The sequence below is a fragment of the Labrys monachus genome, assembly GCF_030814655.1.
Taxonomy (GTDB): Bacteria; Pseudomonadota; Alphaproteobacteria; order Rhizobiales; family Labraceae; genus Labrys; species Labrys monacha.
In genome coordinates this window covers 2,785,003-2,897,452 of the sequence record NZ_JAUSVK010000001.1, presented here as the reverse complement: position 1 = coordinate 2,897,452, position 112,450 = coordinate 2,785,003, and the positions used below count along the sequence as shown (strand labels likewise).

The window sequence follows — 112,450 nt, the reverse complement described above, 5'->3', positions numbered from 1 at the left end:
GACGGGTTAGGTTGATCCCCCATTCAAACGAATAGACAAGATTGCCATGACTTTCCGTACCGGTCTCGTCGACGCTATCGGCCACACGCCTCTCATTCGCCTCAAGCGCGCTTCGGAACTGACGGGCTGCACCATCCTGGGTAAAGCCGAATTCATGAATCCCGGACAGTCGGTGAAGGACCGTGCGGCGCTCTACATCATCAAGGATGCGGTGGCGCGGGGCCGGTTGCAGCCCGGCGGCACGATCGTCGAAGGCACCGCCGGCAACACCGGCATCGGGCTCGCGCTGGTGGCCGACGCCATGGGTTTCAAGACGGTGATCGTCATTCCGGAGACCCAGAGCCAGGAAAAGAAGGACATGCTTCGTCTTGCCGGCGCCGAACTCGTCGAGGTGCCGGCCGTGCCCTACGCCAATCCCAACAATTACGTGAAGGTGTCGGGCCGCCTCGCCGAACAACTCGCGAAGACGGCGCCCGGCGGCGCGATCTGGGCCAACCAGTTCGACAATCTCGCCAACCGGCAGGCCCATATCGAGACGACGGCGCCGGAAATCCTGACGCAGACGGACGGCAAGGTCGACGCCTTCATCTGCTCCGTCGGCACGGGCGGCACCCTTGCGGGCACCGGCATCGGCCTCAAATCCATCGACCGGCGCATCAGGATCGGCGTCGCCGATCCGATGGGCGCGGCGATGTATTCCTGGTTCACCGACCGTGAGCTGAAATTCTCCGGCTCGTCCATCTCCGAAGGCATCGGCCAGAACCGCGTGACGAGGAACCTCGAAGATGCGCCCGTGGATTTCGCCTATCAGATCCCCGACGAGGAGGCCGTGCCGCTCGTCTACGACCTGCTGCTCGAGGAAGGCTTGTGCGTGGGGCTGTCGACAGGCATCAACATCGCGGGCGCCATCCGCCTGGCGCGCGACCTCGGGCCCGGCCATACCATCGTGACCATCCTGTGCGACCACGGCTCGCGCTATCAGTCGAAGCTGTTCAATCCCGAATTCATGCGGTCCAAGAACCTGCCTGTACCGGAATGGCTGGAGCATCGCTCGACGATCGAAGCGCCGCTGGAGCGGGCATGACCATGGCGACGAAACTGCTTTTCCGCGAGGACGCCTACCGCCCATCGACCGCGGCGACCGTGCTCGGCGTGTCGGAACGCGGCATCCTGCTCGACCAGAGCGTCTTCTACGCCATGGGGGGCGGCCAGCCGGGCGATGTCGGCGTGATGACGCTCGGCGACGGCCGGACCATCGCCGTCACCAATGCGGTGTGGAACGACGATGCGAAAACCGAAGTCGCCCATGTCCTCTCGCCGGAAGGACTGCATCCGGCGATCGGCGACCAGGTGGAGCTGGCGCTGGACTGGCCGCGCCGCTATGCCCGCATGAAGGTGCACACGGCCCTGCACCTCCTCTCCGTCGCCCTGCCCTTTCCCGTCACCGGCGGCTCGATCGGAGACGGCGAGGGCCGGCTCGACTTCGACATCCAGGACGCCGGCCTCGACAAGGACGACATCGCCGCCAGGGTCAACGCCATGATCGCCCAGGCCGCCGACGTCACCGAGCGCTGGATCACCGATGCCGAGCTGGACGCCAATCCGGGCCTGGTCAAGACCATGTCGGTGAAACCCCCGCGCGGATCGGGGCAGGTGCGCCTCGTCGAGATCGAAGGGCTCGACCTGCAGCCCTGCGGCGGCACCCATGTCCGCAATACCGAAGAGATCGGCCGCATCGCGGTGACCCAGATCGAGAAGAAGGGCAAGCAGAACCGGCGGGTGCGCATCGTCCTGGCATAGGGCTGCCGCTCCTCCCTGTCGCCCGGCCCCGCGGGATTGCCGGTCATGGCGCCGGCGTGGCGAACGCCGCCGCCATGCGCGTCCTGTTCAGATAGGCGGCACCCCAGGCGAGGACGGCGACCGCCGCCGCGCCGAGCATCGGCAGGCGCAGGCCGTACCGGTCCGCCAGCCAGCCGATCGCCAGCGTGCCGCTGCCGGCCGCGACGCGCCGCAACAGAAACTGCGTGCTCATCACGCGTCCGCGCTGCACATCGCCGACCGACATCTGCAGGAGCGCCAGGGTTCCCGTGCGCCAGGTTTCGCCGGCAAGGCCGTAGAGCGCCATGATCGCCGCGGCGACAGCGAGGCTTTCCGTCAGCATCAACGCCATCACCACGACCGACGAGGCGAGAAACGCCTGCAGGATCGCCGGCGCCGTGGTACGCGCCGCGCCGCCATGTGCGATGCGCAGCGCCGCGAGCGTCGCGCCGAGCCCCGCTGCCGACATCAGGGTGGACATGCCGGCAACCCCGGCGCCGAGCACCTTGTCGGCAAAGGCCGGCAGCAATTGATAGAGCGCGGCCGTGATCGCGTCGCCGACCAGGATCAGGCCGAGCACGGCGGCGATGCCCTTGTGGCGCACGACATGGAGAACGCCATCGACGGCGTCGCCGAGAATCGAGCGGCCGCTGGCCGCCGGCGCGACATGGCCGACGGGCGTGCGCAGGAACGAGGCGGAGATCAGAAAGACGGCATAGCCGACGACATTGGTGGCATAGGCCGCGGCGGCGCCGAAATGGAGGATGATCCAGCCCGCCAGCGCCGGCCCGGCGAAGACCGCGAACTGCGTGAAGGCCGCCGCGACGGCAATGGCGGAAGGCAGCTTCTCGCGCGCGACGAAACGCGGCAGCAGGCCATAGGTCGCGGGAATGCTGAAGCTGTGGATCAGCCCATGCAGGGCGCAGAGCAAAGCGAGGGCCTCGATGGTGAGCAGCCCGCCATAGGCGAGAACCGCCAAGGCGAGCGCCTGCAGCAGAGCCGCGACATAGCTGACCATCATCAGGGTGTAGCGATCGAAGCGATCGGCCAGCACGCCGCCCAGGGGGATGAAGACGAGGTTCGGCGCGATGTCGAGCAGGGCGACGACGGCAAGCCAGGTGGTGGAATGCGTCAGTTCCCAGGCCGTCCACGACACCGCCACCGCCTGCACGAAGAAGCTCAGCCACGACAGCACGGAGCCGACCGCGTAGATGCGGAAATTGCGGTCGGCGAACGCTTCGCCGATGCCGCCGAGCCTTCCGGCAAATCCGCCGCCCGTGCCCACTTTTTCTCCTCTTGCATGTGCCGGCTTCGGACCGGCGGTTGCGACCGGGCACGACCGGCTGCGACAAAGGGCTCAGGCCGCCCATCCTTTCGCCAATTCGAGAGCCTGGCGCTCGAACAGGCCGCGATAGAGGCCGTCGGTGTGGCGGATGAGGCTGGCGTGGTTGCCCTCCTCGATGATCCGCCCCTTGTCGAACACCAGGATGCGGTCCATCGCGCGCACCGTGGAAAGCCGATGCGCGATGACGATGGTCGTCCGTCCTGTCATCAGCCGCTCCATCGCCTCCTGGATCAGATGCTCCGATTCGGAATCGAGGCTCGACGTCGCCTCGTCGAGAATGAGGATGGGCGCATCGGCAAGGAAGGCGCGTGCCAGCGCGACGCGCTGGCGCTCGCCGCCCGACAGCTTGACGCCGCGCTCGCCGACCAGCGTGCCGTAGCCCTTCGGCAGGCGGACGACGAAGTCGTGCGCATTGGCGAGCCGCGCCGCCTGCTCGATCTCGGCCATCGTCGCGCCCGGCCGGCCATAGGCGATGTTCTCGGCCAGGGAGCGGTGGAACAGGATCGGCTCCTGCTGCACGATGGCGATGTTCGCACGCAGGCTCGCCTGCGTGACCTCGGCGATATCCTGGCCGTCGACGGTGATGCGGCCGGCCTTCAGATCGTAGAGACGCTGGATCAGCTTGACGAAGGTCGTCTTGCCGGAGCCCGAGCGTCCCACCAGGCCGATCCTCTCGCCGGCCTCGATCGCGACGGAGAAGTCGCGGTAGAGCGGTTCGGCATGGCCGCCATAATGGAAGGTGACATGCTCGAAGGCGATGCGGCCGGCCGGAACGGCGATGTCGCCGGCGCCCTCCTTGTCCGACACCTCGATCGGCTGGTCATGGAAGGCGACGAGTTCCTCCATGTCGTTGACCGAGCGCTGCAGGTTGCGGATGTGCATCCCGATGTCGCGCAGATAGCCGTGCACGATGGCATAGCTCGTCAGCACCAGCGCGACGTCGCCGGCGCCGGCCTCGCCGCGGCTCCAGAGCAGCAGCACATAGCCGAGCACGAGGGCCCGCAAGGCGAGGAGGAAGACGTTCTGCGCCGTTCCCGAATTGGTGCCGAAGATCCAGGTCCGGGTGGTCCGCGCCCGCCATTTGGCGAGGATGCCCGCGAGCCGGGCGTCCTCGCGCGCCTCCGCGCCGAAGGCCTTGACCACGGCGTTGCAGGAGATCGCGTCGGCCAGGGCGCCGCCCATGCGGGTGTCCCAGCTGTTGGAAAGCCGCGCGGCGGGCGCGACGTAGTTGAGCGACAGCAGTGCCGTTCCGGCGATGAAGAAAGCCGTACCGGCCAGCACGATGGCGCCGAGCAGCGGCCAATGCGCCGCCAGCACCACGGTCGAGCCGAGAAGCACCACGATCGAAGGCAGGAGGGCGAGGAGCAGGGTGTCGTGCAGGAGGTCGAGCGCCCACATGCCACGGGTGATGCGGCGCACGGACGAACCGGCGAAATTATTGGCGTGCCAGTCGGTGGAGAAGCGCTGCAGCCGCGCGAAGGCGTCTTCCGCGACCTGCGTCATCACCGCCGTCGTCATCCGGGAGATGGCGAGAAAATAGGCCTGGCGGCAGCCGACGGCGACGGCGGCGAGCGCCAGCATGGCGCCGAGGGCGCGCCAGGCCCCCGCCCCCGCGCCCGGCCCCCGGGCGACGGCGTCGATCATGCTGCCCGCATAGATGGGAATGACGATCTCGCTCAGCGTGGCGATGGAAACGCCGGCGACGATGGCGGCGACGAGATTCTTCTGGCTGCGCCAGTGCCGGACGGTGAAGGCCAGCACGGAAAGGATCGCGTGCCTGCCCGCCTTGCCGGGGGACTGAGTCATGGTGACAACCGGCGCGCGAAACGCCGTCTCCAGGGGAAAAGCCGACGGCTCTGCGAGACGCGCTTTTCTATGTATCGAGGGGGGATTCGGTTGGGAGAGAAACGCTCCGCTTAGCGGGCCTGAATCTCTGACGGTCGTACGAAGGACGACACGCGACGGGAGCTCATAGACATTTTCATATGACCCTCCCTTTCCTCAATGGACGCCTACGCCAAAGTTAGGCGCAGCGCCAGCTTTGCGCAACCGAAAATTTCCGGGAAAGTTTCGGGGAGCCGGCAGTCCCGTCCGCGCTCCCGGGGCGTCAGGCCGTCTTGCGCGCCTTCTTGCGGCCGCCCGTATAAGGCCAGGCGAGCCTGAAACCGAGCACCATCAGCACGATGGTGGCATAGACCAGCGGCTCGACCAGCCAGACCTTCTTGATCATGATGAAATGCAGCGCGCCCAGCGCGACGGCCGCATAGACCAGCTTGTGCAGCTTGGCCCAGGCCTTGCCGCCCATCTCGCGGATCGACCAATTGTTCGAGGTGATCGCCAGCGGCACCAGGATGACGAAGGCGGCCATGCCGATGGTGATGTAGGGCCGGCGCAGGATATCGGTGAGGGCGGCATGCAGATCGAGGCCGCGATCGAGCACGACCCACACAGAGAGGTGCATCAGCACATAATAGAAGCTCAGCAGGCCGACGGCGCGGCGATAGCGCAAGAGGTTGATCCTGAAGAGCTGGCGCAGCGGCGTGATGCACAACGTGGCGATCAGCAGGCGCAGCGCCCACAGGCCGAGCCCCCATTCGAGCTGGGCGACCGGATCGGCGCCGATCTGGTCGGTGAAGGCGAGATAGAACAGCCAGGCGGCCGGCAGCAGGCCGGCGACATAGACGAGGATGCGGGGAATGTTCGGCACTGCGAAGCGCGGCCCGCTGCCGGTCCTGGCCGATGCCGTGCTCATCAGAAATTCGCCCTCAGATCCATGCCGCTATAGAGCTGGGCGACCTGGTCGGCATAGCCGTTGAACATCAGCGTCTTCTGGCGCCCGGCGAACAGGCCGGCCCCGATGCGCCTTTCGGTCGCCTGGCTCCAGCGGGGATGATCGACCTGCGGATTCACGTTGGAGTAGAAGCCGTATTCCTGCGCGTTCTCCATGTTCCACGAGGTCGCCGGCTGCTTCTCGACGAGGCTGATGCGCACGATCGACTTGATGCCCTTGAAGCCGTATTTCCAGGGCACGACGAGGCGGAGCGGCGCGCCGTTCTGGGCCGGCAGCGTCTCGCCATAGAGGCCGGTCGCCAGGATGGCGAGCGGATGCATCGCCTCGTCGAGGCGCAGCCCCTCGACATACGGCCAGGTGAGCGCGGGGAAGAAGGCGCTCTGGCCCGGCATTTCGGAGGGGCGCACCAGCGTCTCGAAGGCCACATATTTGGCGCTGCCCTGGGGATCGGCGCGCTTGATCACCTCGGAGAGCGGAAAGCCGAGCCAGGGAATGACCATGGACCACGCCTCGACGCAGCGATGGCGGTAGATGCGCTCCTCGATGGCGTAGTGCTTGACGAAATCCTCCAGCGCGAAGGTCCCGGGCTTGTTGACGAGGCCGTCGACCTTGACGGACCACGGGCTCAGCGTGAGCTTGCCGGCATAGGCCGCCGGATCGGCCTTGTCGGTGCCGAACTCGTAGAAATTGTTGTAGGTGGTGATGTCCGACAGGCTGCTGGGCTTGTCCGTCGTCGAGTAAGGGCTCTTGATGCCGGCGAGCGGCGCCGCCGCGGCGGCGGCCGGCAGCAGAGCCGCGCCGAGAGCCGCACCGGCGCTGCCGATGAGGAAGCGCCGGCGGTCGAGATAGGCTTCCCTTGGCGTCACATGCGCTTCTGTGAGGTCGGGGGCATTGCGGATGAGCATGGCGTTTCTCGCGATTTTCAGCGGGTGCTTACCTCGTCATATACGCGCGGCGGCGGCACACGTTACATAACGATCGCGTCAAAAGCGCCGCCGATTGCGTGAAGCCTCCCGTGAACGGCCGGATGCGGACAATTATTCGGCTTCTTCCAGGCTGAAGGTTTCCGATTGCTCGTCATAGGAGAAGAGTTCGGCATAGCGCGACCATGCGATCGCCGCCTCCAGGGTCTCCTCCGCATAGCTCTCGCTCATATGATCCTCGAGCTCGTTGCGGAAGCGGGCCGCCGGCGCGGCGTGGCTCGGACGTTCGTTCAGCACGCGCAGGATGAGGCCGATCAGCGGTACATGGGCGATGAGCTGCCCGGCGAAGAGCTTCTTGCGCTCGTCCGTCTCCAGGCCGGCGAAGCGCTTGCCGGCCTCGGTGAGGAGGATGTCGCCCTCGCTGAGGGAGGCGAGGCCGAGCAGCTGCAGCGTCTCGCCGAGGTGGAAGAGTTCGTCCGCTTCGAGCTGGAGCGCCCCGGCGAGGTCGGGCAGGTCGGCCCGGCCGTCATAGGGCGGGCCGGCGAGCGCCTCGATCAGGCCGGCCATCAGGTTGGTGGAGACGGCGTTGAGGGACATGCCGACGCCGCTCTCACCCACGCCGGCGGCCGCCGGCAGAAGCGGCTCCGGCCGTTTGGTCATCAGCGCATAGATGGTCTCGACCAATTGCCGGAAGGCCGGATCGAGCCGGTTGCGGGGATGCGGCAGGTCGACTTTCAGTTCGCGTGCCACGCGGCCAGGATTGGAGGAGAAGACGAGGATGCGGTCGCACATCAGCACCGCCTCCTCGATGTTGTGGGTGACGATCAGCACCGACTTGATCGGCAGCCGGCCTTCCATCCACAGGTCGATCATGTCGGTGCGCAGCGTTTCGGCCGTCAGCACGTCGAGCGCGGAGAACGGCTCGTCCATGAGCAGGAGATCGGGGTGGACGACGAGGGCGCGGGCGAAGCCGACGCGCTGGCGCATGCCGCCGGACAATTCCTTGGGATAGGCGTTCTCGAAGCCGCCGAGGCCGATGAGGTCGATCGCGGCGAGGGCCCGCTCGCGACGCTCGGCCCGCTCGACCCTCTGCGCCTCCAGGCCGAGCTCGACATTCTGCAGCACCGTCAGCCAGGGAAACAGCGCGAAGGACTGGAACACCATGGAGATGCCGGGCGGCGGCCCGTCGATCGGCTCTCCCCGCCAGAGGGCCTTCCCCGCGGAAGGCTCGATCAGGCCGGCGATGATCCGCAGCAGGGTCGACTTGCCGGAGCCGGAACGGCCGAGAAGGCCGACGATCTCGCCGCCGCTGATGGCGAGGTCGACGTCGTCGAGGACGACGACATCGCTGCCGCTGCCTTTCTTGAAGGAACGGCTGACCTTGGCGATATCGATGAGCGGGACTTTCGAGGGTTGGTCGAGCATGGGTCCTGTCTCCGCCAGGTTTCGCTGCAACAAAGGTCTAGTGGGCTTCGCTCATGCTTCGATCGAGCCCGATCCGGGAGGCGTCGCGGATGCGGAGCCATGACGGACTGACGGCCGATGACATCCGAGGCGGAAGAGCACGGCATCCTCGACGGCCGCGCGACTGCCGTTGCCGGCCTTTCGACGCAGAATTGGGAGGCCCGCACCGCAAGCGGGCAGAAGGCGATTGATCATCTGTCGAAACATGGCGCTGCAGGAGGCTGCCGGCACCGCTTTGCCACGCGGTGTGTGACGGATTCAAGACAACCAAAGCGGCGCGGCGCGAATTCGCCCTCCCCGCCCGGCGAGGCAGGGCGTGTCAGATCATGCCGCCCTTGGTCTCGGCTGCACTTCGATGGTGACATGCGAAAGGCTGGGAAAGCCGGCCAGCCTTCGGCGATAAAAGCCCGGCTCGTGCGGCTCCGGCGTCGAGACGGAGAGGATCGCCCCGATATGGCCGGGTCCCAGGCGCCACAGATGCAGGTCGGTGACCCGGTCGCCCCCCGTCTCCATGGTCGCACGGATGGCATCGGCCATGCCGCGATCCGGGATCATGTCCATCAGGATGCGGCTGGTGTCGCGGATCAGCGTCCAGGACCAACTGACGATCACCGCCGCGCCGACGAGGCCGGCGACGGGATCCATCCATGCCCAGCCGAATATCCGGCCGAGCAGGAGGCCGATGATGACCAGCACGGAGACGGCCGCGTCGGCGACGACATGGGCAAGGGCCGAGCGCAGATTGTTGTCGTGCTGGCCGGCATCATGCGCATGCTCGGCGAAGCCGACGACGTGGTCCTCCCCGTGCAGCCGCACATGTACCGTGAACGCATGCGGTTCGGGAATCGCATCGGCCGATTCGAGAAAGCCGTCCCTCTGCACGAGCGCGAAAACCTGCCGGGCGCCGTCAGGGCGCAGGGTCTCGATCGTGGCGCCGGGAGCGCCGGGCAATGCGCCGCCCTGCGGGCGAAGGCGAAAGCGGGGCGGCACGCCGTCCTCGAAGATGCTCAGGACCAGCGGTCCCGCCCCCGTCTCGATGCGGCGGGTCTCGTCGTCATGGTGGTGGGCGCCGTGGCCATGAGGATGCTCATGCCCGTGATGATGATGGTGCCCTCCGCTCAGCAGCCAGGCGCTGGCGATATTGACCGCGAGACCGACCGAGGCGATCAGGATCGCCTCGGCATAGTCGATGGGGATGGGAGCGAGCAGCCGGTTCAAGGCTTCGTAGGCGATGAGCACCGCGATCATCGCCAGGACGATGGCGCTGGTATAGCCGGCGAGGTCGCCGAACTTGCCGGTGCCGAAGGTGAAGCGCCGATCCCTCGCATATCGCCGCGCGTAGCGATAGGCGAGCGCCGTCAGCAGCAGCGCGCCCGCATGGGTCGACATGTGAAGGCCGTCGGCGACGAGCGCGATCGAACCGAACAGGGCGCCGCCGACGATCTCCGCCGCCATCATCGCCAGGCACAGGACGATGACGGCCCAGGTCCGGCGCTCGTTGCTGTCATGCTCTGCGCCGAGGAAGACATGATCGTGCCCGACTTCCTGCATCGAGGCTGAGAGGCTCATTTCAGATAGCTCCTGATGACGTCGATCAGATGTTCGGCGGCTTCGCGGCTCGCCGCCCCGGCCTGGTCGGGATTCATGATGTGATCGCGGACGTGATCCTCGATGACCTCCGCCATCATGCCGGCGACCGAGCCGCGGACGCCGGCGAGCAGATGCATGACCGGATCGCATCCGATCTCGTTTTCAAGCGCGCGTTCGATGGCGTCCACCTGCCCGCGTATGCGCCGGATCCGGGCCAGGAGCTTCTGCTTTTCATGGATGGTGTGAGTCATGCGGCCCTCATAGCATAGGGGGGGAGGGTATAGGCGGCGGCCGGAGGAGGCAAGCGGCAGCCCGGCCCAGGGTCTTCGTAGCCGGGGTCGATAGGGGGCGCGCACAGCGACGTCAGGGCAGCCGGCGGGGAGGCCGAACCGTGTGGGCCTTCGGGAAAAATCAATCCGGCCGGCGAGTCACAGCGCGGGAATGTCGCCCTTGGCCCAGGCTTCCCGGGTCTCGGCGCGGAAATCCGCAAAGCGGCCGGCAGCGATGGCGGCGCGAAGGCCGGCCATCAGGTCCTGGTAATAGGCGAGGTTCACCCAGGTCAGCAGCATCATGCCGAGGATCTCGTTGGCCCGCGTCAGGTGATGGAGATAGGCGCGGCTGTAGTCGCGGGCGGCCGGGCAGGAGGAGGCTTCGTCGAGCGGCCTGTGGTCCTGCGCATGGCGGGCGTTCTTCAGGTTGATCTTGCCGAAGCGCGAGAAGGCGAGCCCGTGGCGCCCTGCCCGGGTCGGCATCACGCAGTCGAACATGTCGATGCCGCGCGCGACGCTTTCGACGATGTCGTCGGGCGTGCCGACTCCCATCAGATAGCGCGGCCTGGCCTTGGGCAGGAAGGGCTCCACCGTCTCGATCATCCGCAGCATGACGTCCTGCGGCTCGCCGACCGCAAGGCCGCCGATGGCGTAGCCGGGGAAATCCATGTCGGCGAGGCCTGACGCCGAAGCGATGCGCAGGTCCGGAACGTCGCCGCCCTGCACGATGCCGAAGATCGCCTTGCCGGGCTGCGAGCCGAAGGCGCGCTTCGAGCGTTCCGCCCAGTCGAGCGACAGGCGCATCGCCCGTTCGATATCGACGCGGGTCGAGGGCAGCCGCACGCATTCGTCGAGCTGCATGATGATGTCAGAATCGAGCAGGGTCTGGATCTCGACGGACCGCTCCGGCGTCAGGCGATGCGAGGATCCGTCGATATGGCTCCTGAACGTGACGCCGTCCCTGTCGAGCTTGCGCAGCCCCGAGAGCGACATCACCTGGAAGCCGCCGGAATCGGTCAGGATCGGCCCCTGCCAGCGTGAGAACGCATGCAGCCCGCCCAGCGCCGCGACGCGCTCCGCGCCCGGCCTGAGCATGAGGTGATAGGTATTGCCGAGGATGATGTCGGCGCCGAGGTCCCTGACCTGGTCGACATACATCGCCTTGACGGTGCCCGCCGTGCCGACGGGCATGAAGGCCGGCGTGCGCACGACGCCGCGCCCGAGCTCCAGGGCGCCCGTGCGTGCGGTGCCGTCCTGGGCATGGACTGAGAAGGAGACGCCGGGGGAAATCGTCATCGCAGGCTTTCGGTCAGGATTCGGCGCGCCAGAGCAGGCTGGCGTCGCCGTAGGAATAGAAGCGATAGCCCTGCCCGATCGCGTGGGCGTAGGCCTTCCTCATCGTCTCGTAACCCGAAAAGGCGGAGACGAGCATCATCAGGGTCGAGCGCGGCAGGTGAAAATTGGTCATCAGCGCATCGGCCGTGCGGAAACGGTGGCCCGGCGTGATGAAGATCGACGTCTCGCCCGCGAAGGGACGGACGAGGCCGTCCGCGGCGACCGCGCTCTCGAGGAGGCGCAGCGACGTGGTGCCGACGGCGACGATGCGCCCGCCCCTCGCCTTCACCGCGTTGAGGATCGAGGCGGTCTCGGGAGCGATGACGCCGAATTCGGCATGCATCCGGTGATCGTCGAGATCCTCGCCCTTCACCGGCAGGAAGGTGCCGGCGCCCACATGCAGCGTCAGGAAATGGCGGGAGACGCCGGCCCGGTCCAGCGCGTCGAACAGGGCGGGCGTGAAATGCAGGCCCGCCGTCGGCGCGGCGACCGCCCCCTCGGCACGGGCATAGACCGTCTGGTAGTCCTGCCGGTCCCGCTCGTCCTCGGGGCGCTTCGACGCGATATAGGGCGGCAGGGGAATATGGCCCCTTTCGGCGATGGCGACGTCGAGGTCGGCACCCGACAGGGAGAAATGCAGGATCACCTCGCCGCCTTCGCCCTTGGCTTCCACCCCGGCCGTCAGCGCCCCACCGAATTCGACGATGTCGCCGATCGCGAGGCGCTTGCCCGGACGGGCGAAGGCCTTCCACCGCGCCGGCCCGATGCGCTGGTGCAGCATGGCCTCGATCGCGGCGCCGGCCCCGCCGGGCCGCCGGCGGAGGCCGTCGAGGCGGGCGGGAATCACCTTGGTGTCGTTGAAGACCAGGGCGTCGCCCGGCCTGAGGAGCGCCGGAAGCTCGCTGACGACATGGTCGGCGAAGGGGTCGCGGGCGGACGGATCGACCCGGAGAAGGCGAGCGCTGTCGCGCGGCTCGGCGGGGCGAAGCGCGATATTCTCCGGCGGCAGGTGAAAATCGAAATCGGAAACACGCATGGATTGGTCCTGGGACCGCCGGCCCCTGCCGCGCAGCGGTTGAGTGCCGGCGGGAAGCCGGCGGTCCCGGGTCTTGCGATCTTACGCCGCGTCGGCCAGCACGCGCATGGTCACGATCTTGTCGGGGTTCTTCACCGGCTCGCCGCGCTTGATCTTGTCGACATTTTCCATGCCTTCGGTGACCTGGCCCCAGACCGTATACTGATTGTCGAGGAAGCGGGCATCGCCGAAGACGATGAAGAACTGCGAATTGGCCGAATTCGGCATCGACGAGCGGGCCATGGAGCAGATGCCGCGCACATGCGGCTCGGCATTGAACTCGGCCGGCAGGTTCGGATGGGAGGAGCCGCCGGTGCCGGTGCCGTGCGGACAGCCAACCTGCGCCATGAAGCCGTCGATCACGCGATGGAAGACGATGCCGTCATAGAAATGCTCGCGGGCGAGCAGCTTGATGCGTTCGACATGCTTGGGGGCGAGATCGGGACGCAAGGCGATGACGACGCGGCCCTGCGTGGTTTCCATGACAATCGTGTTCTCGGGATCGGCGGCCATTGGCGCGCTCCTTTCTGATCGTGCGAAGCGTAGTGGGAAGAAGGCTCAGATAATGCGGTCCGAGCCGAATTGCTACCCGCCAACAGCGGGACAGGGCGAACCGCCTTACTTGGCACCCGTCGCCATCTGCATCTTGATGATCTTGTCGGGGTCGGTGACCATGCCGTTATTGGCTTCATCGCCCTTCTTGAGCTTGTCGACGGCGTCCATGCCGCTCACCACCTGCCCGACGATGGTGTACTGGCCGTCGAGGCTCGGCTGCGGCGCATACATGATGAAGAATTGCGAGTTGGCCGAATCGGGATCGGAGGAACGCGCCATGCCGACGGTGCCTCGCACGAACTTGGTCTTGTTGGTGAACTCGGCCTTGATGTCCGGCAGGTCCGAACCGCCCGTGCCGGTGCCGGTCGGGTCGCCTGTCTGGGCCATGAAGCCGTCGATCACGCGATGGAAGACGATGCCGTTGTAGAAGCCGCGCTTCACCAGCGTCTTGATCTGCTGGACGTGATGGGGCGCGAGATCCGGGCGCAGCTTGATCGTCACGCGCCCGTACTGGGTTTCGAGATAGACCGTGTTCTGTGCGTCGGCGGGCGCGGCCTGTGCAGGCGCTGCGGCGAAAAGGCCGATCGTCATGACGGCCAGGATGGAGAAGAGGCGTAGCAAGGACGGGCTCCTTCAGGAAGGGTATGGCGCGCTGCCCGAGGGCGGCGGACCGGATGGCGGGGAAGGCGATCACGCAGTCGGCTTCGAGAACCGGGCCTTGAGACGGCGCAAGGCCCCTGCCGGCACGAAACCGGAAACGTCGCCCCCCATCGACGCGATTTGCCGCACAAGCGTGGCCGTGATGGGGCGCACGATGGGCGAGGACGGCAAAAACACGGTTTGCACGCCGGGCGCAAGCGCCGCATTCATGCCGGCCATCTGCATTTCGTAGTCGAGGTCCGTGCCGTCCCTCAGCCCGCGTATGAGCAGCGTGGCGCCGGCGCGCCGCGCCGCGTCCACGGCGAGATCGGCAAAGGTGACGACCTCGAGCCGGTCGGTGCCGATGATGGGCCCACAATCCTCGAGGATCATCGCGGCGCGCTCCTCGGCGGTGAAGAGCGGCGTCTTGCCGGGATGGACGCCGATCGCCACCACCAGCCGGTCCGCGACCGCGCTCGCATGACGTATGACGTCGACATGGCCGTTGGTCAGCGGGTCGAAGGAACCGGCATAGAAGGCGATGCGCGGACCGGCGCTGTTGGAACACATGAAGGTCTCCGGCGGGTTTCGAGTTTTCCTGGCGAGCGATCCAAAGGGCATGCGCAGCCCCTCAATCCGCGTCCTGTGGCGTCGATATGTTCCGAGTGGCAAGTGACGCGAAGGACAGGTTGGTTAATTTTTGTTTGATGCCGCGCAAGGCGCGGCACTTTTGTTGACGATAGACGTTATGTACCCGCGAAACGAATGAAAACTAGTCCCCGTGCGCTGTTGACCGGCAACCGATGGTCGAGCATCGACTTGAGATCCCGCCGAGGCCCTCACCGCATAGTGTGACAAAGCGCACAGCCGATCACGCTGGGTTGATGGTTAATGAGTAGTAAGAGAGTTGAGCAAGACACATATATCGGCAACCTGACACAAGGATGCACCCCGATGACATCCCTTCGCCCTGCCTTGGCAATCGGCGCCAGCCTCTTCGTTCTGGCCGGAGCTTCGCTGCTCGACGTTGCGCGCATGGAACCGCAAGCGGCAAGCGTGCGCGGCGACCGGCAGGCCTCGGTCGACACCACGCCTGGCTGCGCGCGGGATTCCCTGATCGCCGCTTGTGCGGGAACCCAGGGAAATGTCGCCGCCATGCGGCCGGCGACATCGATCCAGGTCTTCGAAAGGCCGGGTGAAACCATGCTGGTTCGCGTGAAGCTTGGCAACTGATTTCCGGCCGCCCCGCCGGGCGCGCCTTCCCCTCTCCAAGACCGGCCTGCACGCTCCCAGCGCATGACCGGAACTCCAGGCGGCTTCCGCAAGGAAGCCGCTTTTTTCACGGATGTCCTGCCGGGCGGGCGGGAGCCTATTCCTCGCCCACTTCCTCCTCGCCTTCATCGCGCACGCGTTCGACGGAGACGACCTTCTCGCCATCGGCCGTATCGAAGACGATGACGCCCTGAGACCCGCGGCCCACCGTGCGGATGCCATGGACCGGGCAGCGGATCAGCTGGCCGCCATTGGTGACCAGCATGATCTGGTCCGAATTCTCCACCGCATAGGACGAGACGAGCCGGCCGTTGCGCTGGTTCACCGCCATCGCGACGATGCCTTTGCCGCCGCGTCCGGTGATCCGGTACTCGTAGGAGGAGGTGCGCTTGCCGTAGCCGTTCTCCGAGATGGTGAGGATGAACTGCTCGGCCGCCGACAGTTCGGCGTAACGCTCGGTCGAGATCTCGACCGGCCCTGCCACGGCCTCCTCGGCATCGTCCACCGCCGGCTCGGCGCCGTCGACCTCGCCCGAGACGGCACGGCGCATCTTGAAATAGGTGGCGCGCTCGTCCGGGGAAATCTCCCGGTGGCGGATGATCTCCATGGCGATGACGCTGTCGTCCTTCTCGAGGCGGATGCCGCGCACGCCCATGGAATCGCGGCCCTTGAACACGCGCACGTCCGGGACCGGGAAGCGGATGCACTGCCCGAGCGCCGTGGTGAGCAGGACATCGTCCTGCTCGGTGCAGATGGAGACGTCGCGGATCTGCTCGCCCTCCTCCAGCTTCATGGCGATCTTGCCGGCGCGGTTGACCTGGACGAAATCGGACAGATCGTTGCGCCGCACCGTACCCGACGTCGTCGCGAACATGATGTGCAGCGTCGACCACTGGTTCTCGTCTTCCGGCAGCGGCATGATCGAGGTGATGCGCTCGTCCTGCTCGATCGGCAGGAGATTGACGAAGGCCTTGCCGCGGGCCTGGGGAGCCGCGAGCGGCAGGCGCCAGACCTTCTCCTTGTAGACGCGTCCCTTGGAGGAGAAGAACAGCACGGGCGTATGCGTGTTGGCGACGAAGAGCGAGGTGACGAAATCCTCCTCGCGGGTCTGCATGCCCGAGCGTCCCTTGCCGCCGCGGCGCTGGGCCCGGTAGGTCGACAGCGGCACGCGCTTGACGTAGCCGGCATGGCTGACGGTGACGACCATGTCCTCGCGCTGGATCAGGTCCTCGTCCTCGAAATCGGCGTCGGAATCGAGGATCTCCGTCCGGCGCGGCGTGGCATGATGCGCCTTGATCTCCTCCAGCTCGGTGCGGGCGATCGCCATGATGCGGGCGCGCGAGCGCAGGATGTCGAGATAGTCGACGATCTGGTCGGCGAGCTTCTTCAACTCGTCCCCGATCTCGTCGCGGCCCAGAGCGGTGAGGCGCTGCAGGCGCAGGTCGAGGATGGCACGGGCCTGGACTTCCGACAGCCTGTAGGTGCCGTCGGGATTCATCGGATGCTTGGGATCGTCGACCAGCGCGATGAGCGGCTCGATGTCGCCGGCCGGCCAGTCGCGGCCCATCAGGGATTCGCGCGCCGTGTTCGGGTCGGGGCTGGTGCGGATGATGCGGATGACTTCGTCGATATTGGCGACCGCCGTGGCCAGGCCGCACAGCACATGGGCCCGTTCCCGGGCCTTGCCGAGCAGGAAGCGGGTGCGCCGGCTGATCACCTCCTCGCGGAAGTCGACGAAGGCGGCGATGAAATCCTTCAGGTTGAGGACTTCCGGCTTGCCGCCGTTGAGCGCCACCATGTTGGCGCCGAAGCTGCTCTGCAGGGCGGTGAAGCGGTAGAGCTGGTTGAGCACGACCTCGCCGACCGCGTCGCGCTTCAGCTCGATGACCAGGCGCATGCCCTGCCGGTCCGATTCGTCGCGAACCTCGGAGATGCCCTCGATCTTCTTCTCCCGCACCAGTTCGGCGATGCGCTCCTGCAGCGTGGCCTTGTTCACCTGATAGGGAATGGCGGTGACGACGATGGCGTCGCGATCCTTGCGGATCTCCTCCACCGTCGCCGTGGCGCGCATGATGATGGAGCCGCGGCCGGTCTGATAGGCCGAACGGATGCCGGAGCGGCCGAGGATGGTGGCGCCGGTGGGAAAATCGGGACCAGGGATGATCTCTATGAGGTCATCGATCGTCACGCCGGGATTTTCGATATAGGCGAGGCAGCCATCGATGACCTCGCCGAGATTGTGCGGCGGGATATTGGTCGCCATGCCCACGGCGATGCCGCCGGCGCCGTTGGCGAGCAGGTTCGGGAACCGCGCCGGCAGCACCATCGGCTCCTGGAACTCGCCGGAATAGTTGTCCTGGAAATCGACGGTGTCGTTGTCGATGTCGTCGAGGATGGTCAGCGCCACCTTGGCGAGGCGCGCCTCGGTGTAGCGTTCGGCCGCCGGCGGATCGCCGTCGACCGAGCCGAAATTGCCCTGCCCGTCGATCAGCGGCACGCGCATGGAAAAGTCCTGCGCCAGGCGGACGAGAGCGTCGTAGATGGCCTGGTTGCCGTGCGGATGGTATTTACCCATGACGTCGCCGACGACGCGGGCGGATTTCTTGTAGGGCTTGTCCGGCGTGAAGCCGTTTTCGTGCATGGTGTAGAGAATACGGCGATGGACCGGTTTCAGCCCGTCACGCACGTCCGGGAGAGCGCGGCTCACGATGACGCTCATGGCGTAATCGAGATAGCTGCGCTTCATTTCATCCGTGATGGAAACCATCCGGATATCGGACGGTTCGCCGTCACCCGGCTTCTTGTCATTCTCGTCGGTCAACACATCGCCTCGAACAGATTCCGATCGCTCGTTCTAGCCCATTCCAAAGAGTCGCACCACAACAGCGTCGCCCGGCGCCGGGCTCCGAATTCAGGTTGAGAAGAGCCTGACGAGAGGGGTGGGAGGGCTGCCCGGCAACCGCAGGCGACGTTCACGGTGATTGGATCTTCCCCGCCCTATCCGAAAACCACGGCGTACATCAGGCGGCCGGGCAGCAGGGTGAATATGCCGGCGCCGATCAGCGCGAAGAAGAAGAGGACCAGCATCAGCCGGCGATGGGCCGCGATCCGGCCGTGGCGGGCCAGCCACACCGCGCGCGGCAAACCGACGAGGGTCAGCATCGAAAGGAGATGGATCGGGCTGAACGGCCCGACGAGACGGATCTGGTGGATCCAAAAACTCGACACGGCCAGCACGGCCATCAGCCAGACCCAGACATAGCCGACGGCGCGATGGCGCGGCGTGCCCTTCGGCATGGCGAACTGGGCGAGACCGAGCAGGAACGCCCCGGCCGCGGCGGCGACATGCAGCTGGATGACGGCCGGAGCGGCGAGAAGCGGTTCGAGCGTCATCGTCCCTCCCGATTCGATCCGGCCGATCGTCAGATCAGGGCAGCAGGATCGAGGAGCCGGTCGTCCCCCGCCCCTCGAGGTCCTCATGCGCCTTGCGCGCATCCTTGAGGGCATAGCGCTGGTTGACCGGGATCCTGACCGCTCCCGACGAGATCGCGGCGAAGAGATCATTGGCGGTGGCGAGCAGGTCCTCGCGCCTGGCGATATAGGTCCCGAGCGTCGGCCTCGTTGCGAACAGGGAACCCTTCTGCGCCAACGTCAGCATCGGCACGGGCGGGACGGGGCCGGAGGCGTTGCCGAAGGAAACCCACATGCCGAGAGGGCGCAGGCAGTCGAGCGAGCCCGGATAGGTGTCCTTGCCGACGCCGTCATAGACGACGTCGCATTTGGCGCCGGCCGTCACCTCTTCCACCCGCTTCACCCAATCCTCGGTGCGATAGAGAATGGTGTGGTCGGCGCCGTTGGCCCGGGCGAGTTCGGCCTTTTCTTCCGATCCCACCGTGCCGATCACCGTGGCGCCCAGCGCTTTCGCCCACTGGCACAGGATGAGGCCGACGCCGCCGGCGGCCGCATGCACCAGGACGATATGCCCCTTCTCGACCTTGAAGGTCCGGCGCACGAGATATTGCGCCGTCATGCCCTTGAGCATCATGCCGGCGGCCTGTTCATAGGAAATCGAATCCGGCAGCGGCACGAGACGGTCCGCCGGATAGACCCGCTCGGCGGCATAGCTGCCGATGGCGCCGGAATAGGCGCCCCGGTCGCCGACCTTGAAGAGCGTCACGCCCTCGCCCACGGCGACGACCTCGCCGGCGCCCTCGGCGCCCAGGGTGAAAGGCATCGTCGGCGCCTTGTAGAGGCCGGACCGATAATAGGTGTCGATATAGTTGATGCCGCAGGCATGCTGGCGAAGCAGGACCTCGCCCGGCCCCGGCGCTGGCGTCGGGACATCCTCGAAGGTGAGGACTTCAGGGCCGCCTGTCTCATGGACGCGAATGGCTGAGGGCATGGGGACCTCCTATGATTGACGTTGATCAGGGTGCGCGGGAGCGGGCTTTCTGCGCGGCCCGCCGCTGTTTCGCGAGAACATTGATCGTCTCGACGCCGGCCGCAAAAGCCATGGCGAAATAAATATATCCCCGGGGGATATGCATGCCGACGCCGTCGGCGACCAGCGACACGCCGATCAGCATCAGGAAGGCGAGAGCCAGGACCTTGGTGGTCGGATGCCGGTGGATGAAGCCGCCGATCGGCCCCGACGCCGCATACATGAAGATCATGGCCATGACGACGGCCGCGATCATGATCGGCAATTGCTGGGCCATGCCGATCGCGGTGACGATGGAATCGACCGAGAAGACGATGTCGATGACCGCGACCTGCAGGATCACGCCGGTGAAGGCGGCGCCCATGCGGGCAGGCTCGGGCTCCCCGTCGTCATGCTCGAATTCGTTGTGGATCTCGTGCGTGGCCTTGAAGAGCAGGAACAGGCCGCCCGCGATCAGGATCAGATCGCGCCAGGACAAGCCCAGCCCGTACACCGTCAGGACCGGATCGGTCAGCCCGATCAGCCATGTCAGGCAGAACAGCAGCGCGATGCGGAAGACGAGGGCGAGCAGCAGCCCCGTCGAACGGGCACGACGCGCCTCATCGGCCGGCAGCTTCGAAACCAGCACGGAGATGAAGACGACGTTGTCGATGCCGAGGATGATCTCCATGGCCGTGAGCGTGACGAGCGCGGCCCAGGCCTGCGGATCAGTCAGAAGTTGAATCATGCACCGGTGCCGTCCGGAAATACCCAAGGATCAGGAAATAAAGCCCGATGACGCACAGGCTCCATACCACCCAGACGGCAGGTACCATGTTTTCCCATATGGCGTAAATCGCGAGGATCGACCAGATCACCAGCAGGCTCAGGGTCGGCACGCGCAGCTTGGCCACCCTGAGCGGATGCACGAAGACGAAAGGCGCGAAGGTGAGCAGCCCGAGCACGGCGACGACCACGAAGATGACGATTCCGGTCGGACGAAGCAGGAAGAAGTAGAAGATGATCAGGTTCCATACGGCCGGAAAGCCTTTGAACCAAGCGTCCTCGGTCTTCATCTCGTTGTCGGCGAAATACATCGCGCTGGTGAGCAGGATCACCGCCATGGCGATCAGGTTCATGGCGCCTTCCAGCATGCCCGAACTGTAGAGCGCATAGGCCGGCACGATCACATAGGTCAGGTAGTCGATGATGAGGTCGAGCGCCGTCCCCGACCAGCGGGGGGCGGCCTGCGTGATGTTGATCCTGCGCGCGATCGATCCATCGATGCCGTCGACGAACAGGGCCAGCGCCAGCCACAGGAACATGCTGCGGATGTCCCCGCCCACGGCAGCAACGAGCGCGAGGAAGCCCCACAGCACGCCGCTGGCCGTAAACAGATGAACGCCGAGCGCAAGCCATCGGCGCTGCGGGCTGACGGGCTCGGCGGAAGGTCGATGCGACGATGGAGGCAATTCTGATCGGCTTCTTCATTATGGAGAGGTCATCATATCGTTACACTGCATCGGCGCTATAGAATTTTTGTTTGCGCCGCCGCTTACTCCCATAAAAGCAGCGAGGGCCTGCAGGCCCGTGATGGCGGCGGCAGGCGCCGGTTGACAGTTGGGTAATGCAGGCCCATCAACGCCCCGCAACCACGGATGGTCGATGATGCTCTTCGTTGGCAGCAGCCTGTTCGGCGCTCCGATCTGGTTCTGGGCGATCTTCGCGGCCTCCATCAGTGCGGTTCTAATCTTCGATCTCGGCTATCTCAGCCGCCGCGTCCCCGTGCTGTCGCTGCGCCAGTCCCTCACGCTGACGGCCGGCTATACCGCGCTTGCCGCGATCTTCGGGATGGGCGTCTGGCTCTATTTCGGCGCGGGACAGGGGTCGCTCTTCTTCACCGCCTATGTGCTCGAGCAGTCCCTGTCGATCGACAACGTCTTCGTGATGTCGGTGATCTTCAGCTTCTTCGCCGTGCCGCGCGAATATCAGCACCGCGTGCTGTTCTGGGGCATCCTGGCCGCGATCGTGCTGCGAGGCCTGTTCGTCGGCGTCGGGGCCGCTGCGGTCGAGCGCTTCGCCTGGCTGCTCTACATCTTCGGCGTGTTCCTGATCGCGACCGGCCTCAGGATGCTGTTCGGCGGCGAGCACCAGTTCGACCTCAACCACAACTCGGCCGTGCACTGGCTGATGCGACGCCTGCGCATGACGCGCGAGTTCGACGGCGACAAGTTCTTCGTGACCAGGCCCGAGCGCGGCAGCGGGCGGCCCCTGCGCTACGCCACGCCGCTGTTCGCAGCGTTCATGACCATCAACATCGCCGATATCATATTCGCGGTGGACAGCGTTCCCGCCGTGCTGTCGCAAACCCGGGACCCGTTCATCGTCTACACCTCCAACATCTTCGCCATTCTCGGGCTGCGCGCGCTTTATTTCGTCATCGACGCACTGATCGCCCGCTTCCATTACCTGAAGACGGCGCTGTCCTTCCTCCTGATCTTCATCGGATTCGTGATCTTCTACGAGCGCCTGGTCGGGGAATTCGACAATGTGCTGACGATGGCGATCACCTTCGCCGTCATCGCCGCCGCCATTCTCGCATCGGCGCTACGGCCCCGGCGCGGCTGAATTCGAGCGCCGTCCCGGCTCCGCCCGCAACTTCCTCTTGCGTGGTCCGGCCAAACTCTGTAAGGACCCGGCTTCGCTTCGGCCGGAGGCTGAACGGATGGTCGCGTCTCCCGCGGCAGAGGTTGATACCTCGTCATCCCGTGTCTCCGCTCTCTGGGACATTCCTCGACGGCCTGCAGGGTCACGAGGGGCTTCGCGCCGGGCGATGAAACGTAACGAGGACAGGCCCTATCATGCCCAATTACGAGCATGTCTTCCTGGCTCGCCAAGATGTGACCTCTCAACAGGTCGAAGCTTTGACCGCCCAGTTCAAGGGTGTCATCGAAGCCAATGGCGGCTCGGTCGGCAAGACTGAATATTGGGGCGTCAAATCGCTCCAGTACCGTATCAAGAAGAACCGCAAGGCGCACTTCACGCTGCTCAACATCACCGCGCCGCACGCCGCGATCGCGGAAGTCGAGCGGCAGATGTCGATCTCCGAAGACGTCATCCGCTTCCTGACCCTCGCGGTCGAAGAGCTGGAAGAAGGTCAGTCGGCGATGCTGCGCAAGAGCGACCGCGACGACCGCCGCGACGACGACCGTGGCTTCGGCTTCGGCGGCGGTGGCCGCGGTGGACCGGGCCGCTTCGGCGGCGACCGTGACCGCGCCCCGCGCCGCGATCGCTTCGAAACGCCCCGCGAGGGTGTCGAGGACGGAGGAGAAGAATAATCATGGCAACCGCACCAGGACGCCGTCCGTTCTTCCGCCGCCGCAAGACCTGCCCGTTCTCGGGCCCCAACGCGCCGAAGATCGACTACAAGGACGTGAAGCTGCTGCAGCGCTACATTTCCGAGCGCGGCAAGATCGTTCCTTCCCGCATCACGGCCGTTTCGGCCAAGAAGCAGCGCGAGCTGGCCCAGGCCATCAAGCGCTCGCGCTTCCTGGGCCTCCTGCCCTACGTGATCGGCTGACCCGACCATCGGCGGGGCGCTCCGGCGCCTCGCCTCCTTCCTCAACGACAGTCAGCCGGTGTTCCGGCCATGGCTGGGGCTCCCTCAGGGCCTCTAACCGCGACAGCGGGACAGCTCGACGATGACACGCGAAACGCCCATCGGACTCGGCGCGGGCCTTGCGGCCGCCGCTCTCATGCTCGCCCCGCTGGGCGGCTCGGTCATGGGTGTCGTCCTCATGATTTTCGCGGCCCTCCCGATCACGCTTGTCACGCTGGGCTGGGGCTATCGTGCCGGCCTCGTCGCCGCGGTTTCGGCCATGGTGCTGCTCGCGGTCGTCCTCGACATATCCGACGGCCTGTCCTTCGGCGTGACCATCGCGCTTCCGGCCTGGGGTCTTGCCTATCTGGCGATCGCCGACAGGCGGACCGCCGATGAAGGGCGCGGGCGGATTCCCCTCGGCACGCTCGTCGTCGTCGCCGCCGTCCTCAGTGCGGCGATCGTTCTCATCGCGGCGATCTCGTTCAGCACCTCCTATGCCGATATCGTGAGCCGCCTGGAGCAGACCCTCACCGAGTCCGCGCATGTCCTGTTCGGGATTCCGAAGGAGCACCCCCTCGTCATTCCCGACGTCGAGGATGCCACGGCATTCCTGCGGCTGCTCAGCTATGTCGCGCTGCCGCTGTCGGCCATCTCGGCCACCATCGGCAGCCTCTGCGGCCTGTGGCTTTCGGCCCGCATCGCACGCATATCGGGGCGGCTCCCCCGCCCCTGGCCCGACGTCGCCGCCTTGCGCCTGCCGTGGTGGGCCCTCGCGCTGCTGGCGGGCGGAGGTATCGTCTCGATGCTTCCGGACATCTACGGCCTCGCCGGGCAATTGCTGCTCGCGGCGATGATCGGGGCCTTCTCGGTGCAGGGCTTCGCCGTCGTGCATTTCGTGACGCGCGGCAGGGCGACGCGGCCGATGCTGCTCGCGATCGTCTATCTGCTCTGCTTCGTCATGAGCTGGTTCGCCTTCGGTGCGCTCGCCGTCGTCGGCGTCCTCGATCTCATCTTCAATCTGCGGCGCCTCTCGGGTCCGGGTGGCTGGCCGCGATCCCCGCAAAGACCAAAGTGACCTCGAAACGAAGGAGAAGACCATGGAAGTGATTTTGCTCGAGCGCGTCTCCAAGCTCGGCCAGATGGGTGATACCGTCAGGGTGAAGGACGGCTATGCCCGCAACTTCCTCCTGCCGAACAACAAGGCCCTGCGCGCCACCAAGGCGAACAAGGAGCGCTTCGAGAACGAGCGCGTGCAGCTCGAGGCCCGCAACCTCGAACAGCGCAAGGAAGCCGAGGCCGTTGCGGTCAAGCTCAACGGCCAGACCGTGACGCTGATCCGGCAGGCCGGCGAATCGGGCCAGCTCTACGGTTCGGTGAGCGCACGCGATCTTTCCGACGCCGCCACGGCCGGGGGCTTCACCGTCTCCCGTTCCCAGATCGTGCTCAACACGCCGATCAAGACGATCGGCGTGCACAAGGTCGCCGTCCACCTCCATCCGGAAGTGGAGGTCTTCATCACCGCCAACATCGCCCGTTCCCCCGAGGAAGCCGAGCGCCAGGCCCGCGGCGAGGACGTCACCGTTCCCCGCGACGAGGAAGACGAATACGAGAATCCGGAAGACGTCGAGATCCCCGGCGTCCCCGGCACGGGCGAGCAGCCCGACGTCTGATCCGCGCTTTTCGCGAGCCGACCGGCCGGGCAGCCTCGACTGCCCGGCCGGCAGCCTGTGGATCAGTGTGGATGGAACCGCACCGCCCCTTCCCGCCTGCGACCCGTGCTACACTGTCCGCCCAACAGCAGCCGAGTCGCATGCCCCAGAACGAAGCCACCGTCCACAAGCTCGACACCGCCCAGGCCCCGGCCTATCGGCAGGCGCCGCATAATGTCGAAGCCGAACAGGCGTTGCTGGGCGCCGTTCTCGTCAACAACGAGGCATTCTATCGCGTCTCCGACTTCCTGCTCCCCGACCATTTCTTCGACCCGCTGCATCGCAAGGTCTACGAGATCACTTCCAGCCTCGTCCGCGGCGGCAAGATCGCGACGCCGATCACCCTCAAGACCTTCATGGGTCCCGATCAGGACATCGGCGGGCTGACGATCTCGCAATATCTCACCCGCCTCGCCACCGAGGCGACGACGATCATCAATGCCGCCGATTACGGCCAGACGATCTACGACCTCGCGATCCGCCGCTCGCTGATCCAGATCGGCGAGGAGGTGGTCAACGTCGCCTATGACGCGCCCGTCGACATGCCTCCCGGCGAGCAGATCGAGGAGGCCGAGCGGCGCCTGTTCTCGCTGGCCGAAAGCGGCCGCTACGACGGCGGCTTTGCGCGCTTTTCCGATGCGCTGAAGGACGCCATCGACATGGCGTCGGCCGCCTATCAGCGCGACGGCCACCTTTCCGGCCTGGCGACCGGCCTGGACGACCTCGACCGCGTCATGGGCGGCCTCCAGCCGTCCGACCTCATCATCCTGGCCGGCCGCCCCGGCATGGGCAAGACCTCGCTCGCCACCAACATCGCCTTCAACGTCGCCAAGAACTACCGCTTCGAGATCCAGCCGGACGGCACGCCCAAGACGCTGGACGGCGGATCGGTCGGCTTCTTCTCGCTGGAAATGTCGGCCGAGCAGCTGGCGACCCGCGTCATCGCCGAGCAGGCGAACGTGCCTTCCTACAAGATCCGGCGCGGCGACCTCATGGAAGAGGAGTTCAGCCGTCTGGTGACGGCCAGCCAGGACATGCAGTCTGTGCCGCTCTACATCGACGATACAGGCGGCCTGGCCATCGCCCAGCTGACGGCGCGCGCCCGGCGCCTGAAGCGCCAGCGCGGCCTCGACCTCATCGTCGTCGACTATATCCAGCTCCTGACCGGCTCGGGCAAGAAGGGCAACGAGAACCGCGTGCAGGAGATCACCGAGATCACCACCGGCCTCAAGGCCCTGGCGAAGGAACTGAACGTGCCGATCATCGGCCTCTCCCAGCTGTCCCGCCAGGTCGAAAGCCGCGACGACAAGCGGCCGCAATTGTCGGACCTGCGCGAATCCGGCTCGATCGAACAGGACGCCGACGTGGTGATGTTCGTGTTCCGCGAGGAATATTACGTGAAGAACCGCATGCCCAAGGAGGGCACCGAGGAGTTCTTCAAGTGGCAGGCGGAAATGGAGAGCCTGGCCGGCGTCGCCGAGGTGATCATCGGCAAGCAGCGCCACGGGCCGACCGGTACGGTCAAGGTGCAGTTCGACGCCGACGTGACGCGCTTCGGCAATCTCGCGCGGGCCGACCATCTTCCCGCGCAGATGTAGCATCCGGGCGTGCGAACACCGGTCCGCCCTGGAAGCATCGCCGTCGCAGACATGAGCGGACCGGATGTCCGCGCTCCCAAGGGATCCCGATGGTCGCCATGAGCTCTCCCGAACCAGCCGAAGCCGGCTCCCGCGCCTATGGCCGCCTGACCATCGACACCGCGGCGCTCGTCGCCAATTGGCGATCGTGCGGCGCGCGCGCGCCCCGCGCCGAATGCGGCGCCGTGGTCAAGGCGAACGCCTACGGCATCGGCATCGAGAATGCCGTCCCCGCCCTCGCCGAAGCGGGGTGCCGCACCTTCTTCACGGCCCAGCTGGCGGAGGCCGTCAAAGCGCGCGGGCTGGATGCGCGGGCCTCGATCTACGTGCTCAACGGCCTGCTGCCCGGCGCCGGCGACGTCTACGCCGCGCACGACCTGCGACCGGTGCTCGGCTCGCTCGACGAGATACGCGAATGGTCCGCCTTCTGCGCCGCCTCGGGCTGGCGCGGCGGCGCGGCGCTGCATGTGGATACCGGCATGGCGCGCCTCGGCCTGCGGCTGGAGGCGGCCGAAGCCCTGCTCGCCGAGGGCAGCCTGTTCGAACCCTGCCTGCTCATCAGCCACCTGGCCTGCGCCGATACGCCTGCGCACCCCCTCAACGGACGGCAGATCGCCGCCTTCCATGCCGTCCGCGGCCTGTTTCCCGGCGTTCCCGCCTCGCTGTGCAATTCCTCCGGCCTCTTCCTGCCCGATGACCTCGGCTTCGACCTCACCCGTCCCGGCATTGCGCTCTATGGCGGCAACCCGACGCCGGACAAGCCCAATCCGATGGCCCCGGTCGTCACGGTCGAGGCGCGCGTCATCGCCGTGCGCGCCGTCCAGCCCGGGGAGAGCGTCGGCTACGGCGCCACCTGGGTGAGCCGCTCGCCGGCCAGGCTGGCGATCGTCGGCGTCGGCTATGCTGACGGCTATCTGCGCGCCGGCTCCTCCTCCGACGATTACGACAGCGCCCTCGCCTATGCGGGCGGGCGCTATTGTCCCATCGCCGGCCGCATCTCGATGGACCTGACGACGATCGACATTTCCGCCCTGCCCGAGGGAACGATCGCGCGCGGCGACTGGATCGAGCTGGCGGGGCCGCACCTGCCGATCGACGAGGTGGCGCGCAGGTCCGGCACGGTGTGCTACGAAATTCTCACCAGCCTCGGTTCGCGCTATCACCGCATCGTCCCCCCCGGCGGAGAATCCCGATGATCGACCATATCGGCCTTGCCGTTCGCGACTTCGATGCCTCGCGGGCGTTCTACGACGCGGCACTCGCGCCGCTCGGCTACGCGGTCTGCAAGGAAGTGACCGCGGCGATGACCGGCGGCAGCCGGCACGCCGGATATGGCCCCGAAGGCAAGCCGCAATTCTGGATCGGGACCGGCGGCTCCGCCGGCGGCCCGGTGCATGTCGCCTTCGAGGCCCGCAACCGGGGCGAGGTCTATGCCTTCCATGCGGCGGCGATGGCCGCGGGGGCGAGGGACAATGGCGCGCCGGGGATCAGGGCGCATTACCATCCCGATTATTACGGCGCCTTCGTCCTCGATCCCGACGGCAACAATATCGAAGCGGTCTGCCACGGACCGGCATAAGCCGGCCTCGGCCTGCCGCCGTCAACTGGCGCCGGCGTCCTTCGGCGGCGCGTTGCGGGCAAGCGCGGCGTCGCGGCGGCGGCCGCTCAGCCATTGCCGGTAGTTCACGAACTGCTGGTCCGCCAGCACGCCCACGAGGATCACCGCGCCCATCACCGCAAAGTTCAGCGAACTCGGAATGCCCAGGAGGTTGACGAGATTCTGCAGGATCTGGAGCAGGATGGCACCGAGCACGATGCCGAAGACCGATCCTTCGCCGCCGCGCAGCGAGCAGCCGCCGAGCACCGCGGCCGCAATGCCGTAGAGCTCGTAGAAATTGCCATGGGAAGCCGGCGATATCGAGCGGGTATACATCGCGAAATAGACCGAGGAGAGCCCCGCCAGGCCGCTGGCGATGACATAGGCCGCCGCGATCACCGCTCCCGTATGGATACCGGAATAGCGGGCCGCCTCCTCGTTCTTGCCGACGGCGCACAGATAGCGCCCGTAGACGGACCAGTGCAGCACGATGCCCATCACGATCGCGATGAGGATGAAGACCACGAAGCTATGCGGCACGCCATAGGTGCGGCCGGTGGTGAGCCATTCGAGCGAGGGAAAGCTCTGGCCGAACTCGAAGCCGGCGGTGCCGTCGTCGGTGTACCAGCGCGCGATGCCGCGATAGAGCAGCAGGCCGCACAGCGTCACGATGAACGGCTGCAGCCGCATCTTGAGGATCAGGAAGGCGTGGATGCCGCCGATGACCATCCCCGCGACCACCATCAGCAGCACCGCGACGATCCAGTTCATCTGGTAGGTGGTGAGAAGATCGACGAAGACGACGCCGAGCAGCGCGAACAGCGAGCCGACCGACAGGTCGATGCCGCCCGTGATGATCACGAAGCCGGCGCCGATCGCATAGAGTCCGAACAGCCCGATCAAATTGGCCGTGTTCGAAAGGTTGATCGGGGAAATGAAGCGGGGATTGAGGAAGGCGGTTGCGCAGCCGATTACCAGGATCAGCACGAGCAGGCTGAGGTCTTTCTTGAGCATGGCGGGCTTTCTCAGTGAACGCTGTGGCCGACGGCGAGCTGCATGATGGTCTCCTCGCTGAAGCGGTCGCGCTGGAGAATGCCGGCGATGGAACCTTCGTGCATCACCGCCATCCGGTCGCTGACGCCGATGACTTCCTCGAGATCGCTGGAGATCATCAGGATGCCGACGCCATGGTCGGCCAGGCTGCGCATCAGCGTGTAGATCTCCGTCTTGGCGCCGACGTCGACGCCGCGGGTCGGCTCGTCGAAGATCATCACCCTCGGCTGCATCGAGAGCCATTTGGCGAGGACGACCTTCTGCTGGTTGCCGCCGGAAAGCGTGCCGACGATCGTCGCCACGTCCTTCGTCTTGATGTTCAGCGCCTTGCGCTGGATCTCGGCATTCTTCCGTTCCCGGCCGGTGCCGACCAGCGCGAAGGTGGCGTAGGACATCAGGTCGGGCAGGGAAATATTGGTGGTGATGCTCTGTTCGAGGATCAGGCCCGACTGTTTCCTGTCCTCCGGCACGAGGAAGATGCCGCGCCGGATGGCGTCGCGCGGACTGGCATTGACGATGGGCTCGCCGGCGAGCCGCATCTGCCCGCCGACCGGCCGCTCGATGCCGAACAGCGCGCGGGCGAGCTCGGTGCGGCCGGCGCCGATGAGACCCGCGAGGCCCAGGATCTCGCCGCGGCGAAGCGACAGGTTCACCTTGCGCTCCGGATAGGTCGAGGTCTGCAGGTCGACGATATCGAGGATGCTCTCGCCCGGGGCGGTCGCCGGCGGCGTGTAGAGCTCGCGCAGGTCGCGGCCGATCATCAGGCGGATCATGGAATCATGGTTGACGGCAGCCCGGTCGAGCGTGCCGACCAGACGCCCGTCGCGCAGCACGACGACGCGGTCGACGCATTGCTGGACCTCGTTGAGGCGGTGGGAGATGAAGATCACCGCCACGCCGCTTGCCTTGAGATCGCGGATGATGTCGAGCAGGCGGTTCGTCTCGGAGATGGTGAGGCTCGAGGTCGGCTCGTCCATGATGACGACGCGGGCGCCGAGGGAAAGCGCCTTGGCGATCTCGAGCTGCTGGCGCTGGGCGATCGACAGTTCCGCCACCGGCGTCTCCGGCTTGAAGTCGCAGCCGACGCGCCGGAGCAGCGGCTCCACATCGGCGCGCAGCTTGCGATGGTCGATCAGATTCAGGGGGCCTCCGATACGCGGCTCGCGGCCGATGAACACGTTGGACGCCACGTCGAGATTGTCGAACAGGTTCAGTTCCTGGTGGACGAAGGCGATGCCGGCGGCAATCGCCGCGTTGACCGTCAGCGACGGGCGGTCCTGACCGTCCAGGCGGATGACGCCGGCGCTCGGGGTGACGACGCCGCCGAGGATCTTCATCAGCGTCGATTTGCCCGCCCCGTTTTCGCCGATCAGTCCGACGACTTCGCCGGGCGAGACCGAAAGGCTGACCCCGGCGAGGGCCTGCACGCCGGGATAGCTCTTGCCGATCCCGATCAGTTCAAGAAACGGTTCCGCCATTCTGGATCCCTATGCGGAAGGGGCTGGACGGCCGAAGCCGGCAGCCGGGAGGGCGACGCCGCCGCGACATCGGCGAAGCCGCGGCGCTCGACCGCCGAAAACGGTCGAGCCGATTAAAGACGCCGAGGCCGGTCCCGGCCTCGGCGCCGAAACACCGGTTACTTGCCCTGCAGCTTCTTGAGCTGGGCCGCGTAGGCGTCGACGGTCGTCTTGTCCACGACCTTGGTCGGAATGATGATCAGCTTGTCCGCGGGAATGGCGGACTTGTCGCCTTCCAGGATCTTGGCCATGAGCTTCATGCCCTGGTAGCCCCACTCATAGGGCTGCTGCACGACGGTGCCGACGATCGTGCCTTCCTTGATGCCGCCCAGCGTGATCGGATCGTCATCGAAGCCGGTGACGGTGATCTTGCCGAGAGCGCCCGCTTCCTTCAGCGCCTGGTAGATCTGCGGGATGTTGTAGGAGTAGATGCCGAGCATGCAATCCACGTCCGGATTGGCGGTCAGCGTGTCCTCGACGTTGCGCTTGGCACGCGACTGGTCGATGTCGTCCGCCCTGACGTCGACGATCTCGATCTTCGTGCCCTTGATGACGTCCTTGATGCCCTGGATGCGCTCGCGCGCATTGTCCGCTCCGGGCAGGCCGACATAGGCCATGCACTTGCCGCCGTTGGGCAGCGCCTTCTTCAGGAGTTCGCCGACCTGGTTGCCGGCCAGCACGTTGCTGGATCCGATATAGGCGGCGCGCTTGCTCTTCGGGGCATCGCTGTCCGTCGTCAGGAGCAGCGTGTGGGAACCGACGCGGTCGAGCGCATCGGTCTCGGTCTTCGGATCGACAGCGCTCACCATGATGCCGGCCGCGCCCGCCGAGACGAGATCGTCCATCAGACGTTCCTGGATGGCGGCTGCCGACTGCTCGGGATATTTGAACTGGAGATCGTAGTTCGGAAGTTCTTCCTGCGCCTTCTTGACGCCGGCTTCGGCGGCTTTCCAGAAGTCCGAAGCGCCGTTGGCAACGAATACGAGGGTCTTCTTGTCGGCAGCCTGCGCACTGAATGTCATGGTGGCGAGCAGCGCACCCACGGCGCCGGCCAGAACGTATTTCTTCATTTTCTGATTCTCCCTGATGCTTTTTGGTTCTTCGGATACCGCTGCCAGCCCGCGGCTGGGGGGATTCCGGTCACTTCTCCAGCGCTTGCGACACGCCTGTGGCTCCCTCCCTGCATGGCCGGCTCGTTCGCTTCGGCAGCGCCCCCTCCAGGGTGGCACGCCGCCACTATTAGCATGCCCCGGACGATTTACAAGAATTGTCGGACAAATCGGGACGCAACCACCCGCCCCTGTAACCACAGGTAGAAATCACCCTCGCACCCTCGATCGGGCGTTGCGGGAAAGCCGGACTGCGACCTCCGGTGCCCGAAACATAGCGGGCATTATGCCCGAACGGAAAGGAATGATTCGCCCTCGCCGGCCGCCTTCATTTCTTTTCCAGCATCAGCTGCCCGCTCTTCTGGATCAGCGCCTTGGCTTTTTCGGCGAGCACCGACAGGAAGAGCGGCAGGACCACGCTGACCGTCACCACCGTCTCCGCCACCTCGATGCTGCCGGATACCGTCTGCCTCAGCGCCATGATGCGGAAATCGAGCCGGTCGCCGGTCCAGTTCTCGTCGAGGACGCTCATCTGTCCGGCGTATCGGGCGCGTATCTGGCCGATGCCGTCTCGAATGCGCCGCAGGGCCGCCTCGCGGCCAAGGGTGTGGGGAATGGAGACGACGAGCGGACGGGACATGGCGCACCCTGGCGTTCACGGACGACATCGGATCCCCGCCGCCGGACAAGGTCCGCGACGGGGACATTCGAGATGCAGAACACAGCGAGCCGCCGTTTCGATCCGCGGCGATGCGCTTCGAGGCCGGAGCGCAGGTTTGATTTGGTTCTTCCCGCCCGCTAAAGGAAGGCATGGCCAAGCGAACATCGTCCTTTATCTGCCAGAATTGCGGTGCCGTCTATCAACGCTGGCAGGGCAAGTGCGATGCCTGCGGCGAATGGAACACGATCGCCGAGGAGACCAGCGCCGTCGCCGCCGTGCCCGCCTCGCAGCGGCCGCGGGGCCGGGGCCGGGTCTTCGCGCTCGAAACCCTGACGGGCGGCACCGACGAGGCGCCGCGCCTGGTGGTGGGCATCAACGAGCTGGACCGCGTGACGGGCGGCGGCTTCGTGCGTGGATCGGTGCTCCTGCTGGGCGGCGATCCGGGCATCGGCAAATCCACGCTGCTGATCCAGACCTGCGCGGCCCTTGCCGCCGGCGGCGCCCGCGTCGTCTATATATCGGGCGAGGAGGCTACCGCGCAGGTGCGGATGCGGGCCGAGCGTCTCGGCCTGGCCGGCGCGCCGGTGGAACTGGCGGCGGAGACCTCGGTCGAGGATATCCTCGCCACCTTCCAGCACGGCCCGCCCCCTCGGGTCGTCGTCATCGACTCCATCCAGACCATGTGGACCGACACGGTGGAATCCGCGCCGGGCACGGTGACCCAGGTCCGCGGCTCGGCCCAGGCGCTGATCCGCTACGCCAAGCGGTCCGGCGCCACCGTCATCCTCGTCGGACACGTCACCAAGGACGGCCAGATCGCCGGCCCGCGCGTGGTCGAGCACATGGTGGATGCCGTGATGTCCTTCGAAGGCGACGGCGGTCGGGATTTCCGCATCCTGCGCGCCGTCAAGAACCGCTTCGGCCCGACGGACGAGATCGGCGTCTTCGAAATGACCGGACTGGGCCTGAAGGAGGTGTCGAATCCCTCCGCCCTGTTCCTGTCGGAGCGCGATCTCGGCTCGCCGGGCACCGCGGTGTTCGCCGGCATGGAGGGCACGCGGCCCCTGCTGGTCGAGATCCAGGCCCTCGTCGCCCCCACGAGCCTCGGCACGGCGCGGCGGGCGGTGGTCGGCTGGGATTCGAATCGCCTGTCGATGATCCTCGCCGTCCTTGACGCCCATTGCGGCGTGCGTCTCGGCGGACACGACGTCTATCTCAACGTCGCCGGCGGCCTGCGCATCCAGGAGCCCGCCGCCGACCTTGCCGTCGCCGCCGCGCTGATCTCCTCCCTCACCGGCGCGGCCCTGCCCTCCGATGCGGTCTATTTCGGCGAGATATCGCTCTCGGGCTCCGTGCGTCCGGTCGCCCATGCGGGCGGACGCCTGAAGGAGGCGGCCAAACTCGGTTTCGGGCGCGCCGTCGCGCCGGTTTCCGGCAGCGATTCGGGTGGGGATTCCGGCATGGTCGTGAACGGGGTCGCCTCACTTGCGACACTTGTTGCCGATATCGCCGCATCGGGCGAGGGTCAAAAGCGCAAGCCCGCCAAGGCCGTGTCCTGACACGCTGGGCCGCTCGTCTTCAAACGCATGTCTCGGAACGAGCAAACGGATGACGGCGGCCGGAACCATCGCTATAGAGGGGCTCGCTGCCGCCTCCGGTCCGCAATCGCTGTTCTCATCAGGATAAACCGCCGATGCCTGTAACGCTTCTTGATCTCATCGTCATTGGCGTCATGCTGATATCGGCCCTGCTGGCGATGGTGCGGGGGTTCACGCGGGAGATATTGGCGATCGCCGCCTGGGCCATCGCCGCGGTGGCGGCCCTCTTCCTGCACGGCCACGTGCTGCCCTATGTCAAGCCTTACATCAAGAGCGATACGGTCGCGCAGATCGTCTCCGGCGGCGCGGTCTTCATCGTCGTCCTGATCATCGCCTCCTTCATCACCATCCGCCTGTCGGACATGATCCTCGACAGCCGCATCGGCGCCATCGACCGCACGTTCGGCTTTCTGTTCGGCGCCGCCCGCGGCCTGTTGCTCGCCGTCGTTGCCTTCATCTTCTTCAGCTATCTCGTTCCCGACAAGTCCGAGCCCGTCTGGGTTCAGGACGCCAAGTCCAAGCCGATCCTGCTGTCGGGTCGCGACTGGCTCCTGAGCATCCTGCCGACCGATCCGGAAAACGTGATCCTGAAGCAGCTTCGCGCCAATGACCTCCTTCCGGGCGACAGCGCCCAGGGAACCGATCCCGACGCGGCCGGCGCACCGGTTCAGCCGGCCACGCCGGCGACGAAGCCCGCGGCACAGCCGTGATGCGGGGCTAGCACGGAAAACTCGGCCCGCATGGTGGAAATGCGGATCGGTGATATTATCTCAACGGTGATTGGGGCGGCGGAGCGTTCTCCGGGCCGCTCACTCTTTTTGGAGAAAGTGAGCGCGATGGCCTCGATTGACGATCTCGACCTGGATGCGGACCACCTGCGCGAGGAATGCGGCGTGTTCGGCATCTTCGGCCATCCGGAAGCCGCTGCCATCACCGCCCTCGGCCTGCATGCGCTGCAGCATCGCGGCCAGGAGGCCTGCGGCATCGTGACGTTCGACGGCGCGCGCTACAATTCGGAGCGCCGCCTCGGCCTCGTCGGCGACACCTTCTCCAAGCGCGACGTGATCGAAAGGCTGCCCGGCGCCCAGGCCATCGGCCATACGCGCTATTCCACCACCGGCGAGACCATCCTGCGCAACGTGCAGCCGCTCTTCGCCGAACTGGCTGGCGGCGGTTTCGCCGTCGCCCATAACGGCAACCTCACCAACGGCCTGACCTTGCGCCGCGACCTGATCCGCAAGGGCGCCATCTGCCAGTCGACCTCGGACAGCGAGGTGATTCTCCATCTCGTCGCACGCTCCTCGCGCGAAAAATTCATCGACCGCTTCATCGACGCCCTCTTCCAGATGGAAGGCGCCTATGCCTTTGTCGGGCTGACCAACCACATGCTCGTCGGCGCGCGCGACCCGCTCGGCATCCGTCCGCTGGTGCTGGGCGAGCTCGACGGCTGCTACATCCTGGCCTCCGAGACCTGCGCGCTCGACATCATCGGCGCCCGCTTCGTGCGCGATATCGAGAATGGCGAAGTCGTCGTCATCACCAAGGAGGGTATCGAGTCGATCAAGCCCTTTCCGCGCGTGCCGGCGCGTCCCTGCATCTTCGAATATATCTATTTCGCCCGGCCGGATTCGATCGTGCACGGCCGCAGCGTCTATGACGTGCGCAAGCGCTTCGGCGCCCAGCTCGCGGCCGAAAGCGGCATCGATGCCGACGTCGTCGTGCCCGTCCCCGATTCGGGCGTGCCCGCGGCCATCGGCTTCGCCCAGGCTGCCGGCCTGCCCTACGAACTCGGCATCATCCGCAACCATTATGTCGGGCGCACCTTCATCCAGCCGACCCAGTCGATCCGCGAACTCGGCGTCCGCATGAAGCACAGCGCCAACCGGGCCGTCATCGAGGGCCGGCGCATCGTGCTCATCGACGATTCGATCGTGCGCGGCACCACTTCGGTCAAGATCGTGCAGATGATGCGCGATGCCGGCGCCAAGGAAGTGCATTTCCGCATTTCGAGCCCGCCGATCACCCATCCCGACTATTACGGCATCGATACGCCCGACCGGACCAACCTTCTCGCCGCTCGCATGAGCCTGGAGGAGATGCGCGCCTATATGGGCGCGGATTCGCTGGCCTTCCTCTCGGTGCAGGGCGTTTACAAGGCCTGCGGCTTCGAGCAGCGCGATCCGCTGCGCCCGCAGTTCACCGATCATTGCTTCACCGGCGATTATCCGACCTTCCTCACCGACGTCAGCGGCGAGGGCGCAAAGCAGCAGCTTTCGCTGCTGGCCGAAGCAAGCTGATCGCGAACGAGTTCTCAATGTCCGATTCCCTCAAAGGCCGCATTGCGCTCGTGACCGGCGCCTCGCGCGGCATCGGCCGTGCCACGGCGCTCGCTCTGGCCGAGGCCGGCGCCCATGTCGTCGCCCTCGCCCGCACCGTCGGCGCGCTCGAGGACCTCGACGACGCCATCCAGGCCAAAGGCGGCACGGCCAGCCTCGTTCCGCTCGACATCAAGGACGGCGACGGCATCGATCGCCTCGGCTACACCCTGTTCGAGCGCTACGGCAAGCTCGACATCCTCATCGGCAATGCCGGTGCGCTCGGCTCGATCTCGCCGCTCGGCCATATCGAGCCGAAGGACTGGGACAACGTCTTCGCCGTGAACGTCACCGCCAATTGGCGCCTGATCCGGTCCTTCGATCCGCTGCTGCGCAAATCGGATGCCGGACGCGCCGTGTTCGTGACCTCGGGCTCGGCATGGAAGGCGGTCGCCTATTGGGGCCTCTACGGCACCACCAAGGCGGCCCTCAACGCCCTCGTCGCCACCTATGCGAGCGAGACCGTCAACACGCCCGTCCGCGCCAATTTGTTCTCGCCCGGCCCCATCCGCACGCATATGCGCGCCGCCGCCATGCCCGGCGAGGACGCCAGCGCCCTGCCGCCACCCGAGGCGGTCACGGCATCGATCCTGCGTCTTGCGAGCCCCGATCTCACCGAGACCGGCAAGATCTTCGAATTCAGGCAGGACAGGTTCCTCAGCTTCCAGCCGCCGGTGTAATGCCGGAGCCCGCCGGCGCAACGGCGTTCCGCCAAGAAAATTGGCTGGACCACTGGACCTTCTTCGCAAGACCTGATCATCTGCCGTCCCTTCGAGACATGTTTCGTTTGGATATCGCGCAATGACACGCATCGCCTCCGTCGAGATCAGCCAGTTCCGCTTCGAGGTCGAGGGGCTCGGCCTGCCCTCGCATGGCGCCGCCGGGGTCGCCAACCTCATCGCCAAGAAGGGCTCCCGCATGCCGGCCCAGCGCTGGGCCGTCCGCATCGAGACGGACGACGGCGCCCGCGGCGAATATGTGACGCATTGGGTGGGAACACCGTCGTCGTTCGCCCAGGCCACGATGCTCGCGCCCCACCTCATCGGGCGCGATCCCGACCGGCGGGAGGAGATCTGGCAGGATCTGCGGCGCGAGGTCCGCGCCTACGACCATATGGGCCACGGTCCTCTCGACATCGCCCTGTGGGATCTCGCCGGCAAGCGCCGCGACGTCTCGGTCAGCCGTCTGCTCGGCGGGTACCGCACGAGCCTGCCCACCTATGCCAGCACCTATCACGGCCAGGAGGAGCCCGGCGGCCTGGACACGCCGAAGGCCTTCGCCGACTATGCCGCGGCCTGCAGGACGCAGGGCTTCGCCGGCTTCAAGATCCATGGCTGGCACACCGGCGACGTCGCCCGCGAGGTGGAGACCATCCATGCGGTCCGGGCGGCGGTCGGTGACGGCTACCCGCTGATGCTCGACCCAGCCTCGCAGCTGCGCACCTGGCGCGATGCCCTCACTGTCGGCGACGCCTGCGACGAGGCCAGGTTCTTCTGGTACGAAGATCCCTATCGCGACACCGGCGGTGCCGTCGAAGGGCACAAGCGGCTGCGCGAACGCCTGCGCACGCCCCTGCTCGTCTGCGAGCATGTGCGTGGGCTCGAGGCCAAGGCCTCCTTCATGCTGGCAGGCGGCGGCGACCTCGTCCATCTCGATCCCGAATACGACATGGGCATCACCGGCGCGGTGAAGATGGCCAATTTCTGCCAGGCGCTCGGCCTCGACGTGCAGTATCACGCCTGCGGTCCGGCCCATCGCGCCGTGATGTCGGCGACGCCCAACACGCATTTCTACGAGATGGCGCTGGTCGGGCCCGACATGCGCAACACCGTGCCGCCGGTCTATACCTGCGGCTATTCCGACCAGCCGGAGGATCTCGGCGCCGACGGCTGCGTGCCGGTTCCCGACGGCCCCGGCCTCGGCGTCGCCTATGACTGGTCCTATATCGAGCAGAACCGCGTCGACCACGTGGCGTTCGGCCGGAAGTGACCGGAACGGTGCCGAGACCGGCGCCGCCAAGGCCTATTTCGCGCCCAGCCCGCGGGAAAAGGCGCGCAGCACCGCATCGAGATGGGTCTTCATCGCCTTGCGCGCGGCGACGGGATCGCCGTCGGCGATCGCCTCGAAGACGTGCCGGTGCTCGGCCAGCGTCAGCCCCAGCCTGTCCGGCCCCATCAGCAATTCCTCGAACTTCTCGAACATCGGCTTGTAGCGATAGTCCCAGAGGTCGCCCACGATCGGCACGTATACGGCGTTTCCGCTCGCCTTGGCGATCTCGACATGGAAGCTGCGGTCGCCGGCGCGATAATCCGGCGAGCGGATGGATTTGGCATCGGCCTGGATGCCGATGGCGCGCGCGAGCCCTTCGAGATTGGCCTGCGTGCGGTTGGCGGCGGCCAGCTCCACCGTCTTGAGCTCGATATGGCGGCGCGCTTCCATCAACTGGATCGGCCCGATATCGGCCTCGTTGACGTCGGCGCCGGCGCCGATCCCCTCCCGGCGCGGCGTCGCCTTGAGGATCTGCACGCCATGGCCGACGCGGATGGAGACCTTTCCGCTGACCTCCAGCGCGATCAGCGCCTCCCGCACCGAGGTGCGGCTGACGCCGAGCTGCTGGGCGAGGTCGCGCTCCGTCGGCAGGAGGGTCCCGGCCGGAAAGGTGCCGTCGTCGATGCGGGAGCCGAGCAGCCGGGCGATCTGGCGATAGAGCCTCGTCGGCTCGAGTTGGGGAAGACGCGTGTCGCCGGCAGGGTTCAGCGACAGGGCGGGAGACGGCTCGAGCTGCTTCATGGGGCTCCAGGGAAGGGCGTGGGCCGCCCGAAAGACAGGTGGAAGAGACTACAATCCGGACCGGGCGGTTGACAATAACACACTCCCTGCTACCAATAAATTGGTTGGACCTTTAGTCCTATTCGGCGCGCCGCCGCGAAGGCCCTTCCCATGAACATGAAGCTGCCGCGCTTTGTCCGCGGCGCGTCTGCGGGAGATGAAATGAGAATCCGGTCGGTCGAGCCCTTCATCCTCCACGCGCCGCTCAACACGGATTCGATTTCCGATTCGACCCATACCATCACCCATTGGGGCGTCGTCGGCGCCAGGATCGTGACCGAGGACGGCCTGGAGGGATTCGGCTTCACCGGCACGCATGCCCACCTGCCGTCGGACCGGCTGGTGACCTCGTGCATTGCCGATTGCTATGCGCCGCTCCTCGTCGGCGAGGACGCGCATGACGGCGATCGCCTGTGGCTCAAGCTCGCCCGCAACCCGGCGCTGCAATGGGTCGGCCGGGCCGGCATCACCCAGATCGCGCTCGCCGCCATCGACATCGCCCTGTGGGACCTGCGCGCCAAAAAGGCCGGCCTGCCGCTGTGGAAGCTGCTCGGCGGCGCCACCAAGGAGCGGCTCGAAGCTTACAACACCGATATCGGCTGGCTCTCCATCCCCCGCGACAGGCTGGTCGAAGGCAGCCTCAGGGCCATCGAGCAGGACGGATTCCGCCGTCTGAAGCTCAAGGTCGGCCATGAGGATCCGACGGCCGACATCGGACGGATCGAGGCGGTGCGGCGGGCGGTGGGGCCGAGCGTCACCATCGCCATCGACGCCAACGGCAAATGGGACCTGCCGACCTGCCAGCGCTTCTGTGCCAGGGCGGAGGCGCTCGACGTATTCTGGTTCGAGGAGCCGATGTGGTACGACGACGTCGCCTCGCATGCGGCGCTGGCGCGCTCGACCTCGATTCCGGTCGCGCTCGGCGAACAGCTCTATACGGCAGAGGCGTTCGATGCCTTCATCCAGGCTGGCGCGGTGCACTATGTCCAGCCGGACGTGACGCGCCTCGGCGGCATCACCGAATACATCCAGGTCGCCCATACCGCCCATTCGCACCGGCTGCCGGTCGTGCCCCATGTCGGCGAGATGGGGCAGATCCACGTGCATCTCGCCTACTGGCACCCCGCCTCGCCGATGCTGGAATATATTCCCTGGATCAAGGACTGCTTCGCCGAGCCGATCCGCATCGAAGCCGGCCACTACGCCCGCCCGCAAATGCCGGGCGCCGGTACCACGCTGACGAAGGCGGCCATCGAAGCCCATTCGAAGCCCTGCTGAGCGAGACGAGGCGCATGAGTTCCGAAGACATTCCCCTCGACCGTCCCCGCCGCCGGCTGATGCGCGTTCGGCTTCGACGAAGTCGGCATCCTGCTGGCGGCGGTCCTGTTCTTCGTCGTCGGCACGATGAGCAGCCCCTATTTCATGACCGTCAGCAACCTCACGGGCATCCTGCAGAACATCACCTTCCTCGGCTTCCTGTCGATCGGCGTCGGACTGACGCTGATGGCCGGCGAGATCGATATTTCCGTCGGTTCCACCTTCGGCCTCGCCGCCGTCTCCACCGCTCTCGTTCTGAAGGGCGGCTATCCGCTGGCCGTGGCCGTCGCCGCCGGCCTCGCGGTCGGCCTCGCCTGCGGCTTCGTCAACGGACTGATCGCCCAGGTCATCAAGGTGCCGGTGGTCGTCGTCACCCTGGCGACGCTCGGCATCTTCCGGGCGATCAGCCTGGCGCTGGCCAACGGCTCGCCGGTCGGAGGCCTGCCCGACGATCCGTTCTTCTTCGACTGGTTCGGCCAGGGTTCGATCGGCCAGATCTCCTACATCACCATCCTCTTCCTCGCCGTCGCGCTCGCCGCGGAAATCCTGCTGCGCTGGACGTCGTCGGGCTTCCGCCTGCTGGCGATCGGCAGCAACCCGCAAGCGGCCCACCTCGTCGGCTACAAGGTGGAGCGGGCACGCGTGCTGCTGCTGGCCTTCTCCGGCCTCGTCGCCGGCCTGTCCGGCGTATGCTCCGTGGCCTATCTCAATACGGCCGGGCCGACCGCCGGCACCGGCTACGAGCTGAGCGTGCTGGCCGCCGTCATCATCGGCGGCGTCAAGCTGACGGGCGGGCGAGGCTCGATCGTCGGCGTGCTGCTGGGCCTGTGCGTCATCGGCATATTCCAGAACCTGATCGTGCTGTGGGGCGTCTCCCCGAACTGGACGCAGGGCGTCTCCGGCCTGGTCCTCATCGCGGCGATGTCCCTGACCTGGCTGACCAAGGGCAATGTTCGGAACGCGGCTTAGCCTGCCTTCGGCGCAACCGGAGGACAAGGGCGGCCCGATGGAGAGGGAGGAACGACAATGACGGATTCCACGCAGACGGCCGGCCTCGACCGCCGGCGCTTCGCGGCGCTCATGGGCTTCGCCGGCATGGCGGGCCTGGCCGGCGGCGGCGTCCTCGGTGCGGCACCGGCCGCAGCCGATGAAGCGAAGGCCTGGCAGGACTGGGTGAAGAAATTCTACGGCAAGCCCGTCAAGATGGCGGTCTCCTGCGCGGGAACCACCAATCCCTATTTCGCGCCGACCAAGGCCGGCGCGGAAGATGCCGGCGCCCAGCTCGGCATCGACATGCTGTGGACCGGCGTGCCCGACGGCAACACCGTCAACCAGATCGCCCAGTTCCAGCAGCTCGTGAACACCGGCTACGAGGCGATCGTGGTGATCTCCTTCGAGCCCGACGCCTGGATCGCCCCGATCAAGAAGGCGATGGCTGCCGGCGTGCTGGTGCTGACCGCCAACAACGATACGCCGAACAGCGGCCGCGAGCTCTATTTCGGCCAGGATCTCGTCGGCGCCGCCGAGGCGCAGGGCCAGCTCATCGCCAGGCTCGCCGGCGGCAAGGGCAAGGTGGCGATGACCAATTGCGCGCCCGGCTCGCTCGCCCTCGACCAGCGCGTGCAGGGTGCGCGCCAGGGCGTCAAGGCCGGCGGCCTCGAGGATGTCGGCGTCTACAACACCAATCCGGCCGACATGGCGAGCGAACTCGGCACGGTCAAGGACATCCTGCGCGCCCATCCGGACCTCGCCGCGATCATGCCGCTCTGCGGGCCCGACACCGCCGCCGCCGGCCTCGTCCGCAAGAATGGCGGACACAAGCTGCCCGTCGTCGGCACCGATCTCCTCTACCAGACGCTGGAACTGATCCGGGATGGCCATATCGACGCGACGGTCGGCCAGCAGCCCTATCTCCAGGGCTATCTGCCTATCATGTACGCCTATCAGCGCGTCGTGCTGGGAGCGCCCAAGCTGAACCTGCCCGGCGGCAATTATTATCTCGCCAACGAGGTCGTCACCAAGGACAACGTCACCGGCTTCCTCACCCGCGAGGAACGGTTCCGCGGATGAGCGACAGCGGGAAAGCGATGCTGCTCGAAGCCAAGGACATCGCCAAGAGCTTCGGCGGCGTCCGCGCGCTCGATGACGTCACCTTCGAGGTGGCGGCCGGCGAGGTGCATGGGCTGCTCGGCGCCAACGGCGCCGGCAAGTCCACGCTCATCAACATCCTGGCCGGAGCCGTCCGCCCCGACAGGGGCTCGCTCCGCGTCGCCGGCCGGGACGTGGCGACGGGCTCGCTCGCCGAGGCCCGCAAGGCCGGTCTCGTGGTGGTGCATCAGGAGCTGATGCTGTTCCCCGACCGCACCGTCGAGGAGAACATCTTCGCGAGCGTCCTGCCGCCCGGCCCCTTCGCCTTCATCGGCCGGCAGGCGCGGCGGCAGAAGGTCGAGGCGGCGATGCACCGCCTCGGCGCCGTCGTCGACATCCGGAGCCGCCTCGACGACCTGCCGCTCTCCCATCGCCAGCTCGTGGAGATCGCCCGTGCGCTCTGCGCGGGCGGTACCGTGCTCGTCCTCGACGAGCCGACCTCCTCGCTGACCCAGCCCGCGGCGCAGGGCCTGTTCCGGGCCATCCGCACGATCGTCGCCGGCGATGCCGGCGTGGTCTTCGTTTCCCACCGCCTCGACGAGGTGTTCGCCATCACCGACCGGCTGACCGTCCTGCGCGACGGCCGCGTCGAAGGCCGCTGGCTGACCGGCGATGCCGACATTCCCACCATCACCCGCGCCATGGTGGGCCCGCTGGCGGACGAGCGGCCGCGGGCCGGCGCCGCCGCCAAGACGGGAGCCGTGGCGATGGAACTCCACGGCTCGGCGCCCGGCCTGCCGGAATTCGCTCTCTCCCTGCGCGAGGGCGAGGTCGTCGGGCTCGCCGGGCTGGAAGGCTCCGGCGTCTCCACGGCGATGCAGATGCTGGGCGGCATCGTGCCCGTCACCGGCACAATCGAGGTCAAGGGCCGGCCGGTGATCTTCGGCCATCCCAGCCAGGCCATCGCGCAGAGCGTCGTCTACATGCCGCCGGACCGCAAGAAGGGTGGCCTGTGGCTGGAGCGGGATGCCGTCGCCAATATCGGCGCCGCTGCGGTGAAGCGCATGGGCCCGCTGAAATGGCTCCGGCGGCGCAGTCTGGAAAAGACGGCGGCAGGCCGGATGGCGCAGGTCGGCGTGCGGGCAAGCGCCCTGCACGAGGCGGTGGGACGCCTCTCCGGCGGCAACCAGCAGCGCGTGCTCCTCGGCCGCTCGCTGGAGGCGCGTCCCCGCATCCTGCTCCTCAACGACTTCACCCGCGGCGTCGACGTCAAGGCCAAGGCTGTCATCCACGGTCTCGTCCGCGAACTCGCCGATGCCGGCCTGGCGATCTGCCTGACGTCGTCGGACCTCGAGGAACTGCTCGACGTCGCCGACCGCATCGTCTGCATGAGCGCGGGGCGCGTGGTCGCCGACAGGCCCAGCGCCGCGTTCGACAAGCTGAGCCTGCTCGCCCTCGCCTCGGCGGCGCCGGAGCACACCCCGGCGTGAGTTCCCTGCCGCTCCCTGCCGGGACGTCGGGAGCTGCCGGGTTCATCCGATCTCCGCGCCCTCGGTGACCGGCTTTTGCGGGCGCGTCTTCAACCTCAGATACACCGCACGGTCGCGCTCCTCGGCAAGGCGCCGGGCGCGGACCCTGAGCAGGTCCTTGCGGGCGAGGAGACCGACGAGCCTGCCGTCGCCGCGGTCGATGACGGGGACGCGTCCCACATCGCCGGCGGCCATGCGGTCGGCTACGGTGCCGACGAGTTCGTCGGGATGGGCGACGACGAGATCGGCCCCTTCGACCGCTTCGCCGATCGTCGCGGCGCCATGCCCGCTCTCGCGAGCCCACGCCAGGATATCGGCCCGGGAAACCAGGCCGAACACCCTGCGGCCGTCGTCGACGACCGGGTAGCTCTTGTGCCGGTGCGCGTCGGCCGAGAAGAACGCTACCGCCTCGTCGACCGGCATCGCCGCCGGCAGCACGTCGACCTTCCCGACCATGACGCTGGCGACGAACGTCAGGTCGAAAGGATCGGCATGGGTTTCGCGGGTGATGTGATGTCCGCGGCGGGCGATCTTCTCGGTGAGGATCGAACGCTTCAGGAGAAGCACCGTCGTGGCATAGGCCATGCCGCACGCTGCCAGCAGCGGCAGCAGGCACGCCATGTCGCCGGTCAGCTCGACGGCGAACAGCGTCGCCGTCAAGGGAGCGCGCATGGTGCCGCCCATCATCGCCGCCATGCCGAGCAGGGCCCAGAAACCGGTATCGGCCTGCGGCAGGCCGAGGCCTTCGAGGGCGCCGAGCGCACCGCCGAAGATCAGCAGCGGTGCCAGCACGCCGCCCGAGGTTCCCGATCCCAGCGCGACCGCCCAGATGATCGCCTTGACCGCCAGCAGGAGCAGGACGGCCTTGATCGCCAGGTCGCCGGCGAGCAGATGGGTGATGTTGTCATAGCCGACGCCAAGCGCCGCGGGGTCGATCAGCCCGCCGACGCCGATGACGAGGCCGCCGAGCGCCGGCCACCACATCCAGTGGATCGGCAGCTTCTCGAACGCGTCCTCGGATGCATAGACCATCGCCGTCAGCACGCCGGAGCCGAGGCCGGCGGTCACGCCGACGACGATCCACGCCAGCAGCGCCTCGAGCGAGAGCGGCATGGCGCCATGGTAGGGGAAGAGCGCGCCGGGAGGGGAAAACCACGTCCGTCCGGCGGCGGCGACCACGGCGGCCACCACCACGGGAAGGAAGCTGCGCGGCTTGAGCTCGAACAGCAGCAGTTCGACGGCGAGCAGGATGGCGGCGATCGGCGTGCCGAAAATGGCGGTCATGCCGCCGGCGGCACCCGCGACGAGCAGGGCCTTGCGTTCGTTGGAGGTGAGGTGGAACATCTGCGCCAGGATCGAGCCGATGGCGCCGCCCGTCATGATGATCGGCCCTTCTGCGCCGAAGGGGCCGCCGGTTCCGATCGAGATCGCCGACGAGAGCGGTTTCAGCACCGCCACCTTGGGGCTGATGCGGCTCTGGCCCATCAGGATCGCCTCGATGGCCTCGGGAATGCCGTGGCCGCGGATCTTCTCGGATCCGTAGCGGGCCATGAAGCCGATGATCACGCAGCCGGCGACGGGCACCAGCACCGACCACCAGCCGAGCGGCGTCCCGGCGATGGGCAGCGCCTCGAGCGTCACCCGCCCGTGATAGGCCAGATTGGTGCACAGGGTGATGAGGCGCAGCAGCAGCCATGACGCCCCGACGCTGGCGCAGCCGACGACGGCGGCGAGCGCCATCAGGATGAGGACTCGGCGGTCGGTGGTGAAATCCCCCAGATGGGCCGTGGGGTGCGGGCGGGTCCGTGCCGTGCCCGCCGCAGGGCCTGCCGCCCTGCCGTGCGAAGATGGTGATATCATTGAAGTCCACTGTCGATGGCGCCGTCACTGGACGGCCGGCTCGCGGCAGCTATTATATCGTGATGCGATATTAATCAATATTTCGTTTCGAGCGGATGCGGGAAGGCAGCAGGAATGGCAGATCGACCACAAGGCCGGAGAAATGTCCGACAGGAGGGTTCCAGAAAGGAAGAGGCGGCACAAGCCGGCGGCGGAGAATTCAGCGACGCCAACTATGCCGCCCTGGCGGAATTCCGCTACGCCCTGCGCAAATTCCTGGCTTTCAGCGAATCGGCCGCGCGAAATGTCGGCCTCACTTCCCAGCAGCACCAGGCCCTCCTCGCTCTCAGAGGCTTCGCCAAGGATGGAGCGCTTACCGTCGGAGACCTCGCCGAGCGTCTCCTCGTCCGCCACCACAGCGCCGTGGAGCTGGTCGACCGGCTCGAAAAGCTCGACCTTGTCCAGCGCAGCGCCGATCCGGCGGATGGCAGGCGCGCCCTCGTCCGCCTGACCGAGACCGGCGAGGCCCGCCTGCGCGAATTGTCGAGCATCCATGTCGAGGAACTGCGCTCCATCGGCCCCGCCCTGGCCGCCATGCTGGCGCCGCTCGCATAGGCGCCGCCCCACGCCTTGATTTATATCGCTCAGCGATATATGCCGGCGCCATGACAGGCAGCGCGATCTGGGAAGGCAGGCATGGCCGGCGGGAAGCGCCCGAGCGTGGGGCGTCCTCGCGGGCATGCTGCTATTTCAACAGAAGGCACGCAGCGAAACGATGGAGACGACTGGCCTTTTCCGGCCTGGTTGCCCCTGGAGCGGATTGGACGGATACTCCTGCCATTCTTCGGTCGGCCTGTGGGCAGGGAGAGGCGCTTGGGCGATTTCTCAGTACGTCATCTTACGCAAACGCCCGCGGATCGTCCGGATGCGGACGGTCCGGCGTTCGCTTCCGCGCCGGACGCAGCGCGATGAGCGCGCCGCTGCAGACGCAGGCGTGCCGGCTGCTGGGCTGCGACCTGCCGATCGTTCTCGCCGGGATGGGCGGTGTCGCCCGCTCGGAGCTGGTCGGCGCGGTGACGCTGGTCGGCGGCTTCGGCTTCCTGGGCATGGCGGGCGAACCCGCCGCGAGAATCGAGCGCGAGGTCGCGGCGGTTCGCGCCGTGACGCCGCGACCTTTCGGTGTCAACCTCATCCCGGCGGCGACCCGCCCTGCTTTGCTCGACGAAGAAGTCTCGGCCTGCATCGCCCTCGGCGTCCATGCCGTGATGCTGTTCTGGACCCTCGACGAGAAGGTGGTGGCGCGCTTTCGGGATGCCGGCATCCTCGTCGCCTGCCAGGTCGGCTCCAGGGTCGAGGCACAGGCGGCGCAGCAGGCCGGAGCGGGCATCCTCGTCGCCCAGGGCGTCGAGGCCGGAGGTCACGTCCGCGGCAGCCTGCCGCTGGCCAAGCTCCTCCGCGAGGTCGTCCCCTCCAGCGAGGTGCCGGTGCTCGCCGCCGGCGGGATCGTCGACGGCAGGGATCTCGCCGCCGTGCTGGAGGCCGGCGCCCAGGGCGCCGTCGTCGGGAGCGCTTTCCTCGCCTCGCCCGAATCCTTCGCCCATCCCTATTACAAGCAGCGCATTGTCGAGGCGGGCGCCGAAGACACGGTGATCACCGACGTGTTCCACATCGGCTGGCCGATCGCCGCCAAGATGCGTGTCCTGCGCAACAGCACGACCGATCGCGACCGGCGCGAGGCGTTTCAGGTCCCTCCCGTGCCTATCGGCATGGATGACGGCCAGCCGGTCTACCGGTTCAGCACGGCTGCCCCTCTGCGCTCCACCACCGGCGATCTCGAGGCGATGGCGCTCTATGCCGGCAAGGGGGTCGGCCGCATCGACGCGCTCATGCCGGCGGCCGCCCGGGTCGAGGCCATGGCAGCGGAAGCGCAGGCGATCCTCGCGGCAAAGGATCGATGTCGGGGATCGGCGGCGGGGTAACGCCTGCCGATCGTGCAACCGGCCTTTCGCCCTCCATACGCGTCAGCTCTTCGTCGCCACATCGGCGAAGGCCGTTCGCAAGTCCCGCCGGCGGCAAGGTTGCCGCCTCCATCAATGCGGTCACGTCCCTCCATGCCGGTTTCACCTTCCGACCCCGAACGACAGCCTTCCTGGAAGCGCCCCTTCCATCTCTTCATGCCGATCCTGCCGGGCGCGACGTTTCGGGACAGGCTGCTCGCCTGCTTCGGCGCGCTGCTCGGCATCGGGCTGACGGGCCTGATGTGCAGCCTGATGTTCGGCAGGGATCCCCACCTGCCCTTCATCGTCGCGCCGATCGGCGCTTCCTCGGTGCTGCTGTTCGCCGTGCCGTCCAGCCCTCTCGCCCAGCCCTGGTCGATCGTCGGCGGCAATACCATCTCGGCGCTCGTGGGCGTGGCGGCGAGCCGGCTCGTTCCGGATCCGATGCTCGCCATCGGCCTCGCCGCCGGCCTTTCCATCGCGGCGATGTCGCTCACGCGCTGCCTGCATCCGCCGGGCGGGGCGGCCGCGCTGACGGCGGTCATCGGCGGGCCGGCCGTGGCGGCGGCGGGCTTCAGCTTCGCGCTGGTGCCGGTTGCGCTCAATTCGATCGTCTTGGTGCTGCTGGGACTGGCCTTCCACAAAGTCCTTTCGCGGCATTCCTATCCGCATGTGGCGAAAAGCCCCTCCGGCACGCACGGAACCAAGGACCCGCCGCCCCAGGATCGCACCGGCTTTCGCGCGGAGGACATCGACGCGGCGCTGGCGGAGCTGGGCGAGACCTTCGACATCGAGCGGGACGATCTCGACCGCCTGCTCCGCCGCGTGGAGATGCATGCCTTCATGCGCTCGCACAGCGAGTTGACCTGCGCCGACATCATGTCCCGCGACGTCGTCTCGGTGGCGCCCGATGCGGGCCTGGAAGCGGCCCACGCGCTCCTCCTCGATCACGGCATCCGCACCCTGCCCGTCATCGACGGGGCCGGACGGCTCGCCGGGACGGTGGGCCTGCGGGAGCTCGCAAGGCCGGGCCGCACGGTCGGCGACGTGATGAGCCGTGCTTCGGTGGCCGACCCCGGCATGGCGGCGCTCGGCCTGCTCGGGCCGCTGACCGAACCCTCCATCCATGCGGTGGTGATCGTCGACGCCGAGAACCGCGTTCTCGGCCTGGTCACCCAGACCGATCTTCTCGCGGCGATCTCGCATATGCCTTCAAGGGACACCCGGCTCGCTGCGGAGACCTGAGCCGCCGCGGCGGGCTCGGCCCCCTCCAGCGCGGCGCGTCATCCGCCGCCCGGGTAGCGGATCGCCGCGTCGGTGACGACGACGTCGAGCGGGATGTCGTGCGCAAGGGGGTGGATCGTCTCGAGCGCAGCCTGCTCATAGCCGATGCCCACGACATAGGGCCGCACCGGCAGGGAGGCGAGCGTCCTGTCGAAATAGCCGCCGCCATAGCCGAGGCGGTAGCATTGGCGGTCGAAGCCCACGACCGGCGCGAGCATGACGTCCGGCAGGGTCTGGGCGTCCTGTTCGGGCACCGGAATGTTCCAGAAGCCCCTGACGAGCGCCTCGCCGGGCCGCCATCGGCGGAAGACCAGCGGCGCATTCCTTTCGGCCACCACGGGAAGCGCATGCGCCGCACCGCGCTCGATGATCGAGGCTACCCAGCCGCGCAGGTCGGGTTCGCCGCGCAGCGGCCAATAGCTGCTCACCGTCCGGCCGCCGAGGTCCATCAGCAGCGCATCGAGATGGCTGGCGATGCGGGCGGCCCTCTCGGAGCGGGCAGCGGCCGGCAAGGCCAGCCTATCGGCGATCAGCCGCGTCCTCTGCGTCCTGCGCCACGCCATCACCGCATCCCGCGGCATGGGTTTCGACGGCGCGCCCCGGTCGTCGCCGTCGAGTTCGTGCAGGAAGCACGGCGGGGAGGAAAATTCGCGCGGCTCGTCATCGGGGTCCGGCTTGCTCATCGTCGGCGACACCTTTCAACGGCGGAAGGACGACGATGCCTTCCGATCCGACCTCGGCATGCCCATTCTCGCGCTTCCCGACCGAACGGATATGCCCCCGCACGACGCAACAGTGGTCGAGAGCGTCCCCGAAGGCCCGATATCGCGCTCTCCACGACCGCCCCCGCCCCGGCGTCGGCTGCCGGAACTTTGCCGGCAGGGCGACGTTGATGCGAGGCCCGCAGTGGGGAGGCAGGTAAAGGAAGCCATGGAGAAGCAGGAAAGCGGGGCTCTCGTCGGGCACGGCGCCATGTCGTTGCCCTCGGTGATCATCGACAGCTACAATCTGGAGATCCGGGACAGAAACGGCTTCATCGGCGACCGGGCGAGCAAGTCGGCCTTTCGCGAGAAGCTGGAGGATTGGCGCAAGCGGGTCCGCAAGGGCGGCGAAGACCCGCTCGGCGACACCGCGACGAAGGAACTGTCCACCCGGCAGATCGACGAATACCTCAATGGCGAGGACAAGCAGGCCGCAGCCCTGGTGATGAGCGCCGTCGACGATTTCGCCGGCGATCTCGCGCATGTCCTGCGCCGTTTCCTCAAGGAGGCCAGCTGGAAGAATACGGCGCGCATCGTCGTCGGCGGCGGCATGAAGGAGAGCGAATTCGGCGAGCTCGCCATTGCCCGCGCGATGATCCTGATGAAGGCCGAGGGCGTATCGATCGAACTGGTGCCGATCGTCCATCATCCCGACGAGGCCGGCCTCATCGGCGCCGCCCATCTAATGCCGGCCTGGATGCTCGATGGCTATGACGGCATCGTGGCGGTCGACATCGGCGGCACCAACATCCGGGCGGGCATCGTCGAGACGCGGCTGAAGGACAAGCGCGACCTGTCGAAGGCGAGGGTGTGGAAATCCGAACTTTGGCGCCATTCGGACGACGCGCCGGCACGCGGGGCGACCGTCGAGCGCCTGGCGGGCATGCTGAAGAAGCTGATCGCCCATGCGGAAAAGGAAAAGTTCGGCCTCGCCCCCGTCATCGGCGTCGCCTGCCCCGGCATCGTCGAGCCCGACGGCTCGATCGCCCGCGGCGGCCAGAACCTGCCGGGCGGCAATTGGGAAAGCGAGCGTTTCAATCTGCCGCAGGAACTGACGAACGCCATTCCCTCCATCGGCAAGCATGAGACCTTCGTCATCGTGCACAATGACGGCGTCGTGCAGGGCCTGTCCCAGATCCCGTTCATGCAGGACGTCGAGCATTGGGGCGTCGTCACGATCGGCACCGGGCTCGGCAATGCCCGCTTCACCAACCGCAACGGGCGCGGCGACTGACGGCGTGCGGACTTGTGCCGGGCAAGGCGCGACGATGGAGAGGCGATCACCCGATCGCCCTTCTGGAGATGCCGCGTCTGCCGGAGAGGAAGAGGTCGATCGGTGATCGACCCTCCAACCCGAAGTCAGCGCCCATGGACAGGACGACCGCGATGCCGGCGGTCAGCGGGGCGCGAGAATCCGCACCAGGCTCTGCAGGACGATGACGAAGACCACATAGAACACGGCGGCATAGCTGTAGGCGATCAGGTTCTGGAAGGTTGCCGAGGCTGCCGTCTGCGCATTGCGCATCAGTTCGCTCACGCCGATCACCGAGGCCAGCGACGTGCCCTTGAGGACGATGATGAGTTCGTTGCTCAAGGGCGGCACCGCGATCCTGAGCGCCTGGGGAAGAACGATGCGCCGCATGCCGAGGGCATAGGACATGCCCAGGGAGCGCGCGGCCTCCATCTGGTCGGCCTGGACGGACAGGATGCTGGCGCGGAAGATCTCGGTGGAATAGGCGCCGCTGTTGATCGCGAACGCCACCGTCGCGGCGAGCAGGCGGTTGTCGAGCGGCGACAGCAGCGCGATGAGCGCGGCATCGCCCGTCTGGTGCGCCCAGGCCGGCAGGCCGAAATAGACGATGTAGAGCAGGACGAGCGGCGGCACGCCCCGGAACAGGGCGACATAGGCGCCCGTCAGCAGGCGCAGCCAGCGCCGACTCGAAATCCGGCCGAGGGCGGCGGCGAGCCCGATCGCCAGCGATCCGGCGAAGGACAGGAGGGCGAGGCCGAGGCCGACCAGCGCGCCGGTGACATAGAGCTGCGTATAGCTCGTGACGAAGTCGATCATGGCGTCGCACCGGCGTCGGCGACCGCAGGCCGTTCGCGGCCCATCCGCCCCTCGCTGCGCCGGATGAAGCCGGCGATGCGTTCGCTGGGCGGGTTGGAGAAGAACGTCTCCTTCGGCAGGTCGGCGGCGATGCGGCCGTCCTCCATGAAGACGACCCGGTCGGCGACGTCACGCGCGAAGGCGATCTCGTGCGTCACCACGATCATCGTGCGGCCGCGCTCGGCGAGGTCGCGCATCACCGCGAGAACCTCGCCGACGAGTTCGGGATCGAGCGCCGAGGTCACCTCGTCGAACAGCAGCAGGTCCGGCTCCATGCAGAGGGCGCGCGCGATGCCGACGCGCTGCTGCTGGCCGCCGGAGAGTTCGGACGGATAGGCATCGGCCTTGCCGGCGAGCCCGACCAGCGCCAGCGCGGCTTGCGCCCGGGCGACGGCCTGTTCCCGCGGGATGCGGAGCACATGGACCGGGCCTTCCAGCAGATTGCCGAGAACGGTGCGATGCGGGAAAAGCGCATAGCGCTGGAACACCATGCCGATGCGTTTGCGGATACGGCAGACATTGGCATCCTTGTCGCGCAGCAGCCTGCCGCCCGCCTCGCGGTAGCCGATCAGCTCGCCATTGATCTCGATCCGCCCGCTGTCATAGGGGACGAGGAAGTTGATGCAGCGCAGCAGCGTCGTCTTGCCGGAGCCGCTGGGACCGATGATCGCCACCGTCTCGCCGCGATGGACCGTCAGATCGATCGCGGACAGCACGGGCGCGGCATCATAGGCCTTGCCGACCCCGTCGATGCGCACGACGGCCGTTCCCTTCCGCCGGATCATGTCCTCGTCATCCACCATCGCCGGTCCCGTGTCGGAGGATCCGGCCCGGCTTCGAGCCGGCCCGGATCGGGGTTGCAGGCCTTGCCTGCCCTCAGGGGCGGGCGACGATCTTGGTGTCGCCGAACCATTTGACGGCGATCTTGTCGAGAGAGCCGTCGGCCCGCATGGCGTCGATCGCGTGATCGACCTTGGCGACGAGGTCCTTGTCGCCGAGGCGCATCGCCACCGCGATCTTCTGCGCGTCGGGGGTGAGCGGCACGCCGGTCACCCGCAGCTTGTCGGGATAGGTCGCCTTGGCGGTGTAGGAGCCGTTGACGCTCTCGATCGCGACGACGTCGATACGACCGAGAATGAGGTCCTGATATTCATCGGCAACCGTATTGTAGGTCGTGACGTCGGCTCCCGCCAGCTTGGCGACCACGCCGGCGGCGGCCGTGTTGACCATCACCCCGACCTTCATGGATTTGAGATCGTCGAGCTTGGGATTGAGGTTGGCCTCGTCCTTGCGTACGACAGTGGTGATCGCCTGGGCGAGGATCGGCTGCGAGAAGGAGGCGACCTCCTTGCGCTTGTCGGTCACCACCATGTTGGTGATGGCGTCGATCTTGCCGCCCTGCAGGGCCGGCAGGATCCCGTCCCAGGCAACGCCCTGATAGTCGAGCGTCGCGCCCATATGCTCGGCCAGCGAGGCGGCGAAATCCGGGTCGAAGCCGATCAGCTTGCCGGAGGGATCGGCGAAGGAAATCGGCTTGAAATCGGGATCGGCGCCGACCTTCAGCGTTTCGGCGGCCGAAGCCGGCGGCAGGGCCGCGAATGCGAACGCCGCGGAGACGGCGACGGCAGGCAGGAAAGACTTCGTCCACTTCATCTGATGTTCCCCTTTTTTGATTGTCACCGTTCCCGCGCCGCACCGGCGACGTCGATGAACAGGGCCTGCGAGCCCGCCCGGGTTTCCAGCCTGTCGCCCGGGTCGAGCACGATGGTGGTGTCGTAGAGTTCGACGACCGCCGGCCCGGCGACGACGGCGCCGGGCGGGAGGCTTTCCCGCATATGGACGGGGCAGAGGAGCGGCTCCGGCGAGGACGCGAACCAGACGGGGCGCTGATGGCTGGCGATGGCGGTCCGGCTCCCCTCGATCGTGGCCTCCAGGCCGGGGCGCGGCGAACTGACCGACAGGCGGATATTGACCAGCTCCAGCGGCAGATCCGGGAAGGCATGGCCGTAGCGGCGCCGGTGCTCGGCATGGAAGCCGGCGACAGCCGCCGAAATACCCTCCGGACCGGCGGAAAGGAGGGGGATGGCGAGATGGTGCGACTGCCCCTTCACCCGGAGGTCGAGCATGCAGTGCCGCGCGAGCGTGGACCGGCCGAGCCCGTCGCCGACGGCGCGCTCCTCGAGCTCGGCGGCCATCGCTTCCACGGTCTCGTGCAGCGCATCGGCGATGCCGCCTTCGAGGATGCGCAGCCAGGTGCGCTGCGTCGCATATTGGATGTCGACCGAGAGGATGCCGTAGGCGGACCACACGCCGGCGCCCGGCGGCACGATGACGCGCGGAATGTCGAGGGCGCGGGCGACGTCGAGGGCATGGAGCGGGCCGGCCCCGCCGAAGGCGAGCAGAGTCATGGTCCGCGGGTCGTAGCCGCGGCCGACGGACATGGCCCGCACGGCCCGCACCATGTTCGCGGTGGTGACGGCGAGGATGCCTTGCGCCGCCCTCGCCCAGCCGAGACCGAGGGGCCCGGCGACCACGCGTTCGATGGCGGCGACGGCCGCGCCGCGGTCGAGCGCGAAGGAGCCGGCGAGCATGCCGTCCGACCCGAGCCGGTTGAGCGCGACATGGGCGTCCGTCACGGTCGGCTCGGTGCCGCCGCGGCCGTAGCAGGCCGGACCGGGGCTGGCGCCGGCGCTGCGCGGGCCGACCTTCAGCAGCCCGGTCGCGTCGATGAAGGCGATCGAGCCGCCGCCGGCGCCCACCGTCTCGACCTCGACGGAGGGCACTGCGATCGGATAGCCGGCTATCGCCCGTTCCTCGGTGAAGGGCACCTGTCCGCCGGACAGCATCGCGACGTCCGAACTGGTGCCGCCGACATCGAGCGTGATCAGGCCGTCGATGCCGTGTTCGGCGGCGAACCGCGCGGCGCCGACGACCCCGCCCGCCGGGCCGGACATCGCGCATTTGATCGGAAAGCGGCGCGCCTCGGGCAAGGTGAGGCAGCCGCCGCCCGAGCCCATGATGTAGGTGCGGGCGAGCCCCCGATCCGACAGGCTCGCGAGCCCGTCGAGGAAGCGGCCCATCACCGGGGCGGTCGCCGCATTGATGACGGTGGCGACCGTGCGTTCATATTCGCGGAATACCGGCAGGACTTCGGAAGAAACCGAGACGAACGCACCGAGATCCTGGACCGCCGCGGCGACGCGGCGTTCATGGGAGGGATCGACGAAGGAATAGAGCAGGCAGACCGCGATCGCCTCCACCCCGAGCCCGCGCAAAGTGGAGGCGATGCGGGCCACGCCGTGCTCGTCCAGCGGCACCAGCACCTCGCCGTCATGGGCGAGCCTCTCGCGGACGGCGAAGCGTCGTTCGGGCGGCACGATCGGCGGCGGCCGGCGGCGGTGCAGGTCGTAGGACGCCGGGCGGGTCATGCGGGCGATCTCGATGACGTCGCGAAAGCCCTCCGTCGTCACCAGGGCCGTCCTCGCCAGCGCGCCCTCGAGGAGTGCATTGGTGACGACCGTGGTGCCGATGACGAGGGAATCGACATCGCCGAGCCCGGCTTCGAAGCTCGCGGCGAGCCTCGCCAGCGCTTCGCCGATATCCTCGCCCTGGTTGCCCGAGCGGTGCAGCACCTTGGCGATCCGCGCCCTGCCGCTGTGCTGGTCGGCCAGCACGACGTCGATGAAGGTCCCCCCCACATCGACGGCGGCCCGCAGGCGCCTGGAAGGCGTTGCTGTTCCCGGCACGCTGCTCATGATGCATTCCCAGTCGCGGAGTCGGAGCCGGAAGGGCTGCCGAAGCCCCCGCCCCCGGCGGTCTCGATGGTGACGGCTTCGCCGGCGGCGACGTCGCATTCGGTGTAGCGCGTCACCGCCGATCGCGTGCCGTCCGCCCGCTCGACGACTGCCCGCGTCGGCCGGCCGGAGCCGCCGCCCTGCAGGCCTCCCGGGCCTTTGGCCGGCATGCTGATCTGGAAGGCGCAGCGCACGGGGGCCAGCATGCGGAACGTGCGCCGCAGCCCGGCCCCGCCGCGATGGCGGCCGGCGCCGCCGGACCCCTCGACGGGCTCGTAGCGCTCGATGCGCACGGGAATGTTGGTCTCGAGCACCTCGACCGGCGTATCGTGGAGGTTCGCCACCGGCGGGATGACGCCGGCATCGCCGTCCGAGGTCGCGCTCGCGCCGCCGCCGCCGCCCAGCGCCTCGCCATAGACGAACATGCCGGGCGATCGCGGATTGAGGCCGCCGAACGAGAACACGCCGCCGCCGCCGGTGTCGGCCAGCACCTTGTCGGGCCTGACCGGCGCGAAGGCGCGCATCAGCGCCTCGAAGGTGTGATAGGAAACCTGCGTCGCCGCGGAGATCGCGGCGGGATAGGCCGGATTGAGGATCGATCCCTCCGGCACCCGCAGGATCAGCGGCCGGTAGAGTCCCTGGCTCGGCGGGATGTCGTCGCCGAGGACGACGCGCAGCGCCATGTAGACGCAGGCATAGGTGTTGGACAGGCAGGAATTGAAGGGGCTGCGCGTCTGGGCGCCGGTGCCCTCGAAATCGACGACGAGCGAACCGGCCTCCTTGTAGATGGCGACCTGGATGGGAATGAAATCGCCGCCGAAATCGGCGACGGAGGCGCCGGTCAGCCGTCTGTCGTCGAGTGCCGCGATGCGCATCCGCATCGCCGCCTCGCCCATCGAAAGCAGGGCCTGCTGGGCGGCGAGCAGGGTTTCGGCGCCGTAGCGCCGCCCCATGTCGTCGATCCGCCGCTGGGCGATGTGCAGGCTCGACAATTGGGCCTGCACGTCGGTGCGCCGCTCCGCCGGCAGGCGGGAGTTCAGGGCGACCAGGCGCATGATGTCGCCATTGATCCGGCCGCCCTCCGCCAGCCGCACGGGCGGGATCCTGAGGCCCTCCTGGAAGATCTCGACCGCCGAGGCCGGCATGCTGCGCGGCGTCATGCCGCCCACATCGGTGTGATGGGCCATGCTCGCGGCGAAGCCGACGAGAACGCCGTCGAGAAACATCGGCCCGGCGATCACCAGGTCGGGCAGGTGGTTGCCGCCGAAATAGGGATCGTTCACCAGGAAGGCGTCGCCCGGCTGCATCGTCCCGGCCGGATATTCCGCCAGGATCGCCTTCAGGGCCTGCGGCATGGTGCCGAGATGGATCGGGATGTGCTCGGCCTGCACCACCATCTCGCCGCTCGGCGCATAGAGGCAGCACGAGCAATCCCGGCGTTCCTTGATGTTGGGCGAATGGCTGGAGCGGACCACGAGCTCGAACATCTCGTCGCAGATGGAATGGAAGCTGTTCCGGATCAGTTCGATCGCGATGGCGTCGAGCGCAGCGGCTGCAGGCGCGTCGCGGCCGATTGATGCGGGAGACGACATCCGGGGTTCCTCGGTGGACGCGGCACGCGGCCGCGGTTGACACCGACACATTCATGGCGGCAGTTTCATCCAGCAAGCGGAATATGGTTCGCCTATATGAACGAAGAAGTGAAAAGCGCCGTGCGCGTGCTCGAGATGCTGGAGCTGCTCGCGCGTTCGACCCGGCCGGTCAGCCTCAAGGAGGTCGCGCTCGAGCTCGGCTATCCCAAGAGCAGTGCCCATCAATTGCTGGCGACCCTGGTGTCCCGAGGCTACGCCATGCGGGAGGACGGCGAGCGCTATCGCCTGAACGAGGCGTGCCGCAGCGGCCCGGGCTGGACAGGCGGCGGCGACGCCCAGCTGATCGCCCTCGCCCAGCCCGTCATGCGCCAGCTGCGCGACCAATGCGGCGAGACGGTCCTGCTCGGCGTACGCATGCGCGACGGGCGCCTCAAGACGATCGCCAAATGCGTCGGCTCCATGCCGGTCCGCTACGACTCGGAACTGGCGGGGGGCCTGCCCTCCTACTGCACGGCGCTCGGCCGGGTGCTCCTCGCTTATTGGGATCCCGTCCTGACGGACCGGCATCTTGCCCGCGAGCGCATCGTGAGGCTGACCGATCACACCACCGTCGACCGCGTGCGCATACGCAGCCTCATTCAGGATGCCCGCAGGGAAGGCTTCGCGATCTCGGACCAGGAAATGGACGCCGACGGCTGCGGCGTGGCGGCGCCGATCTACGACGCCGGCGGCACGGTCGTCGCGGCGCTCGACATTGCGGTGGTCGCCCAGCGTTTCGCGAGCCGGAAGCAGTCGCTGCTCGACCTCGTGGTCGCGCATGCCCGGACGATCAGCGCGAGGAACGGTTTCCGCCCCGAGGCGCACGGCGAAGCCGGCGCTTGACGCCGAGGGCATCGAACCCCGGGGCCGGATGCCCGCGACGGCTCAGTTCCAACGGTCGAGGATGTCGTCCGTCGTCACCGCTTCAACCTGCTGGCCGTAGCGGGACTCATAGACCTTGATCGAGGCGTCATGCGTCTCGTCCGTGGAACTGCACAGCGCGTCGGTCGCCACGACCACGCGATAGCCCCTGTCCACGGCCCCGAGCACGGCGCTGAGGACGCACACATCCGTTTCGCCGCCGGAGACGATCAGCGTATCGACGCCCTCGCTCCGCAGCCTCGCCTCGAGATCCGTCTCGTACCAGGGCGAATAGGCACGCTTGTCGAGAATTTGCGCGGGTGGTGTGAAACGGTGGAGTTCGGGAACGAGATCGACCATCTCGATGCCGAGCGCGTCGATCGTCATCATCGGCCAGCACCGATAATAGCGCCGCCACGTGCCTCTTCCCTGACCGGCGTGCCGGACGGGAATGAAGCGCGTGAAGATCGTCCGCTCGGGAAATCGCGAGACGATGCGCCGGACCTGTGGCAATACGCGATCCATCCAGGGGGTCTTCCACGCCGTGTCCTCGGCGAACAGCCTCTGCATGTCCACGCACAGATGGCGGGCCGTCGCCCCGAGATCACCGTAGCGAAGGCCGCCTCCTCCCATCGCCGTGTCAAGCTCCGCCCGAATGGTTGCAAATGCCATCAAAAAAGGGAGCGCCGAAGCGCTCCCTTCCCTCTGATTACCACTTCTGGCGACCGTACCAGCTGTCGACGTCCGACCGGACCTGGTCCTTGGCGATTCCGTAGCGCTCCTGGATCTTGCCCTCCAGCTGGTCGCGCTTGCCGGCGACGACGTCGAGGTCGTCATCGGTGAGCTTGCCCCACTGCTCCTTGATCTTGCCCTTGACCTGCTTCCAATTTCCTTCGACGCGATTCCAGTCCATGGTCATCTCCTGTATGAAAGATGCAGGTATAACGCCGGGGCTCGAAAAAAGTTTCAGAGTATTCTTCATGAATGGTCCGCGGCGGAAAAGACGCGGCGCCACCGCGTGACCCGACTCGATCCTCGATTCCGCGGATAGATCTCGACGGACTGGCGGCTGTTTTCCCTTCCCGGCCGGGCCGTCGATTTTCGACATCGGGTGCACCTTTCGCCCTTCATCCTCGCCTGGAAGCGGAGAGGCGGAGAGAACCGCAATGCCGGCGTCGAGCAAATCGGAATCCACCCGCAACGTTCGACAGGCAGAAGGACGATTTCATCGCCCGCGCCACCGCCGAGGATCCGGTTCCCCGACCGCCCCGATCAGGCGCGCCGCCTCGGCGCGCCGGCCAGCGGAAGCTGCTCGTCCACCGGCGGTTCCCAGCCGAACACGCTCCGCCCGCCATAGGCATGCGAGTCGCGAAGCTCCTGCGCAATGAGGTCGTCCACCGCCGGCCCGGCGGCATGGCGTTCGAGGCGCCGCGCCTGCTCGTCGAGCCGCCGGATGGCGTCCAGCCGGTCGCCTTGGCCGATCTTCGCCTTCTCCAGAGCGGATTTTAGGATGCCGATGGTCTGGTCGTAGACCCGGGTGGGCACCGGGAACGGATGCCGATCCTTGCCGCCATGCGCCAGCGAGAAGCGCGCCGGATCCGAAAAACGGCAGGGCGCCCCGTGCACGACCTCGGCCACCATCGCCAACGCCCTCACCGTGCGCGCGCCGACCCCCGGCACCAGCAGAAGCTCCGCGAAGTCGGCCGGCCCGCGATCGGCAGCTGCGGCCAGGTTGCCGTGCAGACGCTTCGCGTTCACGTCCGCCGGGCGGACCTCGTGATGGGCGGGCATCACCAAATGCGGCAATGACAACTGTTCCGGCATCGCCGAGGAACGGGCGGGCGGCACGCGCGCTTCCAGGGCCGCGACTTCGCGCAGGATGCGGTCCGGACCGAAGGAGCGGAGAAGATCGAGCTGGCTGCTGCGCGAGCGGCCGGCCCGCCGGTCCGCCAGATTGACGATCTCGCCCTGCCGGGCGCCCTCGATGGCACTGTGCGGCGCATCGACGAAATTCCCGAGGCCTTCGGAAAGCCAGTGATAGCGGCGGGCCTGCCGGCTGTCGCCGTTCATGCCCTGCTGAACCACGGTCCAGCGGCCGTCGTCGGTAACGATGAAACCGTGCAGATAGAGGTCGAATCCGTCCTGCACGGCCGCACTGTCCACCTTGGCGACGAGGCGGCTCGCCTGGGCCAGGGCCGCCCCGTCGAAACCCACGCGGTCGCCGATGGCGACGAGTTCCTCCGGCGTGCGGCGCGAATGCCGGCCCCGGCCGCCGCAGACATGGATGCCCAGTTCCTGCGCCCGCGGTGCGAGGCCCCGCTTCAGGGCGCCGATGACGCTGGTGGTGATGCCGGAGGAATGCCAGTCCATGCCCATCACGGCGCCGAACGACTGGAACCAGAACGGGTGGGCAAGGCGGCGCAGAAGCTCGTCGCGCCCGTAATGGTGGACGATCGCCTCGCTGATGATCACGCCGAGCAGGGCCATGCGGTCGGCAAGCCATTTCGGTACCCTGCCGCCATGCAGGGGAAGATCGGCGCTGCCGGCGTGACGTGCCATCTTCTCGTTCCTCCGCGGCGCCCGGCGTTCACTGAACGTTCTACACGGAAAACGGCGGCGGTGAAAGCCTCCCCGTCGATCGCCCGCGCACGAACCCCATGCGCAGGGGCGACCGACGCTCTCGTGGCGCGCCGGGGGTGCGTGGGCCGATCGGATGGCAGATCTGACGGCTTGACAGGCCAGCGAGCCTGAGGCGGACTGGCCGCGCGCGATGTTGTCCGCCCCGCCGACCGCGGTGAAGAAAGGCTATTCAGGGAGATTGGATATGGTAAGGTTTTCGATGGTCTTCGCGGGGCTTTTCCTCGCAGCGATGCCGGGTGCTCACGCCCTGCAATTGTCCCAGAACGGTTCGGTTCTGAGCATGAACGGCCCGATCGAAGCGGGCGACGACCGTCAGCTCCGCCTGTTCCTCTCCAGGCCGGGCGCTTCCCAGATCAAGCTCGTTTACCTCAACAGCCCGGGCGGCATGGTCTACGAGGCCTACAAGATCAGCGAGATGATCCGGGCGGCCGGCCTCAGCACCGTCGTCGATGCCGGCCGCGCCTCCTGTGCCAGCGCGTGCACGACCGTCTTCGTCGGCGGCGTCAGGCGCTATTACCTGAATGCCCAGTCCGTGGTCGACGGCGACACGCGCAACCATGGCCTCGGCTTTCACCAGGCCAGCAATTGGGGCGGGCGGCAGGGCGAGCAGCAATATTCCTATGAGGGGTCGTCGGTGATGGTGGCGACCTTCAACGAGATGGGGGTCCCGGGCGCGGCGAAACTGATCGACAAGGCCAAGTTCGTCGGCCTCTACAGGGTTTCCGGCGCGACGGCGTGGGCGCTCGGCATTGCGACCGACCTGAAGCTTCCGCACAGCGAGTGAGCGCCGAGGTCTCTCGCCGGGCCGCGGACGGCCAAGCGGGCATGGCCTGCCTCAAGGGGAAAGAACCGCGGTCCGGAACAAGAGGAATCCTCGCTCATTATCGTCGGCATGCTGCAGCGCAGCCAAAGGGGACGCCATGCCGACGGAACAAGAACTGCTCGATTTGTTCAACAGCAGAAGCCAGGATGAGACGGCCGTCAGAAAGCCGGCGAAGACGCCGGAAAATGCCGCGGCGAAGGATCGCTACGACCAATGCCAGACCGCCATCGAGACGGTCGTGCTGCCCTACCTCGCCGGCGTCCAGAAAAAATTCGGGCCGGCGAAATTCTGGTACGGCCTTCACCGCGACCACGGCGACGGGCGGCCATCCGGCGTCTCCTTCCGGGTCGGCGAGGGACGGCCGACCCATGTCTCGACCGCGGACGGAACCATCACAGTGATACGCGGCGACATTCTCGACCGCTCCGCCAATCCGGCCGGCCAGATGCCGGAGATGTCGGCACCCGGCGAGCTGACGGCCGAGAACATCGCCCGCCTGATCGAAATCGCCATTCTCAATCCCTGACGGGGCTCATGCCGGCGGAGGCTGCCGCCCCGGCAGGGGCGGCACACCGTCGACAGGGGCACGGTTCGTCATCCGTGGACGGTATCGAGGACTTCCCGCGCCGCCCGGACCACCGCTTCCGTCGTGATGTCGAACTTCCTGTAGACGTCGTCGATCTTGCCGGATGCGCCGAAGCTGTGCATGCCGACGAAGCGGCCCTCGAAACCGAGATACCGGCCCCAGGAAATTTCGACGCCGGCCTCCACCGCCACCCGGGCCGGCGTGTCGCCGAGCACATGGCGCCTATAGGCGGCGTCCTGCTCCTCGAACAGCAGCCGGCAGGGCATCGACACCACCGCGGTCGGCACGCCCTCCCGCTGCAGGATCTCGCGCGCCTCCACCGCCAGATGCAGTTCCGAACCGGTGCCGATGATCGTCAGCCTCCGCGGACCTCCCTCGGCGTCCTTCAGGACATAGGCGCCCCGTGCCGACAGGTTCTCCGGGCTCTCCTCGCGGCGGAGCAGCGGCATGGGCTGGCGCGACAGGGCGATCAGCGCGGCGCGGCGCGAGCTGTCGAGGATGCATTCCCAGCATTCGGCCGTTTCGATGGGGTCGCCCGGCCGGAAGACGGCGAGGCCCGGTATCGCGCGCAGCGCGGCCAGATGCTCGATCGGCTGGTGGGTCGGCCCATCCTCGCCAAGACCGATGGAATCATGCGTCATCACGAAGATGGTGCGGATCTCCATCATGGCGGCGAGGCGGATGGACGGACGGCAATAGTCTGAGAAGGTCAGGAACGTACCGCCATAGGGGATGAGGCCGCCATGCAGGGCGATGCCGTTCATCGCCGCCGCCATGCCGTGCTCGCGCACGCCGTAATGGATATAGGAGCCCTTATACGCGCCCGGCGCAATCTCGATCTGCCCCTTCGCCTTGGTGTTGTTGGAGGGCGTCAGGTCGGCCGATCCGCCCAGCAGTTCCGGGATGGCATCGGCGAGATGGTTCAGCACGATGCCGCTCGCCTGGCGGGTGGCGATGTCCTTGCCGCCGGCGAGGAGCTCGCGCTTCGCCGTTGCGATGGCGTCCCGCCAGGCGTCCGGCAGCCTGCCGTCGTTGCGGCGTTCGAATTCCTGCTTGAGACCGGGCGGGGCGGCCTCGACCCGCTCCAACCACGCCTGCCTCGCGCCGCGCCCCTTGGCGCCGATCCTGCGCCAGTCCTCCAGGAGCGGCGCCGGGATCTCGAAGGGCGGCGAGGTCCAGCCGAGCAGCTTGCGGGCGCCGGCGATCTCCTCCTCGCCGGGCGCATCGCTATGCGCCTTCTGGGTGCCCGCCTTGGTCGGCAGGCCGAAGCCGATGATGGTGCGGCAGGAGATCATCGACGGCCGGTCGGTGACCGTCCTCGCCTCGGCGATGGCGGCGCGGATCGCATCCGTGTCATGGCCGTCGATCTCCTGGACATGCCAGCCGGAAGCGCGGAAGCGCGCCGTCTCGTCGTCCGATACAGAAAGATCGGTCGAGCCGTCGATGGTGATCGAATTATTGTCGAAGAAGGCGATCAGCCTGCCGAGCTTGAGGTGCCCGGCCAGCGATATCGCCTCGTGGCTGATGCCCTCCATCAGGCAGCCGTCGCCCATGAAGACATAGGTGAAGTGGTCGACGAGGCCGTCGCCGAAGGTGGCGTTCATGATCCGCTCGGCGAGCGCCAGGCCGACGGCATTCGCAAGCCCCTGGCCGAGCGGGCCGGTGGTGGTCTCGATTCCCGGCGCGTGATGATATTCCGGATGTCCCGGCGTCCTGCTGTCGATCTGGCGGAATCGGCGGATCTCCTCGATCGTCATCTCCTTGTAGCCGGTCAGGTAGAGCAGGCCATAGAGCAGCATCGAGCCGTGGCCGTTCGAGATCAGGAAACGGTCGCGGTCGAACCAGTGGGGATCCGCCGCGTCGAACTTCATGAAGTCGGAGAAGAGAACGGTGGCGATGTCGGCCATGCCCATCGGCATGCCCGGATGGCCGCTCTTGGCGGCCTGAACCGCATCCATCGCCAAGACGCGGATGCAGTCGGCGAGGTCTCGCAGATGGGGATCGCGCGGGGCGGGCAATGTCTTCCCCTGGATCATCGAACCTTGGGTCATCGAAACATCCTGCATCATTGCTTCTCTCGAAAAGGCATGGGGGCGCTGCGGCCATGGACCCATAATCGTTCGGAGTCGGCGGCGTTCCGGCTTCAGCGCCGGTGCGTCGATTTTGCCGCTCCGTGAGGAACCCGCTCGATAGTTGCACGTTTCGTCAATGCAGTAATCACTTTCCCCTGTGACGACTTCAAGCCCGGCTCATCAGCCGGGCTTCTTTCTGGCCCGATCCGCCGGCCGCCGGCTGCGCACCGGTCCGGATGCCACTCATGTCGAGGGAGCCCCCGATGAAAGATGCCGTCTATCGGATCAGCCGATCCTCCGCCGGATGGATGATCCATCACGAGGAGACCTCGCGCGGCCCCTATGAACTGCCCGAGGCTGCGTTCGACGTCGCCGTGTCGTCCGCCTCCCGCGCCATCAAGGAGGGGATCGACGTCACCATTTCCCTCCGTTTCTCGGACATCGCCGCGGACAGCCCGGCAGGGCTGGAGGATTCCGAGCCCAGCATCCAGCGCTCCCGCTACGATTTCGAATCGTAGGGCGGGCGACGCAGATCGCAACCGTCGCTCCGGCCGAAGCGGGTACGATGGAGGCCGAACGGCCCCTCGCCCACCGGGCTCGACGGGACGATCCCATCGGCATGGGCGGGCGCAGGCTCTCCTGTCCTTGCCTTGATACCGTCCGATTGGCCCGCCAATGTCGCGCCCTCGCCGAAACCGTCTTCCGGAGCAATGCCATGCCTGGGCCGGCCACCCCGCTGACGACGCCCGGCATCGTCCGTCTCGGGCCGTCTCCCTTCCTTTCGGGTTTCGATCTCATTGCCGCCGACGTCGGCGGCGGCGTCACCATCCGGGCGGCGGTGGGCGGCTCCGGCCCTCCCCTGCTCCTCCTCCACGGCCATCCGCAAACCCATATCGTCTGGCGCAAGGTGGCTCCGGCGCTGGCGACGAACTTCACCGTCGTCGCCGCCGACCTTCGCGGCTATGGCGACAGCAGCAAGCCCGACGGCGGGGAAAACCATGTCGGCTATGCCAAGCGCAGCATGGCGCTGGACCAGGTCACGCTGATGAGAATGCTCGGCCATGCGCGCTTCGCGGTGGCGGGACACGACCGGGGCGGGCGCGTCACCCATCGCATGGCGCTTGATCATCCGGACGCCGTGTCGCGCCTCGCGGTCATCGACATCGCGCCGACGGCAACCATGTATGCCCGCACCGACATGGCGTTCGCCACCCGCTATTTCTGGTGGTTCTTCCTGATACAGCCCGCGCCGCTGCCCGAACGCCTCATCGGCGCCGACCCGGCGTTCTTCCTGCGCTCGCATATCGAGGGCCAGCTCCGGACACCCGGTGCCACCGAGCCGGCGGCCTTCGCCGAATATCTGCGCTGCTACCTCGATCCGGCCATGCGCCATGCCGCCTGCGAGGACTATCGCGCGGCGGCGACCATCGACCTCGATCACGATGCCGCCGATGCCGAGGCGCGCATCCAGGTTCCCCTGCTGGCGCTGTGGGGGGCGCGGGGCACGGTGGGCGCGCTCTACGACGTCCTCGACACATGGCGGGAAAAGGCGCTTCACGTCGACGGCCGAGCCCTGGATTGCGGCCATTCGCTGCCGGAGGAGCGCCCCGAGGAAACCGCCGCGGCCCTGCAGGCGTTCTTTTCGGCGTGACGTGCACGCTCTATTCCTTTCCGCAAAAGCATTTACCCCAAGCCTTCCGCCGCATTGCAGCCCTGCGGCGGCCCTTCCGATGACCGCCCCGCCCTTCGCAACACGGGGCGTGAGCGAGAAATCCCCACAACACGAGCAGGCGATCGATGGCGAACGACAATCCGACGGCCCCACACGATGATTCGGACGCCGCACCTCCGACGCCGGCGGCGCCTGCCTGCACGCTCGTCGTCTTCGGAGCGCATGGTGATCTGACCCGACGGCTGCTCACGCCGTCGCTGTACAACCTCGCCGGCGCGGGACTGCTCGACGACGGGTTCCGCATCGTCGGCCTCGACCGGGTGGCGGATACGACCGAAGGCTGGGTCGGCCAGCTCTCCGATACCATGCAGGATTTCACCCGCAACCCGAACGCCGAATTCTACGTGCCGCATATCGACGGGAAGGTCTGGAGCTGGCTAGCGGATCGCATGACCTACCAGCAGGCCGATTTCACCAAGCCCAAGGACATGGCGCAGCTTAAGACCATGCTGAGCGGCAATGTCGTCTTCTATCTCGCCGTCGCCGCCCGCTTCTTCGGCACGGTGGTCGACCAATTGGGCGATGCCGGCCTGCTCGCCGAGGCACCCGACGCCTTTCGCCGCGTCATCATCGAAAAGCCCTTCGGCTCGGACCTCGACAGCGCCAAGAAGCTCAACGCCGACATCCTGCGGCGGATGAACGAAGCGCAGGTCTTCCGCATCGATCATTTCCTCGGCAAGGAGACGGTGCAGAACATCATGGCGCTGCGCTTCGCCAATGGCATCCTCGAACCGCTCTGGCGCCGCGACCATATCGATTATGTCGAGATCACCGCCGCCGAAACGGTCGGGGTGGAAGGACGCGGCGCGTTCTACGAGCCGACCGGCGCCATGCGCGACATGGTGCAGAACCACCTCTTCCAGCTCCTGACCATGGTGGCGATGGAGCCGCCGAACTCCTTCGAGCCCGAGCAGGTCCGCAACGCCAAGGCGCAGCTCCTGGGCGCGGTCCAGCCCATTCCCCTGGAGGACGCCGTCCGCGGCCAGTATGATGGCGGTGCCATCGCGGGCATCAACGTACCGGCCTATCGGGATGAGCCGAACGTCGCGCCGGACAGCCACACCGAGACCTATGTGGCGATGAAGCTGACCATCGAGAACTGGCGGTGGGCGGGCGTGCCGTTCTACATACGGACGGGCAAGCATCTGGGGGCACGCTGCACCGAGGTCGTCGTGCATTTCCGACCCGCTCCCTATGCGCTGTTCAAGGACACGCCGGTCGACCGGCTGGCGCCGAATACCCTCGTATTGTCCCTCCAGCCGCAGCAGGGCCTGATATTGGGCCTGAACATCAAGGTCCCCGGCACCCGCATGGTGCTGGGTGGCATCGCCCTCGACTTCTTCTACAAGGACGCCTTTGCCGCCGTTCCCAGCGTCGGCTACGAGACCCTGATCTATGACTGCTTCACCGGCGACGCCACGCTGTTCCAGCGCGCGGACACCATCGAGGCGAGCTGGGCGTTGGTCGACCCCATTCTGAAAGCCTGGGCCGAGGACGGGAAGCCGCTCGCACGCTATGCGGCCGGCACCGCCGGCCCCTCGGAAGCGGACGACCTGCTCATCCGGGACGGGCATGGCTGGAAGCCGCTGTCGAGATGATCGGTATGGAGGCAGACGGACTGCCGGCCGCCCCTTCAGGGCGAACGGCCGCCGCGCCGTCATCGTTTCATCCGCGAATCGGCCCGCACCACAAAAACGAACCCGCGCCCCTGGGGGGACGCGGGCTCCGTTTCATAGCAGCGATGCGCTCAGGCTCTCAGGGCTTCCACGTTCGCCAGCGAGGAGCGAAGGCGGAGGATTTCCGGCTTCACGGCCTTTCTGGCCTCGGACAAGGCCTGCAAGGACGGCGCCAGCGCAGTCGGCTTGCCCACCTGCCGGTTGCGGAGGGCATGGAATGCGATGCGTCCCTCCCCGATCAGTTCGTAATATCGCGTAATCGAAGCGGCGGTGCGGGGAACTTCCCCGGCCAGATGGGCGCGCCGATCGTTCGCCTTGCGGATGACCTTGAAGTCACCATTGGCGGCCATCAGACGGCGTGCGCACAATCCTTCAATAATGGACCGCGTTTCGTCCGTCCATACGTACCAGCCATAATCATCGGCAGCGGCATTTAAATATTCCAGCTCGTCAGGAGAGAAAATATTCAAGTAATCTATCGGCATGGATCCACCCTCACGTTGCCTCTGCATTTTCTGCTTTGCGGAGTACATTCGGTTCATTTCATCTATGCGTAGTTCCGGCATGGTCCTCCAATAACAGCCGATCCGTTACCCGGCTGCTGACGATTTTTGTTTTCCCTGCTCATGACATATTCATGTCCACTCGAAGGCGGATGCACGGGATTGCCACAATAACGTTACCGGCGTCCCGGAGGTTCCGCCCCCGGGCGGTCTTTTTGGAAAGAGTCTTTCCTCAGGCGAATGGCGAAGCCGAATGAGCCATTCGGCGCCATGGGCCGAAAACATGCCGTTCAGGCGGCGGCCCGGCCGGCTGCGGCATCGCTGCCAGCCGGGACGTCAGCCCGCCTGTACGCAAAGTCGGTTCGGCGTCTTTCGATAAGGCGCCGTGCAGTGCCTGAGCGCTACACTACAGGCGAACAGGCCGGGCTGCCGAATTAATTAACCGTCATCTTCACGCGGAGACGGCGGGCGGGACGTGGACCGGCCCTCGCAGGGGAAGCGTCGTCAGGGCGTGGCCGAACGGATCGCCTGCAGGAAGAGGCGGGTGCGCGCATGGGCCGGACTGCCGAATATCGCCTGGGGGCTGCCTTCCTCGACGATCGCGCCCGCATCCATCATCACGACGCGGTCGGCCACTTCCCGGGCGAAGCCCATCTCGTGGGTGACGACGATCATGGTCATGCCGCTCTCGGCGAGGCCGCGCATCGTATCGAGCACCTCTCCGACCATCTCCGGATCGAGCGCGCTGGTCGGCTCGTCGAAGAGGAGGACCCGCGGTTTCATCGCCAGGGCGCGGGCGATGGCGACGCGCTGCTGCTGGCCGCCTGACAGCTGGCCCGGATAGGCGTGGAGCTTGTCGCCGAGGCGCACGCGCTCGAGCAGGGCGACCGCTTCGTCCTGCACGTCGGCCCGCCGCCGACGCAGGACCCGCAGCGGCCCCACCATGACGTTGTCGAGCGCCGTCAGATGCGGAAAGAGGTTGAAGCGCTGGAACACCATGCCGATCGAGGCGCGCTGGCGAGCCGCTGCGCGCTCGTCGAGCGGCACGAGGCGTCCGCCGGCCTCGCGATAGCCGACGAGTTCGCCATCGACGAAGATGCGTCCGCCGTCGATCGGCTCGAGATGGTTGATGCAGCGCACCAGAGTCGTCTTGCCCGATCCGGACGGTCCGATGATCACCAGGGCCTGTCCCCTGTGAACGTCGAGAGACACGTTGCGCAGGATCTTCAGAGGGCCGAAGGATTTGGAGACGTCGACGATGCGGACGAGCGGCAGCGTATCGGAATTCCCGGTTCCCGCGCTCATCGCCGGCCTCCGAGCAAAGAGCGCTTGGAAAGGTCGGCCGCGGTGGCGCTGGCGAGCGGCGTCTCGTGGCGCGCCATGCGATGTTCGAGCCATTTCTGGCCGAAGCCGAGGATGGTGGTCAGCAGCAGGTACCAGATCGCCGCGAAAAGGAACAATTCGAAGGTCTTGAACGTCGCCGAATTGATGTCCTGCAGCGTTCCGAAGAACTCGCGCACGCCGATGATGCTGAGCAGGGACGTCCCCTTGATCATCAGGGTGAACTCGTTGCCGAGCGGCGGGATGACGACCCTCAGCGCCTGCGGCAGCACGATCCAGCGAAAGGCGGTTGCCGGCGTCATGCCGAGCGCCCGGGCGGCGTCGAACTGGCCGCGGTCGATCGTCTGGATGGCGCCGCGGAAGATCTCGCTCATATAGGCGCCTTCGTTGAAGGCGAGCGTCAGCACCGCCGCCTGAATCGGTCCGGACAGCGCCAACGGGCCGATCTCGATGTCGGGATAGCGGTAGATGCCGGCAGCGGCGACGCCGGTATAGGCGAGGAGGAGTTGCACCAGGAGCGGCGTGCCGCGCCAGAACCACACATAGAAGCCGGCGAGGAGCCGGAGCCATGCGAGCCGGGAGCGTCGCGCCAGCGCGATGCCGAGCCCCAGCGCCACGCCGGCCGCCTGCGCGGCGACGGAGATGTAGATGGTGACGAGCAGCCCTTCCCACACGATCGGCGGGGGGTCGATGAGGAAATCGAACAGGAAGCGGAAGTCCACGTCAGGCCATCCCGGCTGTCGTCCAGCGTTTCAAGGATAAGCAACCATGGCCGGCGGCATCCCGGCCATGGCGCGCATTCGGTTCAGCCCGGGCTCAAGGCTTCATCGCCATGGATTCGAAGCTCCATTTCTTGACGACGGCGTCATAGGAACCGTCGGCCTGCGTCTTCTTGAACGCGGCGTCGAGGGCCTCGTGCACGTCGGCATCCTTCTTGATGGTGGCGATGCCGGTGTAGAAGGTGCTGGTCTGCGGGCTGGCGAGCTTGAGGGCGCCGGGGTTCTGCTTGTTGTAATCCGCCTCGGTGGCGGTGCCGCCGTAGAAGGCGTCGACGAGCCCGGTCAGCAATTGCTGGATGGCGTCGGTCGCCTTCGGCAGGGAGACGACCGAGATCTTTGGCTTGCCCTGCTTGACGAGTTCGTCGCTCGCCTCGACGACTTCCTGCTCGTTCACCGAGCCCCGCTCGACCGCCACCCGCTTGCCCGAGAGGTCGACGAGCCTGGCGATGGAGAGCGGGCTGTCGGCCTTGACGATGACGGCATTGCCGACATTGGCGTAGTCGACGAAGTCGACCACTTCGCGGCGCGCCGGCTTGTCGAACAGCGCGGAGAGGATCGCATCGCATTGTCCGGCCTGGAGCGCGGGGATGAGGCCATCAAAGCCGATATTCTTGTACTGCGCCTCGAGGCCCATCGCCTTGGCGACGGCGATGCCGATATCGGCGTCGAAGCCGGTCGCCTGCACGGTCTTGGGGTCGAGATAGATGAAGGGCGGCACCGACAGATCGCTGCAGTAGACGATCTTGCCGCTCGCCTTGATCTTGTCGAGGACCTCGCCGGCCGCGGCGCTGCCGGCCAGGATCGTGCCGAGGCAGGCGGCCGCAGCGAAGGCGGACAGATACTTCGATCGCATCGGGAGTTGTTTCGGTTTCGACATCGGGTTCACCTCTGGTCTGGGATGGCTCTTCGGCATTGCATTCCGGCTTGGGTGGGAGGCCGCCGCGTGCCGGATCGGCGGCGGCCTTCTGTCGGCGGCGGCGGGCCTGCGCCCGCCCCCTTTTGCCTTTCAGGCCATGGCGGCGGCGCCCGCCGGGCCACGGCGGGCGGCGACCGCCCTGGCGATGACGCAGACGAGTTCGAAGGCCATGGTCGCCCCCGCCAGGGCAGTGAGGCCGGCCACGTCGAAGGGCGGCGAAACCTCGACGACGTCGGCGCCGACGATGTCGACGCCTTCGAGCAGGCGCACCATCTGCTGGGCCTCGCGGGTCGAGAAGCCGCCGATCTCCGGCGTGCCCGTTCCCGGCGCCATCGACGGATCGATGCTGTCGATGTCGAAGGAAACGTAGGTAGCGCCCTCCCCGACGATGCGCCTCGCCTCGGCCATGACCTCGACGGGGCCGCGGCTGACGAATTCCTCCATATACAGCACGCGGATGCCCTGGGCGCGGGCCCAGTCATGCTCGCCGGGATCGTAGATCGAGCCGCGAATGCCGATCTGGATGGTGCGCTTCGGGTCGACCAGCCCCTCCTCCACGGCGCGGCGGAACGGCGTGCCGTGGGTGTAGGGGTTGTTGCCGAAATAGGTGTCGTTGGTGTCCGAATGCGCGTCGAAATGGATAAGTCCGACCGGACGACGACGGGCGACGGCGCGCAGTACCGGCAAGGTGGTCAGGTGGTCGCCGCCGATGCCGAGCGGGATCGCCCCGGCCTCGACGATGGCGCCGACACCGGCCTCGATGCGGGCCATCCCGTCCTGCAGGTCGATGGGATTGACCGAGAGATCGCCGACATCCGCGATGCGGGCGAGGCTGAAGGGCTCGATGCCGGAGACATGGTGGACGCGGCGCATCAGGCTCGACTGGCTGCGGACCTCCCGCGGCCCGTGACGCGCCCCGGCCCGGTTGGTGGTGCCCCCGTCCCAGGGAATGCCGAAGAGCGCGATGTCGAGCCCCGCCGCATCGGCGACGAGCGGCAGGCGCATGAACGTCGAGACGCCGGCGAAACGAGGCACGACGGCCGCATCGACTGGTTGGTAGTTCACATCCATCATCGCCTCATTGCATTCCGAATTCTTCGCGCACGGCCCGTTCGATGCCATCGACCGCATCGGCGAGCAGCCACTCGCCCTTCTCGGCCGAGGATCCTTCCGTCAGCGACAGCACGCCGGACGGCGGCACTTCGGACGGCGGCACGGGGTAGCGGTCATAGGGCCGGAAGCGGGCGGGCCCGTCATGCAGCGCGGCCCGCAGATCGACGAGGTCCGGCCGGAGCGCCAGCATCATCGAGGTCTCGATCACGCTGGCATGTTCGAGCTCGATGCCCGGATAGCCGTCGGGAAAGATGCGGGCGATGGTTTCCGGCCGCACCATGTCCCAATGGTCGATGCGCAGGACCACGAGTCCGTCGCTGCGTTCCCGCCCGACCGCGTCCAGCATCAGCTCGATGCCTTCGACGGCGGGCCAGATGTTTTCGTAATGGCCGTTGACGACGACGATGCGGCGCACGTCATGGCGGAAGAGGTCGAGCAGCACGTCACGGATGACAGCCGAAAGCGTCGCGGCGGCGAGATTGAGCGTACCCGGAAAAGCCGGCCCGCCGCCGGTCCGCGGCTGGGACCGGTTGCCGTAGGCAATGGCGGGCGCGACGAGGCCACCGACCTTGAGCGCCACCCGCTCGCACACCGCCGTGGGCAGGACGACGTCGACGTTCATCGCCATATGGCGGCCATGCTGCTCGGTCGAGCCGAGCGGCAGGAAGACGGGGGCGCCCTCGGCGATGCGGCGGGCGAATTCGGGCCAGGGCAATTCGGCGAGGTGGACGCTGTCGGTCAACGCGGTGCTCATGGCATGGCCGCCCCGCCATTGGCGCCGAGGCACTGGCCGGTGAAGAAGCTCGCGCCGGGGCCGGCGAGGAAGACGATGGCGGCGGCGACTTCCTCCGGGCGGCCGATACGGCCGAGCGGATGGGCGGTCTCGAGGGCCTGCTGCTCGGGCGTCAGCGTCTCGAAGGCGAGGAGGGCCGTGTCGGTCGGGCCCGGCGCCACCGCGTTGACGAGGATGCCCGGCGCCAGCTCGCGGGCCCAGGACCGCGTGAGCCCGAGGATCGCCGCCTTGGTCGCGACATAGACCGAAGCGTTGCTGCGGCCGAGATAGGCGAGTTCGGAGGCGAGGTTGACGATGCGCCCGCCCTCGCCGAGATGCGGCAGGACCTGGCGGGTGACGAGGATCGCGCCGCGGACGTTCACGGCGAAATGCCGGTCGATCAGGTCCGCGGTGATGTCGGCGAGCGGCGCCTCCTGGAGGATGCCGGCATTGTTGACGAGGATGTCGATGCCGCCGAGCCGCGCCGCCGCCTCGGCGACCGCCGCGACGATGTCGCTTTCGACCGCGAGGTCGCAGGCGAGGATCGGACAGGGCGAGGACGCCGCCGCGAGGTCGAGCCCGACCACCTGCGCGCCCGCTTCGGCGAGGGCCAGCGCCGTGGCGCGGCCGATGCCGTTGGCGGCGCCCGTCACCAGCGCCCGCTTGTCCTGGAGCGGCTTCACCACGGCACTTCTCCCCGGTCGACGCCCAGAGTCTGCCCGGTGACGTTGCGGGCGAGATCGGAGGCAAGATAGAGATAGGGGCCGGCGACGTCCGAAGGCTCCATCAGGCCCGGCAACGCCTGCGCCCCGACGATGTCGACGAGGAGTGCCTCCTCGCTCCGGCCGGTGCGTTCGGCCATGCGCGCCAGCGAATTCATGGCGGCGCCTGTGCGCACCCAGCCCGGGCAGACCGCGTTGACCCGGATGCCGCGAGGGCCGAGTTCTCTGGCCCAGGTCTTGGTCAGTCCGATGATGGCATGCTTGGAGGCGACATAGGCGCCGAACAGCGGTTCAGCGACACGGCCCCAGATCGAGGCAGTGTTGATGATCGCCCCGCCCTCGCCCATGCGGGGCAGCGCGCGGCGGGTGACGAGGCTCGTGCCGACGACGTTGACGTCGATGATGCGGCGGAAGATGCGTTCGGTCTCGGGATCCTCGTCCAGCAGCGGCGTCATGCGCTCGAAGCCGGCATTGTTGACGAGCACGTCGATCCGGCCGATGCCGCCGATGGCGGCCGAGACCGCCTCCGCGTCGGTGATGTCGGCGACATGCCCGCGCACACCGAGAGCCGAGGCGCGTTCCAGCACCGCTTCGTCGTCCGCGAGCATGTGCAGCGCCGCGCCCGCCGCGGCGAAGGCCTCGGCGAGGCCGAGCCCGATGCCCCGGCTGGCGCCGGTGATCAGGACAGTGGAACCGCGGAAGGAGAGGGTCATGCGGAGAGGAGTCTCATCATGTCGCTGCGAGGTGTCTTGCCCCTCCATATTCTGCAGAAAATGCTTTGCCGAATATCAAAATATTCCGATTGTCACATCGGGAAACATCAATGTAAGGGCAAGCCATGCGCAGGCTCGACAATATCGACCTCCGCCTCCTGCGCGTCTTCGTCGCGCTGGTGGAGGCCGGCGGCTTTTCCGGCGCGCAGATCGTGCTCAACCTCTCGCAATCGACCCTCAGCACCCATCTGGCCGAGATGGAGCAGCGCATCGGCGGCCAGCTCTGCGTGCGCGGGCGCAAGGCCTTCCGGCTGACCGATCTCGGCCAGGCGACCTATGACGCCGCGCTGAAGCTCTTCGCCGACATCGAGGATTTCCGCTACCGCGTCGCGGCCGTGAACGGTCGCCTCACCGGCCGGCTGCGGCTCGGCATCGTCGACGGCGTCGTCACCAGCCGGCAGCTCGGACTGCAGCATGCGATGGCGCGCATGCTGCAGTCCGATTTCGACGTGATGATCGACCTCAGCCAGGCGACGCCGCTCGAGCTCGAACAGGCCGTGGCCGAGGGCGGGCGGGACGTCGTCATCGGCCCGTTCTCGCAGCAGGCGCCCGGCGTCGTCTACAAGCCGGTCTATCGCGAGCCCAACTGCCTCTATTGCGGCCGCGACCATCCGCTCTTCGCCGTTTCCGACGGCACCATCAGCCGGGCCCAGATCGAGGCCGCCCGCCTCTCGGTGCGCGGCTATCGCCATCTCGACGATCTCTACCGCATCGGGCACCCCAAGGCGGCGGCTTCGGTGCTGCAGATGGAGGCGCAGGCCATGCTCGTCCTGTCCGGCCACTTCATCGGCTTCCTGCCGAGCCATCTCGCCGAGCCCTGGGTGGCGGATGGACAGATGCGGGCCGTCCAGCGCGACAAATATGCCTTCTACTCTCAGCATTACGTCGCCTTCCGCAGCGCGGAAGCGGAAAGGCCGATCATCCGCGCCTTCATCGCGGCACTGGAGGACCATCTACGCAGCGTTTCCGAGGCCTGACCGCCGGCCGCGCCCGCCTTCCGGCGGCGACGGCTCGCGGTCGGCGCCGACATCAGCTTCCCGCCGGCATCGCCCGCGCCAGCGGGGCGCCCTGCCCGGCCCAATAGGCGCCATATCCCGGCTCGCCCGCTGCCTTGGCGGCAGCGTTGAGCGCCTGGCGATCAGGCCGTCTCCGGCAGGAAGGCGACGAACTCGCCCTCGAAACGTCCGGCGACGGCCTCGCCATAGGTGAGGATCGCTCGCGCCTCGATGCGCGCCCGTTTGTGCCGGGCGAGCGTCTTGACGAAGCGCGGCCATCCCGACGGGTCGGAAAGCGAGGAGGTCGCAGTGAAGGCGCCGGAGATGGGCCGATCGTAGTCCATCCGGTTCGACTGGATCACCAGGCGGCTGGGAAGCCCGTCGGCCGTCAGGCGAAGGTGGAGAAGAGACCATGCCGCCAGGATCGCGACCGCCGATGCGCTGCCGCCGAACACCGTGCTTCGATGGTTGATGTTCGGCTCCAGAGGGGCGCCCAGCACCACGGCGTCGGTGGACGCCGCGACGACAGACACCTGCATGGCTGCCGACAACGGGATGTGGGCGTGCAGATAGGCCGTCAGGGCGCGCGACTGGTCGTTCTCCATCGGACATTCATCCCCGGATCCGCGTGAGCAGCAGGCGTGGATAGCGTGAGGGCGCCCTGTTCACAAAGCAATTCCGCCCGTCATCGCTGCGATCTCGAAAGCCGCTGCCCTCCCATGGCCTCCGTCTAGAGCCGCTTCTGCAGGCCGTCGGCGAGGGCGTGCAGGATCATGCGGCAGGAGGCGGCGCCGGCGTCGTAGAAGCCGCGCGAGCGCTCGCCGAGGCGGCTGGCGCGGCCGATCTTCGCCACCAGGCCCTTGGTCGATTCGAAGCCGCGGTCGGCGCCGTCCTTCAGGGCATCGAGGCAGGCGGCGAAATCCTCGCCCCGCGCCACGGCATCGTCATAGGCGGTGATGGCGGGGATGAGCACGTCGACCAGCGACTTGTCGCCGACCTTGGCCTCGCCGAGGTCGATGACGGCATCGATGCCCTTGTGCAGCATCTGGCCGAAGCCGGCGCGGTCGATGCTGGTCCTGCCGCGCAGATAGGTCGACATGTCGAGGAAGAAGCTGCCATAGAGCGGCCCCATCGAGCCGCCGATCTCGTCGAGCAGCGTCTCCGCCAGCGTGGCGAAGCCCTCGCCGAGAGGCTGCGGCGCGGCGGCGAGCTTCTGCCCGGTGATGCGGAAGCCCTTGCCCATGTTGACGCCGTGATCGCCGTCGCCGGTGGCGCCGTCGAGCTCGCTGAGATAGGCCGCATTGCCCACGATGACGGCGACGATGTCGCCGAGGATCGGGCCGGCTGCGTTCAGATCGACGCTCTGCGCCATCATTCGTCTCCCGTCACGGTGAAGCCGATCGAGCGCGCGGGTGCGCCGATCAGGCGATCGAGTTCCGGATCGAGGCGCGTGACCGTGACGGACGCCCCCATCATCTCGAGCGAGGTGAAGTAATTGCCGACGAAGCGCCGGCGGACCCGGATGCCTTGCGCGGCGAGGATCTCCGCGACATGCGCGTAGAGGATGTAGAGCTCCATCAGCGGCGTGGCGCCGAGCCCGGAGATCAGCACGGCGACGTCGTCGCCGCGGCCGAAAGGCAGGTCCGGCACGATGGTGTCGAGCATCAGCGCCGCCATGTCCCGCGCCGATTTCGTCGGCATCACCGCGATGCCGGGCTCGCCGTGATGGCCGATGCCGACCTCCATCTCACCATCCTTGATGGTGAAATTCGGCTTGCCGGCAGCGGGGATGGTGCAGGCCGACAGGCCGATGCCGACGCTTCTTGTGTTCTCGATGGTCTTGCGCGCCACGGCGATCACCGCGTCGAGGTCGGCGCCCTCGGCGGCCAGCGCCGCCGCCGTCTTCCACATCAGGATCTCGCCGGCGACGCCGCGGCGCTTGTCGCGCTCGCTCGCCGGCGCGGAGGCGGCGTCGTCATTGGCGACGACGGTCTTGACGGTGAGGCCCTCGCGGTCGGCGAGCTTCACCGCCATCTTCACGTTCATGTTATCGCCGGCATAATTGCCGTAGAGGCAGGCGACGCCGCGCCCGCCATCGGCGGCCTTGAAGGCGTGCTGGAAGGCGCGCGCCGTCGGCGAGGCGAACACCTCGCCCATCGCCACCGCGTCGAGCAGGCCGGGGCCGACATAGCCGACGAAGGCCGGCTCGTGGCCGGAGCCGCCGCCGGTGACGATGCCGACGCGGCCATGCCGCGGCACGCCGACGGCCCGCATGACGCGGGGGTGGCCGGTCTTGGCGAGCAGGTCGGCGTGGGCGGCGGTAATGCCCGCCAGGGCGTCCTCGACGACCTCGTCGGGATCGTTGATGATCCGGTTCATGGACCTCTTCCTGTCTATTGGATCGTATAGCCGCCGTCGATCGCGAGATCGGCGCCGTTGATCATCGCCGCCGCGGGGCTGGCGAGGTAGGCGGCCGCGAGCGCGATCTCTTCGGGCTGCGCGAAGCGGCGGGTCGGGATCAGCTTCTTCATCGCTTCGCCCACCTCGCCGGCCCAGGCCTTGCGGCCGAGTTCGGTCTCGACCACGGTGGGACTGATGGCGTTGACGGTGATGCCGCGCGGCCCCCATTCCAGCGCCAGCACCTTGGTCATGCCGACGATCGCCGCCTTGCTGGTGCAATAGGCGACATGCGACTGCAGCGCGACCGCGGCAGCCTGGGAGGCGAGGTTGATGATCCGTCCCGAGCCGCGCTGCAGCATATGCGCCCCGGCCGCCTGCGAGAACAGGAAGGGGGCGGTGACGTTGATCGCCATGGTGACGTCCCAGTCCTCCCGGGTCGCCTCCTCGGCCGGCGCCAGCCGCGCCACGCCGGCATTGTTGACGAGGATGTCGATGGCGCCGAAGCGGGCGGCGATGTCGTCGACCGTCCGCTTCGGAGCGCCGTCGCGGGTAACGTCGACCTCGATGCCGACATGGCCTTCGCCGAGGCTGCCCGCGGCCGCCACGACGACAGGGTCACGGTCGACGAGGGCGAGGCGGGCGCCCCGCTCGGCGAACATGCGCGCGATGGCCAGGCCGATGCCGCTCGCCCCGCCGGTGACGATCGCCGTCTTGCCTTTCAGGGAAAAGGCGGTCTCGAAGGTAAATGGGTCAGCCAAGAGTATGTCCTCTGCTCGATAGGTCGGGGATGCGGCGGTTCAGCAATCCACCACCGTCAGGTTGACGCGCTGTTCGCGCAGGCGGTCGCAGTCGCGCTCCGGAAGGCCGTTGTCGGTGATGACGACGTCGAAGGCGTCGAGGCCGGCAAGGCGGTTCAGGGCGGTCACGCCGAATTTGCTGCTGTCGACCATCAGCACCTTGGTGTGGGCGATGTTCATCAAGGCGCGCTTGATCTTCAGGACCTCCTCGTCCTGGTGATAGGTGACGCCGTTGAAGACGGCCGAGGTCGACATGAACAGGATGTTGGCCCTCAGCGACGAGATGGCGTTCTCGCACAGGAGGCCGAAAAAGGCGTTGAGCCTCGGATTATGCGTGCCGCCGAGGCCGATGAGCTGGATGCCGTGGGCCTCCTTCAGCCTGTCGATCATGGCGATGCCGTTGGTGATCACGGTGAGCGGCGTCACGCTCGACAGATGCGGGGCGATGTAGAGGGTGGTGGTGGACTCGTCGAGGATGACCGACTGGCCCGGCTGCACCAGCGCTGCTCCGGCCCGGGCGATCGCCGTCTTCTGCCGTTCCGCCAGATGGGCGCGATAGGAAAAGCTGCTCTCCACGGAATTGGATTCGTGCAGCGTCACCCCGCCATGCTGCTTGCGCACCATGCCGAGCTCGGTGAGGGCGTCGAGATCGCGATGGATGGTCATCCGGCTGACGCTGAAGCGCGAGGCGAGTTCCTCGACCTGGGCGGAGCCGGACCGGATGATCTGCTCCAGGATGAGCTTGCGCCGGTTCTCGATCGCGCGCCCGCTCCGGCTCTGGTCGACCGGATGCACCTGCCGCTCCTGCATTTCCAAAGTGCCTTTCGGAAAGGGCGTCTTGCACCTGTGCCCAACCAGCGATCTTAAGCGTGGGACCGGCGAGGAAACAACGATGTTGCGGTGTGAACATCACCGGTGGGACGCAAGCCTCGGCCGTCATTCCGGCTGAAGCGAAGCGGAAGGCCGGAACCCATAACCGTAACTTTGCCAAGCTGGTGCTTATGGGTTCCGGGCTCGCCCTGCGGGCGCCCCGGAATGACGCGTTCGAGCGCTCGTTCCGCACGCATCTCATTCCAGAGTTCCATCGGGCGCAACCGTCCTGCCCGATGGAGATCGCAATCCTGCCCTACTGGTTGGCGTAGTCGCCGGACTTCAGGTTCGCCTTGATGAGGTCGGGCAGGCCGGCCACGAACTTGTCGGCATTGGTGAAGAGCTGGTCGTAGAACTTCTCGACATTCGCCTTGGTGATGCCCGGCATCTGCAGCATCGCTTCCTTCGGAACCGGCTTGCCATTGATGTGGTCGATCGCCACCTGCACCGCCATGCCGAGCTCGAGGGCACCGTTCTGCAGATTGGTCTGGATCATGTCGCCGGAGCGGATCGCCCTGAGGCCGTCCTTGATGGCGTCGACGCCGGAGACCGGGATCTTGCCGTTGAGGCCCTTCTCCTTCAGCGCCTGGATCGAGCCGATCGCCATGTCGTCGTTCTCGGAGATCAGGCCGTTGATCTGGTCGCCGTAGCGCGACAGCCAGTCCTGCATCAGCTTGTAGGCCTGGGTGCGGTCCCAGTTCGCCGGCTGCATGGCGAGGACCTTGATGCCGGGATTCTTGGCGAGCACGTTCTGAATGCCCTTGGTGCGGTCGATGGCGCCGGACTGGCCGACCGGGCCCTGCATCACCACGACATTGCCCTTGCCCTTGAGGGCGTCGACGACCGCCTGGGCCTCCTGCTCACCGGCGCCGACATCGTTGGGGCCGACATAGGAGACGAGCTTGGCGGCTTCCGGGCCGCTGATGCTCAGATTGGTGGCGATGACCGGAATGCCGGCCTTGGTGGCCTGATCGATCTGCGGGCCGAGCGTCGAGGAATTGACGGCGGCGATGATGATGACGTCGACCTTCTGGTTGATGAACTGCTGGATCTGCGAGATCTGGGCGTTCACGTCGCCATGGGCGCTCTGCCAGAGCAGCGTGCCGTTGTTGGCGTCGGTGATCGCCTGCGCGCCCTGCTTGCCCCAGGCGATGAAGGACGTCATGTCGTAGACCGTGAAGCCGATCACGGGCTTGGCCTTGTCGGCCAGGGCCGGGCCGGCGAACAGCATGGCCGCGCCGGCGAGCAAGACCGCCCTGCGGGCAAGGCGCTTGGTGAAAGTCATTGAGATCCTCCATTGAGCTATGGTTGCTGCGGAAGACGATGCTCAGTCGTCTTTCCGGTTCAGGGTGGAGTCGATGAACACCGCTCCGATGATGATCACGCCCTTGATGATGAGCTGGTAGAAGGGCGAAACGTTCAGGATGTTCAGGCCGTTATCGAGCACGCCGATGATCATGAAGCCGAACACCGTGCCGAAGATGCTGCCGCGCCCGCCCATCAGGCTGATGCCGCCGATCACCGCCGCCGCGATGGCGTTGAGCTCGTAGCCGGTGCCGGTGGTGGCGATGCCGGCGGTGGCGCGCGAGGCGAGGACGACGCCGGCGAGACCGGCGAGCAGGCCGCTGATCGTGTAGACCAGGACCAGGATGGCGCGCAGGTTGACGCCGGCGACGCGCGCCGCCTGCGGGTTGCCGCCGGCCGCATAGATGTGAAGGCCGACCCGCGTCCGCGACAGGTGCAGCCACGATACGATCACGGCGAGCACCATCAGGATGACGGGAATCGGGAAGCCGTAGAGCTGGTCGCTCACCGCCAGGAAGGCATCCGACAGGCCGGAGATCGGCTGGCCGTCGCTGAGCACATAGGCGATGCCGAGCGCGATGGTCATGGTGCCCAATGTCGCGACGAAGGCGGGCACGCGGGCGACGGCGACGAGGAGGCCGTTGAGGAGGCCGATGGCGCCGCCCGCCAGCACGCCGGTCGCCACCGCAGCGACGGTCCAGGGCACGCCGTCGCGCTGGGCGACCATGGCGGCGGCGACGCCGGACATGCCGACCACGCTGCCGACGGACAGGTCGATGCCGCCGGTCAGGATGACATAGGTGGCGCCCGTCGCGAGCAGCGCGTTGGTCGAGACCTGCAGCAGGACGACGTTGAAGTTGGAGAGCGTGAAGAAGCTCGCATTCGACAGGCCCAGCACGATCACGAAGACGAACAGCACCAAGACGAGCGCATAGCGAAGGAGGATCTCCTTCACCTCGAAGCGGCGCTTCGCCGGGGCGGCGGATGCAAGATCGGTGGAGGATATGCCGGCTTGTTCAGGCTGCATCTTTGGTCTTTCCCATTGCCAGACGCAGGATGCTTTCCTGGTTGACGTCTTCGCGTGACAGCTCCCCGGCGATCGCGCCTGCGCGCATGACGAGGATGCGATGGCTGAGATTGATGAGTTCGGGCATGTCCGAGGAGGCGAGGAGGATGGCGACGCCCTGCTCGGCCAGGTCGTGGATCAGGCGGTAGATCTCGCTGCGGGCGCCGACATCGATGCCGCGTGTCGGCTCGTCGAGGATGAGGAGGCGCGGCGTGTCGGTCACCAGCCAGCGCGCGAGCGCGATCTTCTGCTGGTTGCCGCCGCTCAAATGCGCCACCGTCTGGCCGAGCCGCGCATATTTGACCCGCGTGCGCTTGAGGACATCGAGCGTCTTCCGGCGCCGCTCGGTGTTGTCGACGAAGCCGCCGGCGCCCGCGAAGGCGCCCAGATGCGGCAGCGTGACGTTGTCGAGGATCGAAAGCGAGGTCAGCACGCCGGAGATCTTGCGGTCCTCGGGCACGAAGGCGATGCCCTGGCGGATCGCCGCCGCGGGCGTCGAGAGGGCAAGCGGCTTGCCCTCGATCAGCACGGTGCCCTCCGCCCGGCGCAGGCCGTAGATTCCCTCCAGCAATTCGCTGCGGCCGGCGCCGACGAGACCGCCGAGGCCGAGGATCTCGCCGGCATGGACGGTGAACGAGGTCCGCGCGCCATAGCCCGCAACCTTGAAGTCGCGCACTTCCAGCACCGGCCTGCCGCCCTCGGCGACGGCGCGGTCGGGGAACATGTCCTCGATGTTGCGGCCGACCATGGCGGTGATGATCTGGCGCTCGGTCCAGGCGGCGGTCGGCTCATGGCGGATGATGGCGCCGTCCCGCATCACCGCGACGGTGTCGGAGATCTGCTCGATCTCCTCCATGCGGTGGCTGGTATAGAGGATGCAGGCGCCGCGCGAGCGCAGCAGACGGATCACCCGGAAGAGCTGCTCGGTCTCGCGGGAACTCAGCGAGGAGCTCGGCTCGTCCATCAGCACGATGTTGGAATCGCGCGAGGTCGCCTTGATGATCTCGATCATCTGCGTGGCCGCGACGCCGAGCCGCCGCATGGTGCTTTCCGGATCGATGTCGAGGCCGAATTCCTGCAGCAGGCGGCGCGATTCCGCCACCATCTCGCGCCGGCGCAGGAAGCCGAGGGTGAACGTCCTCTCGCGGCCGACGAGGAGGTTCTGCCAGACCTTCATGTCCGGGATCGGCAGCAGTTCCTGGGGAATGATCGAGATGCCGCGCTGGCGGGCGTAGCGCGGATCGAAGGTGTGGACCGGCGCGCCGTTGACGGTGAGGACGCCGCGGTCGGGCGCGATCTGGCCCGAGATGATCTTGAACAGCGTCGACTTGCCGGCCCCGTTCTCGCCGGCGAGCATGTTCACCGTTCCCGGCATGAACGTCGCCGTGATGTCGCGCAGCACGGGAATACCGTCGAAAGCCTTGGAGATGCCGCCGACCGAGAGGGCCGGCCCCGATGGCGCGCCCGAAGCGGCACCGTTGGAAGGATTGCCCTGCGGATCGGCTGGTCGATCGCTCATGTAACGTTTCCCGCGCCGCTCATGCCGTCTCGTGCGACATTGTTGCGTCAGATTGTGAGATGTAACATTTCTGAGGACAATCGTAACATTCATATGTTACACGTCAAGCCGAATTGCGACGTTCCTGTGTGACCGTCGCCTGCCACCTCACGGCCCCAAGAGCCGCGCGCAGACAGGAATTTGGAGGAAGGCCGATGCTGCTGGGTCTGGATTGTGGGTCGACCGCGATCAAGGCAGCCCTTTTCGATGAAACGGGACGCACCGTGGGAATCGCCGGCCACCGCACGGCACCCGTCCATCCGGCGCCTGGTTTCGTCGAGCAGGATCCCGATCTGCTGTGGAAGACCGCCGCTTCGGCGATCCGGGACGTCCTGGCGCGGACCGGCATCGATGCCGCAGCGATCGCCGGCATCGGCGTGACCGGGCATGGCGACGGCGTCTATCTCGCCGACCGCCACGGCCGGGCTCTCGGCAACGGCATCCAGTCGGTCGACAGCCGGGCCCATGCCGTCACCGCCGCGTGGCGGGAAGCCGGCATCCTCGACGAGGCCGAGCGCCTCACCGCCCAGCGTCCCTATCCCTATGCCGCCACAACCCTGCTCGCCTGGATCAAACAATATCAACCCGAGCGCTATCATCACATTTCTCATGTGATGTTTTGCAAGGATTGGTTGCGCTTCCGTCTTGCCGGCGTGTTCGCAACCGACCCGACCGACGCCAGCACCGCCTTCACGGAGCCCCACCGCCAGGGTTACGATACCGCCATCCTGTCGCTGTTCGGGCTGGACGCGCTGCAGGCGGCGCTGCCGCCCGTGCTCCCCAGCGCCGGATGCATCGGCAGGGTGACCGAAGAGGCGGCCCAAGCGACAGGCCTTCTCGCCGGCACGCCGGTTTCCGGCGGCATGCACGACGTGACCGCCAGCGCCGTCGGGCTCGGCAATCTCGAACCGGGCAGCCTCTCGATCACCGCGGGCACCTTCAGCATCAACGAGACGCTGTCCGACCGGTTGGTGGTCGATCCGCGCTGGGCCGCGCGCGCCGGCCTCCGGCCGGGCCAGTGGATGAACATGTCGATCTCCCCGGCCTCGTCCAACAATGTCGACTGGTTCCTGGCGCAGGCCTATCGGGCCGAGATCGCCCTCGCAGCCCAGGGCGGGCCGCCGCTCTGGTCCCAGATCGAAGCCGATCTCGCCGAGCCGCCGCGCCCCGACGCCCCCATCTTCCATCCCTTCCTCTATGGCTCGCCCTACAGCGAGCCCGCGAGCGCCAGCTTCCTCGGCCTGCGCTCCTGGCATACGCGCGCCGACATGCTGAAGGCGGTGATCGAGGGCGCGGTCTTCAACCACCGCCACCACGCCGACGCCCTGGCCTCCGCCTTCCCGCTGGAGCGCGCCGGCATCACCGGCGGCGGCTCCTCGGCGCCGCGCACGGCGCAGTTCTTCGCCGATGCGCTGGGCATGCCGGTCGAGATCCCCGAGGCGACGGAGATCGGCGCCCTCGGCGTCGCCCTCGTCGCCGGCGTCGGCATCGGCCTCTACGAGTCGCTGGAGGATGCGACGGGCCGGGCCTGCCGCGTCACCGGGCGTTACGCACCGGATCCCGCCCGGCATGCGGAGCTGAACCGGCGCTTCCGGCGCTACCAGGCGCTCGCCGACGCGGTGCGCCCGTTCTGGACCGCTCCCGCGGCGGCCGATTGACGGCGCGACGATGATATCAGGGCTTTTTCCATGACCGAATCCAAACTTCCCGGAAGCCGTGCGGCGACCTTTCGCGGCCTCGAAGCCGATCCGCAGGTCTCCGTCCTGATCATCGGGGCGGGCATCAACGGCGCCGGCGTGTTCCGGGACCTGGCGATGCAGGGCATCGACTGCCTGCTGGTCGACAAGGGCGACTGGTGCGCCGGCACGAGCGCTGCGCCGTCGCGCCTCATCCATGGCGGCCTCAAATATCTGGAGACCGGCGAGTTCCGGCTCGTCGCCGAATCCACCCGCGAGCGCAATCTCCTGCTGCGCAACGCCCCGCATCTCGTCAAGGCCCTGCCGACGGTGGTGCCGATCCACTCCTATTGGGGCGGGATCTGGCCGTCGGTCCTGCGCTTCTTCGGCCGCAAGGCCAAGCTCGCCGACCGCGGCCTGTTCATCGTCGAGGTCGGACTGGCGCTGTATGACTGGCTGGGGCGCAAGCATCGGGTCATGCCGCGCCACCGCATGGCCCTGCGCGGCCGGGCGCTGCGGCATTTTCCCCGCATGACTCCCTCGGTGGTGGCGACGTCGACCTACTACGACGCCCGGGTCACCCAGGCCGAACGGCTCTGCTACGAGCTGGTGGCGGACGGCGAGGCCGCCCATGCCGGGGCCCGCGCCCTCAACCATGCCGCCGTCACCGGCCTGGCGGACGGCCGGGTGCTCGTCACCGACGGGGTCGGCGGCAAGACCTTCGCCGTCGCGCCGCAGGTGGTCATCAACGCCGCCGGGCCGTGGATCGACAAGGTCAATCATGCGGTCGGCCTGAACAGGACCTATATCGGCGGCACCAAGGGTTCCCATATCGTGGTGGACAATCCCGAGCTGGTGCGCCAGCTCGACGGCCACATGATCTATTTCGGCTCGTCGGACGGCCGCATCTGCCTCGTCTATCCCTTCTTCGGCCGGGCGCTGATCGGCTCGACCGACATCAAGGCCGACAACCCCGATTCGGTCGTCTGCGACGATGCGGAAGCCGCCTATATGCTGGGCATGGTGCGCGAGGTCTTTCCGGACCTCGCCATCACGCCCGACCAGATCATCTACCGCTATGCCGGCATCCGCCCTTTGCCTGCCGCCCAGGTCGACGATCCCGGTGAGATCAGCCGCGACCATTCGCTCGGCCGCGACACCCTACCCGGCAGTGCCGTGCCGGTGCTGTCGATGATCGGCGGCAAATGGACGACATTCCGCGCCTTCTCGGCGGAAACAGCCGACATCGTGCTCGGCCTGCTCGGCCGCACGCGCCGGCGCGACACCCTGCTCGAGCCGATCGGCGGCGGCCGCGGCTATCCGGCCACGCCCGAGGCGCGCCGCGCCTGGATCGAGCGGATCGCCGCGCGATTCGGCATCGATGCGTCCCGCGCCGAAGCCCTGCTGGACCGCTACGGCACGGCGGCGGAACGCGTGCTCGCCGTCGGCGGCGTCTCGCCCGACCGCATGCTGGCGAGCCTGCCGGACTACGGTGCCGCCGAAATCCGCGCGCTGGTCGCGGGCGAACACGTCGTCGATCTCGACGACCTGATTTTCCGCCGCACATCCATTGCCTTTTCCGGCCAGCTCACGACATCGGCCATCGAGGAGCTCGCCGGCATCTGCGCCGAGGTCCTGGGCTGGAGCGACGGGGAAACGGACAGGCAGATCGCACGGGTCCGCGCGATCGCGGCCGAGCGCCACGGCGTCAGGCTTTCACCGCCGGCCATGGCGGGCTAAGGAACGACCGATACGGAATGAAGCCGAGGGCCCGGATCGTTCCGGACCCTGACACAACTACAACGCATAACCGACGGAGAACCAGACATGAAGATCGCCCTTGGAGCCGACGGCGCCGGCAAGCCCCTGCTCGACGTGATCGCCGCCCATTTGAAGAACCGCGCCGACGTCACCGTCGAGGACCTGAGCGTCACCGGCTTCTATGCCGATGTCGCCGACCGCGTCGCCACCGCCGTCGCCGCCGGCGAGCATGAGCGCGCCATCCTGTTCTGCGGCACCGGCATCGGCGTCGCCATGTCCGCCAACAAGGTGCCGGGCATCCGCGCCGCACAGACGCACGACACCTATTCGGCCGAGCGCGCCGCCAAGTCCAACAACGCCCAGATCATCACCATGGGCGCGCGCGTCGTCGGCCCCGAGCTCGCCAAGGCGATCGTCGACACGTTCCTCGCCTCGGATTTCGATCCGCAGGGCGCTTCCGCGGCCAATGTGCACGCGGTCAACAAGCTCGACGAGAAATACGGCAAGCAGGGCTGAATCGAGAGATCCGCTCTCGCCCCAGGAGAAGCGACGTCTGACGGCGCCGCTTCTCCCGCCCGAATGCATGCTGCACCAAACGATCATACATCGACAGGCAAGACCCGCTGCCCGGCAGCCCCCTATCCTCCGCTCCTGACAGCCGCCGGTGCCAAACCCGCCGACCGCGGCGCTCCAAAGCGGACAGGCATTGCGATCGATGGGATTCAAGATTTCGGTTGATACCGGCGGCACCTTCACCGACGTCGTGGTGAGCGACCGCAGCGGCACGTTCACCATCGGCAAGGCGCTGACCACGCCGGCCCGCATCTTCGACGGCATGCGTGACGCGATCGCGGCCGCGGCGGACCAGATCGGGCTCTCCTTCGCCCAGCTGGTCGCCGAGACCGACCTGCTGATCTACGGCACCACGCGCGCGACCAACGCCATCGTCACCAAGACCGCGGCCAAGACCGCGTTTCTCACGACGCGCGGCTTCCCCGACACTCTGGTGCTCAAGGAAGGCGGCAAGTTCCGGCCTCACGATTTCAGCCGGGACTATCCCGAACCCTACATCCCCCGGCGCTACGTCTATGAGATCGACGAACGCGTCAACGCCGCCGGCATCGTCGTGCGCGAGCTCGACCGCGCGCAGGTGCAGAGCACCCTCGCCGAGATCGCGACGCGGGGCTTCGAGGCCGTGGCCGTCTGCCTTCTGTGGTCGGTCCTGAACCCCGCCCATGAGGAGGCCGTCGGGACGCTGTTCGAGGAAGTGCTGCCCGGCGTGCCCTACAGCCTGTCGTCTCGCCTCGTGCCGATCATGCGCGAATATCGCCGCGCTTCGGCCACCGCCATCGATGCCTCGCTGAAGCCGCTCATGCAGCGCCATCTGCGCGAACTCGAAGCAGACCTGCAGGCGGCGGGCTATCGCGGCAATATCTTCGTGTCGACGGCGGCGGGCGGATGCAACAGCATCGAAGCCCTGGTCGAGCGCCCGATCTTCACCATCGGCTCGGGCCCCGCGATGGCGCCGATCGCCGGCATCACCTATTCGCGCCTGGAGAATCTGGGCGAGAACGTCATCATCTGCGACACCGGCGGCACCACCTTCGACGTCGGCGTGGTGCGCGACGGCGCGCTCACCTTCAACCGCGACACCTGGCTCGGGCCCCGCTATACCGGTGACCTGCTCGGCATCGCGGCCGTCGACATGCGCTCGGTCGGCGCCGGCGGCGGCTCCATCGCCTGGATCGACGATGGCGGCCTCATGCATGTCGGTCCGCAATCGGCAGGTGCCGTGCCGGGCCCGGCCTGCTACGGGCGCGGCGGCACCTTGCCGACCGTCTCGGATGCGGCCGCGGTCCTCGGCTATTTCGACCCGGACTATTTCCTCGGCGGGCGCATGGTGCTCGACGTGGCGGCGGCCCGTGCCGCGATGGCGGGCCTTGCCACCACTCTCGGCCTCACGATCGAGGAAACCGCCTGGCGCATCCTGACGCTGGCCGGCGATCTGATGATGCGGGCGGTGGCCGACGTCACCATCAACGAGGGCATCAATCCGCGCGAAAGCACCATCGTGGCCGGCGGCGGAGCGGCCGGCATGAACATCATGCTCATCGCCAAGGAACTCGGCTGCGACCATGTGGTGCTGCCGAAGACCGCCTCGGCGCTCTCCGCCGCCGGCATGCAATATGCCGACATCGTGGCGGAGGAGGTCGGCAGCCTCTATTGCCTGTCGAACCGCTTCGACTTCGCCAGGGTGAACGCCCTCCTCGATACGCTCGAGGCCCGCGTGCTCGCCATGCGCGACAAGCTGCCCGATCAGACCGGTCCCGTCACGCTCGAATTCTACGGCGAGGCCCGCTACCAGGCCCAGGTCTGGGAACTCGACACGCCCTTCCCCGATACGCCCCTGCCCTCGCGACGCTTCGCAGGCCAGGCGGAACTCGATGCCTATGTCGGCAATTTCCACGATCTGCACGAGCGCATCTTCGCCGTGAAGGACCTGGGAAGCGCGGTCGAGACCGTCAGCTGGAAGGTGCGCCTGACCGTCAAGCTCGACGCGCCGGCAACCCGCCTCGAAACGCCGGTCGAGGGCGCCTCCCCGAGCGTATCCGGCCACCGCCTGTGTTTCTTCGGCGGTGCCGAGCCCGTGCGGACGCCCATCTACAAGGCGGCGGATATTCGCCCCGGCCACACCATCACGGGTCCCGCCGTGGTCGAGGAACCCACGACCACCCTCGTGGTCTACCCGGACATGTCGGCGCATGTGAGCGCCGCCGGCCACTATCGGCTGAACATCCAATGAGGCGCGACACCATGGCGACCCCGACCCAGGCGGAAGACTTCGATCCCTATATGACGGCCATCCTCGCCAACCGGGTGGACGGCATCATCCGGGAGATGACGAACACGCTGCTGCGCGCCGCCCGATCGGGCGTCATCAACAGCGCGCGCGACTTCAGCTGCTCGATCTGCACCGGCGACAACCAGCTGCTCGCCTCGGCCGAGGGCCTGCCGATCCACATCTTCGGCAGCCACATGCAGGCCCGCACGATGACCGAGAATGCGGGGGCGGACCTGCGCGAGGGCGATTGCTACCTGCACAACGATCCCTATTCCGGCAACAGCCATGCGGGCGACCACACCTTCCTGGTGCCGGTGTTCATCGACGGCGAACATTTGTTCACGACGGTCGCCAAGGCGCATCAGGCCGACATCGGCAATGCCCTTCCCACCACCTACATGGCCGGCGCCCGCGACCAGTACGAAGAAGGAGCGCTGATCTTTCCCGCCGTCAAGATCCAGTCGAACTACACGATGGTCGAGGACGTGGTGCGCATGTGCCGCTCGCGCATCCGCGTCCCCGACCAGTGGTACGGCGACTTCCTGGCCGGCATCGGTTCGGCCCGCATCGGCGAGCGCCGTCTGAAGGAGCTGTGCGCCAAATACGGCAAGGCCACCATCAAGGCCTTCATCAAGCATTGGATGCATTATGCCGAGCAGCGCATGGTCGCCGCCATCAAGACCCTGCCGGCCGTGACCCTGACCAATACGGGGAACCACGACCCCTTCGGGACCCTGCTGCCCGACGGCATTCCGCTGAAGGCCAGCATCACCATCGATCCCGGCGACGGCTATATCGACGTGGATCTCACCGAGAACCCCGACAATGTCGCCTGCGGCTTCAACCAGAGCGAAGCCTGCGCCGGCGCCTCGGTGATGGCCGGCATCTTCAACTCGATCGACGCGGACGTCCCGCGCAATTCGGGTTCGTTCAGCCGCATCCGCATCCATATCCGCCAGGGCTCGGTCTGCGGCGGGCCGGAATTCCCCGCGAGCTGCTCGCTGGCCACCACCAATGTCTCGGACCGGATGGTCAACCTCGTCCAGGCGGCCTTCGCGCAGATCGGCGAGGGCTGGGGCTTGGCGGAAGGCGGCATCGGCATGGGAGCGGGCTGCGCCGTCGTCTCGGGTCGCGACCCGCGGCTCAACGGCAGCCCTTTCGTCAATCAATTGTTCCTGACCAACTCCGGCGGACCGGCGAGCGCGGTTGCGGATGGCTGGGTCACCTATGGCCTGCCGGTCGCAGCCGGGCTGATGTATCGCGATTCCGTCGAGATCGACGAACTCAAGCATCCCATGGAGGTGCAGTATCTGCGGCTCATACCCGGCACGGGCGGCGCGGGCCGCTTCCGCGGCGCCCCTTCGATGGAGGTGAGCTATGTGGCGCGCTGCCCGCGGATGGAGGTGATCTGGCCCTGCGACGGTACCCATTTTCCGCCCGAGGGCGCGCGGGGCGGCCAGGCGGGCGCCCGGGCCGAGCATCGTCTGCTGCGTGCCGACGGAACCGCCGAGCCGCTCCCCAACATCGTCGTCCTCGCGCTCGCCGAGGGCGAGACGGTGGAAGGGCGGCACACCGGCGGCGGCGGCTACGGCAATCCTCTCGAGCGGGATCCCAGGCGCGTTCTGCACGACGTCCTCGAAGGTTGGGAAACGCCCGAGCGTGCCCGCGACGTCTACGGCGTCTGTCTCACGGGCCTGCGGGAAGACGACAGCCTCGCAATCGATGCCGAGGAAACCGGGCGGCTGCGGGGCAGGACGCCCTGAGAAGGGGGCGGACGCCCCCTCCCCCGCGGAGCGGCAGGCGACGGGGAGCCGCCTCGATCGGCGCCGGACATCAAGGAAGTCTCTCCGGCATGCGCTGCAGCCCTTCGCCGAAAGGGCGGCGACTGACGGATCGTTCCGATACCCGCAATCAGGATCCGCTTGCCGCCCCTCGGAACACGAAGGCAGGCATTGCGGCCTGCCGAACCGGCGAAGGACGCCAAGCGCCTTCCCGCCCCCTGATCGACAGGTTTGCCGGCTATCTTGTCTCTTTGCCGGCGTGGCGCTTCATGACCTGAGTGGCCGGCCGCGGCATCCGCAGCCGCATGCGACAATCACCGACACCGACCGGACGGTCGGACCCCGCCGGGAAGCCCGCGGCCTCTTCCCCGCTTGTCAACGCCGCCGACCTGCGCCATCTTGTGTGTACACAAACGAATTCCGAGGGGCGCGTGCCGAGTCGAACTGGCGTTATCCTGGCGGGGTATGGGCTGCCGCCGCAGCCTGCTCCCGCTCGCCGCGTTCCGCGGGCGCGTTCCGCCCCATGAAGCCGCCGCGTCCGCACCGGCTGCGTGTCAACGGCAGCGAGCGCGTCGTCACCGCCGAGAGCGACACGCCTCTCCTCTACCTCCTGCGTAACGATCTTGCCCTCAACGGCCCGAAATATGGCTGCGGACTCGGCGAATGCGGCGCCTGCACCGTCATCGTCGACGGCCTGGCCGCCCGCAGCTGCGTCCTTCCCGTGGCGATGGCCGAGGGCCGCGAGATCCTGACGCTCGAAGGCCTCGGCGCCCCGGGCCGTCTCGACCCCGTCCAGCAGGCCTTCATCGACGCAGAAGCGGCGCAGTGCGGCTATTGCCTCAACGGCATGATCATGACCGTGAAGGCGCTGCTCGACCGAGATCCCGAGGTCGGCGAGACGCAGATCCGCAACGAGCTGCGGTTCAATCTCTGCCGCTGCGGCACGCATGTCGAGATCCTGCAGGCGGCGATGCTGGCGGCGCAGCGCATCCGGCAGGCGCGGAGCGCCGGAGCATGAGCCGTCCCTCGCGCAGCGCCCTCCTCCAGCGCAGCGGCGTGCTCGCCGTGGTCGAGCCCCGCCGCGGCGCGCCGGCCGGCAGCGAGCCGCCCGAGGGGCTCGACATCCATGTCTGCCTGACCGAGGACGGCGCCGTGCACGCCTTCTGCGGCCATGTCGATCTCGGCACCGGCATCCGCACCGCCCTGGCGCAGATCGTCGCGGAAGAGCTCGACGTTGCCCTCGCATCGGTCGACATGGTGCTGGGCGACACCGAGAACACGCCGAATCAGGGGCCGACGATCGCCAGCGAGACCATCCAGGTCACCGCCGTGCCGCTGCGCATCGCGGCCGCGCAGGCGCGCCGCCACCTGCTGGGCCTGGCCGCCGACGCGCTCGCCGCGAGCGCCGAGGACCTCGCGACCGCGGACGGCATGGTGAGCATGCGCGACGATGCCGCAGCCGCCATCTCCTTCGCCGAGCTTCTGCGCAACCGCCGCATCCACCTGCCGCTCGACAGGGACACGCCCCTGAAGCCCATCGCCGATTATCGCCTCGTGGGCCGGCCGGTCGGCCGCGTCGACATTCCCGACAAGGCGACCGGGCGCTTCGTCTATGTCCACGACGTCCGCCTGCCCGGCATGCTGCACGGCCGGGTCGTCCGACCGCCTTATTCCGGCATCGACGGCGGCGAGTTCATCGGCCGCTGTCTCGATCATGTCGACCGGTCCTCCATCGCCGACATTCCGGGCATCGTCGCGGTCGTCGTCGAGGGCGACTTCGTCGGCATCGTCGCCGAGCGCGAGGAGCACGCCGCCCGGGCCGCCGCCTGCCTGAAGGTCGCCTGGAAGCCGTGGACCACCGGCGGCGGGCTCGGCAACCTCGAACAGGCGCTGCGCGCGCGGCCGGTGCAGTCCCGCCGGCTGATCGACGAGGGCGACGTCGATGCCGCCCTCGCCTCCGCCGGCAAGCGTCTCGACCGCAGCTATGTCTGGCCCTACCAGATGCACGGTTCGATCGGCCCGTCCTGCGCCGTCGCCGATGCCGGTGGGGACGGCATCACCGTTTGGTCCGGCACCCAGAACCCCCATGCGCTGCGCAGCGACATCGCCCTTCTGACCGGCATGCCCGAGGCCGGGATCGAGATCGTCCGCGTCGAGGCCGCCGGCTGCTACGGCCGCAACTGCGCCGACGACGTCGCGGCCGACGCGGTGCTGCTCTCCCGCGCGGTCGGCCGTCCCGTCCGCGTGCAGCTGACGCGCGAGCAGGAGCACCAATGGGAGCCGAAGGGCGCCGGCCAGCTCATCGACGTCTCCGGCGCCCTCGGCCCCGGCGACTCGCTGCTCGCCTACGACTTCCAGACGCGCTACCCCTCCAACGCCGCGCCGACGCTGGCGCTCCTGCTCACCGGGCGCGTCTCCCCAGAGCCGGCGGTGCTGAAGATGGGCGACCGCACGGCGGCGCCTTCCTATCGCTACGAGAATATGCGCGTCACCGTGCACGACATGGCGCCGATCGTGCGGGCGTCCTGGCTGCGCGGCGTCTCGGCGCTTCCCAACGTCTTCGCGCATGAGAGCTTCATCGACGAACTGGCGGAGGAGGCCGGCGCCGATCCCGTCGCGTTCCGCCTGCGCCACCTGACCGACCCGCGCGCCGCCGATCTCGTCCGCGCCACGGCGGAGCGCGCCGGCTGGCAGAGCCGCGTCGGCCCGGCGGCGCAGGATGCCGAGGCCGAGATGCTGCACGGCCGGGGCTTTGCCCAGGCGCGCTACGTGCACGGCTCGTGGCCGGGCGTCGGCGCGGCATGGTCGGCCTGGGTCGCCGAAGTCGCGGTGAACCGCTCGACCGGCGAGGTCAGCGTCTCGCGCGTCGTCGTCGGCCAGGATACCGGCATGATGATCAACCCGGCCGGTGTGCGCCACCAGATCCACGGCAACGTCATCCAGTCGACGAGCCGGGTGCTGAAGGAGGAAGTCAGCTTCACCGAGACGACGGCGGTCGCCAGCCGCGAATGGGGCGCCTATCCGATCCTGCGCTTCCCGGACCTGCCGGCCATCGACGTGATGATGATGGACCGCCAGCATTTGCCGCCGATGGGCGCTGGCGAATCGGCTTCCGTGCCGAGCGCGGCGGCGATCGTGAATGCCGTCTATGACGCGACCGGCGTGCGGTTCCGCGAATTGCCGCTCACGCCGGAGCGGGTGCTCGCGGCGCTCGGCGGCCGTCCGGCGGCGCCGCAGGAAACCACGTCGAAGAAGCGTCGCCGCCTGGCGATCTTCGGCGGCATCGGCGCGCTCTTCGCCGGCTTCGCGGCCTCGAGCCTCGCCGTCGCCCCCGCCATCACGCCGATCCCGCGTCCGGACCCGTCAGCCTATTCGGCGGCCACCATCGAACGCGGCCGCATCCTCGCCGCGCTCGGCGCCTGCGCGACCTGCCATACCGTCCCCGGCGGCGCGGCGTATGCCGGCGGCCTTCCCCTGGCGACGCCGTTCGGCACCGTGCGGACGACGAACATCACGCCCGATGCCGAGACCGGCATCGGCAGCTGGTCCTACCCGGCCTTCGAGCGGGCGATGCGGGAAGGCATCCATCGCGATGGGCGCCACCTCTACCCCGCCTTCCCCTATCCGAGCTTCGCCAAGGCGAGCGAGGCCGACCTCCAGGCCCTCTATGCCTTCCTGATGGCCCAGCCGGCCGTCCGGCAGGCCAATACCGAGAGCCGCCTCGCCTTTCCCTTCAATCTCCGCCCGCTGATGGCGGGCTGGAACCTTCTCTTCAACCGCACCGAGGAGATCGCGCCCGACACCGCCCGGTCCGCGGCGTGGAATCGCGGCCGCTACCTCGTGGAGGGGCTCGGCCATTGCGGCGCCTGCCACACGCCGCGCAACCTCCTCGGCGCCGAGCGCGGGGGCGCGGCCCATCTTGCCGGCGGCGTCGCCGAGGGCTGGGACGCGCCCGCTCTCACGCGCCTCTCGGACGCTCCCATTCCGTGGAGCGAGGCCGAGCTCTACGCCTATCTGCGCACCGGCGCCTCGCCGCTGCACGGCACGGCCGCCGGACCGATGGCGCCGGTGGTGGCGGAACTGAAGGCCCTGCCGGACGAGGACATCCGCGCCATGGCGACCTATCTCGCCGGCTTCGGCGATCCTCTTTCCGCCGGCGAGGCGCAGACGCGCGCGAGCCGGATCGCCGCCGCATCCTCCGCCACGGCCCATCCGGCGACCAGCGTCGCGGCACGCCTGTATGAGGGCGCCTGCGCCGCCTGCCATGACGCCGGCCATGGCGCGCTGACCGTCAATCTCGGCCCGCCCCTCGGCCTCAACACCAATCTCCACGCCTCGCGCCCCACCAATTTCCTCAGGGTCGTCCTCGACGGCATCGACGGCTCCGGCCAAGGCGCCATGCCGGGCTTCGCCGGCGTGCTGAGCGACGGCCAGATCGCCGACCTCGCCCGCTATGCCCGCAGCCGATTCGCGCCGGACAAGCCGGCCTGGGACGGCGTCGAGGAGACGATCGCCCGCCTGAGGCAGCGGCCCCAGGGTTGAGGTTGCCTCCCTGGGATCGCAGGCTTCCGGCCTGCTTTTGGCAACGCGGCCGTGCCCGATCCGGCATCGCCCTTCCAGCGGCAGACAAGAGGCGGACAGGATGTCCGCGGTCCCAGGAAGGGCGCTCCTGGGAGTATCCGAGGCTTCCAGCCTGCTTTTGGCAACGCGACCGTGCCTGATCCGGCACCGACCTGCCGGCGGCAGACAAGAGGCGGGCGGGACGCCCGCGGTCCCAGGGGGGTGCTATCCGGCGGCCCGATAGGCCACGACCTCGCCTTCGACGGCGAGCGCCACCTCCTCGCCGATCTTCGGCACGGCGTGGCCGGACAGGCGCACCGAGAGCGTCCCGCCATCCGCCGTCTCCAGCCGGATGCTCGCGTCATGTCCGAAATAGCGCACGCCGCAGACCCGGGCGCGGACCGGATGCGCCGTGCCCAGCCGGATCTGTTCGGGGCGCACCAGTACCTCGACCGGCCCCTCCGGCATGCCGGCGGCAAGCGTCAGCTGCCCGAGGCTGCAGCGCACCGAGACGCCGTCCGACAGGCCTGGCAGCAGCACCGCCTCGCCGACGAAGCGCGCCAGCGCCGCGTCGACAGGCCGCCGGTAGAGTTCTTCCGGGGTCGCGACCTGGATCAGCCGCCCCCCGCGCAGCACGGCGACCGGATCAGCCATCGACAGCGCTTCCGGCTGGTCGTGGGTGACGAGGACGGCGGTGGCGCCGGCCGCCGCCAGCGCCGCGGCCACGGCCTCGCGGGTCTCCGCCCGCAGCGCCGTGTCCAGGGACGAGAACGGCTCGTCGAGCAGCACCAGCCGTGGCTCCGGTGCCAGCGCCCGCGCCAGGGCGACGCGCTGCTGCTCGCCGCCGGAGAGCTGGTGCGGCTGGCGCGACGCGAAGCCCGCGGGCAGGCCGACCATGTCGAGCAGTTCGGCCACACGGTGCCGGGCGGCACGCTGGCGGCGCGGCAGGCCGAAGACGATGTTGGCGGCGACGTCGAGATGCGGGAACAGGGCGCCTTCCTGCGCGACATAGCCGATGCGCCGGCGCTCGGGCGGCTCGTGCAGGCCCTTGCCGGCGACCGGCCGGCCGTCGATGCGGATCGACCCGGCCTCGGCCTGCTCGAAACCGCAGATCAGGCGCAGGAGCGTCGTCTTGCCGCTTCCCGATGCGCCGAGGATGGCAAGGAGGCTGCCGGACGGCACGGTGAGGTCGATAGCCGACAGCACCTGCCGGCCCCCGAACGACTTGGCCAGCCCTTCGATGACGAGTTCGGCCATTCCTACGCGCTCCCGCCGGCTTCGCCGCCGTTCACCCGGCCGAAACGGCCTGCCAGCAGCCAGGTCGAGAGAATCGAGAGCAGCGTCATCAGCGCTGCATAAGGTGCCGCGGACGCGAAGGCCAGGGTCGACGTGTCCGCCCAGATTTCGGTGGCGAGCGTCACCGTGCCGATGGGGGCGAGCAGCAGCGTGGTCGTCAGTTCGGTGACGATCGAGACGAAGACGATGGCGGCGGCGGCCCCGATCCCCGCGGCGGCGACCGGCAGGACCACGCGCAGCATGACGCGCATCCGGGAGAGGCCGAGCGAGCGGCCGGCATCCTCCAGGCTGCCCTGGACCTGCGCGAAGGTGGCCCGCAGGCCGACGATGGCGAGCGGCAGGAACAGGATGGCATAGGCGACGACGAGCAGAGCGGTGCTCTGATAGAGCGGGCGCAGATGGCGCACCGTCAAGGCGATGAGCGCGAGCGCGACGACGATGCCCGGCACGCCCTGGGCGAGATAGGCCGCGCGTTCGAGCATTGTCACCAGCCGGCCCGGAAAGCGTATGGCGAGATAGGCCAGCGGCAAGGCGAGCAGCAGGGTGAAGGCCGCCCCGAGCACCGCCAGCTCGATCGAGGAGAACATCGCCTGGGCAAGCGCCAGAGGCGACGCGACGACGGGCGAGACGGCGGCCGAATTGTGTTGCAGGAGCCAGTAGGCGATCATGCCGAGAGGGACGCCGAGCGTCGTGGCGGCGAGGATGAGGAAGCCCGCCGTCACCGGGATCGCGGCACGGCCGAGGCTGCGCGGCGCGATTCGGCGCCGCGTGCCGCGGTCGACGCGGGCATAGCGGCGGGTGCCGCGCACCTTCGCCTCGGCGAAGAGGCAGACCAGGCACAGAGCGATCAGGACGACGGCGAGGAGCGACGCCTGCGGCCCGTTGAAGCCGGCCCGGTATTCGGCGAAGATCTCGGTCGTGAAGGTGCGGAAGCGCAGGAGCGCGAAGGCGCCGAACTCGACGAGCGTGTTCAGCGCCACCAGCAGCATGCCGCCGAGCAGCGCCGGCCGCAATTGCGGCAGCACGACGCGCAGGAAATTCGAAAACCCGCCGACGCCGAGGGACCGGGCGGTGTCCTCCAGAGCCGGGTCCATGCCGCGCAGGGCCGCCGCGACCGGCAGGTAGACGAGCGGGAAATAGGAGGAGGTGACGACAAGCAGCGCGCCGGCGAACTGCTCGAGGGCGGGGCTGAGCGACACCCAGGCATAGCTCGATATGAAGGGCGGAACGGCGAGCGGAACGGCCGCCAGCACGGCGAAGACCGGCCGTCCGGGAAAGCGCGTCCTTTCCACGAAATAGGCGGCGAGCGTGCCGACCAGCCCGGCGAGAAGCGTCGCGGCGGCGACGAGGTCCAGCGTGTTGAGCAGCAATTGCCCGACCAGAGGCCGGAACAGCAGCTTCGTCGCCTCGCGGGCCGGCACCTGGAACGCCTCGACGACGGTGTAGGCCAGCGGCAGGACGACGAGCCCCGCTCCGGCCGCCGATAGGGCGAGGAAACCCAGGGGCGGCCGCCCCTGGGTCTGCCTCAATCGACGATGGACCGCGGACGGCGTCACAGCAGGCCGGCTTCCCGCAACATCTCCGCCGCATCCTGGTCGTCGCCGAGATGGGCGAGGTCGATCCGGGGCGGCTGCAATTGCGCGAACGGCTTCAGCGCCGGATTCGCCGGCACGCCGGCGGCGAGCGGATATTCGAAGTCGACGTCGCTGGCGGCGAGCGCCGCCTGCGCCGGCTTGCTGACGATATAGGCGAGGAACTTCTGCGCGGCCTCCTGGTTGTGCGAGGATTTCAGCACTGCCGCGCCGGAGACGTTGACCAGCGCGCCGGCATCGCCGCCGCCGAAATGATGGATGGCGCTGTGGATCTTGTCGTCGCCGGTCTCCACGCGATAGCGCTCGAAATAATAGGAGTTGATGATGCCCGTCGCGGCCGAGCCGCGGTCGACCGCCGCGACGACGCCTTCGTCGTCGTCATATACGGCGGCATTGTCCTTCAGTCCCTTCAGCCAGGCGATGGCCCCGTCCTTGCCCACGAGCACCTTGACGGCGCTGAGCAGCGGCATGAAGTCGGCGTCGGTCGGCGCGATCGCCACCTTGCCCTTCCATGCAGGCTTCGCCAGATCGAGGAGCGAAGCCGGAAGGTCGCCCTCGCCGATCATCGACTTGTTGTAGACCAGCACGTTCTCGCGGGCGAGCACGCCGACCCACGCTCCGGTGGGCGAACTATAGGCTGACGGCACCGACGCCAGCGTCGCCGGATCGACCTTGGCCAGCAGGCCCTTCTCCTCGAGCAGCAGCAGTTCCGGCGAATTCTCGGTGATGTAGAGATCGGCGGGGGAGGAAGATCCTTCCTGCGCGATCTGGTTGGCGATCTCCGGCGCTTCGCCCTTGTGGACGGCGACCTCGATTCCCGTCTGCTTCGTGAAGCCGCTGGTCAGCATCTCGACCATCTGCTGGTGCTGCGCGCTGTAGAGCGTCAGCTTCACCGCATCGGCGGCCGCCGGCGTCGAAGCGACGGCCACCGCGCCGGCGAGCAGGACAAGGCCCGTCAGGCCGCGAATCCGGCCTGGCCCACGCCCACGCAATGGCAACCCCGGCGAACGAAACGACATGCGAACTCCTGTCAAATGTATCTGCAACGGCCGCCCCAGGCGGCGCTGCCGGAGGGGTAAACCCATGCGCGATTTTATCAATGTCGATGGGAGATGTTTTCCACCGCGCGCCTTCACATTGTTGTTTGTAATTACTCCAGTTAAAGGATGAGGATCCACTCATTGGATATATTCTAAACTATATTCCGATTTACCTCATGAAGGTGACCTCTCTATCTGTGCAATCGCGGTCGTCTCCCTTGTCTGCGCGACGCAAAAGAGACCCGGTGCGGATATGTTGGCCAGCGGCGTCGTGATAGGCATGCTGCGCCTTGCCACCTCCTCCCAAACAAGGCAATCACGATCCATGCGTGTTCTCATCTTGGGCGGATACGGTCTCATCGGATCGTCGGTGGTTTCCGCCGTGCTGGCGGCCGGTCACGATGTGACGGGTCTTGGCCGAGACGTGACCGAGGCGAGACGCCGCCGCCCCCCGGTACGCTGGCTCCAGCATGACCTTAAAACTCTCGTCGTACCGCAGGCATGGATCCCGCTTCTCCACGAGATCGATGCCGTGATCAATGCATCCGGGGTGCTGCAGGACGGGCCGGGTGACGATGTCATGGCCGTGCAGCGGGATGCGATGATAGCGCTCTTCCAAGCATGCGAGTCTGCCAGGATCGGACGCTTCGTGCAGATCTCCGCCGTCGGCGCCTCCTCCGTGGCGCAGACCGTCTTCATGCGCAGCAAGGGTCTCGCCGACGAAGCGCTGAGCGCATGCGCATTCGAGTGGATCGTGCTTCGCCCTGGCTTGGTGCTCGGGGCGCAGGTCTATGGCGGCAGCGCCATGCTGCACGCGCTGGCGGGCATGCCGGGCCTGATCGCCCTGCCACGGGCGCCGGCAATCCGCACGGTTGCGCTTCAGGACGTGGCAGAGATGGCGCTCGCCGCCCTCGAAGGGAGCCTGCCGCTCCGCCGCAGCTACGATCTCGTCGAAGAGGAGGCGCACGCTCTTGACGATGTCGTCCGACGGCTGCGGGCGAGGCTCGGCTTTCCCTCTGCGCCGATAGTCCATTGGCCCGCGGCTATCTTCCGCGTCCTGTTCGGGCTTGGAGATCTGGCCGGCTGGCTCGGCTGGCATCCGCCTTTGCGATCGACCGCCTTCCGGCAGACGATGCTGGGCATCGACGGCGATCCGCGGCCACTTCGAGACGTCATCCACCGGCCGTTGAGGAGCCTGGACGAGACGCTGAGCGTCATCGACGGGTCGGCGCGGGAACGCTGGTTCGCCCGCTTGTTCATGCTCAAGCCGGTGATCATCATCACGCTCGGCCTGTTCTGGTTGGTGTCCGGCATCGTCGGCCTCATCGGAGCCGGACGCGCCGAGTCGATTCTTGTCACACACGGCTTGTCCGCGCCTATTGCGAGCCTGGCCGTGCATGGCGGGGCGTTCCTCGATATCGCGCTTGGTGCCGCCATGCTCATACGGCGATCGATGCCGGCCGCGGCCGTCGGCATGATGGCCGTCACGCTTTTCTATCTGCTTGCCGGATCGGCATTCGCACCGGATCTGTGGGCCGACCCGCTCGGCCCCCTGGTCAAGGCAGTGCCGGCCGCCATCCTTGCCTTGGTAGCGCTCGCCATCCGGGATGCGCGCTGATGATCGACCTCGACCTATTGGTGTGGTTGCATGTCATCGGAGCGACGGTGCTGCTCGGCACTGGCGCCGGCATCGCCTTCTTCATGCTGATGGCGCATCGAACCGGCGATGCCATCGTCATCGCGCATGTCGCGGCCACCGTCGTCCTCGCCGATTTCCTGTTCACCGCCTCGGCCGTCGTTTTCCAACCCGTCACCGGTTTTCTCCTGGCCCGAGAGATCGGCTGGGCGCTCGATTCCGGCTGGCTTCGGCTCTCGCTGATGCTCTACATGGCCGCGGGCCTGTTCTGGCTGCCCGTCGTTTTCATCCAAATCCGGATGCGCGACATCGCACGTGTCGCGGCGCGCGATGGCACGCCGCTCCCCGCGCTCTATCATCGACTTTTCCGCATCTGGTTCTATTGTGGGTTCCCGGCCTTCGGCGCCGTGCTCACCATTCTCTGGCTGATGATCGCCAAGCCGTAGTTCGCCGGAAAGGCCCCTGCGCTATTTTGTGCTCTTTGCCGCCCCGGAATTGAGGGCATATACGCTGATTATGTGCCGGTGAAAGGCGCCGGCCTGAGGAGATATTATGCGCATTTTGATTGTCGGCGCCGGCTCCACCGGCGGTTATTTCGGCGGCCGTCTCGCGGCGGCGGGGCGGGACGTCACCTTCCTCGTCCGTCCCGCCCGTGCCGAGCGCCTGCGCGCCGACGGCCTGCAGATCGTCAGCCCGATGGGCGATCTGAAGATCAGGCCGAACTTCGTCACCGCGGATCAGATCGAAGGCCCCTTCGACGCGGTCCTCCTCACGGTGAAGGCCTATGCGCTCGACGCCGCACTGGAGGACATGGCACCGGCCGTCGGTCCCGATACCGTGATCCTGCCGGTGCTCAACGGCATGAAGCATGTCGACATCATCAGGGCCCGGTTCGGCGATGCGGCCCTCGGCGGCTGCGTCTGCAAGGTGGCGACGACCCTCGACGACAGGGGGCGGATCGTCCAGCTCGGCAAGATGCAGGAGCTCGCCTATGGCGAAATGGACGGCTCCCGGTCCGAGCGGATGGAGCGGCTCGACGCCTTCCTGCAGGGCGCGGGCTTCGACGCCCGTCTCGCCGCCGACATCGAACGCGAGATGTGGGAGAAATGGCTGATGCTGGCCAGCCTCGGCGGCATCACCTGCCTGATGCGCGGCACCGTCGGTGAGGTCGAGGCGGCGCCCGGGGGACGGGCGTTCGTGCACCGCTTCCTCGACGAGGTGACGGGCGTGGTCAGGGCAGTCGGCCGAGAGCCCGACGAAGGCGCCCTCGCGACGGTCCGGTCGATGCTCACGCAAAAAGGCTCGCCGCAGACCTCGTCGATGTATCGCGATTTGCTGAAGGACCAGCCGATCGAGGCCGAGCAGATCATCGGCGACCTGCTCGCCCGCGCCCGCCAGGCCGGCCTCGACACGCCGCTGCTGGCGGCCGCCGACACCCATCTGGCCGTCTATCAGGGGAAGATCGCTGGGTAGTGCGCCGACTTCCCCGGGAATCGCAGGCTTCCAGCCTGCCCTTGGAAACTTTGCGCCTGCAGGAAGATGCAGGCTGGAAGCCTGCGATTCCCGGGGAATGGCGGGCGCGCCGAAAATTGCCTGCGTTCGAAGTTCCTGCCCCCGCCGTCCGTTCTTGTATCCCCCGGCCGATCCGGCAAGGCTGGCGTTGGTCGGGAATCACGTCCGGACGGCCGGGCGCCGTCATCGGGACTTCGCCATGCAGATCGAGGAATTCTCCCTGGAGCGCATCCAGTCGCTCTACGAGAACACCGTCGCCTTCAATCTTTCCGACAGCGGCGTCCATCCCTATTCGCTCAACGAGCTGCTGACGCCGGCGGAGCGCGAGCGGGTGCTGGCGGCCGAGCTCGGCTATGGCTGGACCAACGGCGCGGTGGAACTGCGCCAGGCGGTGGCGGCACTCCACCCCGGACGCGGCCCCGACGAGGTGATGATCACCAACGGCTCCGCGGAAGCCAATTTCATCATGGCGATGACACTGCTCGACCCTGGCGACGAGATCATCGTGGTGGTGCCGAACTATCTGCAGATCAAGGGCTGGGCCAAGGCGATCGGCGCCGTGGTGCGCGAGGTCAGGCTGCGCGAGGAACTCGGCTGGCTTCCGGACCTCGCCGACATCGAGGCTGCCGTCACGCCGCGCACCAAACTGATCACCGTCTGCACGCCCAACAATCCGACCGGCAAGGTGCTGCCCCGGGCGATGATCGAGGAGATCGTCGCAATCGCCCGCCGGCACGGGCTCTGGCTGCATGCCGACGAGGTCTACAAGGGCTCGGAATATGGCGCGCCGGAATCGCCGTCCGTCGCCGACCTCTACGAGAAGGCGATCGTCACCAACGGCCTGTCCAAGGCGATGGCGATGCCGGGGCTTCGCATCGGCTGGCTGGTCGGCCCGGCGCCCGAGATCTACGCGACCTGGCAGCGCAAGGACTACACGTCCATCACCACCTCGATCGTCAGCGAGATCGTCGCCGGCATCGTCCTGCAGCCCGAGCGCCGCGCGGCGGTGCTCGCCCGCAGCCGGGCCCTGCTGTCGCGCAACGTGGCTTTGATCGCCGGCTGGGTGTCGGCGAACCAGGATCTGTTTTCACTCGTCCCGCCCGAGGCCGGCGGCATGGCCTTTCTCCGCTACCATTTGCCGATGAATTCCACCGCGCTGGTCCATCGCCTGCGCGAGGAAAGGAGCGTGCTGCCAGCGCCGGGCGACGTCTACGGCATGGACGGCTATATCCGCATCGGCATCGGCGGTCCGGCGGACCATCTGGCGGCGGGGCTGGAGCAGCTGCGGCAGTTCATGCGATCGCTCGGCTCGTAGAAGCGCCGGACCGAGGGATATCGACACCCGCGACGCGCTCCGCGCTGCAGTGGAGAGGCGACCACCGATCGCCCTTCTCGGAACCGGCGAGCTTGCGGGAAAGCAAGAGGCCGATTGGCGATCGAAAGCGAGGCGAAACCGGATTTGCCGCAGTCCGTCGGACGTGGACACGGTTTTGTGTCGAACAGGGGTCTGGCACCGGTGGGGCCGCCCTGTAAAATCGACCGGGGAATACCGGCTGTCCGCCGCGACAGCGGCTTCCTTTTGGTGCGGCCGGCATCGCCACCCTGCCCCGGCTCGATGCCCCCGCCCGCCGCAACGCACAGATCGGATCCTGTTATGCGCATCAAGACACTCGGCAACACCGGCCTTCTCGTTTCGGAGATCTGCCTGGGGACCATGACGTTCGGCCTGCAGACCGAAGAAGACGTGTCCCGCCAGATCCTCGACAAGGCCGCCTCGGGCGGCGTCAATTTCCTCGACACCGCCGACGTCTATCCGCTCGGCGGCGGGCTCGACACCGTCGGCCGGACGGAGGAGATCGTCGGCCGCTGGCTCAAGGGCCAGCGCGGCAACTACATCCTCGCCACCAAGGCCGTCGGCAAGATGGGCCCCAATCCCTGGGACCAGGGCGCCTCCCGCAAGCACCTGCTCGACGCCATCGATGCCTCGCTGCGCCGCCTGCAGACCGACTATGTCGATCTCTACCAGCTCCATTCCGACGACGCGGCGACCCCGCTCGACGAGACGCTCGAAGCCCTCGACGTCATCGTGAAATCGGGGCGTGCCCGCCATATCGGCGTTTCCAACTTCCTCGCCTACCGCCTCGCCCGCGCCCTCGGCCGCGCCGAGGCGAAGGGCCTGACGCGCTTCGTGTCGGTGCAGCCGCGCTACAGCCTGCTGTTCCGCGAGATCGAGCGCGAATTGCTGCCGCTCTGCGCCGAAGAGGGCGTCGGCGTCATCCCCTACAACCCGCTCGCCGGCGGCCTGCTGACGGGCAAGCACAAGCGCGGCACGGCGCCGACGCCCGGCACCCGCTTCACGCTCGGCTCCGCCGCCGAACGCTATCAGGACCGCTACTGGAACGAGCGCGAATTCGGCACGGTCGAGGCCTTCGTCGGCCTTGCCGCCGAGGCGGGCGTGGCGCCGCCGACGCTGGCGATCGCCTGGGTGCTCGCCAATCCCGTGATCACGGCCCCGCTGGTCGGCGCGAGCCGGCCGGACCAGCTCGAGGCCTCGCTGGCCGGCGCCTCCTACAGGATCGAGGCGGGCCTCAAGCAGAAGCTCGACGAGCTCACGGCGGAATACCGTCGCGGCGACGCCGTGCGCTGACGCCAAAGCGTTCCATCTTCAGATCGAATCGCCAAGAAACGCAAAATCCTCTTGATACCAATGCGCTGAATTGGTGATCCGCTCCTGCTTGAACGCTTTTTGCTCCAGGGAACAAAGGCCGCCGCAGCGTCATTGTCTGCCAACATCGGAGCCGCGTCGGCCTCCGACCGCCAGGGAATGCCCATATGCGCATGTTGACGACAGCCGCCATCCTCACCGCGATCCTCGTCCCCGCCTCACAGGCCCAGGCCATCGGCTGCGTATCGGGGGCCATCGCCGGCGGCGTCGCCGGCCATTATGCCGGACATCATGCCGTGCTCGGCGCCATGGGCGGCTGCGCGGTCGGCCATCACCTCGCCGTTCAGAAGAAGCGCGAGAAGGAACGCCGGATCGAGGAAGAGCGCCGCTCGAACCCGTACGCGCACTGATCCCCTGCCCTCGCCCGGGCGAGGCCCCCGCCGGCCGGCCACTCAGCTGCGGAACCGCGTGCGGTAATCGTGCGGTCCCGTGCCGAGGCGGCGAAGGAAGGCGCGCCGCATCGTATCGGCATTACCGAAGCCGCAGCGCGAGGCGACGCGCTGGAGCGGCGTGTCGCCGTCTTCGAGCAGGCGCCGGGCGGCGTCGACGCGGGCCGCTTCGACGTAGTCGGCCGGCGTCAGGCCGGTCTCGGCCTGGAACACGCGGGTGAAGTTGCGCACGCTCATCGCTGCCCGGCCGGCCAGAGCGGCGAGGGAAAGGTCGGCGGCGAGATGATCGAGCAGCCAATGCTGGACGGCCTGGATGCGCGTCTCCCCGGCGATCTGCGCCGCGAGGTGGGCGCTGAACTGGGACTGGCCGCCCGGCCGCTTCAGGAACACCACCAGCCGCCGCGCCACCGTGAGGGCGAGCGCGCGGCCGTGATCCTCTTCCACCAGCCTGAGGGCAAGGTCGATGCCGGCGGTCACGCCGGCCGACGTATAGAGCGGGCCGTCCTTCACATAGATCCGATCCGGCAGCACCTTCGCCTGCGGATGGAGCGCCGCCAGCTCCGCCGCATGCTGCCAATGGGTCGTCACCTCGCGCCCGTCGAGCAGCCGGGCCGCGCCGAGGAAGAAGGCGCCCGTGCACACCGAGCCGTAGCGCCGGACGCCGGCGCTCCTGCGCCTCAGCCACGCCTGCAGGTCGGTAAAGGCCGGGGCTTGCGAAAAATCCGGCGTGCCGGCGACCAGCAGCGTGTCGAAGTCCTGGTCGGCGGCGAAGATCGTCGTGTCGGCGACGAGCGAAAGCCCGCCGGCCCGGATGAGCGGGTCCCCGTCGGCGGCGACGAGGCAGATTTCATAGGCCGCGGCGCCGCCCGACTGGCGCCCCGCCTCGACGAAGACGTCGAGCGGCCCGGATATGTCGAGAGACTGGGCCTGCGGCGGCACGACGATGGCGATCCGCAGCGGCTGCCCGGCTGCCGGCATGGCTTTTCTCCCGATACGCGCCCCATGGCCGGAACACACCGGACTTTGGCTGGAATGGACGGCCCTGGGCAATTGCGGCCAATACCCCGGAAATCTAGGCTTCGTCCATCGCCATCACGACGGAGACGCCGATGTACCGGCTTCATTACTACCCCGCCAATGCCAACGCCGCGCCGCACATGCTGCTGGAGGAGATCGGCGCGCCGCATGAGCTCGCCCTCGTCGACCGCACGGTCGAGGCACAGAAATCGCAGGCCTATCTCAGGATCAATCCGAACGGCCGCATTCCGGCGCTCGAGGACGACGGGCTCGTCCTGTTCGAGGCCGCCGCCATCGTGCTCCACCTCGTCGACCGGCACCCCGAGGCCGGGCTCGCGCCGGCGCAGGGCACGCCCGAACGGTCGAAATTCTACCAATGGCTGGTCTTCCTGACCAATTCGCTGCAGGAGGAGCTGATGGTCTTCCAATATCCCGAGCGCCTCGCCGGCGGGGATGGCAGCGCGGAAGCGGTGATCCGGAACGGGGCCGAGCAGCGCGCGACCGCCTTCCTCGACATCATCGAAACCCATCTCGCCGGCAACGGCCCGTTCTTCCTCGGCGATGCCGTCGGCGCGGCGGATCTCTATTTCGCGATGCTCGCCCGCTGGGCCCGCCCGCTGGCGAAACCGCCGCGCTCGCGCCCCGCCATCGCCCGACTTCTCGATGCCGTTACGGCACGCCCCGCCGTCCGGCGGGCCTACGCTGCCGAAGGCATCTGCGAACCGATCTGCTGATCAGCGACAGGATCCCAGCCATGACCACCCCTCCCCGCAGCCGCAACACGCCCGACCGCATGGACCTGCCCTTCGTCGGCCTCGCCACCTTCGCCCGCCAGCCGGCCTGCCCGGATTGGGACAGGCTCGACGGCGCGGATGTCGCCATCCTCGGCATCCCCATCGACACCGCCTCCAGCTACCGCGTCGGCACGCGGTTCGGGCCGCGCGCCATCCGCGAGGCATCCATGTTCCACGGCTTCGGCCCGGAGGGCGTGTTCGACTTCGAGGACGAGGTGACCTATCTCGCCGCCGACGAGGTCCGCATCGTCGATGCCGGCGACGCCGACGTCATCTATGCCGACACCAGGCGCAGCCTCGCCAACGCCGAGCAGGCGGTGCGCGCTTTGCTCGATGCCCGGACGATGCCCTATATCCTCGGCGGCGACCACGCGATCACCATGGCGACGGTCGCCGCCTTCTCGGAGGAGCAGCCGATCCATATCGTGCATCTCGACGCCCATTTCGATTTCATCGACGAACGCAACGGCATCGGCTGGGGCCACGGCAGCCCGATGCGCCGGGCCTCCGAAATGGCGCATGTGACCGGCATCACCACGCTGGGGCCGCACAATATGGGCGCCGTCGGGCGCAGGGACTGGGAGGCGGCGCGCGCCTATGGCACGCATGTCGCCTCGCTGCGCCAGGTGCGCGCGGCGGGCGCCGCCGCCGTGCTCGGCCATCTTCCCGAGGGCCAGCGCGTCTATGTCTCCATCGACATCGACGCCTTCGACCCGTCGATCGCACCGGGCACCGCCACCATCAGCCATGGCGGCTTCGGCTATTACGAGGTGAAGGACATCCTCCGGGAGATCGCCCGACGCTTCGAGGTCGCCGGCGTCGATTTCGTCGAGGTGTCGCCGCCCTATGACCCATCGGGCATCACGGCCCTGCTCGCGGCCCGCACCAGCCTCGACTTCATCGGCTCGATCTTCCATGAACGCGCAAAGAGAAGGAGGCAGGCGCCGGAAGCGCGGATATCCTCTCCGGATGCGCTCGTCTGAGGGCAAGCCGCCCAGCCAGATTGCCGGGACAAGCCCGGCAATGACAAATCCTGCACCGTTACAGGCAAAATCACCTTGAATGAGCGCCTGGGGAGATGTCGCGCTCCCGGTCTCACAAGGCGAGGAACTCGTTCTGGACCGCCTGGTCCGCTGCGAGCTCGGCCATGGTGCCGGAATAGTGGATGGCGCCACTCTCGATCACATAGGCGCGGTCGGCGATCAGGCGCGCGAAATGCAGGTTCTGCTCGGAGAGGAGGATCGAAAGGCCTTCCTGCTTCAGCAGCAGGATGGCGCGCGCCATGTCCTCGACGATCTTCGGCGCGAGCCCCTCGGAGGGTTCGTCGAGCAGGACGATGGCGGGATTGCCCATCAGCGTCCGCGCGATCGTCAGCATCTGCTGCTCGCCGCCGCTCATCCGCCCGCCCGGCCGGCCGGCCATCTGTCCGAGATTGGGGAAGAGGTCGTAAAGGCGCTTCGGCGTCCATTCGGGCAGGCCTTGGCGCCGCGGCCGGCGGCCGACTTCGAGATTTTCCGCCACCGTGAGGTCGGTGAAGATGCGCCGGTCTTCGGGCACATACCCGATGCCGCGCCGCGCGATCTCGTAGGTGGGCAGGCGGGACAGATCCTCGCCGTCGAGACTGATCGTGCCGCGCCGGTCGGGCACGAGGCCCATGATCGAACGGAAGGTGGTGGACTTGCCCGCGCCGTTGCGCCCGATCAGGGCGACCACCTCGCCGCGGCCGATATCGAGCGAGACCCGGTGCAGGATGTGGGCGGGGCCGTAGAAGCTGTCGAGGCCGTCGAGGACCAGCATCAGGCACGCTCCGTCTGCGCGAGGACCGAGAACACCGTGCCGTCGCCGAGATAGACGGAGCGCACCAGCGGATCGTTGCGGATCGCCTCGGCGTCGCCCTCCGCGATGAGGCGGCCGCGGTCGAGCACCATCAGCCTGTCGGCATGCTCGAACACGACGTCCATGTCGTGCTCGGTGAACAGGATGCCGATGCCGCGCCGGCGCGCAATGTCCGCGGCGAGCGCCATCATGGCGATGCGGGCGCCGGGGGCCATGCCGGCGGTCGGCTCGTCCATCAGCAGCAGCTTCGGCTCGTTCGAAAGCGCCATGGCGAGTTCGAGCCGCTTGAGGTCGCCATAGGCAAGCTCGCCGCAGGGCCGTTCGGCCAGGCCTGAAATGCCGACGAGTTCGAGCAGGTCCCGCGCCTCGTCGCGCTTGAAGCGATCGAGCCGGGCGAGGCGCCGCCAGGCCGTGCCGCTGTGGCTGGCGAGCGCGACCTGGACGTTCTCGACCACCGTCATCGAGCCGAAGGTCGCGGTGATCTGGAAGGTGCGCCCGACCCCGAGCCGCCAGATCGCGGCGGGCGACAGCCCCGCCGTCTCCCGGCCGAACATCAGGATCGAGCCGCGGTCCGGGCGGATCTGGCCGTTGATCATGTTGAAGCAGGTGCTCTTGCCGGCGCCGTTCGGGCCGATGAGCGCCACCATCTCGCCGGCGGCGACGGCGAGCGAGACGTCCTTCACCGCTTCGACGCCGCCATAGGACTTCGCCAGCCCGCGGACTTCGAGGAGCCTGGTCATCGTGCGGTCCCCCGTGCGAAGAGGCTTCGGGGCAGGAGGTCGCGGATGCCGGCGATGCCGCGCGGCAGCAGGACCACGCAGGCGACGATGAGGAGGCCGAGCACGAGCTTGGAGTAATCGGTGACGCTGATCAGCCAGATCGACAGCGCCTTGTAGACGCCGGCGCCGGCGACGGCGCCGGATACGCTGCCCATGCCGCCCAGCAGCACCATGACGAGGCCGTCCACCGAGGTCGAGACGCCGAAGGCGTCCGGGAAGACGCTGCCCTTCAGATAGGCGAAGAGCGCCCCCGAAATGCCCGCCAGGAGGCCGGCGAGCACGAAGGCGGCCCATTGCACCCTGCTGCGCCGGATGCCGATGGCCTCGGCCCGCAATTCGGAATCGCGCACCGCCCGCAGCGCGAAGCCGAACGGCGCGAAGGTGGCGACGCGCAGCAGCGCCACGCCGCAGGCGGCGACCGCGAGGGCGAGCTCGTAGAAGGCCCAGGGTTTCGAGGCCCAGGCGGAGGGCCACACCCCGAGGATGCCGTTGTCGCCCCCGGTGACGTCGACCCATTGCGAGGCGACCGACCAGCAGATCTGGGCGAAGGCCAACGTCAGCATGGCCAGATAGACGCCGGAGAGGCGGACGGCGAACCAGCCGAAGACGACGGCCCCCGCCAGCCCCAGCAGCGGGCCGGCGAGCAGCGCCGTCTCCATCGGCCAGCCGAGCGCGGTCGCCAGCAGCGCCGCGCCGTAGCAGCCGAGACCGAAATAGGCGGCGTGACCGAACGAAACCAGTCCGCCGGTGGAGATGAGGAACTGCAGGCTGGCGGCGTAGAGGACGAAGATGAGGATCTCGCTTCCCACCGACAGCACATAGGGGCCGGCGACGACGGGCAGCAGGCCGGCCAGCACGACGAGGCCGGCGACGGCCAGCCGCCGGGAGGGCACCATCGGGCGCCAGGGACGGATCGACAGGCCGAGCGTCGCGCGGGCCGGCCCGGTGGGGCGGCCGAGCAGGCCCCAGGGCCGCACCACCAGCACCACGGCCATGACGAGGAAGATCAGCACGATCGAGATCTTCGGAAAGGCGAGGATGCCGAAGGCGTTGAGCTCGGAGATCAGCACGGCGGCGATCAGTGCGCCGAATACGCTGCCGAGGCCGCCCGTCACCACGACGATGAAGGCTTCGACGATGATCGACAGGTCCATCTGGTGGGTGACGGCATCGCGCGGGATCTGCAGCGCGCCGCCGAAGGCAGCAAGGCCGACACCGAGCATGAACACGCTGGTGAACAGCCATTTCTGGTTGACCCCGAGCGCCGCCACCATGTCGCGATCCTGCGTCGCCGCCCGCACCAGGATGCCCCAGCGCGTGCGGTTGAACAGCAGCCAGAGGAGGCCCAGCACGATCGGCGAGATCGCGATCAGGAAGAGGTCGTA

103 protein-coding genes (1 of these 103 cut by a window edge) are annotated in these 112,450 nt (G+C 67.6%); 47 read left to right on the top strand and 56 right to left on the bottom strand.

Annotated elements, in window-relative coordinates:
* The first annotated feature begins 46 nt into the window (after window positions 1-46).
* Both J3R73_RS13110 and J3R73_RS13105 read left to right on the top strand, forming a co-directional pair.
* Entirely contained in the window at window positions 47-1,084 is a 1,038-nt protein-coding gene (locus tag J3R73_RS13110; RefSeq protein WP_307427411.1) for a cysteine synthase A, read from the top strand.
* A gap of 2 nt (window positions 1,085-1,086) precedes the next feature.
* Window positions 1,087-1,800, top strand: a complete 714-nt coding sequence (locus J3R73_RS13105) for an alanyl-tRNA editing protein (RefSeq protein WP_307437317.1) — start codon at window positions 1,087-1,089, stop codon at window positions 1,798-1,800.
* Between the two features lie 43 nt (window positions 1,801-1,843).
* Here the strand turns inward: J3R73_RS13105 and J3R73_RS13100 are convergent, their stop codons facing one another.
* The 12 genes from J3R73_RS13100 to coaD all read right to left on the bottom strand — a co-directional run bounded on the left by J3R73_RS13100 (window position 1,844) and on the right by coaD (window position 14,374).
* A complete protein-coding gene (locus tag J3R73_RS13100) occupies window positions 1,844-3,103 on the bottom strand; it encodes an MFS transporter (RefSeq protein WP_307427409.1) in 1,260 nt (419 codons plus the stop codon).
* Between the two features lie 72 nt (window positions 3,104-3,175).
* Window positions 3,176-4,969 (bottom strand): ABC transporter ATP-binding protein, encoded by a 1,794-nt coding sequence (locus J3R73_RS13095; protein ID WP_307427407.1) that lies wholly within the window; start codon window positions 4,967-4,969, stop codon window positions 3,176-3,178.
* A gap of 301 nt (window positions 4,970-5,270) precedes the next feature.
* Window positions 5,271-5,915: a protein-methionine-sulfoxide reductase heme-binding subunit MsrQ gene (msrQ, locus tag J3R73_RS13090; protein WP_307427404.1), complete on the bottom strand. Its 645-nt coding sequence runs from the start codon at window positions 5,913-5,915 to the stop codon at window positions 5,271-5,273.
* Entirely contained in the window at window positions 5,915-6,859 is a 945-nt protein-coding gene (gene msrP / locus J3R73_RS13085) for a protein-methionine-sulfoxide reductase catalytic subunit MsrP (RefSeq protein WP_307427401.1), read from the bottom strand. Before msrP ends, msrQ begins: the two co-directional genes overlap by 1 nt.
* 132 nt (window positions 6,860-6,991) lie before the next feature.
* Window positions 6,992-8,302, bottom strand: coding sequence for an ABC transporter ATP-binding protein (locus J3R73_RS13080; protein WP_307427397.1), 1,311 nt, complete (start codon window positions 8,300-8,302; stop codon window positions 6,992-6,994).
* 363 nt (window positions 8,303-8,665) lie between these two features.
* Window positions 8,666-9,910 carry a CDF family Co(II)/Ni(II) efflux transporter DmeF gene (dmeF, locus tag J3R73_RS13075; protein ID WP_370879902.1) on the bottom strand — a complete coding sequence of 415 codons (1,245 nt, stop codon included), beginning with the start codon at window positions 9,908-9,910 and terminating at the stop codon, window positions 8,666-8,668.
* Complete coding sequence (locus J3R73_RS13070) at window positions 9,907-10,182, bottom strand: metal/formaldehyde-sensitive transcriptional repressor (RefSeq protein WP_307427393.1); 276 nt, start codon at window positions 10,180-10,182, stop codon at window positions 9,907-9,909. The genes dmeF and J3R73_RS13070 overlap by 4 nt, the downstream gene beginning before the upstream one ends.
* A gap of 177 nt (window positions 10,183-10,359) precedes the next feature.
* Window positions 10,360-11,496 carry a tRNA guanosine(34) transglycosylase Tgt gene (gene tgt / locus J3R73_RS13065; RefSeq protein WP_307427390.1) on the bottom strand — a complete coding sequence of 379 codons (1,137 nt, stop codon included), beginning with the start codon at window positions 11,494-11,496 and terminating at the stop codon, window positions 10,360-10,362.
* A 13-nt stretch (window positions 11,497-11,509) separates the two neighbouring features.
* Complete coding sequence (gene queA / locus J3R73_RS13060) at window positions 11,510-12,571, bottom strand: tRNA preQ1(34) S-adenosylmethionine ribosyltransferase-isomerase QueA (protein WP_307427386.1); 1,062 nt, start codon at window positions 12,569-12,571, stop codon at window positions 11,510-11,512.
* An 81-nt stretch (window positions 12,572-12,652) separates the two neighbouring features.
* Window positions 12,653-13,123, bottom strand: a complete 471-nt coding sequence (locus tag J3R73_RS13055; RefSeq protein ID WP_307427383.1) for a peptidylprolyl isomerase — start codon at window positions 13,121-13,123, stop codon at window positions 12,653-12,655.
* A gap of 105 nt (window positions 13,124-13,228) precedes the next feature.
* On the bottom strand, window positions 13,229-13,756 hold the full coding sequence (locus J3R73_RS13050; RefSeq protein WP_307437309.1) for a peptidylprolyl isomerase: 528 nt from the start codon (window positions 13,754-13,756) through the stop codon (window positions 13,229-13,231).
* A gap of 99 nt (window positions 13,757-13,855) precedes the next feature.
* Complete coding sequence (coaD, locus tag J3R73_RS13045; RefSeq protein WP_307427380.1) at window positions 13,856-14,374, bottom strand: pantetheine-phosphate adenylyltransferase; 519 nt, start codon at window positions 14,372-14,374, stop codon at window positions 13,856-13,858.
* A gap of 384 nt (window positions 14,375-14,758) precedes the next feature.
* Between coaD and J3R73_RS13040 the strand changes: the two genes are divergently transcribed.
* Window positions 14,759-15,037, top strand: a complete 279-nt coding sequence (locus tag J3R73_RS13040) for a hypothetical protein (protein WP_307427377.1) — start codon at window positions 14,759-14,761, stop codon at window positions 15,035-15,037.
* Between the two features lie 136 nt (window positions 15,038-15,173).
* On the opposite strand, the gene gyrA is transcribed toward J3R73_RS13040, so the two are convergent.
* From gyrA to J3R73_RS13015, 5 genes are all read right to left on the bottom strand, one after another.
* On the bottom strand, window positions 15,174-17,843 hold the full coding sequence (gyrA, locus tag J3R73_RS13035) for a DNA gyrase subunit A (protein ID WP_370880082.1): 2,670 nt from the start codon (window positions 17,841-17,843) through the stop codon (window positions 15,174-15,176).
* A 230-nt stretch (window positions 17,844-18,073) separates the two neighbouring features.
* Complete coding sequence (locus J3R73_RS13030; RefSeq protein ID WP_307427370.1) at window positions 18,074-18,469, bottom strand: DUF2306 domain-containing protein; 396 nt, start codon at window positions 18,467-18,469, stop codon at window positions 18,074-18,076.
* A 34-nt stretch (window positions 18,470-18,503) separates the two neighbouring features.
* Window positions 18,504-19,478 carry a quinone oxidoreductase family protein gene (locus J3R73_RS13025; RefSeq protein WP_307427367.1) on the bottom strand — a complete coding sequence of 325 codons (975 nt, stop codon included), beginning with the start codon at window positions 19,476-19,478 and terminating at the stop codon, window positions 18,504-18,506.
* Between the two features lie 25 nt (window positions 19,479-19,503).
* A complete protein-coding gene (locus tag J3R73_RS13020) occupies window positions 19,504-20,244 on the bottom strand; it encodes a TerC family protein (protein WP_307427365.1) in 741 nt (246 codons plus the stop codon).
* The gene (locus J3R73_RS13015; protein ID WP_307427362.1) at window positions 20,225-20,968 is read right to left on the bottom strand and encodes a CDP-alcohol phosphatidyltransferase family protein; all 744 of its coding nucleotides are present in this window, start codon (window positions 20,966-20,968) and stop codon (window positions 20,225-20,227) included. The genes J3R73_RS13020 and J3R73_RS13015 overlap by 20 nt, the downstream gene beginning before the upstream one ends.
* A gap of 193 nt (window positions 20,969-21,161) precedes the next feature.
* On the opposite strand from J3R73_RS13015, the gene J3R73_RS13010 reads away from it, so the two are divergent.
* The 8 genes from J3R73_RS13010 (at window position 21,162) to J3R73_RS12975 (ending at window position 28,022) form a co-directional block, all read left to right on the top strand.
* On the top strand, window positions 21,162-22,124 hold the full coding sequence (locus J3R73_RS13010; RefSeq protein ID WP_307427359.1) for a TerC/Alx family metal homeostasis membrane protein: 963 nt from the start codon (window positions 21,162-21,164) through the stop codon (window positions 22,122-22,124).
* A 233-nt stretch (window positions 22,125-22,357) separates the two neighbouring features.
* Window positions 22,358-22,834 (top strand): 30S ribosomal protein S6, encoded by a 477-nt coding sequence (gene rpsF, locus J3R73_RS13005; protein ID WP_307427356.1) that lies wholly within the window; start codon window positions 22,358-22,360, stop codon window positions 22,832-22,834.
* 2 nt (window positions 22,835-22,836) lie between these two features.
* Window positions 22,837-23,076 (top strand): 30S ribosomal protein S18, encoded by a 240-nt coding sequence (gene rpsR / locus J3R73_RS13000; protein WP_307427353.1) that lies wholly within the window; start codon window positions 22,837-22,839, stop codon window positions 23,074-23,076.
* Between the two features lie 121 nt (window positions 23,077-23,197).
* Window positions 23,198-24,172: a DUF2232 domain-containing protein gene (locus J3R73_RS12995; RefSeq protein WP_307427351.1), complete on the top strand. Its 975-nt coding sequence runs from the start codon at window positions 23,198-23,200 to the stop codon at window positions 24,170-24,172.
* A 22-nt stretch (window positions 24,173-24,194) separates the two neighbouring features.
* Window positions 24,195-24,767 (top strand): 50S ribosomal protein L9, encoded by a 573-nt coding sequence (rplI, locus tag J3R73_RS12990; protein ID WP_307427348.1) that lies wholly within the window; start codon window positions 24,195-24,197, stop codon window positions 24,765-24,767.
* A gap of 140 nt (window positions 24,768-24,907) precedes the next feature.
* On the top strand, window positions 24,908-26,404 hold the full coding sequence (locus J3R73_RS12985) for a replicative DNA helicase (protein WP_307427346.1): 1,497 nt from the start codon (window positions 24,908-24,910) through the stop codon (window positions 26,402-26,404).
* A 98-nt stretch (window positions 26,405-26,502) separates the two neighbouring features.
* Window positions 26,503-27,639 carry an alanine racemase gene (alr, locus tag J3R73_RS12980; RefSeq protein WP_307427343.1) on the top strand — a complete coding sequence of 379 codons (1,137 nt, stop codon included), beginning with the start codon at window positions 26,503-26,505 and terminating at the stop codon, window positions 27,637-27,639.
* Window positions 27,636-28,022 carry a VOC family protein gene (locus J3R73_RS12975; protein ID WP_307427340.1) on the top strand — a complete coding sequence of 129 codons (387 nt, stop codon included), beginning with the start codon at window positions 27,636-27,638 and terminating at the stop codon, window positions 28,020-28,022. Before alr ends, J3R73_RS12975 begins: the two co-directional genes overlap by 4 nt.
* Before the next feature lie 21 nt (window positions 28,023-28,043).
* Here the strand turns inward: J3R73_RS12975 and J3R73_RS12970 are convergent, their stop codons facing one another.
* The 4 genes from J3R73_RS12970 to J3R73_RS12955 all read right to left on the bottom strand — a co-directional run bounded on the left by J3R73_RS12970 (window position 28,044) and on the right by J3R73_RS12955 (window position 32,359).
* Window positions 28,044-29,054 carry an ABC transporter permease gene (locus J3R73_RS12970; RefSeq protein WP_307427335.1) on the bottom strand — a complete coding sequence of 337 codons (1,011 nt, stop codon included), beginning with the start codon at window positions 29,052-29,054 and terminating at the stop codon, window positions 28,044-28,046.
* Window positions 29,055-29,065: 11 nt separating this feature from the next.
* A complete protein-coding gene (locus J3R73_RS12965; RefSeq protein ID WP_307427331.1) occupies window positions 29,066-30,571 on the bottom strand; it encodes a sugar ABC transporter ATP-binding protein in 1,506 nt (501 codons plus the stop codon).
* A gap of 158 nt (window positions 30,572-30,729) precedes the next feature.
* Window positions 30,730-31,632: a sugar-binding protein gene (locus tag J3R73_RS12960; RefSeq protein ID WP_370880081.1), complete on the bottom strand. Its 903-nt coding sequence runs from the start codon at window positions 31,630-31,632 to the stop codon at window positions 30,730-30,732.
* A gap of 415 nt (window positions 31,633-32,047) precedes the next feature.
* Complete coding sequence (locus J3R73_RS12955; protein WP_307427326.1) at window positions 32,048-32,359, bottom strand: polyhydroxyalkanoic acid system family protein; 312 nt, start codon at window positions 32,357-32,359, stop codon at window positions 32,048-32,050.
* A 170-nt stretch (window positions 32,360-32,529) separates the two neighbouring features.
* On the opposite strand from J3R73_RS12955, the gene radA reads away from it, so the two are divergent.
* The 5 genes from radA to J3R73_RS12930 all read left to right on the top strand — a co-directional run bounded on the left by radA (window position 32,530) and on the right by J3R73_RS12930 (window position 38,342).
* Entirely contained in the window at window positions 32,530-33,939 is a 1,410-nt protein-coding gene (gene radA, locus J3R73_RS12950; RefSeq protein ID WP_307427323.1) for a DNA repair protein RadA, read from the top strand.
* Between the two features lie 134 nt (window positions 33,940-34,073).
* The gene (locus tag J3R73_RS12945; RefSeq protein WP_307427318.1) at window positions 34,074-34,688 is read left to right on the top strand and encodes a CvpA family protein; all 615 of its coding nucleotides are present in this window, start codon (window positions 34,074-34,076) and stop codon (window positions 34,686-34,688) included.
* Between the two features lie 126 nt (window positions 34,689-34,814).
* Window positions 34,815-36,275 carry an amidophosphoribosyltransferase gene (gene purF, locus J3R73_RS12940; protein ID WP_307427315.1) on the top strand — a complete coding sequence of 487 codons (1,461 nt, stop codon included), beginning with the start codon at window positions 34,815-34,817 and terminating at the stop codon, window positions 36,273-36,275.
* A 17-nt stretch (window positions 36,276-36,292) separates the two neighbouring features.
* Window positions 36,293-37,033 (top strand): SDR family NAD(P)-dependent oxidoreductase, encoded by a 741-nt coding sequence (locus J3R73_RS12935; RefSeq protein WP_307427312.1) that lies wholly within the window; start codon window positions 36,293-36,295, stop codon window positions 37,031-37,033.
* A 121-nt stretch (window positions 37,034-37,154) separates the two neighbouring features.
* Window positions 37,155-38,342, top strand: coding sequence for an enolase C-terminal domain-like protein (locus tag J3R73_RS12930; RefSeq protein ID WP_307427310.1), 1,188 nt, complete (start codon window positions 37,155-37,157; stop codon window positions 38,340-38,342).
* A 33-nt stretch (window positions 38,343-38,375) separates the two neighbouring features.
* Here J3R73_RS12930 and J3R73_RS12925 read toward each other — a convergent pair whose 3' ends face one another.
* Window positions 38,376-39,143, bottom strand: coding sequence for a FadR/GntR family transcriptional regulator (locus J3R73_RS12925; RefSeq protein ID WP_307427306.1), 768 nt, complete (start codon window positions 39,141-39,143; stop codon window positions 38,376-38,378).
* Between the two features lie 201 nt (window positions 39,144-39,344).
* On the opposite strand from J3R73_RS12925, the gene J3R73_RS12920 reads away from it, so the two are divergent.
* The 4 genes from J3R73_RS12920 to J3R73_RS12905 all read left to right on the top strand — a co-directional run bounded on the left by J3R73_RS12920 (window position 39,345) and on the right by J3R73_RS12905 (window position 44,077).
* Window positions 39,345-40,460: a mandelate racemase/muconate lactonizing enzyme family protein gene (locus tag J3R73_RS12920; RefSeq protein WP_307427302.1), complete on the top strand. Its 1,116-nt coding sequence runs from the start codon at window positions 39,345-39,347 to the stop codon at window positions 40,458-40,460.
* Window positions 40,461-40,586: 126 nt separating this feature from the next.
* Window positions 40,587-41,468 carry an ABC transporter permease gene (locus J3R73_RS12915; protein WP_307427299.1) on the top strand — a complete coding sequence of 294 codons (882 nt, stop codon included), beginning with the start codon at window positions 40,587-40,589 and terminating at the stop codon, window positions 41,466-41,468.
* Between the two features lie 57 nt (window positions 41,469-41,525).
* Entirely contained in the window at window positions 41,526-42,569 is a 1,044-nt protein-coding gene (locus tag J3R73_RS12910; protein ID WP_307427296.1) for a substrate-binding domain-containing protein, read from the top strand.
* Window positions 42,566-44,077 carry a sugar ABC transporter ATP-binding protein gene (locus tag J3R73_RS12905; protein ID WP_307427293.1) on the top strand — a complete coding sequence of 504 codons (1,512 nt, stop codon included), beginning with the start codon at window positions 42,566-42,568 and terminating at the stop codon, window positions 44,075-44,077. The genes J3R73_RS12910 and J3R73_RS12905 overlap by 4 nt, the downstream gene beginning before the upstream one ends.
* Before the next feature lie 42 nt (window positions 44,078-44,119).
* Here J3R73_RS12905 and J3R73_RS12900 read toward each other — a convergent pair whose 3' ends face one another.
* Window positions 44,120-45,976 (bottom strand): chloride channel protein, encoded by a 1,857-nt coding sequence (locus J3R73_RS12900; protein ID WP_307427290.1) that lies wholly within the window; start codon window positions 45,974-45,976, stop codon window positions 44,120-44,122.
* A 114-nt stretch (window positions 45,977-46,090) separates the two neighbouring features.
* On the opposite strand from J3R73_RS12900, the gene J3R73_RS12895 reads away from it, so the two are divergent.
* The 3 genes from J3R73_RS12895 to J3R73_RS12885 all read left to right on the top strand — a co-directional run bounded on the left by J3R73_RS12895 (window position 46,091) and on the right by J3R73_RS12885 (window position 49,197).
* Window positions 46,091-46,570 carry a MarR family winged helix-turn-helix transcriptional regulator gene (locus J3R73_RS12895; protein WP_307427287.1) on the top strand — a complete coding sequence of 160 codons (480 nt, stop codon included), beginning with the start codon at window positions 46,091-46,093 and terminating at the stop codon, window positions 46,568-46,570.
* 353 nt (window positions 46,571-46,923) lie between these two features.
* Entirely contained in the window at window positions 46,924-47,934 is a 1,011-nt protein-coding gene (locus tag J3R73_RS12890; RefSeq protein WP_307427285.1) for an NAD(P)H-dependent flavin oxidoreductase, read from the top strand.
* Between the two features lie 132 nt (window positions 47,935-48,066).
* A complete protein-coding gene (locus J3R73_RS12885) occupies window positions 48,067-49,197 on the top strand; it encodes an HPP family protein (protein WP_307427284.1) in 1,131 nt (376 codons plus the stop codon).
* A gap of 38 nt (window positions 49,198-49,235) precedes the next feature.
* Here the strand turns inward: J3R73_RS12885 and J3R73_RS12880 are convergent, their stop codons facing one another.
* Entirely contained in the window at window positions 49,236-49,919 is a 684-nt protein-coding gene (locus J3R73_RS12880; RefSeq protein WP_307427281.1) for a 5-formyltetrahydrofolate cyclo-ligase, read from the bottom strand.
* Window positions 49,920-50,166: 247 nt separating this feature from the next.
* Between J3R73_RS12880 and J3R73_RS12875 the strand changes: the two genes are divergently transcribed.
* Window positions 50,167-51,231, top strand: coding sequence for an ROK family protein (locus J3R73_RS12875; RefSeq protein ID WP_307427278.1), 1,065 nt, complete (start codon window positions 50,167-50,169; stop codon window positions 51,229-51,231).
* Window positions 51,232-51,393: 162 nt separating this feature from the next.
* On the opposite strand, the gene J3R73_RS12870 is transcribed toward J3R73_RS12875, so the two are convergent.
* From J3R73_RS12870 to J3R73_RS12850, 5 genes are all read right to left on the bottom strand, one after another.
* A complete protein-coding gene (locus tag J3R73_RS12870) occupies window positions 51,394-52,065 on the bottom strand; it encodes an amino acid ABC transporter permease (RefSeq protein WP_307427275.1) in 672 nt (223 codons plus the stop codon).
* Entirely contained in the window at window positions 52,062-52,907 is an 846-nt protein-coding gene (locus J3R73_RS12865) for an amino acid ABC transporter ATP-binding protein (RefSeq protein ID WP_307427272.1), read from the bottom strand. Before J3R73_RS12865 ends, J3R73_RS12870 begins: the two co-directional genes overlap by 4 nt.
* 73 nt (window positions 52,908-52,980) lie before the next feature.
* A complete protein-coding gene (locus J3R73_RS12860; RefSeq protein ID WP_307427269.1) occupies window positions 52,981-53,757 on the bottom strand; it encodes an ABC transporter substrate-binding protein in 777 nt (258 codons plus the stop codon).
* A gap of 23 nt (window positions 53,758-53,780) precedes the next feature.
* Window positions 53,781-55,859, bottom strand: a complete 2,079-nt coding sequence (locus tag J3R73_RS12855) for a hydantoinase/oxoprolinase family protein (protein WP_307427266.1) — start codon at window positions 55,857-55,859, stop codon at window positions 53,781-53,783.
* Window positions 55,856-57,490, bottom strand: a complete 1,635-nt coding sequence (locus J3R73_RS12850; protein ID WP_307427262.1) for a hydantoinase B/oxoprolinase family protein — start codon at window positions 57,488-57,490, stop codon at window positions 55,856-55,858. The genes J3R73_RS12855 and J3R73_RS12850 overlap by 4 nt, the downstream gene beginning before the upstream one ends.
* A 96-nt stretch (window positions 57,491-57,586) precedes the next feature.
* Here J3R73_RS12850 and J3R73_RS12845 point away from each other — a divergent pair, with 96 nt between their 5' ends.
* Entirely contained in the window at window positions 57,587-58,372 is a 786-nt protein-coding gene (locus J3R73_RS12845) for an IclR family transcriptional regulator (protein WP_307427259.1), read from the top strand.
* A gap of 42 nt (window positions 58,373-58,414) precedes the next feature.
* Here J3R73_RS12845 and J3R73_RS12840 read toward each other — a convergent pair whose 3' ends face one another.
* From J3R73_RS12840 to J3R73_RS12830, 3 genes are all read right to left on the bottom strand, one after another.
* Window positions 58,415-59,023: a cysteine hydrolase family protein gene (locus J3R73_RS12840; protein WP_307427256.1), complete on the bottom strand. Its 609-nt coding sequence runs from the start codon at window positions 59,021-59,023 to the stop codon at window positions 58,415-58,417.
* 76 nt (window positions 59,024-59,099) lie between these two features.
* Window positions 59,100-59,303, bottom strand: a complete 204-nt coding sequence (locus J3R73_RS12835; protein WP_307427253.1) for a CsbD family protein — start codon at window positions 59,301-59,303, stop codon at window positions 59,100-59,102.
* A gap of 359 nt (window positions 59,304-59,662) precedes the next feature.
* Window positions 59,663-60,949, bottom strand: coding sequence for a DUF763 domain-containing protein (locus J3R73_RS12830; protein ID WP_307427250.1), 1,287 nt, complete (start codon window positions 60,947-60,949; stop codon window positions 59,663-59,665).
* 265 nt (window positions 60,950-61,214) lie between these two features.
* Between J3R73_RS12830 and J3R73_RS12825 the strand changes: the two genes are divergently transcribed.
* Window positions 61,215-61,814: a hypothetical protein gene (locus J3R73_RS12825; protein ID WP_307427247.1), complete on the top strand. Its 600-nt coding sequence runs from the start codon at window positions 61,215-61,217 to the stop codon at window positions 61,812-61,814.
* 136 nt (window positions 61,815-61,950) lie between these two features.
* On the top strand, window positions 61,951-62,379 hold the full coding sequence (locus J3R73_RS12820) for a hypothetical protein (protein ID WP_307427244.1): 429 nt from the start codon (window positions 61,951-61,953) through the stop codon (window positions 62,377-62,379).
* Window positions 62,380-62,447: 68 nt separating this feature from the next.
* Here J3R73_RS12820 and tkt read toward each other — a convergent pair whose 3' ends face one another.
* Window positions 62,448-64,490, bottom strand: coding sequence for a transketolase (gene tkt / locus J3R73_RS12815; protein WP_307427242.1), 2,043 nt, complete (start codon window positions 64,488-64,490; stop codon window positions 62,448-62,450).
* A gap of 284 nt (window positions 64,491-64,774) precedes the next feature.
* Here tkt and J3R73_RS12810 point away from each other — a divergent pair, with 284 nt between their 5' ends.
* The 3 genes from J3R73_RS12810 (at window position 64,775) to zwf (ending at window position 67,841) form a co-directional block, all read left to right on the top strand.
* A complete protein-coding gene (locus J3R73_RS12810; protein ID WP_307427238.1) occupies window positions 64,775-65,029 on the top strand; it encodes a hypothetical protein in 255 nt (84 codons plus the stop codon).
* Between the two features lie 197 nt (window positions 65,030-65,226).
* Complete coding sequence (locus J3R73_RS12805) at window positions 65,227-66,162, top strand: alpha/beta fold hydrolase (protein WP_307427235.1); 936 nt, start codon at window positions 65,227-65,229, stop codon at window positions 66,160-66,162.
* A gap of 146 nt (window positions 66,163-66,308) precedes the next feature.
* Complete coding sequence (zwf, locus tag J3R73_RS12800) at window positions 66,309-67,841, top strand: glucose-6-phosphate dehydrogenase (RefSeq protein WP_307427232.1); 1,533 nt, start codon at window positions 66,309-66,311, stop codon at window positions 67,839-67,841.
* Between the two features lie 149 nt (window positions 67,842-67,990).
* Here the strand turns inward: zwf and J3R73_RS12795 are convergent, their stop codons facing one another.
* The 8 genes from J3R73_RS12795 to J3R73_RS12760 form a co-directional block, all read right to left on the bottom strand.
* A complete protein-coding gene (locus J3R73_RS12795; protein WP_307427227.1) occupies window positions 67,991-68,404 on the bottom strand; it encodes a hypothetical protein in 414 nt (137 codons plus the stop codon).
* A gap of 522 nt (window positions 68,405-68,926) precedes the next feature.
* Window positions 68,927-69,727 carry an amino acid ABC transporter ATP-binding protein gene (locus J3R73_RS12790; protein ID WP_307427224.1) on the bottom strand — a complete coding sequence of 267 codons (801 nt, stop codon included), beginning with the start codon at window positions 69,725-69,727 and terminating at the stop codon, window positions 68,927-68,929.
* The gene (locus J3R73_RS12785; protein WP_307427221.1) at window positions 69,724-70,485 is read right to left on the bottom strand and encodes an amino acid ABC transporter permease; all 762 of its coding nucleotides are present in this window, start codon (window positions 70,483-70,485) and stop codon (window positions 69,724-69,726) included. Before J3R73_RS12785 ends, J3R73_RS12790 begins: the two co-directional genes overlap by 4 nt.
* A gap of 94 nt (window positions 70,486-70,579) precedes the next feature.
* Window positions 70,580-71,419 carry an ABC transporter substrate-binding protein gene (locus J3R73_RS12780; RefSeq protein WP_307427218.1) on the bottom strand — a complete coding sequence of 280 codons (840 nt, stop codon included), beginning with the start codon at window positions 71,417-71,419 and terminating at the stop codon, window positions 70,580-70,582.
* 129 nt (window positions 71,420-71,548) lie between these two features.
* A complete protein-coding gene (gene speB / locus J3R73_RS12775) occupies window positions 71,549-72,529 on the bottom strand; it encodes an agmatinase (protein ID WP_307427216.1) in 981 nt (326 codons plus the stop codon).
* A gap of 7 nt (window positions 72,530-72,536) precedes the next feature.
* Entirely contained in the window at window positions 72,537-73,325 is a 789-nt protein-coding gene (locus J3R73_RS12770; protein ID WP_307427213.1) for a creatininase, read from the bottom strand.
* On the bottom strand, window positions 73,322-74,029 hold the full coding sequence (locus J3R73_RS12765) for an SDR family NAD(P)-dependent oxidoreductase (RefSeq protein WP_307427210.1): 708 nt from the start codon (window positions 74,027-74,029) through the stop codon (window positions 73,322-73,324). The genes J3R73_RS12770 and J3R73_RS12765 overlap by 4 nt, the downstream gene beginning before the upstream one ends.
* A complete protein-coding gene (locus J3R73_RS12760) occupies window positions 74,023-74,778 on the bottom strand; it encodes an SDR family NAD(P)-dependent oxidoreductase (protein ID WP_307427207.1) in 756 nt (251 codons plus the stop codon). The genes J3R73_RS12765 and J3R73_RS12760 overlap by 7 nt, the downstream gene beginning before the upstream one ends.
* A 125-nt stretch (window positions 74,779-74,903) precedes the next feature.
* On the opposite strand from J3R73_RS12760, the gene J3R73_RS12755 reads away from it, so the two are divergent.
* Window positions 74,904-75,815 carry a LysR family transcriptional regulator gene (locus J3R73_RS12755; RefSeq protein ID WP_307427203.1) on the top strand — a complete coding sequence of 304 codons (912 nt, stop codon included), beginning with the start codon at window positions 74,904-74,906 and terminating at the stop codon, window positions 75,813-75,815.
* A 161-nt stretch (window positions 75,816-75,976) separates the two neighbouring features.
* On the opposite strand, the gene J3R73_RS12750 is transcribed toward J3R73_RS12755, so the two are convergent.
* From J3R73_RS12750 to J3R73_RS12730, 5 genes are all read right to left on the bottom strand, one after another.
* A complete protein-coding gene (locus tag J3R73_RS12750) occupies window positions 75,977-76,438 on the bottom strand; it encodes a YiiD C-terminal domain-containing protein (RefSeq protein ID WP_307427200.1) in 462 nt (153 codons plus the stop codon).
* 125 nt (window positions 76,439-76,563) lie between these two features.
* Complete coding sequence (gene dhaL / locus J3R73_RS12745) at window positions 76,564-77,205, bottom strand: dihydroxyacetone kinase subunit DhaL (RefSeq protein WP_307427197.1); 642 nt, start codon at window positions 77,203-77,205, stop codon at window positions 76,564-76,566.
* Window positions 77,205-78,212 (bottom strand): dihydroxyacetone kinase subunit DhaK, encoded by a 1,008-nt coding sequence (locus J3R73_RS12740; RefSeq protein ID WP_307427194.1) that lies wholly within the window; start codon window positions 78,210-78,212, stop codon window positions 77,205-77,207. Before J3R73_RS12740 ends, dhaL begins: the two co-directional genes overlap by 1 nt.
* Window positions 78,213-78,226: 14 nt before the next feature.
* Entirely contained in the window at window positions 78,227-78,991 is a 765-nt protein-coding gene (locus tag J3R73_RS12735; protein ID WP_307427191.1) for a GolD/DthD family dehydrogenase, read from the bottom strand.
* Between the two features lie 39 nt (window positions 78,992-79,030).
* Window positions 79,031-79,825 carry a DeoR/GlpR family DNA-binding transcription regulator gene (locus tag J3R73_RS12730; RefSeq protein ID WP_307427189.1) on the bottom strand — a complete coding sequence of 265 codons (795 nt, stop codon included), beginning with the start codon at window positions 79,823-79,825 and terminating at the stop codon, window positions 79,031-79,033.
* A gap of 107 nt (window positions 79,826-79,932) precedes the next feature.
* Here J3R73_RS12730 and J3R73_RS12725 point away from each other — a divergent pair, with 107 nt between their 5' ends.
* A complete protein-coding gene (locus tag J3R73_RS12725; protein WP_307427186.1) occupies window positions 79,933-80,172 on the top strand; it encodes a hypothetical protein in 240 nt (79 codons plus the stop codon).
* Here the strand turns inward: J3R73_RS12725 and J3R73_RS12720 are convergent.
* Genes J3R73_RS12720 through J3R73_RS12710 form a run of 3 tightly spaced genes read right to left on the bottom strand, consistent with a single transcriptional unit; the run spans window position 80,157 to window position 83,790 of the window.
* Window positions 80,157-81,185: a substrate-binding domain-containing protein gene (locus J3R73_RS12720; RefSeq protein ID WP_307427183.1), complete on the bottom strand. Its 1,029-nt coding sequence runs from the start codon at window positions 81,183-81,185 to the stop codon at window positions 80,157-80,159. The two genes, J3R73_RS12725 and J3R73_RS12720, sit on opposite strands and share 16 nt — an antisense overlap.
* A 42-nt stretch (window positions 81,186-81,227) precedes the next feature.
* Window positions 81,228-82,232, bottom strand: a complete 1,005-nt coding sequence (locus J3R73_RS12715; protein ID WP_307427181.1) for an ABC transporter permease — start codon at window positions 82,230-82,232, stop codon at window positions 81,228-81,230.
* Complete coding sequence (locus J3R73_RS12710; RefSeq protein ID WP_307427178.1) at window positions 82,222-83,790, bottom strand: sugar ABC transporter ATP-binding protein; 1,569 nt, start codon at window positions 83,788-83,790, stop codon at window positions 82,222-82,224. The genes J3R73_RS12715 and J3R73_RS12710 overlap by 11 nt, the downstream gene beginning before the upstream one ends.
* A 194-nt stretch (window positions 83,791-83,984) precedes the next feature.
* Here J3R73_RS12710 and J3R73_RS12705 point away from each other — a divergent pair, with 194 nt between their 5' ends.
* The 7 genes from J3R73_RS12705 to J3R73_RS12675 all read left to right on the top strand — a co-directional run bounded on the left by J3R73_RS12705 (window position 83,985) and on the right by J3R73_RS12675 (window position 96,431).
* The gene (locus J3R73_RS12705) at window positions 83,985-85,487 is read left to right on the top strand and encodes an FGGY-family carbohydrate kinase (RefSeq protein ID WP_307427175.1); all 1,503 of its coding nucleotides are present in this window, start codon (window positions 83,985-83,987) and stop codon (window positions 85,485-85,487) included.
* Window positions 85,488-85,517: 30 nt separating this feature from the next.
* Window positions 85,518-87,245: a glycerol-3-phosphate dehydrogenase/oxidase gene (locus J3R73_RS12700; RefSeq protein ID WP_307427172.1), complete on the top strand. Its 1,728-nt coding sequence runs from the start codon at window positions 85,518-85,520 to the stop codon at window positions 87,243-87,245.
* A gap of 87 nt (window positions 87,246-87,332) precedes the next feature.
* A complete protein-coding gene (gene derI, locus J3R73_RS12695) occupies window positions 87,333-87,782 on the top strand; it encodes a D-erythrulose-4-phosphate isomerase (protein ID WP_307427169.1) in 450 nt (149 codons plus the stop codon).
* 199 nt (window positions 87,783-87,981) lie between these two features.
* The gene (locus tag J3R73_RS12690; RefSeq protein ID WP_307427166.1) at window positions 87,982-90,069 is read left to right on the top strand and encodes a hydantoinase/oxoprolinase family protein; all 2,088 of its coding nucleotides are present in this window, start codon (window positions 87,982-87,984) and stop codon (window positions 90,067-90,069) included.
* Between the two features lie 11 nt (window positions 90,070-90,080).
* Window positions 90,081-91,871, top strand: coding sequence for a hydantoinase B/oxoprolinase family protein (locus J3R73_RS12685; RefSeq protein ID WP_307427164.1), 1,791 nt, complete (start codon window positions 90,081-90,083; stop codon window positions 91,869-91,871).
* Between the two features lie 541 nt (window positions 91,872-92,412).
* Window positions 92,413-92,907 (top strand): (2Fe-2S)-binding protein, encoded by a 495-nt coding sequence (locus J3R73_RS12680; protein WP_307427160.1) that lies wholly within the window; start codon window positions 92,413-92,415, stop codon window positions 92,905-92,907.
* Window positions 92,904-96,431, top strand: coding sequence for a molybdopterin cofactor-binding domain-containing protein (locus tag J3R73_RS12675; protein WP_307427157.1), 3,528 nt, complete (start codon window positions 92,904-92,906; stop codon window positions 96,429-96,431). The genes J3R73_RS12680 and J3R73_RS12675 overlap by 4 nt, the downstream gene beginning before the upstream one ends.
* 243 nt (window positions 96,432-96,674) lie before the next feature.
* Here J3R73_RS12675 and J3R73_RS12670 read toward each other — a convergent pair whose 3' ends face one another.
* From J3R73_RS12670 to J3R73_RS12660, 3 genes are read right to left on the bottom strand one after another with little or no spacing between them, the layout of a single operon-like run.
* Window positions 96,675-97,706 (bottom strand): ABC transporter ATP-binding protein, encoded by a 1,032-nt coding sequence (locus J3R73_RS12670; RefSeq protein WP_307427153.1) that lies wholly within the window; start codon window positions 97,704-97,706, stop codon window positions 96,675-96,677.
* Window positions 97,707-97,708: 2 nt separating this feature from the next.
* Window positions 97,709-99,301 carry an ABC transporter permease gene (locus J3R73_RS12665; RefSeq protein ID WP_307427150.1) on the bottom strand — a complete coding sequence of 531 codons (1,593 nt, stop codon included), beginning with the start codon at window positions 99,299-99,301 and terminating at the stop codon, window positions 97,709-97,711.
* Window positions 99,298-100,356 (bottom strand): extracellular solute-binding protein, encoded by a 1,059-nt coding sequence (locus tag J3R73_RS12660; protein ID WP_307427147.1) that lies wholly within the window; start codon window positions 100,354-100,356, stop codon window positions 99,298-99,300. The genes J3R73_RS12665 and J3R73_RS12660 overlap by 4 nt, the downstream gene beginning before the upstream one ends.
* Window positions 100,357-100,657: 301 nt before the next feature.
* On the opposite strand from J3R73_RS12660, the gene J3R73_RS12655 reads away from it, so the two are divergent.
* From J3R73_RS12655 to J3R73_RS12630, 6 genes are all read left to right on the top strand, one after another.
* Window positions 100,658-101,995 carry an SDR family oxidoreductase gene (locus J3R73_RS12655; protein WP_307427144.1) on the top strand — a complete coding sequence of 446 codons (1,338 nt, stop codon included), beginning with the start codon at window positions 100,658-100,660 and terminating at the stop codon, window positions 101,993-101,995.
* Window positions 101,995-102,459 carry a DUF2269 family protein gene (locus J3R73_RS12650; RefSeq protein ID WP_307427141.1) on the top strand — a complete coding sequence of 155 codons (465 nt, stop codon included), beginning with the start codon at window positions 101,995-101,997 and terminating at the stop codon, window positions 102,457-102,459. Before J3R73_RS12655 ends, J3R73_RS12650 begins: the two co-directional genes overlap by 1 nt.
* A gap of 106 nt (window positions 102,460-102,565) precedes the next feature.
* Window positions 102,566-103,486 (top strand): 2-dehydropantoate 2-reductase, encoded by a 921-nt coding sequence (panE, locus tag J3R73_RS12645; protein ID WP_307427138.1) that lies wholly within the window; start codon window positions 102,566-102,568, stop codon window positions 103,484-103,486.
* 238 nt (window positions 103,487-103,724) lie between these two features.
* Window positions 103,725-104,840, top strand: coding sequence for an aminotransferase class I/II-fold pyridoxal phosphate-dependent enzyme (locus J3R73_RS12640; protein ID WP_307427136.1), 1,116 nt, complete (start codon window positions 103,725-103,727; stop codon window positions 104,838-104,840).
* 339 nt (window positions 104,841-105,179) lie between these two features.
* Window positions 105,180-106,172, top strand: coding sequence for an aldo/keto reductase (locus J3R73_RS12635; protein WP_307427132.1), 993 nt, complete (start codon window positions 105,180-105,182; stop codon window positions 106,170-106,172).
* 185 nt (window positions 106,173-106,357) lie between these two features.
* Window positions 106,358-106,600, top strand: coding sequence for a hypothetical protein (locus J3R73_RS12630; protein WP_307427129.1), 243 nt, complete (start codon window positions 106,358-106,360; stop codon window positions 106,598-106,600).
* A gap of 42 nt (window positions 106,601-106,642) precedes the next feature.
* Here the strand turns inward: J3R73_RS12630 and J3R73_RS12625 are convergent, their stop codons facing one another.
* Window positions 106,643-107,617 carry a GlxA family transcriptional regulator gene (locus J3R73_RS12625; RefSeq protein ID WP_307427126.1) on the bottom strand — a complete coding sequence of 325 codons (975 nt, stop codon included), beginning with the start codon at window positions 107,615-107,617 and terminating at the stop codon, window positions 106,643-106,645.
* A gap of 131 nt (window positions 107,618-107,748) precedes the next feature.
* On the opposite strand from J3R73_RS12625, the gene J3R73_RS12620 reads away from it, so the two are divergent.
* A complete protein-coding gene (locus tag J3R73_RS12620; RefSeq protein WP_307427123.1) occupies window positions 107,749-108,390 on the top strand; it encodes a glutathione S-transferase family protein in 642 nt (213 codons plus the stop codon).
* A gap of 20 nt (window positions 108,391-108,410) precedes the next feature.
* Entirely contained in the window at window positions 108,411-109,433 is a 1,023-nt protein-coding gene (locus J3R73_RS12615) for an agmatinase (protein ID WP_307427120.1), read from the top strand.
* Window positions 109,434-109,545: 112 nt separating this feature from the next.
* On the opposite strand, the gene J3R73_RS12610 is transcribed toward J3R73_RS12615, so the two are convergent.
* The 3 genes in view from J3R73_RS12610 to J3R73_RS12600 are tightly spaced (each overlapping or abutting the next) and all read right to left on the bottom strand, a layout consistent with a single transcriptional unit that may run on beyond the window.
* Entirely contained in the window at window positions 109,546-110,250 is a 705-nt protein-coding gene (locus tag J3R73_RS12610) for an ABC transporter ATP-binding protein (RefSeq protein WP_370880080.1), read from the bottom strand.
* Entirely contained in the window at window positions 110,247-111,026 is a 780-nt protein-coding gene (locus J3R73_RS12605) for an ABC transporter ATP-binding protein (protein WP_307427114.1), read from the bottom strand. Before J3R73_RS12605 ends, J3R73_RS12610 begins: the two co-directional genes overlap by 4 nt.
* Window positions 111,023-112,450, bottom strand: partial view of an ABC transporter permease gene (locus J3R73_RS12600; protein ID WP_307427111.1) — the 3' portion only. 426 nt of this gene lie beyond the right edge of the window; the window shows 1,428 of its 1,854 coding nt (coding positions 427-1,854); the start codon falls outside the window, past its right edge; its stop codon occupies window positions 111,023-111,025. Before J3R73_RS12600 ends, J3R73_RS12605 begins: the two co-directional genes overlap by 4 nt.

Bases quoted from the DNA above. Each gene is read 5' to 3' on its own strand.
- J3R73_RS12890 (WP_307427285.1), top strand. From the start codon at position 46,924: ATGAGCGCGCCGCTGCAGACGCAGGCGTGCCGGCTGCTGGGCTGCGAC.
- J3R73_RS12995 (WP_307427351.1), top strand. From the start codon at position 23,198: ATGACACGCGAAACGCCCATCGGACTCGGCGCGGGCCTTGCGGCCGCC.
- J3R73_RS12920 (WP_307427302.1), top strand. From the start codon at position 39,345: ATGAGAATCCGGTCGGTCGAGCCCTTCATCCTCCACGCGCCGCTCAAC.
- purF (WP_307427315.1), top strand. From the start codon at position 34,815: ATGGCCTCGATTGACGATCTCGACCTGGATGCGGACCACCTGCGCGAG.
- J3R73_RS12680 (WP_307427160.1), top strand. From the start codon at position 92,413: ATGAAGCCGCCGCGTCCGCACCGGCTGCGTGTCAACGGCAGCGAGCGC.
- speB (WP_307427216.1), bottom strand. From the start codon at position 72,529: ATGGATGTGAACTACCAACCAGTCGATGCGGCCGTCGTGCCTCGTTTC.
- J3R73_RS13050 (WP_307437309.1), bottom strand. From the start codon at position 13,756: ATGACGATCGGCCTTTTCGCCGCAGCGCCTGCACAGGCCGCGCCCGCC.
- gyrA (WP_370880082.1), bottom strand. From the start codon at position 17,843: ATGGTTTCCATCACGGATGAAATGAAGCGCAGCTATCTCGATTACGCC.
- J3R73_RS12750 (WP_307427200.1), bottom strand. From the start codon at position 76,438: ATGGAGAACGACCAGTCGCGCGCCCTGACGGCCTATCTGCACGCCCAC.
- J3R73_RS12975 (WP_307427340.1), top strand. From the start codon at position 27,636: ATGATCGACCATATCGGCCTTGCCGTTCGCGACTTCGATGCCTCGCGG.
- J3R73_RS12670 (WP_307427153.1), bottom strand. From the start codon at position 97,706: ATGGCCGAACTCGTCATCGAAGGGCTGGCCAAGTCGTTCGGGGGCCGG.
- J3R73_RS12740 (WP_307427194.1), bottom strand. From the start codon at position 78,212: ATGAACCGGATCATCAACGATCCCGACGAGGTCGTCGAGGACGCCCTG.
- tkt (WP_307427242.1), bottom strand. From the start codon at position 64,490: ATGACCCAAGGTTCGATGATCCAGGGGAAGACATTGCCCGCCCCGCGC.
- J3R73_RS12805 (WP_307427235.1), top strand. From the start codon at position 65,227: ATGCCTGGGCCGGCCACCCCGCTGACGACGCCCGGCATCGTCCGTCTC.
- J3R73_RS12905 (WP_307427293.1), top strand. From the start codon at position 42,566: ATGAGCGACAGCGGGAAAGCGATGCTGCTCGAAGCCAAGGACATCGCC.
- rplI (WP_307427348.1), top strand. From the start codon at position 24,195: ATGGAAGTGATTTTGCTCGAGCGCGTCTCCAAGCTCGGCCAGATGGGT.
- coaD (WP_307427380.1), bottom strand. From the start codon at position 14,374: ATGTGTTCCAACAGCGCCGGTCCGCGCATCGCCTTCTATGCCGGTTCC.
- J3R73_RS12625 (WP_307427126.1), bottom strand. From the start codon at position 107,617: ATGCCGGCAGCCGGGCAGCCGCTGCGGATCGCCATCGTCGTGCCGCCG.
- J3R73_RS12620 (WP_307427123.1), top strand. From the start codon at position 107,749: ATGTACCGGCTTCATTACTACCCCGCCAATGCCAACGCCGCGCCGCAC.
- J3R73_RS12655 (WP_307427144.1), top strand. From the start codon at position 100,658: ATGCTGCGCCTTGCCACCTCCTCCCAAACAAGGCAATCACGATCCATG.
- J3R73_RS12845 (WP_307427259.1), top strand. From the start codon at position 57,587: ATGAACGAAGAAGTGAAAAGCGCCGTGCGCGTGCTCGAGATGCTGGAG.
- J3R73_RS12705 (WP_307427175.1), top strand. From the start codon at position 83,985: ATGCTGCTGGGTCTGGATTGTGGGTCGACCGCGATCAAGGCAGCCCTT.
- J3R73_RS12860 (WP_307427269.1), bottom strand. From the start codon at position 53,757: ATGAAGTGGACGAAGTCTTTCCTGCCTGCCGTCGCCGTCTCCGCGGCG.
- dhaL (WP_307427197.1), bottom strand. From the start codon at position 77,205: ATGGCGCAGAGCGTCGATCTGAACGCAGCCGGCCCGATCCTCGGCGAC.
- J3R73_RS13080 (WP_307427397.1), bottom strand. From the start codon at position 8,302: ATGCTCGACCAACCCTCGAAAGTCCCGCTCATCGATATCGCCAAGGTC.
- J3R73_RS12710 (WP_307427178.1), bottom strand. From the start codon at position 83,790: ATGAGCGATCGACCAGCCGATCCGCAGGGCAATCCTTCCAACGGTGCC.
- J3R73_RS12675 (WP_307427157.1), top strand. From the start codon at position 92,904: ATGAGCCGTCCCTCGCGCAGCGCCCTCCTCCAGCGCAGCGGCGTGCTC.
- alr (WP_307427343.1), top strand. From the start codon at position 26,503: ATGAGCTCTCCCGAACCAGCCGAAGCCGGCTCCCGCGCCTATGGCCGC.
- J3R73_RS12915 (WP_307427299.1), top strand. From the start codon at position 40,587: ATGAGCAGCCCCTATTTCATGACCGTCAGCAACCTCACGGGCATCCTG.
- J3R73_RS12640 (WP_307427136.1), top strand. From the start codon at position 103,725: ATGCAGATCGAGGAATTCTCCCTGGAGCGCATCCAGTCGCTCTACGAG.
- J3R73_RS13020 (WP_307427365.1), bottom strand. From the start codon at position 20,244: ATGATTCAACTTCTGACTGATCCGCAGGCCTGGGCCGCGCTCGTCACG.
- J3R73_RS13025 (WP_307427367.1), bottom strand. From the start codon at position 19,478: ATGCCCTCAGCCATTCGCGTCCATGAGACAGGCGGCCCTGAAGTCCTC.
- J3R73_RS12660 (WP_307427147.1), bottom strand. From the start codon at position 100,356: ATGTCGTTTCGTTCGCCGGGGTTGCCATTGCGTGGGCGTGGGCCAGGC.
- zwf (WP_307427232.1), top strand. From the start codon at position 66,309: ATGGCGAACGACAATCCGACGGCCCCACACGATGATTCGGACGCCGCA.
- J3R73_RS12935 (WP_307427312.1), top strand. From the start codon at position 36,293: ATGTCCGATTCCCTCAAAGGCCGCATTGCGCTCGTGACCGGCGCCTCG.
- J3R73_RS12910 (WP_307427296.1), top strand. From the start codon at position 41,526: ATGACGGATTCCACGCAGACGGCCGGCCTCGACCGCCGGCGCTTCGCG.
- J3R73_RS12795 (WP_307427227.1), bottom strand. From the start codon at position 68,404: ATGCCGATAGATTACTTGAATATTTTCTCTCCTGACGAGCTGGAATAT.
- derI (WP_307427169.1), top strand. From the start codon at position 87,333: ATGAAGATCGCCCTTGGAGCCGACGGCGCCGGCAAGCCCCTGCTCGAC.
- J3R73_RS12615 (WP_307427120.1), top strand. From the start codon at position 108,411: ATGACCACCCCTCCCCGCAGCCGCAACACGCCCGACCGCATGGACCTG.
- J3R73_RS12985 (WP_307427346.1), top strand. From the start codon at position 24,908: ATGCCCCAGAACGAAGCCACCGTCCACAAGCTCGACACCGCCCAGGCC.
- J3R73_RS12900 (WP_307427290.1), bottom strand. From the start codon at position 45,976: ATGATATCACCATCTTCGCACGGCAGGGCGGCAGGCCCTGCGGCGGGC.
- J3R73_RS12715 (WP_307427181.1), bottom strand. From the start codon at position 82,232: ATGCAGCCTGAACAAGCCGGCATATCCTCCACCGATCTTGCATCCGCC.
- J3R73_RS12840 (WP_307427256.1), bottom strand. From the start codon at position 59,023: ATGGGAGGAGGCGGCCTTCGCTACGGTGATCTCGGGGCGACGGCCCGC.
- J3R73_RS12850 (WP_307427262.1), bottom strand. From the start codon at position 57,490: ATGTCGTCTCCCGCATCAATCGGCCGCGACGCGCCTGCAGCCGCTGCG.
- J3R73_RS13055 (WP_307427383.1), bottom strand. From the start codon at position 13,123: ATGGCCGCCGATCCCGAGAACACGATTGTCATGGAAACCACGCAGGGC.
- J3R73_RS12955 (WP_307427326.1), bottom strand. From the start codon at position 32,359: ATGTCCCGTCCGCTCGTCGTCTCCATTCCCCACACCCTTGGCCGCGAG.
- J3R73_RS12635 (WP_307427132.1), top strand. From the start codon at position 105,180: ATGCGCATCAAGACACTCGGCAACACCGGCCTTCTCGTTTCGGAGATC.
- tgt (WP_307427390.1), bottom strand. From the start codon at position 11,496: ATGACGATTTCCCCCGGCGTCTCCTTCTCAGTCCATGCCCAGGACGGC.
- J3R73_RS12685 (WP_307427164.1), top strand. From the start codon at position 90,081: ATGGCGACCCCGACCCAGGCGGAAGACTTCGATCCCTATATGACGGCC.
- J3R73_RS12790 (WP_307427224.1), bottom strand. From the start codon at position 69,727: ATGAGCGCGGGAACCGGGAATTCCGATACGCTGCCGCTCGTCCGCATC.
- J3R73_RS12970 (WP_307427335.1), bottom strand. From the start codon at position 29,054: ATGCTCAAGAAAGACCTCAGCCTGCTCGTGCTGATCCTGGTAATCGGC.
- J3R73_RS12820 (WP_307427244.1), top strand. From the start codon at position 61,951: ATGCCGACGGAACAAGAACTGCTCGATTTGTTCAACAGCAGAAGCCAG.
- J3R73_RS12855 (WP_307427266.1), bottom strand. From the start codon at position 55,859: ATGAGCAGCGTGCCGGGAACAGCAACGCCTTCCAGGCGCCTGCGGGCC.
- rpsF (WP_307427356.1), top strand. From the start codon at position 22,358: ATGCCCAATTACGAGCATGTCTTCCTGGCTCGCCAAGATGTGACCTCT.
- J3R73_RS13070 (WP_307427393.1), bottom strand. From the start codon at position 10,182: ATGACTCACACCATCCATGAAAAGCAGAAGCTCCTGGCCCGGATCCGG.
- J3R73_RS12770 (WP_307427213.1), bottom strand. From the start codon at position 73,325: ATGAGCACCGCGTTGACCGACAGCGTCCACCTCGCCGAATTGCCCTGG.
- radA (WP_307427323.1), top strand. From the start codon at position 32,530: ATGGCCAAGCGAACATCGTCCTTTATCTGCCAGAATTGCGGTGCCGTC.
- J3R73_RS12885 (WP_307427284.1), top strand. From the start codon at position 48,067: ATGCCGGTTTCACCTTCCGACCCCGAACGACAGCCTTCCTGGAAGCGC.
- dmeF (WP_370879902.1), bottom strand. From the start codon at position 9,910: ATGAGCCTCTCAGCCTCGATGCAGGAAGTCGGGCACGATCATGTCTTC.
- J3R73_RS12835 (WP_307427253.1), bottom strand. From the start codon at position 59,303: ATGGACTGGAATCGCGTCGAAGGAAATTGGAAGCAGGTCAAGGGCAAG.
- J3R73_RS12780 (WP_307427218.1), bottom strand. From the start codon at position 71,419: ATGTCGAAACCGAAACAACTCCCGATGCGATCGAAGTATCTGTCCGCC.
- J3R73_RS12700 (WP_307427172.1), top strand. From the start codon at position 85,518: ATGACCGAATCCAAACTTCCCGGAAGCCGTGCGGCGACCTTTCGCGGC.
- J3R73_RS12810 (WP_307427238.1), top strand. From the start codon at position 64,775: ATGAAAGATGCCGTCTATCGGATCAGCCGATCCTCCGCCGGATGGATG.
- J3R73_RS12930 (WP_307427310.1), top strand. From the start codon at position 37,155: ATGACACGCATCGCCTCCGTCGAGATCAGCCAGTTCCGCTTCGAGGTC.
- J3R73_RS13010 (WP_307427359.1), top strand. From the start codon at position 21,162: ATGATGCTCTTCGTTGGCAGCAGCCTGTTCGGCGCTCCGATCTGGTTC.
- rpsR (WP_307427353.1), top strand. From the start codon at position 22,837: ATGGCAACCGCACCAGGACGCCGTCCGTTCTTCCGCCGCCGCAAGACC.
- panE (WP_307427138.1), top strand. From the start codon at position 102,566: ATGCGCATTTTGATTGTCGGCGCCGGCTCCACCGGCGGTTATTTCGGC.
- J3R73_RS12630 (WP_307427129.1), top strand. From the start codon at position 106,358: ATGCGCATGTTGACGACAGCCGCCATCCTCACCGCGATCCTCGTCCCC.
- J3R73_RS12830 (WP_307427250.1), bottom strand. From the start codon at position 60,949: ATGGCACGTCACGCCGGCAGCGCCGATCTTCCCCTGCATGGCGGCAGG.
- J3R73_RS13110 (WP_307427411.1), top strand. From the start codon at position 47: ATGACTTTCCGTACCGGTCTCGTCGACGCTATCGGCCACACGCCTCTC.
- J3R73_RS12965 (WP_307427331.1), bottom strand. From the start codon at position 30,571: ATGGCGGAACCGTTTCTTGAACTGATCGGGATCGGCAAGAGCTATCCC.
- J3R73_RS12875 (WP_307427278.1), top strand. From the start codon at position 50,167: ATGGAGAAGCAGGAAAGCGGGGCTCTCGTCGGGCACGGCGCCATGTCG.
- J3R73_RS12690 (WP_307427166.1), top strand. From the start codon at position 87,982: ATGGGATTCAAGATTTCGGTTGATACCGGCGGCACCTTCACCGACGTC.
- J3R73_RS12865 (WP_307427272.1), bottom strand. From the start codon at position 52,907: ATGGTGGATGACGAGGACATGATCCGGCGGAAGGGAACGGCCGTCGTG.
- J3R73_RS12755 (WP_307427203.1), top strand. From the start codon at position 74,904: ATGCGCAGGCTCGACAATATCGACCTCCGCCTCCTGCGCGTCTTCGTC.
- J3R73_RS12650 (WP_307427141.1), top strand. From the start codon at position 101,995: ATGATCGACCTCGACCTATTGGTGTGGTTGCATGTCATCGGAGCGACG.
- J3R73_RS12825 (WP_307427247.1), top strand. From the start codon at position 61,215: ATGGTAAGGTTTTCGATGGTCTTCGCGGGGCTTTTCCTCGCAGCGATG.
- J3R73_RS13105 (WP_307437317.1), top strand. From the start codon at position 1,087: ATGGCGACGAAACTGCTTTTCCGCGAGGACGCCTACCGCCCATCGACC.
- J3R73_RS13030 (WP_307427370.1), bottom strand. From the start codon at position 18,469: ATGACGCTCGAACCGCTTCTCGCCGCTCCGGCCGTCATCCAGCTGCAT.
- msrP (WP_307427401.1), bottom strand. From the start codon at position 6,859: ATGCTCATCCGCAATGCCCCCGACCTCACAGAAGCGCATGTGACGCCA.
- J3R73_RS13040 (WP_307427377.1), top strand. From the start codon at position 14,759: ATGACATCCCTTCGCCCTGCCTTGGCAATCGGCGCCAGCCTCTTCGTT.
- J3R73_RS12720 (WP_307427183.1), bottom strand. From the start codon at position 81,185: ATGACTTTCACCAAGCGCCTTGCCCGCAGGGCGGTCTTGCTCGCCGGC.
- J3R73_RS12945 (WP_307427318.1), top strand. From the start codon at position 34,074: ATGCCTGTAACGCTTCTTGATCTCATCGTCATTGGCGTCATGCTGATA.
- J3R73_RS12870 (WP_307427275.1), bottom strand. From the start codon at position 52,065: ATGATCGACTTCGTCACGAGCTATACGCAGCTCTATGTCACCGGCGCG.
- J3R73_RS12895 (WP_307427287.1), top strand. From the start codon at position 46,091: ATGGCAGATCGACCACAAGGCCGGAGAAATGTCCGACAGGAGGGTTCC.
- J3R73_RS12925 (WP_307427306.1), bottom strand. From the start codon at position 39,143: ATGAAGCAGCTCGAGCCGTCTCCCGCCCTGTCGCTGAACCCTGCCGGC.
- msrQ (WP_307427404.1), bottom strand. From the start codon at position 5,915: ATGAGCACGGCATCGGCCAGGACCGGCAGCGGGCCGCGCTTCGCAGTG.
- J3R73_RS12760 (WP_307427207.1), bottom strand. From the start codon at position 74,778: ATGACCCTCTCCTTCCGCGGTTCCACTGTCCTGATCACCGGCGCCAGC.
- queA (WP_307427386.1), bottom strand. From the start codon at position 12,571: ATGCGTGTTTCCGATTTCGATTTTCACCTGCCGCCGGAGAATATCGCG.
- J3R73_RS13095 (WP_307427407.1), bottom strand. From the start codon at position 4,969: ATGACTCAGTCCCCCGGCAAGGCGGGCAGGCACGCGATCCTTTCCGTG.
- J3R73_RS12605 (WP_307427114.1), bottom strand. From the start codon at position 111,026: ATGACCAGGCTCCTCGAAGTCCGCGGGCTGGCGAAGTCCTATGGCGGC.
- J3R73_RS12960 (WP_370880081.1), bottom strand. From the start codon at position 31,632: ATGACATTCAGTGCGCAGGCTGCCGACAAGAAGACCCTCGTATTCGTT.
- J3R73_RS12880 (WP_307427281.1), bottom strand. From the start codon at position 49,919: ATGAGCAAGCCGGACCCCGATGACGAGCCGCGCGAATTTTCCTCCCCG.